This window comes from Pseudocolwellia sp. G5-9 (genome assembly GCF_055808995.1).
Window position 1 is genome coordinate 2,998,917 of the sequence record NZ_CM147893.1, and the last position, 115,343, is coordinate 3,114,259.

A 115,343-nucleotide genomic window follows, 5' to 3' on the forward strand; every position below is an offset into this window, starting at 1 on the left:
CTGGAGAATACTATTCAAACAATATTCACTTAAATTTATCTTATCGGATGAGTAAGTAAGACAATAATTCGATAGATAAAATATGTAAGTGAATACTATTTGAATAGATTAAAAAACATGGCTAGCGATCAAAAGCACACAGGTGGTTCATTATTATTTGCCGTTTTACAAGAACACGGTGTAAAACACGTATTTGGCTACCCTGGTGGTGCCATCATGCCTATTTATGATGCTTTGTATGATAGCGAAGTTGAACATTATTTATGTAGACATGAACAAGGTGCGGCATTTGCTGCGGTAGGTTATGCTCGTGCATCAGACAAAGTGGGGGTTTGTATGGCAACCTCAGGTCCTGGTGCTACTAACCTAATTACAGGTCTTGCTGATGCCTTAGCAGATTCAATTCCAATTGTAGCAATTACAGGCCAAGTACCTACCTCAGCAATGGGCTCAGATGCATTCCAAGAGATTGATGTATTTGGTTTATCGCTTGCGTGTACGAAACACTCTTTCCAAGTTACTGATATTAATGATTTAGCTTCTGTACTTCACCAAGCATTTGCTATCGCACTTGAAGGCCGTCAAGGTCCAGTTTTAGTTGATATCCCTAAGGATATTCAATTAGCTGAAATCAATTGTAGCCTAAATGATATATCGCAATTGCCAAATAAAGTAAAACTTCCTCCAGTAGATGTTACGAACGCAATCAGTTTATTAAGTAAAGCTAAAAAGCCTATTTTATACGTAGGTGGCGGTGTTGGTATGGCAAATGCCATTGATGAATTAAGAGAGTTTTGTAACAAAACAGGTATGCCATGTGTTTCAACCCTCAAAGGTTTAGGCGCGATTGATCCTGAAAACGATAATTACTTAGGCATGCTAGGTATGCATGGTACTAAGGCTTCTAACCTTGCTGTACAAGAGTCAGATTTATTGGTTGTTGTAGGAGCTCGTTTTGATGACCGTGTAACAGGTAAACTTGATGAGTTTGCACCTAATGCTAAAGTTATTCATTTTGATATTGATACCGCAGAAATCAACAAACGTCGTAAAGCTGATTCAGCGATATTAGGTGATTTAAAAATTAACCTACCCGCGTTAGCTATACCATTATCGATTACAAACTGGCAGAAACAATGTCAACAAAGTAAAGCTGATAATGGTTGGAGATACGATCACCCTGGCGAAAACATATACGCGCCAGCAGTATTAAAAGAAATTAGCGACACTATGCCTAAAAATACTTGTGTAACTACGGATGTTGGCCAGCACCAAATGTGGGCTGCACAACACATGTTATTTAACGACCCAAGCGACTTTTTAACCAGTGGTGGTATGGGCACAATGGGTTTTGGCTTACCTGCTGCTATTGGTGCACAAGTTAGTCGACCTACAGATTGTGTTATTGCTGTTTCGGGTGACGGTTCATTTATGATGAACGTACAAGAATTAGCAACCATTAAACGCTTCCAGTTACCCGTAAAAATATTACTCATCGATAACGCTAAGTTAGGTATGGTAAGACAATGGCAAGACTTGTTCTTTAACGGCCGTTTAAGTGAAACTGACTTATCAGATAACCCTGATTTTATTATGCTAGCTAATGCTTTTGATATTAAAGCAAAAGAAATTACTAAGAAAAGTGAAGTAAGTGCGGCAGTCGCTGAAATGTTAGATCACGATGGCGCTTACTTATTAAAAATTAAAATTGATGCAGAAGATAATGTTTGGCCACTAGTACCACCCAATACAGCCAACGACAAAATGATGGAGAGTATATAAGTGAATAATTACCAATTAACCATCACCGTTGATGACAAACAAGTGGTATTAGAGCGCATTTTACAAGTAACTCGCTACCGTGGATTTTTAATTGATGGTATTAGTGCAGATGTAAATACAGGCACCAATATAGGTACAATTCACTTAATGGTAAAAAGTGAACGACCTATTGAGTTATTAGTTGATCAAATTAATAAATTAATCGATATAAAAAGCGTCAGTGTTGACAATAATACGTAATAAATACTGAACGTTAATATTAACTCACTGCATAAGCATTACATCATTTAACAAGCTTATAAGAATAAATATAAACTTTAAAAATACTTTACGATAGATACAATTGGATACAAAACTATGCCTAAATTAAGATCTGCAACTTCGACTCAAGGCCGCAATATGGCTGGCGCTCGTGCGCTTTGGCGTGCAACTGGAATGACTGACGGTGATTTCGGAAAACCAATTATTGCTGTTGTTAACTCATTTACACAATTTGTACCGGGCCATGTACATTTAAAAGACATGGGACAACTCGTTGCTGGCGCTATTGAAGAAGCCGGTGGTGTTGCCAAAGAATTTAATACTATTGCCGTTGATGACGGTATTGCCATGGGTCACAGTGGCATGCTTTACAGCTTACCATCACGTGACTTAATTGCTGATTCAGTTGAATACATGGTTAATGCCCATTGTGCTGATGCTATGGTGTGTATTTCAAACTGCGACAAAATTACTCCGGGCATGTTAATGGCAGCAATGCGTTTAAACATCCCAGTAATTTTTGTTTCTGGTGGCCCAATGGAAGCAGGTAAAACTAAGCTTTCAGATCAAATCATCAAACTTGATTTAGTTGATGCCATGATCCAAGGTGCTGATCCAAAAGTATCTAACGAGCAATCTGATCAAGTAGAACGCTCAGCTTGTCCAACGTGTGGTTCTTGTTCAGGTATGTTCACAGCAAACTCAATGAACTGTTTAGCTGAAGCATTAGGTTTAGCTTTACCGGGTAACGGTTCAATGTTGGCAACCCATGCTGACCGTGAACAGTTATTCTTAAAAGCAGGTAAACAAATTGTTGAACTAACAAAACGTTATTACCAAGATAACGACGAATCTGCATTACCACGTAATATCGCTAACAAAGATTCGTTCTCAAACGCTATGTGTTTAGATATTGCTATGGGTGGATCAACCAATACTATCTTGCATTTATTGGCAACAGCACAAGAAGCTGAAATAGATTACACCATGGAAGACATGGATAAACTATCACGTGTGGTTCCACAGTTATGTAAAGTTGCACCGTCAACCCCTGAATATCATATGGAAGATGTGCATCGCGCTGGTGGTGTAATCGCAATTTTAGGTGAATTATCACGCGCTGGCTTACTTAAAACTGATGTACCAAATATTTTAGGTACTTCACTTGCTGATGTTATCGCTAAATACGATATTAAAATCACTGACGATGAAGACGTTAAAAAATTCTACCGCGCAGGCCCTGCAGGTATTCGCACCACTAAAGCCTTTAGCCAAGATTGTCGTTGGGATACGTTAGACGACGACAGAGCTAATGGTTGTATTCGCAGCATCGATCATGCCTTTTCAACAGAAGGTGGCTTAGCCGTACTTTCAGGCAATATTGCAGTAGATGGTTGTGTAGTTAAAACTGCAGGTGTTTCAGATGAAAACCTTATATTTACTGGCCCTGCACATATTTTTGAAAGCCAAGATGCTGCAGTAGCAGGTATTTTAGACGGCAAAGTGGTTGCAGGCGAAGTGGTTGTTATTCGTTACGAAGGCCCTAAAGGTGGTCCAGGTATGCAAGAAATGTTGTACCCAACCACTTACTTAAAATCTATGGGCTTAGGTAAAGCTTGTGCCTTATTAACTGATGGCCGTTTTTCTGGCGGTACTTCCGGTTTATCTATTGGTCACGTATCTCCAGAAGCTGCCAACGGCGGCACAATCGCATTAGTTGAGCAGGGTGATATCATTCATATCGATATCCCAACTCGTGAAATTACCTTACAAGTATCTGAAGAAGTACTTACTGCTCGTCGTGCTGCGATGGAAGCAAAGGGTAAAGGCGCTTGGAAACCAGAAAATCGTGTTCGTCCAATCAGCTACGCATTGAAAAACTACGCCATGTTAGCAACAAGTGCCGACAAAGGTGCAGTACGTAACAGAGCATTACTTGACGGAGAAGACTAATGACACAGGCATTTGCTAATAAAACCCAAAGTGAAATTGGCTTAGAATACCTACGCCGAATTTTATTAGCGCCTGTGTATGATATTGCTGTTGAAACTGATTTAACACCATTAACCAAGTTGTCGACTCGTTTAAATAACACTATTTATTTAAAACGCGAAGATCAGCAACCTGTTCATTCTTTTAAGTTGAGAGGCGCTTATAACAAGCTCTCTCATTTATCAGAAGAACAAAGTATTCATGGTGTTATTGCCGCTTCTGCAGGTAATCATGCTCAAGGCTTAGCACTTGCTGCGCATAAGCTAGGCATTAAAGCGACCATTGTCATGCCTATTACTACACCTGACATTAAAGTCGATAATGTTCGTCGTTTTGGTGCTGAAGTACGCTTGATCGGCAAAAGCTTTAACGAAGCTCAGCTAGCTTCACAACAATTTGCTATTGACGAGAAAAAAACAGTTATTCATCCTTTTGATGATCCTGACGTTATTGCAGGTCAAGGAACGGTTGCAAAAGAATTGTTACAACAACTGGCTAAAATAGATGTTGTTTTTATACCTGTTGGCGGCGGTGGCCTACTTGCAGGCATGGCGGTTTACTTAAAACAGTTAAAACCCAGTATCAAAGTCATTGCTGTTGAAGCAGAAGATTCAGCCTGTTTAAAAGTAGCAATGGAAGCAGGTGAACCGACTGACCTAGAACAAGTAGGATTATTTGCTGATGGTGTTGCTGTAAAACGTATTGGTGAGCATACTTTTAAGCTTATTCAGCAATATTGTGACGATGTTATTACGGTAACAACCGACGAAATATGCGCCTCAATAAAAGACATTTTTGAACAAACACGTGTAATCGCTGAACCCGCAGGGGCTTTATCGTTGGCCGGTATTACTAAATATTGTAAAACAAGCCAAGGAAACGAAAACTTAGTGGCCATTTTATCGGGCGCTAACATGAACTTTCATAGTTTACGTTATGTCTCTGAACGTTGTGAATTGGGTGAGCAAAAAGAGGCGGTTTTTGCTGTTGCAATCCCTGAAGAAAAAGGCAGTTTTAAAAACTTTTGCCAAGCGATTGGCGGTAAAGTAATTACCGAATTTAACTATCGTTATGTAGAGTCAGCACAAAGTAATACTCAAGCAAATGTATTTGTAGGTATTCGTTTAGGTGGAGAACCCGATGAACGCCAACAACTATCCACTGATTTAACCCAAAAAGGTTATAACGTTACTGATTTAACGGAAAACGAACTGGCTAAACTACACGTTCGATACATGATAGGGGGATTATCAACCCCCCCATTAGAAGAACGTATATTTAGGTTTGAATTTCCAGAATACCCAGGAGCACTTGAGAAATTTTTAGAAACCCTTGGTGAATTGTGGAATATCACCTTATTCCATTATCGTAATCATGGTGCAGCCTTTGGGCAAGTGCTTGCTGGCTTCTCAGTAACTAACGATAGCCAAGATGCTTTTTTTCAACATATAGAAGCTCTAGGTTATGAATGCCAAGAAGAAACTAACAACGAAGCGTATAAAGTTTTTTTAAGCTAAACGTCTATATCTATCAATTATTCAAGCCACTTTTAAGTGGCTTTTTTTTATTTAGGCTTTTGATTTATAGAAAGATTAGTTTATTGTATAGGGAAAAGAATAAGGACATTTCAAAATGCACGCAAACTCGGATAATAATCAAACCTCACCTCAAGAACAGCTCCCTCTACAGCCATTAGAAAAAAACAAACGTATTGATGCATTAGATATCCTTCGTGGCCTGTGTTTAATTGGTATTTTACTGATGAATATTGAATGGTTTAACCGTGCAATGATTTCATTAGGTGGCCAAGATACAACACTCACAGGCATAGATCACGCTGCTGGTTGGTTAGTTCGTTGTTTTGTTGAAGGTAAGTTTTATAAGTTATTTGCGCTTATTTTTGGCATGGGTTTCGCTGTTATGCTACTGCGTGCTAAAGAAATGGGTCGTCCATTTGGTGCATGGTTCTCTCGTCGTATGTTTGTACTTTTGCTCATAGGTATCGCCCACATGATATTTATATGGGGTGGCGATATTTTACATGACTATGCTTTCGCGGGCTTTATTCTATTGCTTTTAGTACGAAAGAAAAAATCACAAGAGCCAAAGTCTTATCTTAAATTAGCATTAACTTGGTTAATAGTGCCAATTTTTTTGACCAGTTTAGGAGGCATTATATTTGGTACTGTATTCAACGATGCAAAGTATCAAGAAATGTGGAAAAGTGAACTTGATATTTATACGCTTGTTGAGCAAAAATTTTCTAGTAAAAGTGAAATGGATAGTACTACATCAACAGAAATAGCTGATAAAGCAACTATTGAACTTTCCGAAAAAACTGAACATGTAGAACTGACAGATGAAGAAATAAAAGCAGAAACAATTGCTGATGCCTTGCAAGAGCGCAAAGATGCGCAAGCAGATATTGATAAAGAAAACAGAGCATTTACACAGGGCAGCTATTGGGAAGCAACTCAATATAGAATAAGTTTTTCTGGCGTTATGCTCATGTTTTCACCACTTATCACCTTAGCGGTACTGCTCCCAATATTCATTTTAGGTTTTTGGTTAGTTATTTCCAAAACAATCACTCAACACCAGCAACATCAAACTTTTTTCAAAACGTTAGCGCAAGTGGGTCTACTTGCAGGTATTCCGTTAAATGTTGCTAGCCTTTTAATTATTCAGCATCCTGCTACAAGCATCTCTTTTGTATTGCTAGGTGCAGGAGAAATACTCTTTTATATTGCGCAACTAACTCTGGCCGCAGGATATTTAGGGTTGGTAGTTTGTGCGTTGAATAAACAAAAATGGCAACGTATATTATCGGTATTTGCACCTATGGGACAAATGGCGTTAACTAACTACCTTATGCATTCAGTTATCTTAACCAGTGTTTTTTATGGCTATGCGGGTGGGCAATATGGTGAAATTTCACGTGCGCCACAAATGCTGCTTGTTTTTGGAATTATTACAGGCCAACTCGTTTTTTCAAAATGGTGGTTGAACCACTACCGCTTTGGCCCAATGGAATGGTTATGGCGCAGTTTAACCTATAAAAAAATACAACCGATGAAAGTATAAAAATTCAAGTTTAATTGCCAACATTTCATATCGTATATCTTGTGCAAAAAACACTTAAAAAATACTTAAAAAATACTTAAAGATGATATTATTACCTTAATTTTCAATATAAATATTATGCCAAAACAAGTGGAAAATTTTATTTAACCTGAACTTTGGTTAACGGGTTTTATAATGTTTTGATTTATAATAAATATTTATAAAAAGCACTTAGTATACCTTGAGTTTTTATAAGACAATTAAGCTCAGTGATGAAACTTAAGAGTATATCAAAGCATTTTTGCGTACCAATAACGGGTTATTGGAAGTAAAAAAAACGCAGATAGGCGCTTAAATAGCGTTACTGAGTAAAATAGCTTAACCAGAGTTCAGGTTATTTATTTACGTAAAAACATAGGATTATTGTGTCTCCCAAATTACTCGTTATTGAAGACAGTTCATCTATAGCCAAAGTTATTGAACGTATAGGGCTTTCGTTAGGCTACCAAGTTACTATTGCTAAATCGTTCGCACAAGTTAAAAGTATTCTTGCAACTAACCCCAAGTTTTTTGCTGCAACCGTGGATGTATCTTTACCTGATGCCCCTAATGGTGAAGCTATCCCTTATGTTTTACAACATAAAATACCGAGTATCGTGATGACAGGTAGAATGGATGATGCAACACGTAAAAAAATTCTTAACTTACCTGTTATTGACTACATAACTAAAGAAAATGCACAGGCTTATCATTACCTATTACGTGTTTTACACAATCAACTCACCAACAAAAACATTAGCGTTTTAGTCGTCGACGATTCCTTAACATCAAGAAATCATACCGCGCAACTATTAAAGCGTCGAAACTTTACTGTTCATATAGCCGTTGACGGTGCCAACGCCTTAAAAATATTACACAGCAACCCAGAAATTAAAATTGTTGTTACCGATCATGAAATGCCAGGCATGAGTGGTATTGAGCTTCTACAAAAAATAAGAAGGCAGTATTCAAATAATGAGCTTATTGTTATTGGTATTTCAGGTACCAGAAAAGATATTAATTCAGCCCGATTTATTAAAAATGGCGCAGACGACTTTTTACAAAAACCTTTATGTCCTGAAGAGTTTTATTGTCGCATTATGCAGCATATTGAAAAATTTCAATATTTAGAAAAGATTAAACTCGCTGCAAATCAAGACTACTTAACCGAGTTATTAAACCATAGACATTTTATGAGTACAGTAGGCGAAGCACTAGAATTTTCTTTAGATGATTTAAGTACAAATATTTTGGCTGTGATCGACATCGATAACTTTAAAAGCATTAACGAAAAACATGGTAGCGCCATGGGAGATAAAATATTAATTGAGTTATCTAAATTACTTAAACAACACTTTAAAGGTCAAGTTATCGCTCGATTAGGTGGTGATGAATTTGCGGTATTCATTTCAGCTGAAAGTGTCGAAAATGGCAAAGATCAATTACTTAATTTACAACAAGCCGTTAGCCAATTTAATGTGCAATTACAAGATGAACAAACACGTTTTAGCATTAGTATTGGAACAACAACGATGAACACAGAAAACTCACTTGAATCCCTCATTAAAATAGCGAACAACGCCTTAAAACAAGCGAAAAAAAAGGTCGTAACACGCTTATTTTAGAACAATAATTCACTAACGACTCAGTATTAATATAAAACTTCCATATAATGGATAGGACATCAGAAGCCATGAAACTATTGTTAATCGTTTATACCTTACTACTCACTTTTTCGGTTCATGCAGAAGAGGCACTACCTGAATTAAAAATCAATAAAATAGCTCCTAACACCTATCTATATAAATCTTTTCAAAACGTAGAAGGTTTTGGGTTAATGAGTTCAAATGGACTGGTTGTATTCCATGAGAAAAAAGCCTTTATTATTGATACGCCATGGTCTGAACAAGATACAAAAACATTAGTGCGTTGGATAGAAAAACAAGATTATAAACCTGCGGCGAGTATATCAACCCACTCGCATGAAGATCGCACAGCAGGTATTAAATGGCTTAATGAACAAAACATTCCAACCTATGCGTCTACATTAACTAACAAATTATTAGCCAAAAAAGAACAAACACCAGCAAGTCATTCATTTACAGGTCCTAATTTTCAGTTAGGAGATGGATTAATTGAAATATTTTATCCAGGCGGCGGCCATACAATAGATAACCTAGTCGTCTGGCTACCTAAATCTAAACTACTATTTGGTGGTTGCTTTGTTCGTAGTTTACAAACTCAGGGATTAGGCTATACAGGTGACGCCTCGATAGAACAATGGCCTTCTTCAGTCGATAAAGTACTATTAAAATATCCCCAAACTGAAATTGTTGTTCCTGGGCATGGTAAACTAGGCGATATAAACTTATTAACCCACACTAAACAATTAGCAGCAGCTAAAAACTAAGGAAAAAAAATGCGTATTTTTACATTAATAATCGGATTATTATTTACCCTGCCAAGCCTAGCAAATTGGCAATTAGTGAATGATAAGTCTCAATTTAATTTCGTAACAACCAAGAAAAACAGTGCCACAGAAGTTCATCAGTTTACTCAACTAAAAGGCGCTATATCACCTAAAGGTAAAGTTAATTTAACCATTGATTTAAGCAGCGTTGAAACCAACATCCCAATTCGAAATGAAAGAATGCAAAAATTTCTTTTTGAAACAAATTTGTTCCCTAAGGCAAGTTTTACCACGAGTATTGAAAACCAAACAATTGAACAACTAAGTGTTGGCGAAGTAGCACGTATCGAAGTAGCGGGTGAAATTGCATTGCATGGAGCAAAGCAAATGGTTAAAACCCAAGTACAAGTTATAAAATTAAGTAACAACAAGATACTCGTTAACAGTTTAAAACCGATTATTATTCAAGCAAACGATTTTAATTTAGTTGCAGGTGTAGAAAAACTAAAAGACTTAGCGGTATTACCTAGCATTAGCAACGCAGTACCGGTTACCTTTTCTCTGTATTTTACTCAATAGAAAAAATACTTTAATTATAAAGCCATAGCTTGCTAAGTAAGCTATGGTTATTCAACTAACACCAACCAAATTACTCAGCGAGTTTAGCTTCAATTTCAGTAAGCTTAGCTTCTAACTCAGTAAGTTTTGCTCTAGTTTTAATTAACACCTGTGTTTGCACATCAAACTCTTCACGCGTTACTACATCAAGCTCAGCTAATTTACGTTGTAAAACCGTTTTAGTTTTCTCTTCAAAATCGCTCGCTGCATTTTTTAATCCTGCTGGAATAGCATTTGATACTTGCTGAGCAATTTCTTCAATTTTTTTAGCATTAATCATTTTAAACTCTTAGCCTTATTTAACTTTAACTTAAGTTGCTTATTTTACTATTGTAAACATTTTTAACGATTGAGACTAAAAATATTCGGCTTATTTAAAAAATTTGTTATAAAATCGTCGCCTCTTTTGAATAGCCCCAGAAACCGTTAAAGATAATGAAACTAAACCCCGGACAAAATGAAGCTGTAAAATACGTAAGTGGACCTTGCTTAGTATTAGCAGGTGCTGGTAGTGGAAAAACAGGGGTTATCTGTAAAAAAATCGCCTACCTTATTGAAAAGTGTGGCTATAAAGCACGTAACATTGCCGCTGTTACCTTTACCAACAAAGCCGCCAAAGAGATGAAAGAGCGTGTCGGCAAATTGCTAGGTAAAGATTTAATCCGTGGTCTTACGGTTTCAACCTTTCATTCCCTCGGTTTAGATATTGTTAGAAAAGAAATAAAAACATTAGGCTACAAACCCGGTTTTACCTTATTTGACGATCAAGACACCTTAGCGCTATTAAAAGAACTAACACAAGATGAGTTTGGGGGCGATAAAGACTTACTCAGTAAATTACAGTCAATGATCTCAAATTGGAAAAACGAGCTACAACTGGCTGACGCAGCAATTAAAAGCGCAAGTGATGCCGACACCACCATGTATGCTGAATTCTATGCTGAATATCAAAAACATATGAAAGCCTATAACGCGTTAGACTTTGATGATCTGATTTTAATCCCTACGCTCTTATTAAGAAATTACCCTGAAGTACGTGAGCGCTGGCGTAAAAAAATTCAGTACATGTTGGTAGATGAATACCAAGACACCAACGCCAGCCAATACGAATTAGTTAAATTAATTGCTGGTGAAAAAGGCTTATTAACCGTAGTTGGCGACGACGACCAATCAATATACTCGTGGCGTGGCGCTAAACCACAAAATTTAGTGTTATTAGGGGAAGACTTCCCTGAGCTTAAGTTGATCAAATTAGAGCAAAATTATCGCTCTAGTGGCCGTATTCTTAAGTGTGCAAACATACTGATTGCGAATAATCCTCATGTATACGACAAAGCACTATTTAGTGAGCTTAATTACGGCGTTGAATTACGGGTTGTGCAAACCAAAAACGAAGAACACGAAGTTGAGCGTATTGTCGGTGAGCTGATCGGTCATCGTTTTTTAAATAAATCTAAATTTAAACATTACGCCATTTTATATCGCGGTAATCATCAATCTCGCTTACTTGAAAAAGCATTAATGACTAACCGTATTCCATACAAAATAAGTGGTGGAACATCATTCTTCTCAAGATCTGAAATTAAAGATATGATGGCGTACTTGCGTGTTTTAGTGAATCCTGACGACGACAACGCTTTTTTACGTATTGTAAACGTACCTCGACGCGAAATAGGACCAACAACCTTAGAAAAACTAGGTAGTTACGCCAACATGCGCCAAATTAGTATGTTTGCAGCTAGCTTCGAGCTTGGGCTAGAACAAACACTCACTGGCCGTGGTTTAGCGAGTGTACAACGCTTTACTCGTTGGATTGTTGAAACAGCCGATCATGCTGAACGAGGAGATACCGCAGCGGTTTTAAGATCTGCTGTACGAGAAATTAATTACGAAGATTGGTTATACGATTCTTCGCCAAGCGCTAAAGCAGCTGAAATGCGTATGAAAAACGTAACTCAACTCTTCAGCTGGGTTACACAAATGTTAGAAGGCGACGAAAACGAAGACCCTATGACATTACCGCAAGTAGTCACGCGTTTAACCTTGCGCGATATGATGGAACGCAGCGAAGACGAAGACGACTCAGACCAAGTGCAATTAATGACATTGCATGCATCAAAAGGACTAGAGTTTCCTTACGTATTTTTAATTGGTATGGAAGAAGGCTTACTACCTCACCAAACCAGTATGGATGAAGGTAATGTAGAAGAAGAACGAAGATTAGCTTACGTAGGTATTACTCGCGCGCAAAAAGAACTTATTTTTACTTACGCACGTGAACGTAGACAATTTGGTGAAGTCTCAAGAACAGAAGCGAGTCGCTTTTTACATGAATTACCGCAAGACGATTTAAGCTGGGAATTAACCCAAGCCAAAAAAAGTAACGAACAAAAACAGGCTACAGCCAAAATGGGTGTCGCTAACTTACGAGAAATGCTTAATAAGAATAAATAATATGAAAAAATACATACTCACTTTATTAACAACAGTTACCTTTTATAGTTTATCTATTACAGCTATGGCTGACAGTTCAGTGTGGAAAGTGTCGAAAGACAACGACCACGTATTTATTGGTGGTACTATTCATGTGTTACCTGAATCAGAATTTCCACTGCCTAAAGAATTTCTTGAAGCTTATAAAAATACCGACCTCATTGTATTAGAAGCCCAATTACCTGATCCTACAGATGCGGCAGCGCAACAAGCGATGCTCGCTCAAATGAGCTACAACGACGGCCAAACATTACAAAGCATATTAAAGCCTAATACCTTCAAATTATTAACCAATTACTTCGACAGCATTGGCAGTAATGTACATCAATTTACCAGTTTTAAACCTGGTTTTGTTATTTCAATAATGGCATTAATTGAATTACAAAAGGCTGATATCTCCGGCGAAGGTGTTGATGCTTATTTTGAAGAACTCGCCATAACAGATAAAAAAAGCATTCATTATTTAGAAACCGCTGAAATGCAATTTACCATGCTAAGCAATTTAGGTAAGGGATACGAAGACGACTTTATTAAAGCCAATTTAGAATTGAATTCTAGCTTTACTGATTTTTTCCAAGAAACCTTAGACGCATGGAGAGTGGGAGACGCCGTTAAGTTAGAAAATTTAATCAATATTGCCGCCATCGAATCAGATGCAAAATCTTACGACGCGCTATTTACTAGCCGAAATAAAAACTGGGTACCTAAAATAGAAGACTTATTTAAAAATAAAAACAAAGAGTTTATTCTAGTGGGTGCTGGTCATTTATTTGGTCAAGACGGCTTAATCGCACTATTAAAAAGTAAAGGCTATACCGTAGAACAAAAATCATCTTAACCACTGAAATAATAAATAAGCCTATAAAACACACTAGATCATAAGTTTTGGACAATAAGGTTAATAATAACAATAAAGTGTGACTGTTTTACGAAATATCACCCTGAATTGAATAAAACTTTTAACCAAGCTTCAAATTTCTTTACTTTTTCCCATTGAAAATTTTTGGGAGGAGCAACCAAAAATAATGAAATAGGGCTATTGGCTGAAAATTCAAATAAGTTAATCAGAGTACCTTCTTTAATACGCTCGAAAACTAAAGATTTACTTACAAAACACATACCTTGGCCTGCAATTGTTTTTTCAATTACAGGCACTGAATCTGTTGTTTGTAGGCTAATTTTAAAATCATCTACCGTGACTTTATACTGATTACAAAATAGTTCAAATGCGGGCTTTAAGTCGCTAGATATATCTAAAAGCATGGGTGTTTTTAATAGTATATCCATTGATGGAAAGGCATCTTCAAATAACAAGCTACTTGCCACAAGTAAAACTTCATCTTTTATAAGCTCTCTACTTTCCAAACCCTGATAAATACCTTTTCCTCTTCTGATTGCGATATCTACATTATTATCTTTAAAATCAACCAATTGATTACTTGGTGAAAACTGCAACATCATCTCAGGATACATTAATTGAAATTCATTGATTTTAGGAATGAGTATCAAAGACGTAAAAGAGTGCAAAGACGTTATTTTAAGGGTGTTTGGATCAGGCTCTGCAGACAGCAAGCTGATCCCTTGCGATATTTCACTAAAAGCTTTTTCAATAAACGGGAATAAACGTTTCCCTTCAGTACTTAACAAAGTTTGTTTACTGTCTCTAATAAATAACTGACATTTTAAATTTTCTTCCAGTAATCGAATTTGTTGGCTTACGGCCGCTTGAGTTACAAACAACTCTTGTGCTGCACCCTTAAAACTTTTATTACGCGCAGCTGCAAGAAAAAATGACAATGACTTGAGTGGAGGTAGCTTCATATTACTTTAGAAAAACTTAAGTGATGTTAAATTTATATCGTTTGTTTAACTCGAGTGCAAGGTTTAATTTACAAATGAAACTTACAACAAACACCGAGGTTATTATGTTAAAAAAAACTGTATTGATATTAAGTGTTTTAAGCACATCACTCGTTATAGGCATTCAGGCAAACGACGAAATACAATTGTATTCTGAAGCAGGTTATCCTTACAAAAATTTGATCAATAAGGCTAAAGCAGTAAAGATTTTATTTACTGAACAAGAAAATAGCATTGTTTGTCGAGTAGAAGTATCAGGAGACTCAAAAAATAAAACCACCGAGAAAGTGGTGGTTTCAAAAAAACAATTTGATCAAGCCCCGCTTGTGAGTTGTTTACCACGAACAGAGGCTAAAAAATTATTAACATTCGATTATCTTTAAAGGCTCAAGCTAATAGATGTATTCCATATACTGTTTTGGTAATGCATCTAAAGCTTTAATTTTAACATCTCGGTAGAACAACTCAGCACCTTCCGATTGTAATTGTAACTGCCCAGAATTTAATACTTCACCCATGGGATCTTTTGAATCTTGAATCGCCATAACCACTTCGCCATTAACGACAAATACAGCGTAATCATTTACCGCAAACAATTCTAATGTATTCCATTCGCCGTGAGCTTTATCAACTTCAGGAAAAGCACTCGCATAGCCCACACTCCCTAATTTACCTTTCACATCGTAAATTGGTCTCTTACCTACTGCTGGTTTACGAGAGCGAATTTTACCTTTTACAGAGCCTTGAGGATTACCTAACGGAATGTAATCGCCTAAGTCACTTTCTTGTACTTGAAATTCTTGACATAACTTCCATGTTTTCCAAAAAGCGCCATGTTCACCTTTACAATGAAATAACAAACCGCTATCGCGAATGGCTTTTTGTCGTGGCGCCCATTTTTTATCACCCCACTTCATTTGAAAGCTTAAATGGTAATTTTTATATTCAGCTTTAGTATTAATACCACCATAAATTTCACCACTAATATGCAAGACAGGCTGACCGTCTTGTTCAATCATGGTAAACACGCCTTTAACATCGTTATTTAAACCTAAAGCGAGGCTAGGATCGCCATGACTTACTTTATCCTCGGTGAATGTACCTTCAGGTAATCCTTTTACAGAAGTATGAGGTACACCAATCCAAACATCCCATTGCGACAGGTTACTATCTAGCAAAGGCTTCCATGTTTGCGTTAACTTTTTTGATTCATTATTTGATTGTTTTTCACTAGTAGATAAAAGACTACAGGCTGATAACAAGGTTACGAGAGTACCAAGAATGACTATTAAACTATTTTTATTTTTCATGGAGTTCATATATAAAATCGTATTTTCATCCTATTCTGCCTTTGATTACGCTAAAAAACAAGTAAGAAAAAGAAAACTCATATAATAAATAAATTATAAAAATCACTTATTATAAAATCATTAAAAAATACGTTAACGCTAACAAATAACAACATAAATAACTCACCTACTGGATTTGTTTTTCATATTTAAATAGTGTAATTTATAAACAGAATTTGAGATGTGATATTTTTTAGCCTTTAAAATAATATTTCTAAAATTATTTTTGTGACTCTACATTGAAAATCATACAACAAATAAAATTCATTAAAAATTTATTCTTTATAAACAAATCCCCCTATTTTTGAGGTTATTATGTATCAATATTTATGTAAAAAGAGGAATATTACAACATCCCTTATTTTATCGACTCTACTCTTTCCATGTTCAATCTATGCTAAAAATATCTATGTTGCTATTGATGGAAACGACAATAATGACGGTTCAATAAACTCGCCTTATTCTACTTTTGAACAAGCGAATGATGTACTTGAAGCCGGTGATAATTTAATTATTAAAGCGGGAACTTACCGTCAAACGTTACGTATAAATAAAAATGGTACTGAACAAAATAGAATAACAGTTAAAGCAGAAGAGGGATCAACAGTTGTAATTAGCGGTACTGAACCTGTTACTGGCTGGTCACAATTTCAAGACGATATATACCAAGCCAATATTACCATGAGTATTGACGAAGAATATCGCCAGCTTTATCACAACAGCAAATTAGTTGATATTGCTCGCTGGCCAAATAATACCGATGGTGATGTATTTACAATTGATGCTGCAGATGTATCAGCTAAAGGTACTGTATCGAGTGTATCTGCGCAAAATATACCTGATACCGACTTAAGTAATGGCTATATTTGGTATCTAGGTGCTCATTCAGGTACAAGTTGGACGAGAAAAATCACGAGTTCTACTGATAATTCTGTTTCTTTTACCGCTATAAATGATGCTGTATGGCCTTTTAACCCTCATGCACCGACCATTCTTCGCCATAATAATTATGGCCGATTCTTTGTTTTTGGAAAGTTAGCGCTATTAGACCACGCTAATGAATGGTTTTATGATCCTGCTCAAACAATGCTTTATTTACAAGCTTCAGATGGTTTAGAGCCCGTAGATAACACCGTAGAAATTTCAGCTCGTGAAAATACTATTATTTTAGATGGTGGATATATTACCGTGGAAGGCATAGAGGCTTTTGGCGGAAATGTTGTTATAAATGGTGCTAATAATACGATTAGGGAAAGTAAAATAACCTATGGATTACAACGTTTAGATGAATTGGATAATACAGACGCCCAAGTAGGTTCTGGCTCTATAACCGTTTATGGTCAGCATACTCGCATTGAAAACAATACGATCGAGCATGGTTCTTTAAATGGTATTTTTGTAGCTGGTTGGGGAGAAAATGGTAAATTCGTTCATATTGAAGGTAATATTATTCGTTATTTTGATACCTTAGGTATTCATGCTAGCCCAATCAGAGTAACAGCTTCAAACGCTACTATTATACGTAATACGTTATCAGATACTGGACGAGATGGCGTATTTTTACCTAGTCAAAATAGTGAGTTTGCCTATAACGATGTTTCCAAAGTAGGGTTAATTAATAATGACGGTGGTGTTTTTTACACCGTGGGAAATAATGATGATAAAAACACACGACTTCATCATAACTGGCTTCATGACTCGGCTGGCCCAGCCTATGCAGACGGACGTACCGCTGGTATTTACTTAGACAACAACAGCAAGGGCTATCAAGTAGATCATAATGTTGTATGGAATGTTACTTGGTCTGGTGTGCAGCTGAATTGGGAAAATAACAATAATAATATTTATCACAATACTTTTATTAATGTTGGTCAAGCTATGGGTGAATGGATAAACGGCCATACAAGAGAAAACAATCGCGTATGGAATAATTATGCTGACATTGGTGAATGGTTAATGGGTAATGCTTATGACTTAGATAGTAACGAAATAACAAGTGATGCGCAGTTAATAGCCCCTGAAAATTCAAACTTTATGCTATTAGACTCATCTATATTAATCGATAAAGCTCGTATTATTGATGGTTTTGATAAAGCTTATGCTGGCCCAAGTCCAGATATTGGAGCATACGAACTAGGTGGTATTAAATGGACTGCCGGTATCAATGCTATATTTGACGATTGTACTGAGTGTTCAAGTAATCCTAACAGCGAACCCGTTATTCAGCCACCAGTGGTAGAACCACCTGTAGTTGAACCTCCAGTCGTCGAACCTCCTGAAGAGCCCGTTGTAGTAGAACCACCAGTAACTCAGCCGATAGAGCAAAGCTCAGATGGTTCATCAGGTGGAAGTTTAGGCCTCTTTAGCTTATTAAGCTTATTCGGTTTATTATTGAGCCGTAGAAGAACAACAATATAACGCTATACAATTAGTATTAATCCCTATAATAGCTATTATAGGGATTTTTATGTCTACATAACCTAACTTTATTAAAAGACAGAACTACAAACTAAAAAAAATAGAAGCACTAATTAATATAGCGCTTAATCCAATAACAATCATAAGCCCTTTATGTTGGCGAGACTGTTGTTCTTTCAATAGTTCTATTAATTGTAAATGCTTATTATGGCTATCTTTTCCTGCGCGTAAATAGTCGTAAACTAAATCAGGAATTTCAGGAAGCTTTTCATTCCAAAAAGGAATGTTTTCTTTAATTTTTGCAAAAACAGCTTTTATGCCCATTTGCTCTTTTACCCAATTTTCTAAAAAGGGTTTTGCGGTTTGCCATAAGTCTAATTGCGGATATAACTGACGGCCTAAACCTTCAATGTACAGTAAGGTTTTTTGTAATAAAACGAGCTGCGGCTGTACTTCCATATTGAATCTACGTGCCGTACTAAATAAGTTTACTAGCACTTGCCCAAACGATATTTCAGCCAAAGGTTTATTAAAAATAGGCTCGCATACCGCTCTAATAGCAAACTCAAATTCATCAACACTGGTATTGCTAGGAACCCAGCCTGAATCTACGTGCAATTGTGCTACTTTTCGGTAATCGCGATTAAAAAAGGCAACAAAGTTTTCAGCTAAATAACGTTTATCTTCTTGGTTCAGTGTACCTACAATCCCGCAATCTATGGCAATCCATGTTGGATCTGCGGGGCTAGTTGCATCAACAAATACATTACCTGGGTGCATATCAGCATGAAAAAAACTGTCGCGAAATACTTGCGTGAAAAACACTTCAACACCGCGCTCAGCCAATAACTTCATATCTACGCCTAATGCGTGTAGCGTTTCAATTTCACCTACACCAATACCGTAAATACGCTCCATAACGAGTACATTTTTACTGCTGTATTCGCTATGAATTTCAGGTACATATAAAACATGGTCTTGTTCACGACCTTGTGAAAAATTATGTTTCAGCTGAATAGCGTTAGCCGCTTCACGATTTAAATCTAATTCATCTAAAATTGTTTTTTTGTATTCTTGTACTACTTCTTTAGGTCGTAGCCTTTTTCCGTCAGACAACCAGCGAGCAACAATACCCGCAAAAAGCGACATGACTTCTATATCAGCAATAATCACTTTTTCAATATCAGGGCGTAATACCTTAATAACGATATTCGTCTTGCCATGCTTTTCAGTATGTAACTTAGCTGTATGCACTTGCGCGATAGAAGCCGAAGCTAGTGGTTCGATATTAAATTCGCTGAAATGTTCGTTAAAAACATCTTCACCCATGGCATCAATTATTAGCTGTTTAGCTTTTTCACCATCAAACGGCACAACTTGATCTTGAAGAAGTGCTAATTCATCAGCAAAGTCGGGCGGAAGTAGATCGCGCCTCGTTGAAAGCATTTGTCCAAATTTAATAAAAACAGGACCTAGCGATTCAATAGCTAATCGAAACCTTAAGGCAACAGGCTTATCTTTATGTTTATTACCTAACCAAAATAAACTCACGCGGGCTAACTTTGCATACCAAGGCAGAGACTTTTTAGGTACGAGCTCGTCTAATCCATATTGCAGAAAAGTTTGAACAATTTTATAAAGGCGTAAGCTACTCACAAGAATCCTTGTTGCTGTTTACTGCAGGTTGTTTGCTGGGGCGATTTAATAGCGCTTTTTCAATGGCTAAAAACCTGTCGTTTACTGTTTCAGTGTGTATTTCTAATTCACTTACTTGTAAATTAAATGCCGCTATTTGGCTACTTGTAACCACTAAACGCTTTTCGTGTACTAACCACTCAGTTGAATCCGCTTGAATTTGCTTAACGGCAAAGCCCAGTTTATCGGCGAGTTTTTTACTTAACTGGGTTAATTTATAGGTTGGTATATCGCCAATGTGTTTGGCTAATTCGCTTTGCCAATCAATGTCTAATGTTTCAGCCATGTTGGCATATTGTTGGGCAATTTTAATGTCGCCAACAATATCTAGCTTGTCTTGTTTTATTAGCTCGGTTAACGATTGCTCGTTTTTTAAAGCCACTAAGGTTTTAACACTGGTATGAATGGCGCAATCAGGGTTTTCTCTTAACGAAGTTACCAATACCTTGCTGTTATTCACAATAAAACTTAACGGGAAGCCCAGCTCAGCCAAATGTACTACTAAGTTTTTTTGCTCTAGCGGATAAAGACTTTGCGTACCATTTAAGCTTAATACTAAAGCCTTATTAATAATAGCTTCAAGCGCTGAGCATAAAAGTTGCTGATGCAAGGTGGTATTGTTTGCCACTAAAACTTATAACCTTTATGCAGAGCTACAACGCCGCCAGTTAAGTTTTTATAAGTAGTTTGTTCAAAGCCCGCGTTATCCATCATTTCTTTTAATGTATCTTGGTCAGGATGCATACGAATAGACTCAGCTAAATACTGATAGCTATCACCGTCTTTAGCCACTAGCTCGCCCATTTTAGGTAAAATGTTAAACGAGTAAAAATCGTAGGCTTTACTAACAAGCTCTTGCTCTGGTTTTGAAAACTCTAATACCAATAAACGACCACCGGGTTTAAGTACGCGATACATAGAGCGTAATGCTTCGTCTTTATCAGTTACGTTACGTAAACCAAATGCAATAGTAATAATATCGAAGGTGTTGTCTTCAAAAGGTAGGTGTTGCGCGTTAGCTTGTACGTATTCAATGTTTTGTACTAAACCACGGTCACGTAATTTATCACGACCTACATTCAGCATTGAACTGTTGATATCAGCTAAAATAACTTGCCCATCTTTACCTACAAGTTGAGAGAATTTCGCTGTTAAGTCACCCGTACCACCAGCTAAATCAAGCACCTTGTTACCGGGGCGTACACCGCTGGCATCAATAGTAAATCGTTTCCATAATCGATGAATACCAAACGACATTAAATCGTTCATTACATCGTATTGTGCCGCCACAGAATGAAATACTCCGGCAACTTTAGATTCTTTCTCGCTTTTATCTACCGTTTGGTAACCAAAGTGAGTGCTGTTTTCTTGATTGTCTTGATCTTGAGGTGACATCTTAAATTCGCTTGTAGCAATAATTAGCCTTAGTTTAACTCACTTTGACTGAATTATTAATAGTAAGTTAACTACTTATTAAACCGAACTCAGGTTAGTTAAGTCATACCAAACACAATAGAATAAGTTTATCTATCTATTGAACCTTCATGATTTTCAGTAATCGTATTAATCATGGCTTGGTTTACGATTTGTTTACAACAACTATTTAATACAAGGACTACAAATGATACAAAAAATACTATGGATAAGCTTACCAATAGTGTTATCCGCTTGTTCTTCTCAACAACTTTACCAACATACACAAAAACAAGTAGAAATTAATTGTAATCACAAAGTAGGTGTTGAAAGAGAACAGTGTCTAGAAACAATCAACACAAAATCATACAAAGAATACGAAGCTGAGCGACAAGAGATAATTAACGGAAAGTAAATGAGTTACTTAACACTCACTTTCCCACCAATAATCTTAAAAGCGGGAACACCACGAATCAGTGTTTCTCGAGCAAAGGTGCTATCACATGAAGGGCAAATACAGCTTTCGTTGGTAAAATCTTGAGTAATACGTTCTTTAAAACATTTGAGCAAAGTACCTGTACCACCTTTACGATATTTATAAAGCTGACTACGGCACTTTGCACAATAAACATTAACAGTTTTTGTGGGGCCTTTTTTATTCGGCTTGGCCACTTTTCTCTACATTCAATTCTGCTAATGTTGCAGCCATATCTTCTGCTGCTGTGGCTGGTTTTATATCTTCGTCTATTTTTAAAATAGTGCCGTCTTTTCCAATATAAAAAGTAATGCGTTTTGCAAAACCTAGCATGTGTAACACATCGTAAGCTTCTGCAACCTCTTTAGTAGGATCACTTAGCATAGGAAAGTCGGCATTGGTTTTTTTAGCGAAGTCTCGGTTTGCATCTAATTCGTCAACACTTGCCATAAAGTATTCAGCGTTAAATGCTCTAACTAAATGCCCTTTTTCTACTAACGATTTACATTCAATAGTACAGCCGTGTGTATTTGCTCTTGGATACCAAGCTAATACTACATTGGTTTTACCCAAAAAATCTTTTAGATTATAAAAGTCGCCCGTTGTGGCTTGTAGGTTAAAGTTAGGTGCTTTATCACCCACTTTTAAGCTAGTTGCAGAGGCATTAAAAGTCATTGCACTAACAATAATGCCACTGAGTAGCGCTACTGTTTTGATTATATTTTTAAGCATTTGAGTATTTTTCCTTGTTAGCTAACCATCGGTTGATAAGTAAGACCGCTTGTTGCGGATATTTGTTCCATAATAAATACGCCTGTTGCTGAACGGTAGGAATAAGATGAGCATCCCTCACTAAATCCGCTATTTTTAATTCAGCTAAGCCTGTTTGTCGTGTTCCTAATAATTCACCTGGGCCACGTATTTGTAAATCTTTTTCGGCAATAACAAAACCATCGTTACTTTCTCGTAATACGGCTAAACGTTTTGTTGCGGTTTTAGACAAGGGAGTTTTGTACATTAACACACAATGTGAAGCTACAGCACCACGACCCACTCGGCCCCGTAGTTGATGTAGTTGAGCCAAACCTAAACGTTCAGGGTTTTCGATCACCATTAAACTTGAATTTGGTACATCTACACCCACCTCGATTACAGTGGTTGCCACTAACAAATGAAGTTCGCCCTGTTTAAACTGGTCCATTATTTCTTGCTTTTCAGCGGCTTTCATTCGCCCATGTACTAAGCCTATTTTTAATTCTGGTAGTTGTTCTTGTAAATACACAGCGGTGTCTTCAGCCGCTTGGCATTGCAGTACTTCAGATTCTTCAATAAGTGTACATACCCAATAAGCTTGACGGTTATCTTGAGTACAACCTTCTCGAATACGATCTATCACGGCATCTCGTCGGGAATCAGGTAAGGCAATGGTTGTAATAGGTGTTCTACCCGGTGGTAACTCGTCAATAACAGAAGTATCGAGATCAGCGTAAGCAGTCATCGCTAAGGTTCTAGGAATAGGGGTTGCCGTCATAATAAGCTGGTGCGGATATTTGTTATCAAACGCGCCTTTTTCTCGTAATGTTAAACGCTGATGAACACCAAATTTATGTTGTTCATCAATGATAATTAACACGAGATTTTTAAAAACAACGTCTTCTTGAAATAATGCATGGGTACCAATAACCAGCTGCATATTACCATTGGCCATGTTTTCTAATGCCAATCTACGGGCTTTTGCCTTGGTTTTACCCGCTAACCAACCGACTGAAATATTAAGTGGCGTAAACCATTTTTCGAAGTTAATGGCGTGTTGCTCTGCTAGTATTTCGGTAGGCGCCATTAAGGCAACCTGAAAGCCTTCACCTAGCGCGGTAAGTGCTGCTAAAGCGGCAACTAAGGTTTTACCTGATCCAACATCACCCTGTACTAAACGCATCATAGGCGTGCTATTGGCTAAGTCTGTACGTATTTCGTTTGCCACACGTGTTTGTGCATTTGTGGGTTCGAACGGTAAGCTCGCGAGAAATTGTTGATTTAGGCTTTCGTTTACGGTTAAAGGAAAAGCATTTTCTTTATCTACCGACTGCCTTAATTTAAGCATACTTAAATTATGGGCGATAAGTTCTTCTTTAATTAAGCGTATTTGTGCCGGATGTTTGCCTTCTTCAATTTGTGAAATAGACGTATCTGGTGGTGGTCGATGTAGTGTTTTTAACGCTTCAGTTAAGGTGTATGACGAATCAATAAATTCTGCTGGTAACAGTTCTTCCACTTGGCCGCGTTCTAATCGTATTAACGCTTGTTCGGTTAAATTACGCAACGATATTTGCCTTAAACCATCAGTAGTTGAATAAACCGGCGTTAGTGTTTCTTCAACGGGGGTAAGTTCTACATCGTTATCAAGTGGTTTATATTCAGGGTGAACTATTTCAAAACTGCGCGCGCCTCGACTAATTTCACCATAGCAACGAATGCTTGTACCAATGGCTAAACTGTTTTTTTGATTCGCTGTGAAATGGAAAAAGCGTAAGTTAATAACGCCTGTACCATCGCTCAACGTAACCATGAGCATACGGCGTTTGCCTTGAACGATTTGATTATCGGTTATTTCACCAATGATGTTGGTATGTGTACCCACCATAAGATCACGTATTGTAGTGATACGTGTCCGGTCTTCATAACGAAGAGGTAAATGAAATAATAAATCTTGAAGTGATTCGAGACCAAGCTTTTCTAGTTTAGACGCTAAACCTGGCCCCACACCTTTTAATACAGTGATAGGCGTTTGCGCTAAATTACTAATACCCAGCCGAGCTTGAGTCATAAACTAGCGTCCTGATGCAGGTGTATCCATGTTAATCGTCGATGTTTTGCCATGCGTCTTTTGTCATTTGCATTTTTTGCCACCAATCTTCAGAAGCGACTATTTGCCCTTCTTCGTCTATTTGTGGATAAGGTAAACCTTTACGTTTACAGGCTTCAGCAAAAATAGGATGTCCGCCTTCAAATAAAACACGTTGACGGCGCTCTTCAGATAATCGAGGCTTATCGTAAAGGCCTGCTAACTGGCGTTGACGTTGAGCTTCATACAAAACAACCGCATTGGCTACTGAAACGTTAAGCGATTGCACCATGCCTACCATAGGAATAACAATATCTTGGTCAGCGAGTTCTAACGCTTCTGGTGAAGCACCGAACTTCTCTTGACCTAAAATAATAGCCGTTGGCTTAGTATAATCAACGTCGCGGTAGTCTACCGCCGTGTCTGATAAGTTAGTAACTAACACTTGCATGTTTTGTCGTTTTAGCTCAGCAATCGCATCTTTGGTGTTTTTATGTCCGTGAACATCAACCCAGTTTTGACTACCTACAGCACTACCACCTGAAACACGCATTTTATCGCTTTTCCAAACAGCGTGAACATCGCTTATCCCAATAGCATCAGCGGTTCTTACCACTGCAGCTAAGTTATGGGTTTTATGTACGCCTTCCATACATACTGTTAGGTCGGGCTGCCTTTTATCTAACAAGGCTAAAATGCGTTGGTGTCTTTCTGGTGTCATGCTAATACTGGCTCAAAAGGTAAATTTAAGGTTCACTACGTTTGCTTATCGAGTGCTTGGTAATTCCATAATACCATCTATTTCTATTTCTACGTCTTTAGGTAACCTTGCTACCTGTACAGCTGCGCGTGCGGGATATGGGGCGTCGAAATATTCGCTCATTACTTCATTTACTACAGCAAAGTTTTCTAAATCTTGTAAGAAGATATTTACTTTAACCATGTCGTTTAAGTCGCCACCTGCTGCTTCACATACGCTTACTAGGTTTTTAAATACTTGATGTGCTTGCTCTGCAAAGCCGCCTTCAACTACGGTCATCGTTGCAGGTACTAGAGGAATTTGACCTGAAAGATATACGGTATTGTTTACTTTTACAGCTTGGCTGTATGTACCGATAGCACTTGGTGCTGCGTCTGTAGCGATAATTGTTTTCATAAGTTAATACTCTGTTTATTTCTTTGTTTAATATGTAATGAATGGGATATTTATTTGTTACGGATAACGCGTTGTACATCAACCATAACTTTTATTTTACGGATAATATCTGCGAGGTGTATTCGATCTCGACAGGTTATTTCCATGTCGATAGCATAAACGCCAGGTTCTTTTTCACCTGAGTTTAATGAATGTACATTTGAACCACGGCGCGCAATAACATTAGTTAATGCGGCTAGGGCGCCTTGATGATTGATAATTTCGATACGTAGTTTAGCAATAAAATCACGGTCTATTTCTGTATCCCATCTTACGGGGAATAAGCTTTTTTGCCCATGACCTTTAATATTACGGCATCCTTGTTGATGAATAATCAATCCTTTACCTGGACTTAAATACGCTAAAATACCATCGCCAGGAATAGGGCGACAACACTTACCGTAAGTAACTACCATGCCTTCTGTACCTTTTATCGGCATTTTAGTTTTTGTGGGCGCATTATTAGCACCATTTAATTCGTTTTCTTCTGTGAATTCATCGGTTAAGCGGCGGGCAATCACAATACTTAGCGAGTTACCTAAACCTATACTAACAAGTAATTCTTTAAAGGTTTCATAGCCACTTTCTTTAATAACTTGCTGAACTTTTTCTTCGGCAATATCTAATAACTTGGTTTTTCCTAAAGCATGGCTAAGTAATCTCAGGCCTAGCGTTTCTGAATCGCTTTGTTCTCTTGAGCGTAAATAAGCTCTAATTTGTAAACGTGCTTTAGAGGTAACAACAAAATTTAACCAAGTGGCATTTGGTCTGGCGGCTTGCGAGGTGATAACTTCAATGGTTTGGCCTGAATCAATAGGCTGACTTAATGGGTGAGGTTTACGGTCAACTTTTACACCTACACATGAATTACCCACATCGGTATGAACCGCATACGCAAAATCGACAGGGGTTGCTCCCATGGGGAGCTCGATAATACGCCCATCAGGAGTAAAAACATAAATTTCTTCAGGAAATAAATCTGATTTTACGTTTTCGATAAACTCAAATGAAGTACCTGCACTTTGCTGCAATTCAATTAAGCTTTGCATCCAACGTCGCGCTTTCATTTGCGCTGTAGTGCCCGTATCGTCGCCCGCTTGTTTGTATAACCAATGTGCTGCCACGCCTTTATCCGCCATTTGGTCCATGTCGCGGGTACGTATTTGAATTTCAACAGGAATACCATGAGGACCAATTAATGCGGTATGTAACGACTGATAACCGTTAGTTTTAGGAATAGCAATATAGTCTTTGAAGCGAGATTCTACCGGCTTAAATAAGTTATGTACTGCGCCTAATGCGCGATAACAATCATCTATTTTATCTTCAACGATAATTCGAAATGCGTAAACATCCATCACTTCGTTAAAAGATAACTCTTTGTTTAACATTTTTTGATAAATAGAATATAAGTGCTTTTCACGACCTTGCACTTCGGCTTTAATACCACTTTCTTCAAGTCTTGAAGCTATTTCTTTGAGAATATTATTGATAATTTCTTTACGATTACCACGTGCTTGCTTAACTGCTGATTTAAGCGCTCTTGAACGCATAGGGTATAAAGCTTCAAACCCTAAAGTTTCTAATTCGTTCTTAATGTCGTGAATACCCAAGCGGTTCGCTATTGGGGCGTATATTTCCAATGTTTCACGGGCGATGCGTCGACGTTTATCAGGTCTAAGTGACTCTAAAGTACGCATATTGTGAGTACGATCGGCTAATTTAATGAGAATTACGCGAATATCTTGCACCATAGCAAGGATCATTTTACGGAAGTTTTCCGCTTGCATTTGTTCTTTATTATCAAATTTTAGCTTATCTAATTTACTCACACCTTCAACTAACTCGGCAACCGTGTCGCCAAATAAATCAGCAAGTTCTTTTTTAGTGGTGCTGGTGTCTTCAATAACATCGTGCAATAACGCAGCCATGAGGGTTTCATGGTCTAAATTCATTTTAGCTAAATTAATCGCTACGGCGACAGGATGTGTAATGTAAGGTTCGCCACTTGAACGCATTTGTCCTTCATGTGCTTCTCGAGCAACAATATAAGCTTGTTTAAGCAAGTCTATTTGTACTTTCGACAAATAACTTGAGACAAGATCTTTTAATGGTTCAAAAAGATACACTCACAACACCTTAAAAAATAATACCAACCAAACTAAGTTGTTTGATAGAAATAATCTGAATAACAATACAAGTAAAACAAAGAACAACACATTTGAATATATAAAATAAGTTAAATTAACTTAAGAAGTGATGATACATTTTGCTTTACAGCTAATAAAATAAGAATACGTTGAATTACTAACAATGCCAACGTTTTACTTGATGAATGCTAAAAATTAAGCATTAAAAAACGCGTAATCATTGCAAACAATTTATTACGCGTTTTTGGGTGGCTTACCTTCACTATGTGAAAGCTACTGGTTATGACCACCTACAATTGCAGCTACTGCCGCTAGTTCAGCAGATTCTTGTTGTATTTGCTCGTGGTGATCTGAATGGTCCATTACTTCAGTAGTAATTAAACCCGCTTCAATTTCACGTAAAGCTAATACTGTTGGTTTATCATTTTCTCTATCAACCAAAGGTTCTTTACCGCCAGTTGCAATTTGACGAGCACGACGAGATGCAATAAGCACCAAGTCAAAACGATTACCGACTTTATCTACGGCATCTTCAACAGTTACGCGAGCCATTTGGTCACTCCAGCATTTAAAATTTCAAAAAATAGTCGGGTAGTTTACTCGATCATACGCCCACTACGCAAGCAACTTGGCGTGATTTAATCATTAAAAATAAATTAATTAATCTGATAGTAAATCATCAAAAAGCGTTTGATGAGTGATCACTTGTTGGCTACGTTTTAAGCGTTGGTTATTTACAATCGTTGTTAAGTCAACTACCGCCTGATCAAAATCATCGTTAACAATGATGTAATCAAACTCTTGATAATGTGAACATTCAGATTGCGCTTGTGCCATACGCTCGTTAATAACCTCTTGGCTATCTTGACCTCGACCTTGTAAACGCTTTTCTAATTCGCTTTTAGAAGGAGGACAAATAAAAATAGTGGTAACACTCGGCTTTTTCATTCGAACTTGTTGCGCGCCTTGCCAGTCGATATCGAGTAAAACATCAATACCTTTTGCCAGTTGTTCATCAATAGCTGCTTCGGACGTACCATAGTAATTACCAAAGACTTCAGCATGTTCATAAAATGCTTTTTTCTCAATTAACTTTTCAAACTCGACTTTAGAAACAAAATGATAATGCTGACCGTTCTCTTCACCAGGGCGAGCATTACGCGTAGTGTGCGATACAGAAACTTGCATTTCTCTTGTTGAATCTTGTTTAAGTAGTGCTTTGATTAAGCTTGATTTTCCTGCCCCACTTGGCGCAGATAGAATGAATAAATTACCCGGAGTAGTCACATGACACCTTACTAATATGAGTGATAGCACCTGAAAACGACACTATTTTTATGGCGTGATTATAGCGAGGAATTGTCTATTTTCCCATACGAATTACGAGTAACCTTCAATTTTATTGAGGATAAAAAAGAGTAAACAGCCTGTTTATAAAAATGTTAGGAAATCCTGTTATCTAGCTAACGCGACCTTAAATCCTTGTTGATTATGGTATAGCTCTTCTTTAAATACTTCCCAATCTAGAGGTTTAGATAATAAGTAACCTTGGTACTGAGAACAATTAAGTTTTTTAAGGTACTCAAGCTGATAAGGCTCTTCTACACCTTCAGCAATAACATTCAACTTATACAATTTAGCGAGCGATAAAATAACATCTATCATTAACCCTTCATTGTTATAGTTTGGATCAATTGCCCAAATAAAGCTTCTATCTATTTTAAGGGTATCTACTGGGAAATGCTGTAGCTGATTAAATGCGGTATAACCTGTACCAAAGTCATCTAAAGACAATTTGTAGCCCATTTTTTTAATACGTTGTAATAGCTTAATACTTTTATAACCGTGATCAACCAAACTTGTTTCTGTAATCTCAAATTCAATCATTGCTGGTGGAATATCATATTGCTTTGCTAGCGCTTCTATTTTATTTGGCAGCTCTTCATTTTTAAGCTCTAAAGATGAGATGTTAATCGCTAACAAAAATGGTCTAAGAGTAAGTTCCGGAATTAGTTTTTCCATGTACTGAAAACATGATTCGATTACAAACAGGTCAACTTCCGCCACTAAACCATATTCTTCCGCTATTCTTATGTATGCTTCAGGTCCAATGCTAGAAAGTAAAGGATGATGACTTCTAATAAGAGCTTCTGCACCTACAATTTGTGTAGCTGTTGAATCATAAATAGGCATGAAATTTAGATAAAACAACTTTTGAGCTAATGATTCTTTAATCGCTAGAGACACATCATTTTTATGACTAACTTTATCGGCTATAAATTGATTAAAATAACCGACTCTATTTTTCCCTTGTTTTTTCGCTTCAAACATTGCGATATCAGCATAGTTTAATAATGTATCAGGTGTCATCAGATAATCTTGCGTTGAAGCAACGCCTATACTTACTTGAGTATCTACTTTAACGTCATCAATAACAATCGGGGCTTTAAATTCATTTAGCAGCTTATCAGCAAATAATCGTACTTCAGATTCTAGTGCTATTCCTGAAATAATAACGACAAATTCATCTCCAGCTAGTCGCCCCACTTTTCCTTGCAAAATAAAAAAATCATCGGTAATAGCATGAGTAACAGATAAAAGTTTTTTACTGATAGAGATTAATAATTTATCTCCTATACCATGCCCATAATTGTCATTAACACGTTTAAAATCATCTATATCAATAAAATACAGAGCTAATAAAGCATGTTCATCAACATTTTTTAATTGCTGCTGTAACCATGAATTTATATTACGTCGATTATATATCCCCGTAAGATAATCAACATTAGCTTCTAGCGTGAGTGCTTGTCTATGACGTGTAATTGTATTCGCATATAGATAAGACATGATGATAGTCATGATCAACGGAAACGCTACCCGCGCAACAACATCGACCTCCATGGAATGCGAAGAGGCAAGTATGACTAAAACGGCAAGAATTGAGCTAGTTATTAGAGCAAATTTTACCGAGTAATTAAAAAATATTCCTATAATGAAAGGGAAAGCAAAGAAAAGACCTTTAATCCCCAAAAAGTAACAAGCATAAACAATAAAGAAAGAAATACTGAGAACCAAAGCATCAAGCTGCCAAGTTATTTTTCTTCTCAAGTGATTTTGAAATAAAAGAAACGCCGTTAAAATCACATTTACAAGAGAAATAAGGCCGATATCAAACATGCCATAACGTAAATGGTACACAGCATAAAAAGTGAAAGGACATAGGCCAAGCAATAAAAAGACAGATAAAAGTCTTGGTTTAATATAATGACCTGTATTTTTCTCTATCATATCTCGCTACTTCAATTTCCCGAGTTTATACGTATAGCTGATGTCCTTTACTTTAAGAATGGTATCCTTTAAACAATGTAAGTTGTTTGAAATTAAGCAATCTTTAAATAATTTTTAATAATATCAGCACCATTACTTGCCTGAATAGGTTTAAAAATAAAGCCTGATATTCCATAGCCTGCACATTCATCAATGAGTGTTTTATCAGTAACTGAAGATAACATCACAATAGGTACATCAAATCCGGCACTACGAATGTTTTGTAAAGCTTGATTACCATTTACTTCATTCATAACGACATCCATAAACATAAAATCAGGATTCTGCTCTTTAACCATAGTTAAGGCTGTTGAACCGTCATCAGCTTCAATCACATTATTATAGCCTAGCTTACCTAATATATTTTTCAAGGCTTTACGGATCATTGAACTATCATCAACCAGTAATATTTTTGCATCAGTAGGTAAATCTTTAGTATGCGGGTTAGCTACACCTGTGCTTTCTTCACGTTTAACACCTGCCGATTGATAAGTAACACTACGAACAAGTAAATTAAAATAATAACGACCAACACCTTCAACCGTAATAGGCACAGTAACCACTTCTTTAACACCTTCTAAATACTTAGACATATCATTAACATCGTTAACAAAATAAGGGCTAGAAAAGTTATATTCTAAGTTATAGCGGCTATGTAAATCTGTGGCACGGCCTACAATGGTATTTCCCCACTCGGCAAGTGCGTTACTTAACTCTTCGTTAATTTCTGTAAACTCATATTTTTCATTCAACATGTGTTCACAAACTGAATTACCAATAGCGACTGCCGTTTCTGGATAATGGTGCATCATAATAACGCCATCAAGATTGCCAGTTACATTTGAACAAACCGCGTAACCTTTAAAGCGAAAGTCATCAACATTGTCCATAAAGGTATCACCAGAAGAACCAGCTAAATTAGTCATAGCTTTTAAGCTAGCAATAGATTCTGTAATAAATGGGTATAAAATGACTTTATAAATTGTATCAACTGACGACATCTAATATTCTCTCTTTTGTTATTATTCATAGTTAGAATATTACAAATTACTAGAGGAATTAATCGTTTGCAAGACAATAATTTTGAGTTATTTTTGTAATAGGCTTTCACTAATTTCATAAAAAGAGGTTGCTGCATTAATTAGCGAATTTGCTGTCAAAGTAGGCACACCATAAACTTGAGTTTCTACCTGATACGTTTTGGCGACTTCATTTAACAACATATCAAAGTCTCCATCCCCAGAAAGTAAAACAACAGTATCCACTTCTGCTGCTATTTTCATTACATCTATTGTAATACCAACATCCCAATCACCTTTAGCAGAGCCGTCACTGCGTTGAATATAGGGTTTAAGCTTTACATTAAAGCCAATATGTTTAAGTGCCTTTTGAAATTTATGTTGCTGATCGTCACTGCGTTGAATGGCATAAGCATTGGCAACGACAATATCCCCCTGATAACTTAATTGTTCCCAAAACTTTCTATAATTAAACTGACGCTGGTAAGCATCTCTCGTGGTGTAATAAATATTTTGCACATCTACAAAAACTGCAATTTTTTTCATGTAGGATCCATTTAATGAAAATAAAATGATTAATACCAAGCGGTTTAATAAATTTACCTGATTGATATTATGTATAAGCAACAGCTCATCATACGACTTTTTAAGGACAAAAAAACAAGATGATGATAATATTACCGCACTAAATTATTGAGTACACCAGATGTCAGCACTACGTTCGTTATATCATTACTTATTAAAATTTCCCGTTAAACTATTCGTAAAATGTAAAGTTATCCCTGACAATTTAGCGGATCAAAAACAGATAGATCCAGAACAACCCATTTTTTATGTGGTTAGGTATCAGTCAACCAGCGATGTTTTAGCATTACAAAGCGCCTGTAAGAAACTCGATTTACCTAATCCATTAAAAAAAGTCACCATTAATGGCAAAAGCTTCCCTCGTGTGTTCTTTTTAGAAAAAACAAAATCGGTTCTCCCTTGGAAAGCTAAAGCAAAAACTAATGCCATTGAACAAGGCTTTAATATATTAACTGAGCATGAATTAGACGCTGAACTAAACGCTCAAATGATCCCCGTTAATATCACCTGGGGAAGAACGCCAACCAAAGAAAAAAATACAGCCAATGTCGGCACTGTTATTGCTGACGAAGAGTCACCAACTTGGTTACGTAAAATATTTATTGTTTTATTTACCGGTAGAGACACGCTAGCAAGATTCAGCGATCCATTACATTTTAGAGACGTTAAAGAAAAGCATGGCGATAACGAAGCAACAGCTCATAAATTAATACGTATTGCACGCTTTCATTTTTATCGTCAAACCATTTCAGTCACCGGCCCACGGTTAATGCACCGCCAGCAAATGTTTACGGCAATGTTTGCTAACCCTGCTATTAAAAAAATTATTGCTGACGAAGTTAAAAGTAAAAATATTTCTCAAGCTAAAGTTAAAAAACAAGCGTTAGAAATAATGGACGAGATCGCTGGCGACTATCGTGAATCGATGATCAGTGTAGGCACCCGCGTACTAACTTGGCTATGGAAACGCCTATACAAAAAAATTGAAGTTAGTAATGCCAACACCGTAAGAAATTTAGCACAAGAAGGGCATGAAATTATTTATGTGCCTTGTCATCGCAGCCATATGGATTACTTACTCCTTACCTACATTATTGCGCAAGAAGGCTTAGTAACTCCGCGTATTGCAGCAGGTATAAATCTTAACTTTTGGCCCGCAGGACCTATTTTTAGAAAAGCGGGAGCGTTTTTCATTCGCCGAAGTTTCAACGGTAATCGATTATATTCCACCATATTCAGAGAGTACTTAGGTTTACTTTTTGAACGGGGCTATTCAGTAAAATATTACTCGGAAGGTGGCCGAAGCCGCACAGGGCGATTACTACCAGCAAAAACCGGCATGCTAGCCATGACCATACAAAGCTTATTACGCGGTATAGATCGCCCATTAACTTTAGTACCTGTGTATATTGGCTACGAACATGTAATGGAAGTAGGTACATACCATAAAGAATTAAGTGGTAGCGAAAAGAAAAAAGAATCTTTTTTAGGTGTTTTTAAAGCCATAAAAAGCTTACGTAACTATGGTAAAGGTTATATTAATTTTGGCGAACCTATTAATATTAATAAATTTTTAACAGACGAAGTACCGGATTGGAAAAGTGCAATTAACCCACTAGATCCACAAAAACCTAAATGGTTAACACCCACAGTCAACCTATTAGCCGATAAAGTAATGACTAACATTAACCAATGTGCCGCATTAAATGGCGTTTCGTTAGTGGCCCTTATATTACATGCAACAGACAACAAAGCACTGTCAAAATCAGAATTAGAATCCCAATTAGATTTCTTTTTAATGCTACAGCGTTCAGCCCCTTACAGCACCGAATTAACGGTTCCGCCAGAGTCAGGTGCCGAATTATTAGCAGAAGTTATTGCTTTAAATAAAGTGACCGTAAATGAAGACAGCTTTGGTGAAATTATATCTTTAGACGAATCAGCAACGCTTGAAATGCGTTATTACCGTAATAATATTTTACACACTTACGTATTACATGCGTTTGTTTGTAGAGTATTAGAATGTAATGCGAAAGTCTCAACATCAACCATAGTGAAACAAGTTCAAATACTTCTGCAATTAATTAAGTCTGAGCTGTTTTTATGGGGTTCTGATGATGAAATGCGTACGAATATAGAAACCACGTTAAGCGTACTTTCTGAACTTAATATCGCACAGCAAAACGATAACGGTAATTGGTCGTTAATAGAAGATAATAACCTGCGCTCTAAAGCAAGAATATTAGCAGAATGTATTGATGAAACCATACAACGCCTTGCCATTATATGTTCACTGATTTACCGATTATCACCTATCGACAAAGCAAGCTTTGAAGAAAAAGTTGTTTCTATTGCTAAACGTTTATGTGTTTTAAACAATATTAGTGCGCCAGAGTTTATCGATAAAAAAGCTCAATCTATGCTGATCAGTTCAATGCAAAAACTTAAATACATTGATAGAAATGAAGACGGTCAACTCGTACCCACTGAATCGTTGAAACCTTTAAAAGATGTGATTATTAATTTAACTGATATTGAAGTACTGCAGAGTATTGCTAGATAACGGGTATATTTATAGGTGTTCTATAAAAATACCAATAAATACAACTAAGCCAACAAAATGATTATGTAAAAAAGCTTGAAAACACTTATCTCTTTCACGGTTTACAATCAAAAATTGTTGATATGTGAACAAGCCCGCACTAATCACTAAACATAATTGATACGGCCAACCAAAGGCCAGCATATCGCCTACCGTAAATAACAAAGCGAGCGTAATAAGCTGTAAAAGCAGAACGATGCGTTTGTCGAAAGATCCAAATATAATTGCGGTCGATTTCACACCAATTTTAAGATCATCGTCACGATCAACCATGGCATACATAGTATCGTAAGCAATCGTCCAACATAAATTAGCTGCAAACAATAACCAAGCAACTAAGGGGACTTCACCCGTTGAATCAGCAAATGCCATGATCATTCCCCAACTAAACGCGGCCCCTAAAAAGACTTGTGGAAAATGGGTAAAGCGTTTCATAAAAGGGTAAATAACAGCAAGAAACACTGCCACAAACGACAACATAATCGTATACGGCTGTAAGGTTAAAACTAAAATCAAGGCATTTAAAATCAAGAAGAAAAACAGAGTCAGTGCTTCAGTTGTTGTTATAGCGCCTGAAACTAACGGTCTATTTTCAGTACGTTTTACCTGACCATCAACTTTTCTATCGGCAAAGTCGTTTATCACGCAACCGGCACTACGCATAATAAAAACACCTAAAGTAAATACAACTAATAAGTGGTAACTAGGCATACCTTCTTGAGCAATCCACAGCGCCCAATAGGTTGGCCATAATAATAAATACGTCCCGATAGGTTTATCCATTCGAGTAATTAATTTAATGGCCTGCCACTTAGCTATAAATGCGTTCATATAATATCGGAATACTTTAATTATTGATTAAATGTTTTGGTAATGGTGCTGAAGCTAGCTCAATATCATAAGCGACAGATTCAGGTAAAAAAACCTCCGCCACCATAATAGGTTTGTTTTTTAAAACAAATACTGAACGTCGTCCCCACAAGGAACTCGTTTGAGATAAATTTAACGCATTTATTAATGGCGATAATGAACTAGACGCATTAAATGGGGCAACTTCAATGCACTTTCTGATCAAGTTAGGATGATTAAAAAGTACTTGCCCTAAAGATTGTTCACCTAATTCTGCTAATTTTTGTTCTTCGCCCGTTAAACTTTTTAATGGTAATAAACTGCGCGCAAAGACTTGTGGTTTGTCATCACAAAACAAAAGCACTTCACGTACTAGCACTTCTTCACCAGCAGCTATATCTTGATTAGCCTCAAGCTCACTACACGGTATAATTTGTTGGCCGAGTACTTCAACCCTAAAATGCTCACAATGGGTTTTTAAACGTGCCGTTAAAGAACTAGGATCAAGCAACCAATCTAATAATCCTTCATGTAAAGTATCATCAGAAGAATAGCTAGATGCAATGTTCCACTGTGTTTGAAGTGTTACTGGGAATAAATGTGAATGAAGGCTCATAGCAAAAAATATTGAATTAAAAAACGCTTTATCATATCAGGATTTACCACTTCATACCTAGTAGCTCAGTATTTAATTAAAACAGAATGAACAACTTAAACGCGCTAAATTGAATTATTTATTTAAAAAACATAGTAAAGCAGGTTAATCTATACTGTAATTAACCCTATTTGTATAAAGAGAGCCTTTCTGTAATGAAAAAGCTAATTTTAGCCCTTTGCTGCTTACTACCCTTTTCTCCGATTAAAGCGGCTGATTATGCATATTATGGCTTTGAGCCTTCTATTATCACCAATTACATCGCTGTAAAAAAGAAAATGGGCTACGTAAGAATTAGCGTTGAATTGATGATTGAGAACTCTTCAAACTTTGAAATAGTTGAACATCATGCGCCATTACTCCGCGACGCTATTATTACCATTATTGGTCAGCAGCCTGAATCTAAAATAAAGTCGATTAACGGCCGACATGAAATACAGCGATTATGCGAAGATAAAGTAAAAGAATTACTAAAAAAAGAAACCGGCGGAACGTTAATTAAAAAACTATTGTTTACCCAATGGTTAAGTGAATAAGTTTTTATTTGCATGATGCTAAAAAGAAAGGGTGATATTTACAAAAATATCACCCTTTTTATTAACCTTAGACTAAATTGATTGATTAACTTTTAGCGTATTTAATTTTAATCCAAGCTAAACCACAACCTGAAAGCAAGCCCAATAAATGTGCGGTATTTGCCATATTAACGGGTAGCACGTTGGCAAAACCTAACAACATAAAAAACAGTAAAAAGCCCACTATAGGTTTTGAAATAGTTAAGCCTTTCTCCGGCGCTAGCCAGTCATACCACCATACATAACCAAATAGTGCATACACCACGCCAGACAAACCACCAAAGCTGGGGCCTGACACAATAAACTGACCAACATTTGAAACTATAGCCGATACAAGAAATAGGTTAATTAACGCTCCTTTACCTAGCGTTCGTTCAATAGAGCCACCAATTTGCCACCACCACATCGTATTAAAAATAATATGAAGCCAAGTGAAGTGGAAAAAAGCAGGGCCAATAAGTCGGTAGGGTTGCTCTAATAAATTAGCCATATTTAAATGATTAAAAAAGCCGATTTTATTAAAAACGTCTCGCTGCCAACCGAGTTCACCTAAGATAAAAGTGAACCAACAAATAGCAAAAACAACTAAAGTAACAATACCTGCATGGCGAAAAAATTGCTCTTTAAATTGAGAAACTACAGAAGGCTCATTACTTTTAAGTTGAGACACTTCGGCATTATCCCAAGCAGCCTGTTGGTATTTAGGGTGATGCGGTTGCTTTATAAAGTCTTCAAAAATATCTTTGGCCTGATCTTGTTGATGAATATCACAATAAATAACAAAAGCATTATCTTCAGATTCAACTTGAGCTGATATGTTTTGACTTAATAAATAATTACAAAACAATAAAGCAATATTGTGATGATCTATTTTTACAAAAGCGCCTAATTCTATGGTCGCATCGGGGTTACTCATGAAGTGCTAACGTCGCTCGGATGCTCTAATTGCCATTGTGTAAAACCGCCGTCTAACGAATATACGTCTGTAAAATCTTGGCTTATTAAATATTGGGCTGCTTGTTGGCTAGAGTGACCGTGGTAACAACAAACAACAACAGGTGCGTCAAGATCCGCTTCGCGCATGAAATCAGCAAGGGTTTCGTTGGTTAACTCTATTGCGCCAGGAATATGCCCGTTTTTAAATGAATTAGGATCTCGAATATCAACAACAACGTAAGTTTTTTCGGCTAACGCTTGGTGTAGTTCACTTATCTGCATGTGCTTAAAATTCGTTGTACTGTCTGACACGTATATCACCTTCTCGTAAATAATTTAAATAATTATATGTGTTAACTCATTTGTTGATAAGAATAATATCATTGTTTAAAGGATTATTTAGAGAATTGTTCAAAAGGTATGAAGCCCAAAATTTTTACTTTGGGCTTTTTTAAAGGGATTAATTCCAATCTAAAATCACTTTGCCTGATAATCCCGATCTCATCACATCAAAACCTTGTTGAAATTCATCAATAGAATAGTGATGAGTAATAATTGGAGTAAGATCTAAACCTGACTGAATTAAACTGGCCATTTTGTACCACGTTTCAAACATTTCGCGACCATAAATACCCTTAATGGTAAGCCCTTTAAAAATAACTTTACTCCAATCAATCGCCATATCAGTACCTGGAATACCTAACATGGCAATTTTCCCACCGTTGTTCATGTTATTCAGCATATCGGTAAAGGCCATAGGCACGCCTGACATTTCCATGCCTACATCAAAGCCTTCGCTCATTCCTAATTCAGACATAACATCTGTTAACTTAGTTTTACTTACATCAACGGCTCTTGTTGCGCCCATTTTTAACGCTAAGTCTAATCGGTAAGGGTTTACGTCAGTAACAACGACATGCCTTGCTCCTACGTGTTTAGCTACAGCTGCAGCCATAATTCCGATAGGTCCAGCACCTGTAATAAGTACATCTTCACCCACTAAATCAAACGATAATGCAGTATGAACAGCGTTACCAAAGGGGTCAAAAATAGCAGCTAAATCATCTGTAATTTCATCAGGTAATTTAAACGCGTTGTAAGCGGGTATCACTAGGTATTCAGCAAACGAGCCCGGTCTATTTACACCTACGCCAACAGTATTTCTACATAAATGTGTGCGCCCACCTCGGCAATTCCGACAATGACCACAAGTAATGTGCCCTTCGCCTGACACTCGGTCACCAATAGTAAAACCTTTAACTTCTTGCCCTATATCAACCACTTCACCAGCATATTCATGGCCCACTACCATAGGAACAGGTATGGTTTTTTGCGACCATTCGTCCCAGTTATAAATATGAATATCTGTGCCACAAATAGCTGTTTTATTAATTTTAATTAATAAATCGTTGTGTCCCATTTCAGGCTTAGGGCTGTCACCCATCCAAATACCGGGTTCTGCTTTTAATTTAATTAATGATTTCATGTTAACTCAACCTTTAACTAATAATATTCATTGATTGACCAATACGAATAAACGCGCCAATAGCATGATCTAATTGCTCTTTAGTGTGTGCTGCCGAAATTTGCGTTCGAATACGTGCTTGGCCTTCAGGCACAACAGGGAATGAAAAACCGATCACATAAATGCCTTCTTCTAACAGCTTATTAGCCATTTGTGTTGCTACAGCTGCATCACCTAACATTACAGGAATAATTGCGTGATCTGCACCACCACAAGTAAATCCTGCGGCTTCCATTTGTGTTCTAAAGTATTGAGAATTTTCGATAAGCTGCTTACGTAAAGCATCGCCACCTTTTAATAACTCAATCACTTTGATTGACGCATTCACAATAGCGGGCGCTAGCGAATTAGAAAACAAATAAGGACGTGAACGTTGGCGTAACCAGTCAATCACTTCTTTTTTACCTGATGTATAACCGCCTGAAGCTCCGCCCATGGCTTTACCCAAAGTACCGGTAATAATATCTACACGCCCCATTACATCACAAAACTCGTGGCTGCCTCGCCCTTGCTCGCCAACAAAACCTACTGCGTGAGAGTCATCAACCATCACTAAAGCATTATATTTATCAGCTAAATCACACACGGCTTTTAAATTAGCGATAACACCGTCCATTGAAAATACACCATCGGTGGCTATTAATTTAAATCTTGCGCCTGCGGCATCAGCATCTTTCAAGCATTGTTCTAATTCTTCAGCGTTATTATTGGCGTATCTAAAGCGTTTGGCTTTACATAAACGTACACCATCAATAATTGACGCATGGTTTAGCGCATCACTAATAATCGCATCTTCTGGGCCAAGTAACGTTTCAAATAAACCTGCATTTGCATCAAAACATGACGAATACAAAATAGTATCTTCCATGCCTAAAAATTCACTTAATTTTTGCTCAAGGGTTTTATGAATATCTTGCGTGCCGCAAATAAAGCGTACCGACGCCATACCAAAACCATGCTCGTCTAACCCTTCTTTTGCTGCTGCAATTAAGTCAGGGTGATTAGCCAAACCTAAGTAGTTGTTTGCACAAAAGTTAATCACCTTATCACCATTAGCTACGGCAATTGATGGTTGTTGAGCGGTAGTAATAACTCGTTCGGCTTTATATAAACCGTCAGTTTTTACTTGATCGATTTGGCTCGTAATATGTGAATAAAAAGGAGATGTACGCATGTGTTTAAACGCTCCGCTTGTTGTAAAAGTAATAGTTGTTATATTTTTATCGCTTATCTATTAATTGAATGTAGCGACTTTATTGGCCTTTTTGATTAAAAATACAGCCTCTTAATTTTCATTGTACGTTTTAACGCACAAAAAGAAAATAGCTAACGTTAGAAATAAAAATTTCACTGTAAACTTTTAAGACCATCCCCATATTTATACCCGTTACCAATCAAGAGACGATTTCAGAGTGCTTGAAGATAACGGGTATATATTCAAAAATACTAAACGCTATCATTGTAAAAGTGTTATTAGGTATACTTAGCGCACTGCTAGCAACGAGAATGTTTGTGAAATACTTTTTATCTTTACTCTTTTATCGCGTTTTATTCTTCTTATTACTGCCTGTATTGTTGCTAATATTAGTGGTTAGATCTAAAAATCACCCAGAATATCGCCAGCGATTATTTGAGCGCCTCGGATTTATTGATACAAAATTAAGCAAACATGGCATTGTTATTCATGCAGCAAGTGTCGGTGAAGTTATTGCCTTAAAAGCCTTTATCGAAAAATTACTCGCTAGCCAACCTAATACACCTGTAACTATTACCACCTTTACACCAACCGGCTCAGCACAAGTTAAAAAACTGTTTTCTGATCGAGTTCAGCATTGTTATTTACCCATAGATTCTTTTATTTGTACTTGGCTATTTTTATCACGCTTACAGCCCAAAGCTATGGTTTTTATGGAAACCGAGTTATGGCCAAATTTAATCAGCCAATGTAAAAACCGACAAACTAAATTGTTATTGGTAAACGGCCGTTTATCAACTAAATCAATGAAAAGTTATAAAAAATTAACGTGGTTAATATCACCTTGTTTACAAGCTTTTGATCAAATACTCACCCAAAGCCAAATCAATCAAAACAACTTTATGGCATTAGGCAGTAAGACATTAAACTGCGAGCTTTCGGGTAACTTAAAGTTTGATATATCAATTACACCAAGCATTACCAGCAAACAAGCCGAGTTAGCTGCGTTTATTGAAGGTAGACGTAAATTATGGGTTGTTGCCAGTACACACCCAGGTGATGAAGAAATTATTTTAAAAGCCTTTCAACCTCTGCATCAACAGTATCCAGAATTATTACTTGTGATTGTGCCTAGACACCCAGAACGTTTTGCTGACGTGGCACAATTAGCGATAAACAGCGGCTTTACTACATGTAAACGCAGTAAGAACACGCAAGTTAATGCAACAACTCATGTTTGGATATTAGATACCTTAGGTGAGCTAATGCCAATGTGCGCATTAGCGTCGATTGTTACTATGGGCGGAAGCTTTAGCACTATTGGCGGACATAATCCTTTAGAACCCGCCTTATTTAAAAAACCCGTGATAGTCGGCGCTAATATGAGCAATTTTACCGAAGTGATGCAGCAACTAATCGACGCCAAAGGCATAGTGCAACTTAACGGTATTAATAACGAAAAAGAGCTAGTTCATGCAATAACTGAGCTATTAAACGATAGCGATAAACAGCTAACTCTTGGTGACAATGCGTATAACGTTGTGCTACAAAACCAAGGAGCAAGTGACCGGTCACTTGCTCACTTGAATAGATTATTGGGTGGATAAGTTATTTAGGATTGGTTGATTAAACTTGTTACTTTATCGTCACCTCAGGCCGTGTGTTAGTGCGCTAGTCTGCTAACGCACAAGAGAAGTTAACCAACACACTGTAATCACCTATTATATCCTTGCTAGTAGCCAAAGGTATAATAGACGCCTTAGTACCAAATTTAACTTTAGCTGTAAGCAGTTGAGAGTTATAGCCATCCATTTCAAGCAGAGATGTGTACTGAGAAATAGCAGATTTACATCCACATTCCGACGTAGGTTTTAGTTGTTTATACGATAGACCTAACATCGGGATACCATCCCTATATATGACTTCTGAACGATCTATCGTAATACAATTTGATAGCTGGTTGTTTATTGATACTTTTGTATTTGAAGTCGCTTGCGAGCAAGCTGAAATTAAAAAAAGTAGTAATAAGCTATATTTTAGTCCCGCCATTTTTAGATACTCCTTTGATATAATTAACCTTTATGTTCAAGTGTTATTTTTTAGCTTCATCAGAGGTCAATGAAAACTGACTGGGACAAATATGTTTTGAGAAATAACAAATTAAATGAAATCTAATTTTGTTAATCAAACAATGAAAACCTTAAACACTAGCTTTCAACTCAGGATAAAAGTCTTCAACCACGAGGTTAATTTTAGCTTTAACCTCTTCAATCGTTAGTCTTTCCATTAAATCACTGCCTTTCGCTCTAACGCCCCAAGGTAGTTGTGTGTAAGGTTTACCTTTTTGCTCTTCAATCACTTGGTCGTAACAACTAACCACGTATTTTGGATATAAATACGGTCCTGTTCTGCGCGGGTTACTATGAGCATATAAGCCAACAACAGGCGTACCAACCGTTACCGACATATGCGCAGGGCCTGTATCTGGTGCTATGGTAATGTGTGCTAATTTTAAAACAGCGAGTAGTTGTTTAAGTGAGGTTTTACCAACTAAGTTGGTAAAAGAGGCGTTACTTTGTTTGCAAATATCTTCAGCGAGTTGTTTTTCCATCGCCGTTGGGCCACCGCATATAACAACACGAAAACCCACTTGTTGTAGATATTCAGCCGTTTGTGCATAGCCTGTTACATGCCAGTTTCGTTCTGCTTTACTGGCTGCAGGGCTAATAACAGCAACGGGTTTGTTATTTTCTTCAAATAACGTGTTGTGCGCCCACTGTTCGTCTTCTTCAGGTAATGGCATATTCCATACTGGCTCGCTTACCGTTAAACCTAATACTTGGGTAAATCCCATAAAACCATCGAGCACGTGTGGCTCGTTTTGCGGTGCAATTTTATAGTTGGTGAATATCCATTGACCCTCTTTTGCGCGTTTACTATCAAAGCCTATTTTTGTTTTGGCTGGAATACAGTAACTCGCTAAGCTGGCTCTTAGGGCAACTTGCATATGCAATAAAATATCAAAGTGCTGGCCTTTCATGTGATCGCGTAAATCAGAATAGCCTTTCAAACCAGCAGACTTGTCAAAAACAATAATTTCTACTTTCTCTAACCCTTTAAGTAAATTAGCTTCTACTTTACCGCACACCCAAGTGATTTGAGTATGTGGCCATTGTTTTTGAATATTTTGCACCGCTGCAACGGCATGACAAACATCACCGATGGCAGATAAACGTAAAACACATAAATTTTTTGGTGCAGCTAATTGACCCAGCATAAAGGATTCACCACAATAGACAGATTAAAGTAATATAATTGGTCTATTATCTTGAACCCTTCAACATTTGTAAAACCCTGTAGCAAAAAAGTTTGCGAAAACAACAATATATTTTGTGTTTATGATGAAAATGAAGTGGAAAACTTTTCTGAAGCCTTTCTTGATAGCAGCTACTGGCAAAAAAACAATCATATTGTAGGCACAGCTCAAGGCCGAGGAACTACTTGGTTTATTGAAGTTAATAATAAAAACTGGGTATTAAAACATTACTATCGTGGCGGCTTGATTGGTAAATTTAATAAAGATTCTTATTTATTTTCTACAAATGCTAACACCCGAGCGGCTAAAGAGTTTGAGTTATTAAATCAACTTTGCGACTTAAACTTACCGGCACCAAAACCCATTGCTTATCGTATTATCAATACCGGCTTGTTTTATAAAGCGGATATTTTGACTGAACGTGTGTGTAATGCTCAAGACTTAATATCGTTACTTATGAAACAATCGGTTAGTTCTAGTCTTTGGCAGCGTATTGGCAAAACCATCAAAAGCTTTCATGATCATAATGTTTATCATCACGATTTAAATATTCACAATATTTTAATTGATGACCAAGAAAAAGTATGGATTATCGACTTTGACCAAGGTGAAATTCGCTCTAGCTCTGGTAACTGGAAACAAGAGAATATGATCCGATTATTACGATCATTTAATAAAGAAAAAACAAAAGACGTTACGTTAAATTGGCAAGAAAGTGAGTGGAAATTGTTACTAGCAGGATATGAAAGCGAATAATTATGAAAAATCATTCGCTATATTTGGCATATTAAACCGCAGATAAACTTGCTTCTAAGCGCTTACGGTACATAGTACGAGCAGCTAAAAACTCTTCTTTAGCTGAATCGCTAATGTATGGATGAATAATGACTAAGATTTTCAACACGCCCTGATAAAAAACAGAGTCGTTAATTTCTTCTTCATTGTTTTGTGTTTGATAAAAGCTTAACCAAAACGTATTAACTAAACGTAGAATACTTACAATTTCAGGTAAGTCTTCATCGTCAAATTCCATCATGTCAGCTTGTTTTAACGAAAGTAGTAATTGGCTTACTCTGTCTGCAATAAAGCTTTGCACTTCAACATATTTGTCGTGCAACAAGGGATTTTTAGCCAATAAAACAGGAAGATTACTGTAGAAAAAACGAAATTTCATCATGGCCTGAAAAACCATATCCATGTAAAGAATAATAGCATCAAGTGGTTTTACGTCTGGGGATACTTCGGGCATACTTTCTAATAAAAGTGTGCGGGCATATTCTTCATAAATAGACAAAATAATGTCTTCTTTATTACGGAAGTGATAGTAGAGATTACCTGGACTTATACCGAGATCTGCCGCAATATGATTCGTTGTAACATTCCTTTCGCCGTTTTCATTAAATAGAGCGATGCTAGCCTGAATTATTTTATCACGAGTTTTCATTGATCCCACTTCTTTGTGTTTTTTTTGCTTACTGCCGATCAACCTATATTACTATCAAATTCAATAAGACTGAAAGGTTTTTCGAGTAAATACTTTAAGTTTTCTCTTTTTAAAATGCAATATCTTTAATAATGTCTTTTGAATTTAAAACGGTAGGCCATTACAATAGCTTTCACTACTTTTAATGAAGATTATTTTATGCCTATAAAAGCGATATATCCGGGAACATTTGATCCAGTAACGAATGGTCATACTGACTTAATTACACGTGCAAGTAATTTGTTTTCTGAAGTGGTAATTGCGGTGGCATCTAACCCAAGTAAAAAGCCTTGTTTTGATTTAGCTAAGCGCGTTGAAATGATACAACAAGTTACACAGCACTTACCTAATGTAACGGTGGTAGGCTTTACAGGACTATTGGTTGATTTTGCTAAACAACAAAATGCTTCTGTTTTAGTGAGAGGTTTACGTGCTGTTTCTGATTTTGAATATGAGTTTCAGCTTGCGAACATGAATAGACGTTTATCGCCTGATTTAGAGTCTGTATTTTTAACGCCTTCTGAAGAGAATAGCTTTATTTCGTCAACAATAGTGAAAGAGGTGGCTTTACATAATGGTGATGTGAGTAGTTTTGTACATCCGATAGTAAAAACGGCTTTAGATGAAGTACTAAAGCCTTAAACTAAACTGCCCAGCTTATTTTTTCTGGCAAGTAGGACAAAAAACTGAGCTTCGGTTGGACTGCCTTACTTCTTCTAATATGGTTTCACACACCATGCATTTTTTCCCTGCTCGGCCATACACTAAAAGTTGCTGAGCAAAATACCCAGGGCGCCCATCAGCTTGAGTAAAATCTTTTAAGGTTGTGCCGCCTTGTGCGATAGCTGCAGCAAGTACTTCTTTAATAATATCGGTTAGGGCGTTAAAACGTTTTTTCGATATACTTCCTGCAAGTGCTGTAGGTAATATCCCCGCTTTAAATAACGATTCGTTGGCATAAATATTACCTACGCCCACAACAATATGGCTATTCATTAGAAAGGTTTTGATGGGAACTTTACGGTTTCTCGACTTTTCAAACAGATAATCTGGGGTCAAATCATCACTTAATGGTTCAGGCCCCAATTTAGCCAGTAAACCTTGTTCATCAATATGTTGCTCAAACCATAATACCGCACCAAAACGTCTTGGATCGTTCAATCTTAATGCTTTGTTGTTACTTAACACTAAATCAAAATGATCGTGTTTAGCCACTTCGGTATTAGCATCAATAACACGGATCGTACCCGACATCCCTAAATGTAAAACTAGTGTGCCGTGCGAAAACTTAATTAATAAGTATTTAGAGCGACGCTCTACTGATTCAACTTTGCTGTTAACCATACTATGAACGCTATCAGGAATAGGCCAACGTAATTTAGCATTACGCACAATAACCTTGGTAACGGTTTGATCAAGTATATGAGGTGTAATGCCTTGTCGGCATACTTCTACTTCGGGTAATTCAGGCATAATTTAGAACCAAGTTAAGGAGATTAAGATGCATTGTGAGTATTCATTTTATCAACAAATGCTTGGGCAAAGCGCGTGGGTGATTCAGGATCCATATTAAAATACAGCGAAGGCTCTATCAGTTCGGCTTCCATTAAAGCGAAAGATGTTTGATCGCGTACGTAATCAAGCCGTGCATACAAAGGCATATTATGAATTTTAGCTATGGCCGCTAATGTGTTTTCAGCTTGGGTTAATAGCTCGGCTTCAGGTTCAACGGTAGTTAATCTGCCGCCATGCTCTTCTTGTACTCTAAAATCGTTGTTTTTTGGCGTTTTAAGGATTGTGTGACTCAACGTACCATTAAAATAAAACAACGAGAATTCGCCTTCCTTTATTACGCTTTCCATGAAGGGTTGAACCATAAATGATTCATTTTTAAATATGGCTGTTAATTCAGCTAAGTGGTTTTCAATATTGTTTTTAGTTAGCCAAAACGTATTATCGGCATTGGCAGAAATACGAGGTTTGATCACTAACTGATCAGTATTGAAATAATTAAAAAAACGGTTAACTGACGCAACAGAAATTTCGTTTTCCCACAGCGTAGGTACTATATTGATACGTATTTCTTCTAGGGCTTTTAAGTAAATTTTATCAATATTCCACTCAATAATTGATAAGCTATTTTCAAGGTGTGCCGATGAAGCTTCGATATTTGAGAGTACTTTTAAAAAAGCATCCGCATGATCTTGATAATCCCATGGCGAACGAATCACAACCGCATCGTATTTGTTCCAATCCACATTTTCTGCTTTCCATGAAATGGTATGAGTTTGCCAACCTAATTTTTGTAGCGGTTCGTCAATTAAGTGGTCGTAAACTTCAAAGTCATCTAAGCAGTCCATGGTTAAAATAACACAGTGCTGTTGAGGTGAACTCATGTTAATCCTCCCATTAATAGTTAAAGCTAGCATTATCGTTATACTGACAAAATTTCATTCGGTACAAGCTGAGAGAAAATAGCGAGAGGGAAAGATTTCCATACCTGTGTGGTGCGATTAAATATAAGGAGCTCTGTATCAGTGGCATATAGGTTTAACGTATAAGGTTCATCTTGCCCAGCAAGTTCTACTTTAACCACTAAAGCCATTTTTTCGTCGAGTAATGGAGGATGCTTAACGGTATCGCCTTCGCTATGTTTCCATGACCGCATCATTTGCTCTAGCCCTTGTTCATTTAGCGTAGCAGGGGTAGAACGCCATGTTTTTCCTATACGTTCAATCGTTACATTGGGATAAAAGGTTAACGTGAGAATAGTGGCATGTGCGCCAAATAACGTTGCTTGTTCCGTATTTGAGGTGCTTTCATCTTCAGAAAATATTTTATTGTTGGTGACATTAATTAATAAAATAAACGCCATTACTGCGAAGATAATAACGTTGTTCCAACCTGTACGAGATAATTTCATAGACTCTGATCAGTTAAATTGAAGAACAACAATAATACCGTAATTTAGGCAATAAAAAACCCAGCAAAAGCTGGGTTTTTAAATAAGCAGTTATCAATTACTTGATTTTTGCTTCTTTGTACATAACGTGCTGACGAATACGAGGATCAAACTTTTTGATCTCCATTTTCTCAGGCATAGTCTTTTTATTTTTATCTGTAGTATAAAAATGACCAGTACCAGCACTAGAAACTAAACGAATTTTATCACGCATGATGATTCCTTAAACTTTTTCGCCATTGGCACGAATATCAGTTAAAACTGCATCAATACCTTTTTTATCGATAATACGCATTCCTTTCGGAGTTAAACGTAATTTAACGAAACAATTTTCGCTTTCAACCCAAAAACGGTGAGTTTGAAGGTTAGGTAAAAAACGACGACGAGTCGCGTTTCTTGCGTGCGAACGGTTGTTTCCAACCATTGGCTTTTTGCCTGTTACTTGGCAAACTTTAGACATAATGAGTACTCCAATATTAATTTCAGCTCGAGCTATATTTCCCCAAGACCGTCGCCTCGGGATCCTGAAAAAGGTGGCATATTATAGAGAAACTGAAAAGTTATTGCTAGCTTTTCTAAAGATCCTATTGAAAAACTATTGAATATTCCTATTTTTCAATAAGTTAAAGGCTAAATTAAGAGGTAACAAACAGTACTACAATGTACTTTATGGTTTATTTACCATCGAATAGTATAAAAAACAGACTGACTCAGTCTATTTTAGATCCTAACAATTTGTGTATTTTTTCTTGTTGCGCTTTATTACACAATTCATCAATTAAAATGCGCAAAATATGAGATTTGGCTAACTTAGTCTCAATAGCTAATTCTGACAGTTGTGTAATAGCTTCTTCACTCAAGGTAAACGTTGCATGTCTAAAAGGCTTTTTGGTTTGGTTGGCTGCTGCTTGTTCTTGTTGGGCTTTTTTATCAGCTACATATTGCTGTGCAGCGAGAACTGCCTGAGTTAAATTTAATTGGTTGTTAATATCGCTACTAACAATTTCAGGTGCACCCTTTGCGTAATTTTCTGCGTCAGAAATAAATTCGTCTACAGTGAATTGTCTTTTTTTTGTATTACCGTCCTTGGACTTTTTAAGATCACTTAAACTCATGGGAGTTGTCCGGTTTCATTGCCATTAACTCTTCTGCAATTGAAATCATTTCTGCGGCGGCTTTGCCATCCGGATCAATTTCTAACACAGAAGACCCTTTTTCTTCACTATCGTCGTATACATTTCGGCTAAACGTAACAGCATTTAAAACATTTATACCGTACGAGCTACACACATCTTTAGCTTCTAATATACGCCCTGCTTGATTGGGTAACGAAGGACATTGGGTAATAACAAACGAAGCTAGCATTTTAGGATTAACCATTTTACATGTACTGAGCATATCTTCCATGTGCGGAACAGTTTTTAAATCGCGACGTTTTGGTCTTAACGGAATAATAACATGATCAGCTACCGACATTGCAGCACGTAAGGCGAGGTTGTCTTGACCACCACAGTCAACAATCACGTAATCGTAATGTTGATTCAGGCTTAATAAGTCGTTACGAATTTTTCCATAAAGTTGAATACAGTTAATGGCGGGTAAACTAGGATCAGTATTTCGGGCTTGTATCCAGTCAGACGTTGTTCGTTGCGGATCACAATCAACCATTAATACAATGGCTTCTTTATCTCTGGCAAAATAAACCGCCAAGTTTTGTGCAAGGCAACTTTTACCACTACCACCTTTTTCACCGCCTACTAATATCATCATTACCTGTTTCTCCTGCTATCACTTAATTAGTGATATGCACCAATTATAGTTCAAATTTTAACAAACATTGTTAACGTATTACTGCGCATTTTCGTCAAGGCGTAAAGCGATTTCAAACCAACCATTATCTTGTTTAATACAACGTATAACACGACCGTGCAGTTTTTGGCTATTAGGATTAGCCGCTTTAAAAATAACAACAGCTTGCGATTGTGGTTCAATGGCTTGATCGCAATCGATTTTTAAACCTCCTCGAGAAAAATCAAGACAAGCTATTTTCTTTTGTCGTTCTACACCAGCACTATCAGTCCAAACAATATCAACTAATTCTTTTTCCATATCTAACCGGAATGACTGTCGACGCTCTTCCTCGTTATTTGTAATATCAGACATATAGATTCCTTAATCCTATCTTTGATAATGTAAAACTAACTGTCATTAACCATAGTTGCAACTATTTTAACGGCTCAACTCGCCTTGTTCAGCAAAAGAGTAGCATTGATGACCGGCTATAATGATATGATCTAAAACCCTCACATCAATTAAATCTAATGCTTTTTCAAGACGACTCGTTATCTGTTTATCTGCGGTACTTGACTCTGCAATTCCAGAAGGATGATTATGGCTTAATATAACGGCTGCAGCCTGATTCTTTAAAGCATGTTCAACCACTATACGAGGATAAACGGCTGCCGCATCGATGGTGCCATAAAACAGTCTTTCAAATTTAATTACCTGGTGTTGATTATTTAAAAACAACACAGCAAACACTTCTCTGGTTTCGTTACGCAATTCGCTAATAAGGTAATTTTTAGTGGCTTGTGAAGAAGTTAATGCATAACCCTGTTGAAGCTGCTCAGCTAAGTGCCTTTTCGACATTTCTAAACAAGCTTGCAACTGTACGTATTTAGCCGTACCTAAACCTTTTCGGGTACAAAACTCTTCTTCAGACGCTTTGTATATGGCAGAAATGCTGCCGAAGCTCACTAATAACTGGCGAGCTAAATCAACCACATTACAGCCTTGTACTCCTGTTCTTAAAAATATTGCCAATAATTCAGCATCACTTAAACTTGCAGCGCCTTGATTTAATAATTTTTCTCTAGGTCTTTCTACACTTGGCCAATCCTTTAACATAATGACATCCTTGTATTGCGTATCGTAAATTCAATATTTATTTGTACAAAATTCATACATAAGTAGTTATACCAGTATTCCACTCAAAATTTCAATATGTTAGCAATTAGTGGTATCTTTAGCGTTATTGAATTTATATACGTGTAGTTAGAAAATGCTGAAAGGTAAAAATATTGTACTTGGCATAAGCGGTGGTATTGCAGCTTATAAAACCCCTGAATTAGTTCGTCGCTTAAAAGAGCAAGGTGCTAATATTAGAGTAGTAATGACCAACGGTGCTAAAGCCTTTATTACCCCATTAAGCCTACAAGCCGTTTCTGGCAATGCGGTTTCAGACAGTTTATTAGATACCCAAGCTGAACTTGCTATGGGACATATTGAATTAGCTAAATGGGCTGATTTAATTCTTATTGCACCAGCAACAGCCGACGTTATTGCACGTATTAGTCATGGCATGGCGAATGATTTACTTACTACTATCTGTTTAGCGAGCGACGCTCCTTTGGTTGTTGCGCCAGCGATGAATCAGCAAATGTGGCACGCACAAGCTACTCAAAACAACATAAGTATTTTAAAAGCTCGTAACGTAACACTTTGGGGACCAGGTGCAGGCGAACAAGCCTGTGGCGATATAGGTTTGGGCAGAATGCTTGATGTACCTGATTTAGTCAGCCTTGCTTGCGATTTTTATCAAAAGAATAAAACAAGTAATCTATTAGCGAATCAACATTGGGTGATCACTGCTGGCCCTACGCGTGAAGCAATTGATCCTGTTAGATATATTTCTAATCATAGCTCAGGAAAAATGGGCTATGCAATTGCTGACGCAGCACAAAAAGCAGGCGCTAAAGTCACGATTATTTCTGGCCCTGTAACCATTACTGCACCACAAGACTGCGAGGTAATAAAAGTTGAGAGCGCTAGAGATATGCATAAACACGCACTCGTATTAGCAGAAAAAGCCGATGTATTTATCGCATGTGCTGCCGTTGCCGATTACCGCGTTACTGAAGTTGCTAATCATAAAATTAAGAAAACCGCAGATAACGACAACCTAACTATTGAATTAGTGAAAAATCCAGACATTGTGGCTGACGTTGCAGCATTAGCTAATAAGCCTTATACCGTAGGTTTTGCTGCTGAAACACAAGACGTAGAGCAATACGCTAAAGCTAAACTAGCCCGAAAAAAATTAGATTTAATTTGTGCAAACAATGTGTCTTTACAAGGGCAAGGTTTTAATAGTGATGATAATTCGTTAACCTTATTTACGGCGAATAATGAAATACACTTACCACTTACCAGCAAAGCAAAACTAGCACAAACCTTAGTCGCTGAAATAGCTAAAAAGTACGTTAAATAACGTGCTTTATTTTTTAAAATAGTAAGTAACCACATACCCTACATTTATTAATTTAGATATGCTTACTGATTAATATGCCATTTTCAGGATAATAAATAACTTCCATATTAAAGTAGTTGAAAGCACCAACATAAAACCGTTAGAATTCACTTATTAATAATTAAAATAAATGAGAATTCTAGTGGCTGTAAATCCAAAAACCAATCGTAAACAGCAAATTTTAGAATGTTTAGCTAGTATGCTTGAAACTAGCCCAGGACAACGCATTACTACCGCTAAATTAGCCGCTGATGTAGGTGTTTCTGAAGCTGCTTTGTATCGTCACTTCCCATCAAAAGCGAGAATGTTTGAAGGGTTAATTGATTTTATAGAAGAGTCTATTTTCTCAAGAATAAATCTTATTTTAACGGATCATAAAGAGGCTTTAGTACGCTGCCATCATATTTTACATGTGCTGCTAGTCTTTGCTGAACGCAATCCGGGTATGTGCCGCATTTTAAGTGGCGATGCTTTAATGGGTGAGAACGAACGTTTACGCGCGCGTGTAAATCAGTTTTTTGAAAAACTAGAATCTCAATTCAAACAAGTATTAAGAGAACGTAAATTAAGAGAAGGTAAAGGTTTTACCATTAACGAACTTGCCTTAGCTAATATTATTGTTTCTTTTGCTGAAGGTAAAATCAGCCAATATGTAAGATCGAGCTTTGCTAAAAAACCAAGTGATGATTTTAACGAACAGTGGCAATTTTTAATGGCGAGCAAGTAAGCTAAGTTCAGGTTAAGTAAATAATTTTATCCAATCATAAGTATGATTGGATAAAATTATTTTACGATCTATTTATAGCTTTTTAACATGAGTGTTATTGTTAAAATTTATGCTGAAACCGTAGCTTGAATGGTCGCAGGGCTAGCAATAAATAATTCGAAAGGTAATGGCTCAGCTAATAAGCTTTCGTCTATTTCTACCTGCATAAAACCACTTGCTGTAAAAAATGCTTTTAGCTCTTCGTTTGCTATAGCTTCATTTTCAAGTGCTAGTTTTGTGTAATATTGCGTGTTTTCTTCACCATTACAAAACTCTAAATCAACAAATAAGTTCATCGCCATACTCATAACATTTAACGATTGAACTTTAGGGTAATGTAGAGCAATTTCATTCAATAAATACTTTGCTACACCTTGTTTTCTATAAGCCGGCTGTACACTTATTGCTTCAATCATAATATGTGTTTTTGCGTTAGTATCTGGCTTAACTAAAAGTTTTTCGCAATATTCTGCTATTAAATTTTGTTTTTTAAAATAAACACCTAATGGTAATTCCCAATCAGTAGCTTCTTGCTCATCAAGCATTGCAAAGCTTTTATCAGCATCGCGATGCTTATTAAGGGTTATAAGCTCTATTTCCGCTTTTGCGATCACATCGCCAGCGTCATTACTTACATTAATTTCTTGCGACAACTGCCAATCGTACGCGCCTTTTACCGTTGGTTTTTTAAAGGTTATTGATAAATTCATATGTGTTTAGCTAACATAAACGTTTTACGAAATGCTCGCTACCTTGATGGTCAAATGACGATTTTTAATAAGATGGTGCGTATTTTATGGGGTTTTCATTAGAATTCATACTGAATTAACGTAAAATGAAATTGAACAATTTATAAAAGGATTAATAATAGTAGATAAAGCCCCTCCAGCGTATTCATTTTTAAATCCACACTCATAAACAAATACGTTAACACCTATTTAGTCATTACATCCAAGATCTTCGACTTTCTTCTACTTGATATAAAAGCTCGTTGGTCATGTTATAACCTTGTTGTTCATTGATATACGGAATATTTACCGCACCTGATGCTAATACGATAGATAACGAACAAAGTTGGTGGCGTTTCATAAACACACTTTGAATAAATTTAGTCTGTTGTACTTTGTAGATAGGAAAGCAACAATAGTCGACGCCTAAAACTCCTTTACGCACATATAGAAAATATTTGTCTTGTGCATAACCCCAACGATACCAACGACAAAAGACTAATCCGCTCAATATTAAGTACGCTGGCACCAAATAATTTAGCAATGTGAACTTCCCTGTAGTAGCGGCGAAAAACGATAGCACTATAAACAATGGCGTTAAAATATAGCCGATATTGCGTAACAAAAATCGCTTACTAATACGCGTATAACTTAATGTTTCCATGGTATTATCAGGAAACACATCATTGATCAGCGTTTGGCATTCATCCGCAGTAATCGACGGCACCATAATTTTATTATTTAAGCCCCCAGGTTGAAAGTTTTGCCCGATCACATTGTTTTGTTCAAAGGTTAGATTAATACGATTAAGCAGTATGTCTAACCAATCTTGTTGCCTATACACCATTTGCAAGCGGGGTAATTTCATTGTTACTTCGTGCTTAGTTAATAACCCACTACGTCGAATATATCTGTCGCCTACTTTGCTCAAGGTGTAATTATAAAAAGTAATGATGGAACCCATGATTGAAAGCAGTACAATCGGTAATAAAATTAAAAAGGAAAGTGTTAGCGCCCATAAACTAATTTGCCACCAAGACTTATCTGCAAAAGTTAGCAGCTGCTCTATATCAATCCCTAAATTCTGAAAAAAGTTATCAACATAACGCCCTATATCATCTAAAAAAGGTGCTAAGCCCCCTAAAAATATCCATACTCTATTATTGGTTATTCCATGAATAATAAGGTCTTTGAGGGAACGCGTGTTTAATATGGTTTCATCTTGAGTGTCGTTTTCAACTATTTGTTCATTACTTTGCTCTACGTTTATTTCTGTAGGTTGAATATCATTTTGATCATGTGTGGTTAAAATTTCTTTTTTTAAAGCTTCGGCAAACGAGAGTTTTAATGCAACAATTTTAGCTTCCTGCTGGGCAGAGCCTGCGGTATCAAGTTCCAAGCAAGTGTAACCAAAAGGGCGGTAATAAATGGGTTGAACAAGTTTTACGTTTTGAATACGAGTAAAAGGTAAGTTGATATGCTTTTTAGAAAAAACACCTGATCGAATTTCAATATGTTCGTTAGCTAAACGGTATTGAAAAAAGTAAAAATTTAAAAATACAATCAAGCCAATAAAAATAACCACACCCAATAATGCAGGTAACCATATCCAAGGGGTATTAATAATATGCTTATAGCCAAAAATAACGGCTGGAATTAAAAAGAATAAATTACTGAAAAAGACATAAAGCAATTTTACGAAAAAATAACACATGGCAATAGGAGCAAGCCTTTGCCACGTTTGGGTTAAATTGTCATTAACGATATTATCTTTACCTTGTGATAACTCTGTATCTTTTTGCTTGTCTTGTTCAGGCGAACTTTCAATATTATCCATGATGAACAACATCTTTATGATCAAGTATAAATTGTCTAATAGACTCTGCAGTATCGACTTCTAATCCCGGAATTTCAAAAGTATGTGTCGCACCGCCAGCGCTAAATACCTGTATTTTAACCAATCCAAGTTTACGGTCTATAGGCCCACGCTTTAGCTCAACATGTTGAATACGTAATATAGGTTGGGTAACTGCTTTTTTAAATATAAGGCCTGATATGTAACTTAAATCTTGGTTTCTTAATGCGTAAAATTTTCGTTTATCAGCAAAAAAACCAAAGATAGTTTTACCTAAAAATATGAGTGCTAATATCACGCAAATAATTGGGACCGTTTTTACGGCGTTAGGAGATATAGGCATAAAACTTTGAACATGAACAAACAAGGCAATAATAAGCGCGAGTAGGATTAAAAGTATATTAATACCTAAATTAGCCATACGGTGCTTACTGGATATAGCAACAAGCTTAAGTTGTTCAATTTGAGGTAAAGATTGAACATTCACTTCATTGTTTTCAAAAGATATTTCATCTTCCACTCTACTTTCCTTAATGTTGCTTTAGGTTCAATTATTATATTTTTATCATACTACGATGACTATTAATAAGGGAATATGCACACCAGTAAATCAGATACAAAAAAGGCCAGTAATATACTGACCTTTCAATAACATCTGTAAGCGTTGATTAATGCAACCTAGCGTAAACCTGTGCTGCTTTTTCAAACTGCTCACGTTGTTGTAATATTTTAGCAAAAGCAATCAAGTCGACTTTGTCGTATTGAATCTCACCCAAGTTAACTAAGCTATTAAACGCTTTTTCGGCCATATCCCATTGTTTACTTGAAACGGCTAAATGAGCTAAACAACTTAACCATAAGCCATTTTGTGGATCTTTGTGTAAATGCTTTTGCACTACAGCAATAAGTTCATCCGCTGCTCTTAACGGTAAGCTGCGCATTTGTTGTAAAAAGGTTTTATCTGTTCCTTTTTTAACAACAGGCAGTAATATTTTATTTAATGGTTGTATTATATTTTGCTCTGCAAGTACTTTACAATAAGCCATAACAACAACTTCACGCTGTTTGACTTTACTTGGTAAGTTGTTCCAGTAACGAGAAAGTTCTTCCGCATTTTTTTCAAGAACTAGCTGGTTAAACGCCCCGTAAAAAGCTGTTTCTTCCCATTGTGTAATGGTTTGTTCTGTTATTGTTTTTTGCTTACGAGCCAGCACTAAAGATTCAACAGCAGCAATAAAACGTTTTTCAATTAACATTAAGTTGATGTCTAATGAGAGCAAACGAGCGTCGTGACCAATAAATTTATGATGTTCATCAATTAAAGCACGTGCTTTTTCAAAATCATTTTGTTCAATGTGCAATTTTATAGTCACAAGTACTGACTCTAAATTACCATTTTTGACATTGTTACCAATACTGTCTAATAACCCCAAATAGTGTTGCGTATTCGAACGTAATGCTTGTTTAGATGCAGCAGATGAGGCAAGTAAATATCCAACACGTTGTTGTTGAGCGGGTTCTGCACTTTTAGCAAATAAATGCTCAGCTTGTACGTAATCTTCTAAAATGTAGGCCGCTACTGCTTTTTCAAAATCTTTAACTCCACGACGTTTACTCGCAAAGGCCAATTTATTCCATGTACCTAAGCTGAACCTAAAACCCCCTCGTAAAAGAATAAAGAGTAAGATAAGAATAAGAAAAACAAATAAGATCCAAAACATTGCCGTGTACATAGTAAGTTCGTAAATCATGCCACCCATAGCAATAGAGATGTAGCCAGGATCGTCAATTAACATTGGCGCAAACGCGATAAAGGTAAAAAATATTAATAACAGAACACCGAGTTTTTTCATTACGCTGCCTCGCTTACTTTAGCTGCTTGTTCAGCGCTTTTTTCTATAACTTCGTCTTGTATATTTTTAGGTGAGTTATCGATAGTTTTAGGACTTTCTACGTTATTAGATTTAACTTCAGGTTGAATGTTTTTTTCTACATCTTTAATTTTTTCATTTACGTTTTCTTTTGTTTCATCAATCGTTTCTATCACTTCTTTTTTTAGTGACTTAACAGGCGGTTTAACCGACTGTTGATCCGCCAATACTTGTCTAATGGCTTTTAAAGAAACAAATTTATGATTTGTATTTACGGAAATTATTTTCCCTTTTAAGCTTTCGATTGACTCGATAAAGGCTTTGTTTTTTACATCATTTAAATCAAAGTATTGCGTTAACCACGCTTGCGCATCGTTTAACGATTTAATAAATATGTCATGCTTACCTTTACTTACGGCCCACTGTGCTACTTGTAGTTTAAGGTTTAAATTTTCTTTTAAATGCTGACGTTGCTCTGCAGGTAAAATAGGCTCTAATTCACCCACCTTGCTGTGTACTACAACAAACGTCTGCATGAATCTATCCCACGTTTTCGCCATATTTTCGCGCCAGTCAGATACATTTTCTGATAATGTAAAGCGGTCTGTATTTTCAGCTTCTCGAGCAACAGTCAAGGTAATTAAAGGTAACGACTGTACCTGTTCGCCTAACGCCATTAACGACAAAATGGTTTGTTCTGTTTCAAGCTTAGGTATTAATTTTAATGCTTCAATATCTTGATAAATAAGCTGACGAATAGGTAATATTTGAGGATCATTTAATTCAGTAATACGTGCATCAGCATCTTGTAATAAACCAATTGCTGCGGTTGTGTCTTTTTCTAACCATAAGGTACGGGCAGCAATTCGCACTAAGTATTCAGCTTCATGTACTAACCAATCGGTTGGTTGATTTTCACTAAACTTTTCAACCATTTGATTAAGCTTTTCAATATTTTCTTGTGTTTCTTGTTTCATGTTATTAGCTGAATCAGTAAATTGCATCGCAAGATTTTTTTCTTGAGCTTGCAAGGTTTTCATTATTTTTTCTTGCGCTAATAGATTGCTTTTCGCTGTATCACTTTTAACTTGTTGTAACTGAGAAATAATTTCTGTTTGCTGTTGAACATGCCAAAAATAAAGTAACACAACACCCACTACGGCAATTAAACCAATAAGAAAAGATAAAATAGCCAGTTTAGATATTTTTGATGGCGCTTCTGAGCGAGATTCTGGTTTCATAGTTTGTTTTGCTTGTTCTGAGGAAGATTTAGGTGATGGTGTTTTTGTTACTGTCTTTTTATCACTTACTGGCGGTTCAATCGCTTTGTCTGCTGAACCTTTGCTATCAGCTTTATCAATTTTGGTTTCTGATTCACTGCTTTTGATAGCGTCGGTGCTATTAGACATATTAACCGATACTTTAGTTTGAGGTACATTTGAAGATGAACTGTCAGCAGACTTTTGAGCAGATTTAGTAATAGTATTCGCCTTGCTGGCAGATTCTTTTGCATTATCACTATTTTTAGACGTTGGCTTATCGGTCATCATCTTATTCCATGTTATTTGTTACATCAGATGTTATTACTTTAGAAATAGCATTATCGTTAGCGCCGTTAGCATTAATTACATGCCGAAAACCTAAGGCCTTTGCATTTTGTGCAATACGCTCACTTGCTACCACCCAATAACAAGCGGTTTGCCAATATCCATCTGATCGATTAATTAATTGTACTATGTTTTGTAATATAGCGTCACTAGTTATCACCATACAATTAATATGGTGATTTCGCCAATGTTGTTCGATATTGCTGGGTAATTGTCGCCAAATGCGTTGATACGCTTCAAAATAGGTTACATTCGCGTTTCTAGCTTTAAGAGAGTCAGCCAAATGTTCACGTCCGCCATCTCCTCGTACAATAATGATGTCTTGGCCGGTAATATTTTGTAGTTCAGCGAAAGCCAGTAAACCTTCGCTAGTTTGAATTGTAGGAGATTTTGCTTCTACATTAATTGCTTTTAATGCTTGTGCGGTTGCAGTACCTACGGCAAAAAATTGTCGAGCAGGCCAAGATGACAGGGTATAAAGTTTATTTGCATAAGTAACGGCTGAAACACTAATAAAAATAACAATGGGCTGTTGAACTTGCCTTAATAGTTTGTGTAGTGTTTCTTGATTATCGTTACCTTGGTAATCAAACATAGGCTGACAAAGTGAATTGACACCAAGTTTGTCTAGCTTGTTAGCTAACACTCGCCCTTCATTTTCAGGACGAGTGATCAGTACATTAACGTTATTGATCGGCATATACCTGTTGTAATATTTTATCAGCACCTTGCGCTAATAATTTTTGCGCTAATGTATTACCTAACGTTTCAGCTTGTTCAATAGGACCGCGGATCTCGCTATGTAATATTGTGCTGCCATCAACAGCCCCAACTAAACCACGTAAATAAAGCACGGGTTCAGATGAGTTTTGCTCTAAAACAGCATAGCTCCCAATAGGTACTTGGCAACCACCTTCTAACGCTCTATTCATTGATCTTTCAGCGAGTACTCGAATACGCGTTTCTTTACATTCAAGTGGAGCAAGTAGCGCTTTAATCTTTTCGTCATCAGTTCTACATTCAATACCTACAGCACCTTGGCCATTAGCAGGTAGCATAAGTTCTGGCGCTATATATTCTTTTATGCGCTCTGGCATTTCTAATCTGATCAAGCCAGCTGCGGCAAGTATTATTGCGTCGTACTCACCATCATCTAATTTTTTCAAACGTGTATTCACGTTACCGCGTAAGTCTCTGATCACTAAATCAGGACGCATTGCTTTAATTTGACACTGTCGACGTAAACTTGAAGTACCGACAATAGCGCCAGCAGGTAACGATTCGAAATTGGTGATAGTATTTGAAACAAAAGCATCACGTGGATCTTCTCGTGGGCAAATAACTTCTAAACCAAGTCCTTCAGGAAATTCTACCGGAACATCTTTCATTGAGTGAACAGCAATATCAGCACGATCTTCTAACATAGCCACTTCAAGTTCTTTTACAAACAAGCCCTTACCACCGACTTTAGCTAAAGGTGTATCTAAAATAATGTCACCTTTGGTGGTCATAGGCACAAGTTCAACGGTAATATTTTCATGAAACTTTTCAAGTTGTGCTTTTACATACTCTGCTTGCCATAAAGCTAAGGCACTTTTGCGAGTTGCGATGCGTACAATATTATTGTTCATAGTTTGTTGCCTGATTTTTATATTTTGATGATCGTACTTATTTAATGTATATCTCCGTTACCAATCAAGGTGCATATTTCAGAGCATCTTGAATGGTTACGGATATGGATACCCCGAATTGAGGTTAATTAGCTTGTAATGAAATTTTAGCTTCAGCTTGCACGCTAACGGCTTCTGAAATAAATTGCCAAAATTCATCTCCACCGCGTTTATCTATCCATTGATCGTTTTCAAAATGAAAGTGATGACCATTAAATTTAGTGGCAACCCAAATTTCATGTAAAGGAGCTTGCTTATTAATGATAATTTTAGTGGTATTTTTAAATGTTAACGTGAGTAAACCACCAAAACCTTCATAATCAATATCGTGACCGCAATCTTCAATAGACTCTTCTACAGCCAGTAATAAATCTTCTGCTGCAATATTATATTCACTATCGTTCATTTATTGTCCTTTATACCTAATTTGGTAAATTATTTAAGATCGCTGTTATACCAATCTGATTATAAAACGTCTATCATGGGAAAAAAATCGAATTAATCAAATATGTGTAAACAAATTTCAATTATTTTGGTCTGTATTATCTCTTTGGTGGCAATTACGGGGTGCGGTATAAAAGGCCCTTTGTATCAAACACCATTAGAAAAGGTTGATCCTAATCCTCCTGAAAAGACCGAAATGAGTCAACAATAAAACAAATTTAAATATTAGCACTAGTAGAAGGTAGGAAACACCGGTGGACTTTTTTAATCGTAAAAATACATCTTTATATGCTGAAGACAGCAAAGTAACTGACATTGCAAATGCACATGGCACACCTTTATATATATATTCAAGAGCCACCATTGAAAGACATTGGAAAGCATTTGATAACGCCGCTGGTAGTCGTCCACACATTGTATGCTATGCCGTAAAAGCAAACAGTAACCTTGCCGTATTAAATGTAATGGCTCGATTAGGTTCAGGTTTTGATATTGTATCAAAAGGTGAATTAGCACGTGTTTTAGAAGCGGGCGGGGATCCTAAAAAAGTGGTATTTTCTGGTGTTGGTAAAACCTCTGATGAAATAGCGTACGCACTTGATAAAGGTATTTACTGTTTTAACGTTGAATCAGGCGCTGAGCTTGATCGCATTCAAAACGTAGCAAAATCACTCAATGTTGTTGCCCCAATTTCTTTACGTGTAAATCCAGACGTAGATGCCGGTACTCACCCTTATATTTCTACCGGATTAAAAGACAATAAGTTTGGTATTAATATTGATGATGCTGAAGCGTTTTACGTTTATGCGTCTAAGTTATCAAACATTGCAGTAAAAGGCGTTGATTGTCATATTGGTTCTCAAATCACAGAAGTTGCACCTTTTCTCGATGCATTAGATCGTGTATTAGCGCTAGTAGATAAATTAGCGGCGAAAGACATCAACTTATCGCATATTGATGTAGGTGGTGGATTAGGTGTTTGTTACGACGACGAAAAACCACCACATCCAGAACAATACGCAAAAGCCATTGCCGATAAATTAGAAGGTCGTGAAATAACGCTAATATTTGAACCGGGTCGCGCTATTATGGCGAATGCCGGCATATTAGTTACTGAAGTTGAGTTTTTAAAATCAAACGAAGAGTTAAATTTCGCTATTGTCGATGCAGCAATGAATGACTTAATCAGACCGTCATTATACTCAGCATGGCAAGCGATTATTCCTGTTGAACAAAGAGATACACCAACGAAAACTTATGACATAGTGGGTCCTATTTGTGAAACAGGTGATTTCTTAGGTAAAAAACGTGAGCTAGCGATTGAAGCAGGCGATTTACTCGCTATACGTTCATCAGGTGCTTATGGTTTTACCATGAGCTCTAACTACAACAGTCGACCTCGTGTGGCTGAAATTATGGTAGACGGTGAAGACGTTCATGTGGTCCGTAAACGCGAAACAATAGAACAACTTTGGCAAGGCGAATCATTGCTTCCTTAAGCATAAACAGTTCATTGAAAAAACAGAATTAGTAATGAGAATAATAAGTAAATGCTTGTAAATTTTTCAAAAATGCATGGTTTAGGTAACGATTTTTTAGTACTAGACAACGTTACCCAAAATGTTTATTTGTCGAACGAACAAATAAAACAACTTGCCGATCGTAACTTTGGTGTAGGCTTCGACCAACTTTTGGTTGTAGAGCCTCCTTACGACCCCGATTTAGACTTTCACTACCGTATATACAATGCAGATGGTAGTGAAGTAGGTCAATGTGGGAATGGCGCACGTTGTTTTGCTCGGTTTGTTAGATTAAAAAACTTAACCAATAAAAACAAAATTAAGGTTTCAACTCAATCAGGCAAAATGACCCTGTTTGTTGAACGCGACGGAAACGTTACGGTAAGCATGCCAGTACCACAATTTGAGCCAAACAAAATACCTTTTACGGCTCAAAAAGCTGAAGGCACTTATATTTTACGCTGCGACGACGAAACTGTTTTATGTGGTGCTGTTTCTATGGGTAACCCTCATTGTGTGATCACAGTTGATTCAGTTAAAGATGCTCCACTTGAAACATTAGGTAAAGCCCTTTCAGTTCATGAACGTTTTCCTGAAGACGTTAATGTAGGTTTTATGGAAGTGGTTTCACCTGAGTTTATAAAACTACGCGTTTATGAACGTGGTGCCGCAGAAACATTAGCCTGTGGCAGCGGCGCATGTGCAGCCGTAGTGATTGGACAAACACAAAAAAAATTAGCAAAAGAAGTTACTGTAGAATTACCCGGAGGCCAATTAAAAATATTTTGGAAAGGCCCGGGTAACCCTGTAAAAATGACAGGTCCTGCGGTTCATGTTTTTGATGGACAATTACATTTATGAGTTCAGATAAGAGTTCAAGCACTAATAATAAAATAACTAAGGCTAATTTAATGCAATCTGCAGAACTAATACTTTCAGATGATATTGTGGTGAGTTATTTACAAGACAATCCTGAAATTTTCGCACGACATCCTGAGTTATTAACCAGCATACGCCTTGCTGATCATCAACGAGGAACCGTTTCTTTAGTTGAGCGCCAGCAACAACAACTGAGATTAAAAATTCATTCGTTAGAAGATGAAATTACACAATTAATGTCTATTGCGAATAACAACGAGCAGCTGTTTTCATTGTATAGCGACTTATACCTTCGCTTACTTGATTGCACCTCGGCGAATGAATTACTGGATTGTTTATTTCAAGCAACGACAGAACTCTTATCGTTATCAAATTTAAAATTATGGTTAGCAAAACCAATAGCAGTTGAGCACCACAGCTTAATTAAAAATGACTGTGGCGGTATTATTCAAAATAGGCTAGGTAAAGACGACTACTATTTTGGACGCTTGCAGCAAAGCGAACAAGAACTCGTGTTTTCACAAGCAACTGAAGGTTCTGTAGTACTTGTGAAGTTAGAACACCAGAATGAAGTGTTAGGATTTTTAGCTATTAGCAGTGCTGATGCTGAACATTTTGATCCTAGAATGGACACATTGTTACTAAGCCAATTTAAAAAGCTAGTAGCCAAACTACTTAAGCAACATTTAACCTTTAAAGAAGTTTAATGAAATTTTATCGTCGACTAGCCCCTTTTAAAGCCATAAGTTTTGATTTAGACGATACGCTATATAGCAATCATCCCATCATGCAGGTAACAGGTAGTGCTATGGTTGCTTATTTTCAAAAAGAGTTACCTAAATTACTTGAAAATACTACCGATATACAAGCTGAGTACGACATCAATTTTTGGTCGCCATACAAAAATAAAGCCATCGCTTTTAACGCAGAGCTAACACACGATGTTTCAGCCTTAAGAATTGAAAGCTACTATTTGGGGTTGATTGATTTAGGTATAGCGAAAAAACAAGCTCGTCAAGCAGCAGAAAAAGCGTTAGCACATTTTGATTTTCACCGAAGCAACTTTAGCGTACCTAACAACATACATAACTTATTATCTGCACTTACTAAAAAATGGCCCTTAATTGCCATCAGTAATGGTAATGTAAACACCCATACTATTGAACTTAATCAATATTTTAGTGCGGTATATCATGCAGGTGGGCAAAGTTCAGGTAAGCAAAATAGACAAAAGCCGTGTTCAGATATGTTTGATAATGCTTGTAATCATTTAAACATACATCCTTCTGAGCTTTTGCATATAGGTGATTGTGGAAAGGCTGATATTTTAGGCGGTATATTAGCTGGCTGCCAAACCGCTTGGGTATCTAGTTTTAATGTAGGTAAACCTTTATCTATTTTGCCTCATCTTGAATTATCTGATGTAGAAGAACTACATCAATTTTTATTATAAAAAGCCTTACGCTTTTTTAACTTTATCAATAATTTGGTTTATCTATGGATGTTTCTCAATTACTCGACTCGTTAAACGAAAAACAGCGTGACGTTGTCGCTGCTCCGCTACAAAATATGCTGGTACTCGCGGGAGCTGGTAGTGGAAAAACGCGTGTACTCGTACAACGTATTGCTTGGCTTATGCAAGTTGAAAACGCATCGTCTCATAGTATTTTAGCGGTAACCTTTACCAATAAAGCCGCAGCCGAAATGCGCGCTAGAGTAGAACAAACGGTTGGTGGTAATACCCATGGTATGTGGATAGGTACTTTCCATGGTTTAGCTCACCGCTTATTGCGCATGCATTTTCAAGAAGCAAATTTACCGCAAACTTTTCAAGTGTTAGATTCTGACGATCAATTAAGATTAGTTAAACGTATTGTTCGTTCACTCAATATTGATGAAAAAAGATACCCACCTAAACAATTACAATGGTATATCAACGGCAAGAAAGATGAAGGTATTCGTCCCCAACACATTGAAGTGTACGACGATCCTACAGAGCAAACCTTTGTAAAAGTATACAAAGGCTATCAAGATGCTTGTAACTTATCAGGTTTAGTTGATTTTGCTGAATTATTACTAAGAGCTCACGAGCTTTGGCTTAACAACCCTGTATTATTAGAACATTACCAACAACGTTTTAAACACATTTTGGTAGACGAATTTCAAGATACTAACAGTATTCAATATGCTTGGTTAAATATTTTAGGTAAAACATCAAGTAAAGTGATGATAGTCGGTGATGATGATCAATCTATTTATGGCTGGCGTGGTGCAAAAATTGAAAACATTGAACGTTTTTTAAAAGACTTTGATAACGCTCAAACCATCAAACTTGAACAAAACTACCGCTCGACCGCTAATATACTAAATGCAGCCAACCAACTCATTTCAAATAACAACAATCGCTTAGGTAAAGACCTGTGGACTGAAGACGAGTCAGGCGAAAAAATATCTATTTATACTGCCTTTAACGAAATAGATGAAGCTCGCTTTATTGCAGGCAGAATTAAAGATTGGCAAAAAGAAAATGGGTCATTAAGCGATGTAGCCATTTTATATCGAAGTAACGCACAATCGCGTTTACTCGAGGAAGCCTTACTGCAAGGTGGTTTACCATACAGAATTTATGGTGGCCAACGTTTCTTCGAACGACAAGAAATTAAAGACGCACTTGCCTATATGCGGTTAATTAATAATAGAGACGATGATGCTGCTTTTGAGCGTATTATTAATACACCTACGCGAGGTATTGGTAATCAAAGTATTTCACTAATACGAGATGCCGCTAGAAGCCTGAATGTTACCTTATGGCAAGCTTGCCAACATATGATCAACAATCAAGATCTCAAAGGTAGAAGTGCAAAAGTTATTACTCACTTTGTTGAGCTTATTAATCAACTTGAAGATGACTCATGTAATTTAAATTTAGACCAACAAGCTAATTTTGTTATAAAAAATAGTGGTCTAAAAGCTATGTATCAAGCCGAAAAAGGCGAACGAGCAGAAGCACGAATTGAAAACTTAAATGAGCTAGTCACCGCTTGCCAAACCTTTGAAGTTGATCCTGAATTAGAAGAAGAGCAAACAAAACTGACTTCTTTTTTAACTCACGCAGCACTTGAATCAGGCGAATCTCAAGCTGATGAATATGAGTCAGCAGTGCAATTAATGACTATGCATTCAGCTAAAGGATTAGAATTTCCATTAGTGTTTATTGCCGGCTTAGAAGAAGGCATGTTTCCTTCTCAACAATCGGTTGAAGAAATAGGGCGCTTAGAAGAAGAAAGACGCTTATGTTACGTCGGTATGACTCGCGCTATGCAGAAGTTATACTTATGTCATGCAGAAAGCCGACGTTTATATGGTCAAGAAAAGTATCACAAACCGAGCCGATTCTTAAGAGAATTACCTAACGAATGTACAGAAGAAATACGCTTGCAAAATCAAGTATCTCGACCAGCAAGTACAGGTAAATTTTCAAACACCTTTACCACTGAAACCTTCGACAACACAGGATTTTCATTAGGCCAGTCTGTTATGCACGCAAAATTTGGTGAAGGTGTTGTACTTAACTATGAAGGTTCAGGTGCGCAAAGCCGTATACAAGTTAACTTTGCTGATGTAGGTAGTAAATGGTTAGTTGTCGCTTACGCAAATTTACAAGCGCTTTAAGTGAATATCAGCTTCGTATTAAGTTTATCTCTATTTATACCCGAAGCTGATATAGCTCAACCCACCATGTAAGTTCCGGTGCCAAACGCTATATGTTCACCTTTTTCATTATGCATTTCCATTCTAGCTACCGCGACTTTTGTACCACCTCTAATAATACGAGCAGTCACAATAAATTCTTTTCCTCTACCCGGTATCAAGTAGTCAGTTCTTAAATCAATAGTACCCAATTTACTTAAGCTGTCATGTACCATTTCAGGAGAGGTTAATTCTAACCCATCAAGAATATTAGCTGCAGCTACAACGCCTCCAGCTAAATCTAAAGCTGCCGCAGTAACGCCGCCATGCAAGATTTTTTGAATAGGATTACCAATGAGTTTATCTTGCCATAAAAATCTTACTTCCGATTGCTTACTATCAAACTGAGTAATATTAAGACCCAATAATTGATTAAAAGGCATTTTTTCATTCCAAAACTCTATTACTTGTAAAGCTATTGTTTTATTAACCATAAACTCATCTGACCTCTTGGTTTGTTATTTAGATTAGCAAATAAATCATGACGGAACAAAATAATTCTCTACCATTGGCTCCAGCTGCGTTAAAATACAATTCTTATCATTACACTGAAGAATAATGTTATCAACAACGCTGAACCGAGCATATCAACCTCTGTACTACTCGATACGTTAAAACATAATTTTGGTTATCAATCTTTTCGTCAAGGACAGGAAGATATTATCCAACAACTGTTTATGGGTAGAGATAGCCTTGTTTTAATGCCAACAGGTGGCGGAAAATCCATGTGCTACCAGTTACCAGCAATTTTATTACCCGGTGTAACTATTGTCATATCGCCTTTAATCGCCTTAATGAAAGATCAAGTTGATAGCTTAACGCTACAAGGAATTTCAGCCGCTTATATTAATTCAAGCTTAGATCAAACAACAATAACCCAAACAATGCAGGCTTTATATCAAGGAAAAATAAAACTCTTATACATAGCTCCTGAACGGTTAAATAGTTACTATTTTAGACAAGAGTTAATGCAACTTAACATTAGTTTATTTGCCATTGATGAAGCCCACTGTATTTCACAATGGGGACACGATTTTCGACCTGCCTACACAAAATTAAATACCATTAAACAAAGCTTCCCTTATGTGCCGGTTATGGCACTTACTGCAACAGCAGATGTAACTACACGAAAAGATATATTGGCTCAATTAGATTTAGTTAACCCTTATATTCATCTTGATAGTTTTGATCGTCCTAACATTCGCTTAACCATGGCCGAAAAGTATAACGGCGAACAACAGTTACTGGGCTATATCAAAAAACGACGTGATGAATGTGGCATTATTTATTGTAATAGCCGTTGGCAAGTTGAAAAAATTTCAAAGTATTTAGGTAATTCAGGTATTAATTGTGCGGCTTACCATGCAGGCATGGAAGTTGAAATAAGAAATACCGTCCAAGACTCTTTCGCTAAAGATAATATTCAAGTCGTTGTTGCCACCATAGCTTTTGGTTTAGGGATTAACAAATCAAACATCCGTTATGTTATTCATTTTGAACCACCTAAAACGCTAGAATCTTATTATCAAGAAATAGGTCGAGCTGGACGAGATGGGTTAGAAGCAGAAGCCTTGTTTTTGTATGACGCTAAAGACGTAGAACGCATCAAAAAGCGCATTAGTGAAGGCGAAAACGAACAAAGAGTCAATGTAGAGCTACAACGCTTTCAAGCCATGATTGGCTTCTTTGATGCTCAAACCTGCAGAAGACAAGTCGTTTTGAACTACTTTGCTGAATATACACAAAAACGCTGTGGAAACTGTGATATTTGTTTAGATCCTCCCAGTTTATTTGACGCTTCTATAGAGGCTCAAAAAGTACTTTCATGTGTTTATCGTATTCAACAGCAGGGCGATATAGAACATGTAATTGATGTATTAAGAGGTGAACACACGCTAGCCATTAAACAAAAACAACATGATCAAGTTTCCACCTTTGGTATAGGACAAGAAAAAGCACCTGGTTATTGGTTTTCAATTGTTAGGCAACTTATTCATTTAGGTTTTTTACAACAAGATATATCTCAACAATCAGCCCTTTGTTTAACTGAAGCATCAAGATCCGTATTAAAAGCTGAAGAACCACTTATGCTCGCTTCGCCAAGACTACAAAAAGCAAGTTATTGGAAAAGAGATAAACCTAATCAAACATACGACAGAGTATTGTTTGCTAAATTACGTTCACTGAGAAAAGAGATTGCCGACGCTGAAGATATTGCTCCTTTCATTGTATTTAGTGATGCTACACTCTCAGAATTAGCCAAAGCTAAACCTCTTAATTCTAGAGATATGCTAGCAATAAGTGGTATTGGTGATACTAAATTAGCAAGGTATGGCCAGCCATTTTTAGAACTGATCCAACAGCACAATAATTAGGATATAAAAAAAGCGCCAGAAGGCGCTTTTCATATTAATTGGTACACAAAGCTTATTTTAAACTTGCGTAGTATGCTGCAACGTTTTCAATATCAGCATCAGATAAACCCATAGCCATCGGAGCCATAACAGGATCTTTACGGTTGCCCGATTTAAAATCTTTTAATTGCTTAGCGATATAGGCTTCTTTTTGCCCAGCTAGGTTAGGGTACATAGGAACAGCAGAAACCCCCATAGCTCCGTGACAAGCTGCACACATAGCAGTTTTCGATTTACCAGCAGCAATATCACCCGCAAAGACAGGAGATGCCATTAGTGCTGTTAATGCAACAGCTATAGTCAATTTTTTCATATATTTATCTCTCTAAACTTAAGTATGTTGATATTATTACTTAGACTACATTGATTATAGAAAAAAATATATCGATTATCTTAAGTTTTTTAGAGTAAGATCTTTGTCAATATTGAATTTATCTATTTTAACCCTACAAAAATGAGGGATTTAATCAATGACTATTGCTCAAACTCTTAAAATATCGTCTGTTGAATTGGTTAATCAAGCCAGTTTGCAAATTACTTTTGTTGAGAGTTGGTATCAAGAAGATATCCCTCTATTAACCTCTTTAGTATTAAACTTTCTAAAAGATCATTATCTTATTGAAACAACACAAGGAGCTGATCGAGAATACACACGTTTTAAATGGCAAAATGATTATTTTTTGCTAAATTTTGAATGTTATAGTGAGTCATGCTGGATTGAAAACGAAACGACACCTAATATCCCATTATTAAACTTAATAAAAGAAAATATAGAAGCACGTTAACGATGGAAAAAATATTTATTAGTGCCTGTTTTATGGGCGAAAATGTTAGGTACGATGGAGGCCATCAAAGTTTAACTCATCAATCTATTGAAAAATGGAAAAAAGAAAATAGATTAATCAGTGGTTGCCCCGAATGTTTAGGAGGACTTCCTGTACCAAGAGAGCCTGCAGAAATTCAGCAAAAAGACCAAAAAATCATTACTATTCAAGGTGTAGATGTAACCGATAATTTTCATGATGGCGCATTAAAAACGCTATCTGTATGTCTGAAAAATAATATCAAATTCGCTTTATTAAAAGAATCTAGTCCTTCTTGCGGTAGCAATACTATTTATAATGGGGAGTTTTCTAATACCAAAATTATGGGGCAAGGGGTTACCACTCAACTTTTAACAAAACACAATATTACCGTATTTTCAGAAAAAACACTCGATGCATTAATAGATGCAATCAATGATAGCGAAACCTACTTTTAATAGCTGAATTAAGTACTAATGGAATTTCGAGTTTTATCGATAACAGCATTAACATTTTGAGAAACATTAAATTTATTAACACCTACTGAAATAGTCATTTGCGGTAAACGAACACCTGACTTACTGCTAATAAAGCGTAATTTACCAACACCTTCCCTGATTTTTTCACCAATTTCGTAGGCTATTTGGCTATCAACTTCGGGAAGTAAAACTAAAAACTCATCTCCACCGGTTCTAACAGGTAAACCGCTACCATCAACATAGCTTTCAATTTTATTGGCTATTTTTGAAAGTAAAACATCACCTATAAGTGTGCCAAAGCGTTGTGTTATTAGGCTATATTGGTCAACATTAATAACAATTGCAGCAACACTTTTATTCGGATCTTCTTTATACCAAGCTTCAATATGTTTCGACATGGCTTTACGATTATGTAAACCGGTAAGTGGATCTAAATATATCTCTTTTCTAACGTCCTCAAGCTCTGCTTGTAACTGATTACTATGTTGCTGTACTTTTTGTAATCGCTCTATTAAGCGCTGTTGTTGTGTTTTAAATTTGATAGTTGCTTTAGTTAAGTTGCTACAGGCGTGGGTTACCTTTTCCTTATTTCCTGATTTCAAATCATTTAAATTAGTATCTAATTCAGAAATAAAGCTATCTACAGAAGTTGCTGAGTCGTTTGCATTAGTCTGCACTAAGTCTATCAAACTGCCAAATTCAGCAAGCATGTCATCTCTAAATTTACTCTGCCCCAAAATAAATTGTTGATACACAGCTTCCATGTAAAAATTATCTAATTTTTTTCCTGTAGAGAGCTGATATTTGATGGCAGCAGAAAGAGCTTTATTCGTTTGCGCAACAAATTCATAACTAACAGCATAGTTTATAGGTGTAGCCGCTAAGTACCAAAGTTGTAACTGCTTTATTGCTTGCGACAATATGATATCTGCTTGTTTAATGGAATCCTGGTATTTCATTTCAGACCTTTTTATTATTCCAATGTTTGTACTCTTATTTTATAAATAGGAGTGCAAACATATTCTTGAGCATAAACAGAAAAAGTACCACTATTAATTCAATATATTTATAAAAATCCTTAAAAACGATAGAAAGATCGCGAAACTTATCGATAAAGACAATAGCTTAAACAAGTCATATTGCGTATTTAAATTTGCTGGAAATAGAATAAGCCTTTAAAAATTTAAGAGCCTTCCTTCAACCAATAAGCAACTTTTTTAGCAAAATAGGTCAAAATCCCATCGGCTCCAGCCCGCTTAAAGGCAAGAAGCCCTTCCATAACACAAGGCTTTTCAGCTAACCAACCGTTTTGAATAGCTGCTACATGCATAGCGTATTCACCACTCACTTGATATGCGTAGGTAGGCACTTGAAAATTATCTTTAACTCTACGAACAATATCTAAATAGGGCATTCCTGGTTTCACCATAACCATATCAGCACCTTCATGAATATCTTGTGCAACTTCATGTAGAGCTTCATCGCTATTGGCAGGGTCCATTTGATATGAATATTTATTGCCCCCTTTAATATTTCCCGCAGAACCGACAGCATCTCTAAACGGCCCATAGTAATTAGACGCATATTTAGCAGAATAAGCTAAAATTTTAGTATTCACAAAACCATTTTCTTCTAGCGCTTGGCGAATAGCGCCAACCCGACCGTCCATCATATCTGACGGAGCAACAATATCAGCACCAGCTTGGGCGTGTGATACCGCTTGTTTAACTAAAATGTCTTTGGTTATTTCATTCAGCACATAGCCATTGTCGTCAATAATTCCGTCTTGGCCATGTGTTGTAAATGGATCTAAGGCAACATCAGTGATAACACCTAAGCTTGGAAATTTTGCTTTTAAAGCTTTTACTGTTCTTTGTGCTAAACCGTCAGGATTATAAGCTTCTTCAGCCATTAGTGATTTAGCATTACTCGGTGTAACAGGAAATATTGCTATAGCAGGAATACCTAGATCAACAAGCTCTTGAGCTTCTTCAAGTAATAAATCAATACTCTTTCTTTCTACACCAGGCATTGAGCTAATAGCTTCTCTTTGGTTTTCGCCTTCTAAAACAAAAACAGGGTAAATTAAATCATTAACTGTTAATTGGTTTTCAGACATTAAACGTCGAGAAAAATCATCTGCTCGCATTCTACGTAAACGACGAGCAGGGTATTGACCAAATGTGTTATTCATTTTTTTAACCTTAATTAAGACTCTGTAGTACCAGTAAGTATTTTTTTCTGTACCTGATTACGGCCATTTTTCTTAGCACTGTATAATGCTTCATCTGCTGCAGCGAAAATATTTTCAGGGGTTATATCAGGCTGCTGCCAATAAGTACTAACGCCACAACTTATAGTCATAGGTATTTCTACTCGATCAAAAACGAAAATCTCTGATTCTATAGAATCTCGTAATGTCTCAGCTAACGACATTGCACCTTTAGTATCCGTTTCAGGTAATATTAAACAAAACTCTTCCCCCCCATAACGACACCCTAAATCAGTCACACGTCCCAAAGAAGCCTTGATTTTACCTGCAACCCATATTAAACATTGATCTCCAGCAATATGGCCATGATTATCATTTACCTTTTTAAAGTGATCAATATCAATAACCACTAGACTTAAAGGGGTTAAATTACGACGGCTACGACGATATTCAGCTAATACTTTTTGGTCGTAGTAACGACGATTATATAATCCCGTCAGTTCATCGAGTGTGTTCTTTTCAGCTAATTCTTTATTCGCACTCTCAAGCTCTTGTAGAGCTATATTTAACTCTAATGTGCGCTCTTGTACTCGACTCTCTAATTTTTCTTGGCTCTCTTCTTGTAGTGTTAATAACTCAGCTTGAGCTTTTTTAGACTTGTCTAAACTTGCCAGAGCCTTTTGTTCTGCTATTTGTTTATCTTGAATTTGATAATAATATCCTCGACTCAACATAAACACAGTAATACTGCCACTTAACCAAAATGAAATTGTATACAGGTAAGGGTATTGATGATAAATATCAATACTAAAACCAAAGAGAGCAACAACATTAAGTAATGCGAAAATAAATTGAATAAAAACAAAAAGGGTAAATAAAGTCGATAAACGCTGAGATTTTTGAATTAAATAAACACCAAATATAACTAATAAGGCACTAATAGATAATTCAATATATACACTAAGGTAAATGCTAATTTTTATTGGCAACATGAAGCAGACTGGTAGGTAAAACAATAATATCCAGCACGATGATTTAATTATCCAATAAGCTTTTGTGGCGTTTACCTTAGCTTTAAAAATAAGTACCGAAAACCACATAAGTATAAGTTTAGACACTATGACTAATATAGGTACATCAATGCCGTATAGCTGATAAAAATGAGTAGAAAAAACAGTAAGAGGAAATTCTAATAGAACAGAAAGTAACATTGCACTTGATAAGAAGTACCCTGACAACAAAAGAACAGTAACCTTACCATTAGCTAAATAGATAAATAGCATAGAAAAAGCTAACGCAAAAGCCGAGCCGATAGCTAAACCATCGGTAAAACAACGGCCTTCATGTGATAAATGAGTGTTTTCTACGTTATTTAGTAGATACGAATAAGCATTTAAATGTTCTTTAACATCAGCATAATGAAATCCAATAACACCCTCAGCCATATAAATAAAGAACACGGCAAGAATAAAGGCACAAAATAGGGCTGAAGTAAGTGCTAACTTTTGAATCATTAACTATTCCCTAACCCAAAGACGCGTTGTGCGTTTTTACTCGTATATTGAATAATATCTTGTTCGGAATAATCGGTTAATCTAGCTATTTCTTCTACAACATAGCGTAAATATTTTGGTTCATTCCTACTGCTTTTGGGTTTAGGTCGTATGGTTCGAGGCGTTAAATAAGGTGCATCCGTTTCTATCATTAATCTATTTAAAGGTATTTTATTAACAATATCTCGAAGACCTTGACCTCGTCGTTCGTCACATATCCAGCCAGTTATACCAATATACATATTCGCTTCTAAACATAAATTTAATTCTTCAGCTGTACCTGTAAAGCAATGAGAAACCATGTGAGGAACGTTGGAAAAATAAGGTGTAAGAATATCAAACCATTCTTTAAATGCATCTCTTTGATGCAGAAATAAAGGAAGCTGCAATTGTTGAGCTAATTTGACTTGTTCGTGAAACACTTTTTTTTGATTAGTTGGCGTTGAAAAATTACGATTGAAATCTAAGCCACATTCACCAATGGCTTTAACATTCGACTGACTAGCTAACGATTGTAATTGTTCTAAATAATCATGAGATACATTATCTGCGTCGTGCGGGTGTACGCCAGCAGTACAAGATAAATATAGGGGGTACTTTAAACAAAGCGCTAAAGCTTTTTGGCTTTCGAACACATTTGTACCTGTTACCAACAAATGCCTCACGCCACTTTCATTAGCTTGAGATATAACCTCATCTACGTCTTTATCAAAACGATTGTTGGTTAAATTCACACCTATATCAATCAAAAAAAATACCTGCTAGCAAACAAATGAAATTTCAATTTTATGCTCTGCTTTTTTATAGTAATCAATATCTCACTTCCTTGTAAGTACAATGATAATTATATTCATGTATATTATAGTTCAGTGTAAATAACACTATTTAATTATCGATTAAACTATTCTATTTGATCCACATCTTCTTCATCTTTATTTTCTTGATAATAAAAAGAGGCAATAAATACACCAAGCTCAAATAGTATCAGCATAGGTATAGCAAGCATCGTTTGAGAAATAATGTCAGGTGGAGTTAATAACATACCCACAATAAATGAACCAACAACAATATAAGGTCGTTTAGCCCTTAAACTATCAGGGGATGTAAAATTAGTCCAACACATTAAAATAATTGCTACAGGAATTTCAAAAGCCGCGCCGAAGGCAAAAAAGAGTTTAAGCACAAAATCTAAGTAACTACTTATATCAGTGGCTATGGTAACCCCTTCAGGTGCAACAGAACTAAAAAAAGCAAATACAACAGGAAACACAACAAAATAAGCAAAGGCAATACCACTATAAAATAATAAGGTACTTCCTAACATCAGAGGAGCAATTAATCTTTTTTCGTTTCGGTATAACCCTGGTGCAACAAAAGACCATATTTGAAATAAAATATAGGGCATTGCAATAAAAACAGACAAAACGATGACCAGTTTAAAAGGTGCAAATAAAGGTGATGCCACATCCGTTGCTATCATTTGAGTACCTATAGGCATAGTCGCTAATAAAGGCTCAGCAACATAATGATAAATATCTTGTGCAAAATAAATTAAACAACACAATATAACTAAAACCCCAATAAAAGATTTTAATAATCGTGAACGTAACTCTAAAAGATGGTCAAACAATGTGTAGTTATTAGGCGTATCACTCATTAGTTGTTCTTTTCGCTATGGATTCTGTAGGCTGATCAGCCTCTTCTGTTTTCACTTGATAAGGCTTATTAACCATATCTGCTGCATCTCGCAAGGTTTTTAATGATTCAGCTATTTCTGGCGATAAATTCTCCATGTTAGCTTCTTCGGCTTTTTTCAAGTTACTATGCAATTCATGAATGCGTAATTCCTCTGTCAGCTCGCTTTTTACATTCTCACTAATTCTACGCGCATTAGCGATCCAATTTCTAACGGTTCTAATCGCAACAGGTAACCGTTCAGGTCCTAAAACAATTAAAGCCAGTAATCCTATAAGTAAAAGCTCCCAGAATCCTATATCAAACATAATTAAGCTTGATCTTTTTCTTTTTGTGCTACGGTACTTTCAACAGTTGATTTATCTACAATTGAATCGGTATTCTCTGACTCAACAGTTTTTGCTGTATCATCGTCAGTCACTGCTTTTTTAAAACCTTTAACGGCAGAACCTAAATCGCCACCCAAATTACGTAACTTTTTTGTTCCGAATAACAATACAACAATTACAACAATAATTAATAATTGCCAAATACCTATATTACTCATGAAAAATCTCCTATTATTTAATTATAGTTATTATAAAGTTTTAGTTGTAAAAAGCACCTTTTCTCACACTAATTTTATGAGGTACAACAAGGTTTGTTTAAAAATTTATGTAAGCTTGTGTTTATAATTTTTAATTTAATGCCTTTTTACTGTTTTGGTGAAGAGGATAAAAAACAATACCCTACAGAAAACACTGAAAATACTCCTTGGATAAATGCATTTCATGACACAATTTCTGATTCAGTCTATCAATCGGCAGCATGGTTTGATGAATTTTTTACCGAAGAAGGAAACACTAAGCGGAATCCCAAAGTTAATGCAAAAATAAGACTCGAATGGCGCCCACGAAGTAGTGATTGGGCAGAAATAAAAGCTCGCTTTAGAATTAAAATGACACTGCCTCACTTTAAAGAAAAAGTAGATCTTATTTTATCTGATGACGATGAATCTGAACAAAACCAGTTACCATTAGAAACCACTCATATTCAACCCGAAGAAGAAAAGTTCTCAGCCGCACTTAGATATATGCACAAAAACGAAAAAAATAAATTTACAGATACAAGAATAGGTATTTCAGGTGGTGATATTTTTATTCGCAGTCGGCATAAACGCTTTATAAATTGGAGCGAACATAGCGCTTTTAAAATTGAGCCTTCAATATTTTATTTTTTAGATGAAGGCTTAGGTAGTCGACTCCTCCTAGAGTATAACTTTCAACAAAACCCTGAAACTCAGTACAGAATAAATTACAGCATAAAAGGCTCAGAATCTTTTAGTGGTATTCGTTGGAAGCATGGTCTTTATCAACTAAAACATTTAAACGAAAAAACAGCTTCCGTTACCTCATTGCAAGTAGAGGGAGAACGCAATGGCACTCGAGGATTTGTTGTTGATAATTATACGCTAAGCTACCGTTATCGATTTAATGCATATAAAAAATGGCTTTTCTTTGAAATTGAACCATTTTTAGAATGGCCTGAAATTAGGAACTACGATACAACACCTGGTATAGCGTTTAGAGTGGAGGGATATTTTTATAAAGGATAGTTAGTTACTTAACTAACCATTTATTACATTAACAATACTACTTTCTTCATTATCAATTCGGCAAGGACGATTAATATGATACCCCTGCCCAAACTCACAGCCTACATTTTTCAATTTTTCTAGCATCTCGGCACTTTCAATACCTTCGGCAACCAATCTGTAACCAAAATTACCGCCTAATTCGTGCAATGCTTTTACTAACGACAAGTTTTTGTTATCTAAATTTAATGTTTTAATAAAGCTTCTATCAAGTTTAATAAATTCAAATGGGTAACCATGTAAAAAATTAAGTGATGACAAACCAGCACCATAGTCATCCAGCGCTAACTTAACACCAAATTCTTTAAGTTTTCTTAACCCTTTTAGGGCCAACTCTGTATGCTGTGAAAAAGCAGACTCTGTAAACTCTAAGATCAAACGTTGTGGCTCAACTGTATTTGCTTCGATCAAACTAATAAGTTTTGATAATTGATTTACTTGGGTTAAATGGCGTCCTGATAAGTTAACGCCAATAAAAATATTTTTATATTCAGACGATGCTTGCCAATGTTTAAGCTGAACACATACATCTTCTATTACCCACGCTTCTATGTCTAAAATCATCCCCGTTTCTTCAGCCATGAAAAGAAACTCACTAGGTGTCAATAACCCTTTCTCTGGGTGATTCCATCTAAGTAGCGCTTCAAAACCAATAGTTTTAGTATTTTCAAGATCTGAAATCTTTTGATAATGTAGTTCAAACTGACACTCTTTTATCGCAACTCTCAATTCTTGCTCTAATGTCATGCTCGCAATAAGTTGCTCTCGCATACTTTCATCAAAAAACACATAACGACCACAACCCAAACTTTTGGCTTGATACATTGCAGCATCTGCATCTCTCAAGATTTCATTCGAATCGTTATAATGATTTCCACACATGGCAATACCGATACTCGCATTAGAATGTACCGTGTGCCCTTCTAATTCAAAACCAGCAGATATTTTATTAATGATCCGCCCAGCAACTTCTTCTACGTCATCTTCAGATTGTAGTGAATCGAGTAAAATTACAAATTCATCACCACCTAATCGAGCCAAAATATCATTATCTCGCACACAATCTTGTAATCTAGCGGCAATCTCTACTAAAAATAAGTCACCTGCATGATGCCCAAGCGTATCGTTAATAATTTTAAAGCGATCTAAATCAATAAAAAGTACGGCAAACTGATGCGATGAGTGACGTTTTAAATGACGTAATGAATAACTTAATCGATCAGTTAACATAGCTCTATTGGGTAACTTAGTTAATGCATCATGATGAGCTTCATAATACAATTGAGCTTCAGCTTTTCTTCTTTCTTCAATTTGCATTCGTAAATTCAAATTTGTACTTTGTAATTCTTTTGTTCTTTCATTTATTGCTTGCTCTAGAGCTTCATTACTTTTTTGTATTTCGGCCTGAGATCTAATTCTAAGTATAGCAGTGGCAATATGTTGACTAACAAATTCAACCAGATCTAAATCACTTAATTGATAAGCGTTAACATCTTGATAGTGATGAACAGCAAAAACGCCAAAGGCGACGCCTTGATCAATTAACGGAGCCCCTAACCACGCTTTAGGTGTTTTATTTTTTAGCGAATTAATAGCATGAATATGATATTTCGCATTCCCATCCTCATCCAGTGTAATAATTTCAGAGCCTTTAACCAGTAACGGTTCTCCTATTTTAATCGCTAATTCAGTAAGACCATTCGAAAATTTTCTAGATTCAGCTACATATAAATATTCATCTTTGTAATAGGGAAAATCTATCCACTGATTATTTTGAGAAGTTAATGCGATATAAAAATTATTAGAGGGGATTAGAGCGGTTATTTCTTTATGTAATACTTGATAAAAGGAAGCTAGATCAGTTGTGGTTGCTGTGATCTCAGAAATAGCTAACAACGCTTTATGTATTTTTACTGCCTTTTGACGCTCAGCTATTTCTTTCTGTAATTTTTCATTGGTTTCGGTAAGTTTTTGGGTACGTTCAATAATGTTTTTTTCTAGCAGCTCACGACTTCTTACTCTATCGATTGCCGTCACTAAATGCTCAGCAATAAACTCAAGAAGTTGAGAGTCTCGGTCACCAAAAACAGTCTCATTATCGTAGCTTTGCAATGCAATAACACCAATAACCTGGTTACTCCGTTTTAAAGGAACACCTAGCCAACTCGTACAAATAGAATTATATAAAGATAAATTATATTCTTTACTTAACTCCTCTCTTTCTTGTGCATTACAACAGATAGATTTCGCTTGAGAAAACACTACACCGGTTAAACTATTTTTCCATTTATCCTTATCATGCCGAGTAAGAATACTTTTTTCACTTGGATTATGAGAATAGGCTAAAGATAAATTTTTGTGATGATTTAGTAGGGTAATATGAAAGCTATCGGTGATCAGGATCGTTTTGATAATAGCTTCTAGAGCAGAATAAAAAGAATTCATATCGGTAACAGAACTTGCTAACTCAGAAAGCTGTAAAAGTCCTGATTGTATAGTTCTAGCTTGACGATACTTTTTAAGTAAAGACTTTAACTTTGGTATCTGACGAGCCGCTAATACGTTTTCGTTTACACCCACTTGCATCAAAAATTACCTATGCTTATTAGTATTATAGTTAGGTTTAAATTTTTAAATATAAGGTAATTAAAATATTATAACGACCTTATTATCAATCTTTTTATAAACAAGAAAACCGACTACTGTCGGTTTTCTACTCACATCAGTGCTGACTAGGCAGCCATAGACGCTTTTAATTTATTTAATGCATTTTTTTCTAACTGACGAACACGTTCAGCTGATATTTGGTATTTATCTGCCAAATCTTGAAGTGTTGTTTTATCTTCAGTTAACCAACGTGTACGAATAATATGCTGGCTTCTATCGTCTAAACATACTAATGCATTACTAAGACGTTGATTGGCTTGATCACTCCAATCACTTGCTTCTACAGAGTCAGCTAAGTCAGACGATTTATCTTCTAAGTACTGCGCAGGAGAAAAACTCGCCGCACTAGCATTGTCATCATCATCTGTAGAAAGTTCAAATGCTTGATCTTGGTTGCTCATTCGAGATTCCATTTCAAGTACATCTTTTTTTGTAACGCCTAATGTTTCAGCTACATTTGAAACTTCTTCATTGCTGAACCAACCTAAACGCTTTTTATTTTTTCTTAAATTAAAAAACAATTTACGTTGAGCTTTCGTTGTAGCAACCTTAACAATTCTCCAGTTACGTAATACAAATTCATGTATTTCCGCTTTAATCCAATGAACAGCAAAAGACACGAGTCGTACGCCAACTTCAGGATTAAAACGTTTTACGGCTTTCATTAAGCCAACGTTACCTTCTTGAACAAGATCTGCTTGTGCTAAGCCATAACCAGCATAGCCTTTAGCAATATGTATAACAAAACGTAAGTGCGACATAATCAGTTCTTGAGCCGCTTGTAGGTCGTTTTCTGTATATAAACGAGTAGCTAATTCTTTCTCACGCTCAGCCGTTAACATAGGAATGCTATACGCAGATTGCATATAGGCTTCAATACTGCCACTTTGTGGGACAGTCAATGCTGTAGTTTGTATCGAATTACTCATTTACTTTCTCCGTATTACCTTACTTTCCTCGCGATTATAACATTCCTTTATTTATATCGCGACCATTTATAAATAACACATTAACTTAACTGGGATAGCGATACAACAGGCTATTACAATTTTTAAAAGCTAAAATGTATGAAATTGTTACTTTTTACAAAACTAACAATAATATGGCTGTTTTCGCCATACCTATAGTAAAGACCTAGAATAACAAGATAAAGTTACAGAGTAATTTCAAAAAAATAATATCGGTAATATTAATCAGCAGTGGGTTCTATTGTTTTAATATGTTTACGAACAGAAATATAGCTGCCTGAATAGCCCAGAATTATAGCGGATAATATTAATAATAGAATTTCAGAAGAGGTTAAACCTTCAAGTTTAAAGTTGCTGTGGTATAGGTGTGTTAGATTTTCTAGTGCATAAGATAAATACGTACCTAATACATACACACATAAACAAGCGACTAAACCACCTAATATACCGTACCAAATACCCGCGTATAAAAATGGGCGTTGAATAAAAGCGTCTGTAGCTCCTACAAGCTTCATAATAGCAATAGCGTCTTTCTGGTTTAAAATAGCTAAACGTATAGTGTTACCGATAATTAACACTACGGATAAACATAATAATAATGCTAAGCCTATTACGATATCTTCAATCAATTCAGCCATAGCTTGTAATCGAGTTAACCATTCTAAATCAAGTTTACCTTGTTCTACTTCTCTTTCTTGCTCTAATTTAAGCAGTAAGTCTCCGGCCGCTTCGGCCTGACTAGCACGTAGTGTAGGAGTAACTAAAACAGTAGCCGGTAGCGGGTTATCGTCTAAATATTCTAGCGCATCACCAAACCCTGAAAGCACTTTAAACTCAGCTAATGCCTGATCTGCTGAGACATATTTTACACTGGCAATATCAGGGTATAATGAAAGTCGTTGAACGAGTTGCTGAGCTGATTTTTCAGAAACTGAAAGCTTCAAAAATAAAGTAATTTCAGAAGCCGAATTCCACTGTTCTGTAACGGTTTTCGCATTTTTAACAAAAAGATGAAGTGTCGCAGGTAAAGTTAAGCTAATACCTAAAACTAAAATAGTCATTACTGAAGTAAAGGGCGTACGCCATAAATCACCTAAGCTTCCTATACCTTGTTGAACATGGCGGATAACCCAGCCAGCAAAACGTGCGGAAAAGCCTAATTTATTCGAAGGACGAGCAAAATGTTCGCTATCTTGCATCTTGGCTCCCTTTTGAATGTAAGCCTTCAATCAATCCGTCTGTGATCATTTTCCCTTGCTTCAAGGTTAAGGTTCTATATTTCATACGAGCGATTAAGCCTAAGTCATGAGTCGCAATAAGAACAGTTACACCTAAGTCATTAAACTCTTCAAAAAGCTTAATAATATCTAATGATAATTTAGGATCTAAGTTTCCTGTTGGCTCATCCGCCAGCAATATAGGAGGCTTATTAACAAGAGCTCTTGCTATACCAACTCGTTGCTGTTCTCCACCAGAAAGCATATTAGGGTAATATTTGAGTTTATTTTGTAGGTGTACTTTTTCTAAAGCCGCTTCAACTCGTTTACGCGTTTCTTTTAAACTACAACCTTCAATAATGAGAGGCAGTGCAACATTATCAAAAACAGTACGATCCATTAGCAGGTTATGATTTTGAAAAATCATACCGATATTACGACGAGCGTAAGGAATGTTGTTATACTTAATTTTTGAGAGATCTGTGTTATTAAGTTCAACAGTACCACTTGTGGCTTTTTCCATTAAACACATAAGTTTTAACAACGTACTTTTACCTGCGCCAGAGTGGCCCGTTAAAAAAGCCATCTCCCCTGATTCCACTTGAAAACTGACATCTTTAAGTGCAACAAATCCACCAGGGTAAACTTTACTTACATTATCAAAACGGATCATAAATTAGCAGTGTTAGCTCTGTTCGTTATCATGAGAAAATAAAGCATCAATAAAATCATCACCTTTAAAAGGTCTTAAGTCATCAATACCTTCTCCAACTCCTAAATAACGAATTGGAATATTATGTTTGTCTGCAATAGCGAATACCACACCACCTTTTGCAGTACCATCTAACTTAGTGAGTGTTAGCCCAGTTAATCCTACCGCTTTATCAAATAAGTTAGTTTGGCTTAATGCATTTTGTCCAGTGCCCGCATCCAGAGTTAGCATGACTTCATGAGGTGCATTTTCATCAAGTTTTTTCATCACACGAACAACTTTTTTCAGCTCTTCCATTAGGTGATCTTTATTTTGTAATCGACCTGCAGTATCAGCAATAAGTACATCAATACCTTTTGTTTTTGCTGAACTAATTGCATCAAATATTACAGACGCACTATCTGCGCCGGTATGTTGAGCAACAACAGGAATATCATTTCGCTCGCCCCATACTTGCAACTGTTCTACTGCGGCAGCCCTAAAAGTATCGCCAGCGGCTAACATAACCGATTTGCCTTCAGCTTGAAATTGTTTAGCAAGTTTACCAATTGTTGTTGTTTTACCTACCCCATTTACACCTACCATTAAGATAACGTAGGGGCCTTTACCTTCAGGAATAATAAGAGGTTGGTTTACAGGTTCAATAATTTTTTTAAGCTCAACTTTCAATAAGTCGTACAAAGCTTCTGCATCTTTTAATTGATTGCGAGATGCTGAAGCCGTTAAAGAATCTATAATTTTAGTGGTGGTGTCAACACCAACATCAGCAAGTAGTAAATGAGTTTCTAACTCTTCAAATAACTCGTCATCAATTTTTTTACCGCGGAATAAACTAAATATTCCACCACCTAAGTTTTGGCTGGTTTTTTTCAAACCTTGCTTTAAACGAGCAAAAAATCCGCGCTCTGGCTCTGGCTCTGGCTCTGGCTCTGGCTCTGGCTCTGGCTCTGGCTCTGGCTCTGGCTCTGGCTCTGGCTCTGGCTCTGGCTCTGGCTCTGGCTCTGGCTCTGGCTCTGGCTCTGGCTCTGGCTCTGGCTCTGGCTCTGGCAGGATAGTTTCGTTTTCTAGTGTAGTATTTACAATACTATTTTCATTATCTTCAAGTAATTTTTCATCTACTGGCGCTACGGGTTCAATTTCAGCAGACACTTCTTCTACTTGAGGCTTTTCTTCAATAGGTGTTTCTTGTTTTTCTTTATCTTGGCTACCAAAACCTAACCAAGAAAACATACCTTTCTTTTTTGACATAAAACTATTTCTTCTATGTGCCACACATATTGATGGCATTAATGCAATAAACAGGGATAATATTACCCACATAGTATCATTTAATATCACTGACATTAAAGATTGTTTCGGGTATTCCTTGATAAAACTAAGGTTTTATAAGTGTATACCTTATAAACAGTCATAATCAGCGACAACATCTTTCATGAATAAGCAAAAAATATCAAAAAGCTCATCTAAAGGAAGCATTAGAATTATCTCAGGTAAACATCGAGGTAGAAAACTCCCTGTATTAATGGCTGAAGGGCTAAGACCAACAACAGACAGAGTAAAAGAAACTGTTTTTAATTGGTTAATGCCTTATATGCATGAAAGTATATGTTTGGACTGTTTTGCGGGCTCTGGCGGTTTAGGTTTTGAAGCGCAGTCAAGGGGAGCTAAGGGTGTTACTCTTATTGAACTCAACAAAGCAGCAGCACAGCAATTAGAACAAAATAAAGCCTTATTGAAAGCCAACAATATAACCATTGAAAATACCAACACGTTAACTTTTTTAGAAAAGTGTTCAAAAAAGTTTTCAATTGTTTTTATTGACCCGCCTTTTCGTAAAGGGTTAATTGAGCAAACTATCGATTTGTTAAATAATAATCTACTTGAAACAAATGCCTTGATCTATATTGAAATGGAAAGTGAAGAAGAAATTCAATCGATACCCGGTAACTGGCAATTATTAAAAGAGAAAAAAGCAGGACAAGTCGCTTATCGTTTATATCAAACAATCTAGCTACTGCCCACTTAATTAATGAAACATTTATAACCTACTAAATTTATTGAGCGTTAGATGGGCGAAAATCATCCATTCTTTTCATAGCTGCGCCTTCATACTTACGAAGTAATTGCCACTTAGGGCGCTCTAAAGTTAATTCCCAAGAAAATAGTTTTTTGTACATTTCACGCACTCTATCAGGGTAGATTGACGCGAAGTCTTTCAATTCTGATGGATCATTTTCAATATTATAAAGTTCTGCTGGACGGTCAGGAAATCGAATTAATTTCCAATCACCGTCACGTATGGCACCACGATTTTCTTTTTTCCAATATAAGGTTTGATGCGGACGATCTTTAATTTGTTCATTGATATATGGCATTAAGTTTTCACCATCAATATTTTTTAAGTCTCCCTTATCGCCTTTAGCTACACTATAAAAAGTTGGTAATAAATCAAGCGTACTAACAGGGTAATTATAACTAGTTGCAGCTTTGATATGATGTGGCCATCGCATTATCATAGGTACTCGTATACCACCTTCAAGATGATTAGCTTTTGTACCACTTAGTGGTAAATTTACTGATGCATTTGTGTCTGAAGGACCACCATTATCGTTTGTATAAACCACTAAAGTATTATCTGCAATGCCTAAATCATCTAACTTTTTCAATACTCGACCAATTGCACGATCCATTGAAACTGTTAACGCTGCCGCAACTTTACGCTTACCCGATAGCTCGGGAAACAATTCCAAATCTTCAGGTTGCGCTTCTAATGGAGTATGTACAGCATTAAATGACAAAAATATAAAGAATGGTGAATCTTGGGTATTTTCAATTATTGATATAGCCTCATTGGCAAGAGCATCTGTTAAATACAGAGTTGATTCTTCAAATTGCTTAAAGTCACGCTCTAACTTATTCTCTAAACGGTCGAGAGGGTGTTTTTCGTTATATTCAAAATAACTTCTTGAGCCACCTCGAAAACCATAAAAAGAGTCAAAACCTCGTTTCAATGGATGAAATTTATCTGCGTTACCTTGATGCCATTTACCGATTATTGAGGTTTGATAATTTTGCTTTTTTAAATAATCAGCCACAGTCACCTCATTAACGTCAAGTCCCATTTCATCACCAGTCGTACCATTTTTACTCATATAACCTGGAACATTATTCTCTTCAAAACCAAATCGTTGTTGATACCGCCCTGTTAATAAGCCTGCACGTGATGGACCACACACAGCAGCCGACACATAGGCTTGTTTAAATAACATACCTTGTTTAGCTAATTTATCTAAATGAGGAGTTTTAAAGGTTTTACTGCCATGAAAACCAAAATCTGCATAGCCTGCATCGTCAGATAAAATAAACAAAATATTGGGTTTTTCTATTATTTTACTTTCAACCGCGCTTACGCTTGAAACATAACTAAAACAGTAAAATACAAAAAACAATGCGCTTAAGATAGGTTTACAAAAAAATGGTTTTTGCTGCGATAACATCATGAAGAACAGTAACTGTATAATTAATTGTTAACAGTATACTAATGTAAAAAATGCAATAACAAAAGATTAATAAAATATCCCGTTACCAATCAAGGTGCGTATTTCAGAGCGCTTGAGCGTTATTAACTTTAGTCAGGTTTCTACATGGGTGTAGGCACTAGGGCAACGTAGGAATCGTACCGATAATCACCATGACGTAAACTTAATGCCTTGCAAACAGACTGCTGCAAAAACATACCTGAAAGGTCAATAGACCCTAATTAGGTACCAATTTAAGATCGTGAAAATCGTAACTAAAATCGGTTAAATTCGATACGGCTTCCATAGTGGCATAACTAATGATCCCTTCAGGGGTTACTAAAAATCTTACAAAAGCATCTGCCTCTAACTTTCTATCATGCCAACGTGCAATAAAAGTATTATCTTTATAATGAATAAGCTCGCCTTTTAAAGCAGGTGTATTGCTAAACTGCATCAATAATTTATTATTGTTTAACGTGATTTTAATTTCGCCATACCATTTATCAAAATAGGTTCGGGCGTATTTTTTTAAAGAAAGTGGTGGATTAGAATGTTTCGCTAAATGCTCTTCAATTTTACTTAAACGTTTTTTATCTCGCTTTAACGCTCTGTTTTCTTGTTGATGGTAGTAATCGATCCAATCTTTTTCAGGTAGCTCTAAATAAGTTTCAAAAACCTCTCGATAAATAGCATTTAACGCAGCGCTCGATTGCTGGTTTGATAAAATAACAACACCTACGTTTTTTTCTGGTATTAAAGCGACTTTAGACATCATCCCCCGCATACTACCACTATGATGAACGAGTTTTACGCCCTGAAAGTCATTTAAAAACCAGCCTAAGCCATAAGCTGAAAAGTGTGTTTTGTCATGTTCAGTTGCTGCTTCAGAAACTGTACGTAATGTGTGTGGTTGCCACATTTTTTTGGCTTGATTTGATGTATATAGCAACTTAAAACGTGTTGTTTTTTGTGAATTTATCTTTCCTAAATTTAATAATGTTTTTAGCCAGAGCGACATATCATTCACTGTAGAGATAACAGAACCAGCGGATGAAAAACCTTCTAAATAATGACTTTTAGCCGCTATTAATTCTTTTTCTATAAATACATGAGGTGTAGCGATATCTTTTTGTTTATCGCCTAATTGTGAAAAACTAGCGAAAGAATTATACATACCTAATCCGCTGAACAAATTAGATTGAATAACATTGCTCCATGGTTTTCCTGTGATTTTTTCCACAACCTTACCTGCAACAATGTACATTAAGTTGTTATAGGAAAATTCTGTTCGGAAACTAGCAGCTTGAGGCAGGTATTTTAATTTATCCAAAACCTCTTTATTTGTGTATGTCGTCTTTGGCCATATTAATAAATCGCCAGCTCCCATACCTAATCCACTACGATGAGACAACAAATCAATTAAGGTAAAATCTTGAGTTACTGCATCGTTATACAATTGAAATTCAGGCAGAATATCTACGATTTTGGTTTGCCAAGAAACTTTATATTGATCAACCAACTGCGCTAATAGTGCAACCGTCATAGCTTTAGTGTTTGAAGCAATACCAAACAAGGTATCAGGCGTGACTTGATCTGATTTACCGTACTCTTTAACACCAAATCCTTGGCTGAATACTATTTGATTATTTTGCACAATAGCAACAGCAACACCAGGAACGTTAAATACATTCATGGCGTTAACAATAGCTTGTTCTACTTTCAGGTTTTTATTTGATAAAGCCGCCGCACAACCACAACAGCTATATAAGGATATGAGTAAGCAACTGAATAATGATAATAGTCTCATTTAGTCACCCTACACATTAAATGTTCCTAACCTAGGTTTTGATGATTAAATTTCTATGCCTAAATTAGATAAACCTTCTTCAAGAACGAGTGCTTTAGCATGTATACACGATTTTTTATTTTCTTGTGCAATGCTAATATAATTAAAAAGTTCTTGCTGGGTTGCAAGTTCCCACTCCATTAAAGGGTGCGAGTCAATATGCTCATCAGAAATAGCGTCTTCTTCCATCTCTTGGCTCAGTATTAACTCTACGTATTTTACTACGCTATTTTCAGACAGCTTACTAACATTCATACATCCATCAGAGTCTTTATCTTGCATTATTTGAAATAACGACACCATGGCCATACAAGCATCTAAAGCAGGATAAACACCAAAAAAGTCAAACGATTCCGGTTCAGGTATTTGCGGTTCTAACTTGGTTAGCTGTGCTTCATAGTTAATTTTACAGCGATTATTTTTATCTAACCACTGCCAAACAGTGTCAAGTTGATTACGTAGTACAGAATACTCACCAAACTCGGTAGCTTCTGAGAAAAGCTTATAATTAGGCAGCATACGTTCTAATAAGGCCGCACTAAATGCAATTTGTTGCCATTGGCTTAATGCATTAAAAGAAAGAGGTTTAGACAAAAGATTTTTCCATTACAGCATAATGAATAAGCATTAAAACTTATTCATTATTAGATTATTGTTGATTCAACTGCTTTTGAGCATATTCAAAGCGTAAACGGTACTCGCGTAACTTATCTTCTAACTCGCTGACTTGTTGATCTAACTTAGTATGTAGCTCTAAGTTCTCATCACGCAGATATTTAATGGTATCACGCGCTTTATTATACTCATTTTCTTGTTTTTCTTTATTTGCTTCAACCCGTTTTTGAATTTCTTGAGCATTGTTGTGTGTGCTTTCATATTTTTCTTTTAAGATTTTTATTTCTTGTTGATAACCTTCAATCGCTTTATCTGCTTTTTCATTGTTAACTAATAAGTCTTTATTTTTATCCGTTAACTCTGTTACATTTTTCTCTAACAAGTCGAGTTTATTACCTAATTCAGCTATTTGTTTTAACGATTCACTATCAGACTTAGCTGATTTTTCTGTTAACGTTTTATGAGCTTTAATTTGTTCTTCTAACGCTACTTTTTGAGTATTCAGTTGCTCTTCAAATGACTTAACCGCTTTTTGTTCTTGAGAAAGCGTTTTATTTAATTCAGCTAATACCAATTGATGAGATTTTTCTTTTTCTGCTACGGTTTGTTGTTGTTGAGATTTTTCTTTTTCTAAATCAGTAATAGTCTGAGTTAATTTATTAACGTCAGCTTTATTTTTTTCATTAGTAGAAGTTAGTGTTTCTAATTCGACTCTATGCTTATCAATGCTTTTCTTCAATGAGTCTATTTCTAATAAGTGTTTACTCTTTTGTTGGCCTTGTAATTGTCGTTCAACATTAAGTAAGTGTTCTGCCTCTTTTTTAGCATTCTCACTCATTGTGAGTTGCTTATGTAATTCTTCAAGTTTTTTCTGAAGTGATTCTGAATCTGCTTGAGTTTGTTGGGCTTTATTTTTTTCTGTTGATATTGAATTATTTAAGCTATCAATGGTTTGCGTTAATTCGGTTACTTTAGTCTGTAATACTTTACTTGAATCTTTCTCTGTAGCGATTAACTTTTCTAACTCGTTAATTTTATTAGTAAACCCTGAAATTTCTTTTTTATAACCCTCTATACTCTTTTGTTCTTGCGATAGTTTTTTCTCTACCGTTGAGCTTTCTTTAGATAATTGAGTAATATTTTCTTGTAGTAGTTTAGCGGCTTGTTTTTCACTTTGTAACGACGTTTCTATTTCTGTGTTTTTTTGCGTTAATATGTCGATTTCTTTATTAAGCTTGTCTATTACGTTTTTCTCATTACCTAAAGTTTTATCAATATCTGCAATAGATTGATTTAATGTTTTAACTTGAGTTTCTAATGTTTGTTTCTCTGACGTTTCTGCAGATAAGGATTTTTCTATCTTGGTAATTTTTTGTTTTAAATCGCTTATTTCTTTTTGGTATTGCTTAACTGTACGTTGTTCTTCAGATAATTGTTTATTTGAAGAGGCAGCCTGCTGACTATGTTCAGCTTTCAGATAATCTAGTTCACTGGTTATATTATTAAGTTGTAATGTGAGATCTGATATTTGATGATTCTGAACTTCTAATGTGGCAGCTTTAGCTTTGTCATTTTTAACTAATGAACTTTCGGCTGCTTCAAGCGTTTTAATTTTATTTAGTGATTCATCTAGCTGTTTTGTAGCATTAATTAAAGATTTTGATTTTTCTTCGTTTTCTGCGGTTAACTGTTTAAAAGCCTCAGTAAGCATAGACAACTCGGCAAGCTTCTCTTTTAATACTTGCTCTGTATCAGTGAGTTTTGCGGTGTTTAACTGATCACTATTCTTAATAGCTTCGTCGCGGCTAGCAACTTGCGTATTTAGCTCTGAAATAGTTTTTTTATATTCTTCAATTTCAGTCGTATTAGCTGAATTAACTTTTTTTAAGTCTGCTTCTAACTTTGTAAAGTCAGCTTTTAACGACTGATAAATCACATGGTTTTCTATTATTTCATTCGTAATTTCTGCAGGTTTAGCATACGTAGAAACAAATGCTGATACCTTATCTTCAATTTGAACGTAAATATCACCAGCAAGACTTTGAATTTGCTCCTCAATATCCAAAGGTGCTTTTGATTGCTGTGTCATATATCCCTCAATAGTTTATCCAAAACATTTACTTAAACTAACACAGGTCAATCAATGTGTTAATGAATAATTTTCAGAACTAATTGAGTTTAAATACCACGTTTAAAAATTTATTAAAAACATCACTTAATTTACCTTTATAAAAAAGTAGAGTTTTTTTATTTCAGGCAATAAAAAAGAGGCCTAAGCCCCTTTAAATATAACTATCTGTATTTTTTATTTTTTTTCTTCAGCAACAACCGGTGTAAATTTAATACCAGCAATTTTTTGTTCTGAACTACTTAAATTACGTAGTTGCGCTAAACGATTAACTTGAGCAATTGAACCTAACATTGCATGAATAGGGATAAATAAGCCACGTTTGTGGAAATCGACAACCTTTTCATCAGATAAATCTTGAAGTTTTGCTTCATTAATACCAAACAAACCTACTAATTTTTTAGTTTGATTGTTGCTAAAAGTAATATTAAGTTCTAACTCCATTAATAAGTTATTTTCTTCTAATTCTTTTATAAACTTATCTGTCATTATTTCACTTTCATATAAGCGACCTAATGAATCTTGTACATTTTTATAAAAATCAGTATCTTTACCGTCTGCATCAAAAAGAGCGTTTTCTTTATCTTCACCAACAAACGAGCTGTCTAAATCAATACAGGTAGTTAATGTTTTTTCTTTTTCTGGATCTAAACCTAAACCAAATGGCACCATAGAGATACCTTGTGGAACATAAATAGCGTCCCATTTATCTTCACTGTAATATAAATTTTCGCCAGCCTCTAAACCTAACATAACAACACTACGATAACGTGATGATTCAGGATCTTTTACCAAGATAACAGGGTAGCTAGTTGCTGCTTGTGCAAACTCTAACGCGTTAATAGGTGCAATGTGTTGATCTGCTACATGTGCTAAGTTACGCTGTGATGCTACTTTTAAATTTTTATGCTGATCGCTTCTTACTGGAACATTATTAGCCATTTTTATTTTCTCTTTTATTATCGCTACTGGTTATTTTATTCAAAGATAGCAGCATATATGAATTTCTTATAAGGTTATGGTGACAGCTATTCAAGCTTTCAATAGTAAATATTAAATAATCGCATTTTTTTTATCAATACTTAACTTTTGGTTATAGTTTATTAACTCATTTTAAATTAAGCGCTTGAAAATATGGATAAATATTTAATTACAATATATTGCTTTTATTTAGCTTTTTTAGGAGCTGTTTCTTTTTCGGTACAAGCTTTACCAAAAGTAAATATAGAACATAGCACTAATGCTCAAGGGGTACCAAGAATAAAGGTAACCAATGAAACTACAATAACCTTAGCTTGTTACATCGCTATTGATGGCCATAAAAAGAAGTTTATATTAGAGCCTTTTAAAGCATCAAAATGGTATTCAGCAGCAAGTAATTTATATAATCAAACAAACTTTAGTACTTGGTGTGACGCTCTAGAGTTTCATCCCGATTATAAAAAATATCGTGAATGATCCTCAAACAAAAAATTTTTAACTTATACATTTCAAATGAATGATTAATTGTATAAATATTTACGAATTTATATATGATAATGCCATTAAAAAACATTTCGATAACAAGGACTCGAATGAACTTTATATCTAAAAAAATAATACAATCAGCACTTGTCAGCTCTCTTATAATGCTAACAAGTTGTAAAACAACAGAAAATAACGCATCACCAATGGTAGAGACCAAAGAGCATTTTTTAATTGGTACTTACACTAAAGAGTCGAGTAAAGGTGTATATAAGGTAACATTAGACCCAACAACACAATCATTTACTAATGAAGGTGTAATTGCGACCGCTGAAAATCCTTCTTATTTAGCTCTATCAAAAAATCAATCAACATTGTTTGCAGCAACAGGAAGTACATCAGGCAGTGTAGATCGCCTTACTTGGAACAATGAGTTAGGACAATATAATTTAGCACAACAAATGAAAGATTTAGGCCAAGGTACTTGCCATATTTCATTAAACCCACAAGAAACTCAAATAGCTATAGCTAACTACGGCTCTGGTGACGTACATTTATTTAATGTTGATACACAAACACAAGAATTATCAAAAGCAGGTTACTTTAAAAATTCAGGTAAAGGACCAAGCTTGCGACAAGAAAAGCCACATATGCATTTTGTAACTTGGGATATTGCAGGTAAATTTTTATATTCAGTCGACTTAGGAACTGATGAAATAAAAGTTTTTAACTCAAATGATAAAACCTTCACTCCTTCTGTAGCTGCCAAGTTACCTGCTGGTGACGGCCCTCGACATATGATTTTTCATCCTACAAAACCTTGGGTATATGCGGTTAACGAGTTAACAAATACTATTGCTGTATTTACTCAAAATGAAGTAACAGGCAAGTTAACTCAAACTCAACACGTAGAAATTGCAGAAGGAAGAGGGGATAAAAACATTTCATCTGCGATAAAAATATCTAACGATGGCCAATACCTTTATGCTGCCGTGAGAGGTATTAATGAAATAGCTGTGTTAAAAATCAATGATGATGGAAAAGTTAAGTTTATTCAATCTCATACTACATTAGGTAACTGGCCAAGAGATATCACATTGTCGGCTAACCAAGATCACTTATTAATTGCTAATCAAAATTCTAATACCGTAACGGTTCTAAAGCGTGATGTGAAAACAGGCTTATTAACAAGTACTGATATGAAGTTAGATATTTCTATCCCTTCATATATAGGTGTATTTAAATAAGTTATCAAAAATCATTTAGTTACGATATAATTTACATTCGTGTATTTAAAATACAGTTATAACGGTTTCATTATAAAATTAGTCTATTTTAAGCAGTAGGGATGATCGATTTATAGTGATATCAGTTCATTTAAGGGATAAAAATGCAAAGTTTAAAAGTTATATTTTTTGCTTGTTTAATAGTAATAGTTTCAGGATGTAAAACTACAATTCCTATGCCAAGCTATTTAAATCAGCCTATTACTAACTATGGTAATAATGAAATAACTCAGCAACAAGTAGAGAAGTCAATTATACAAGCGGCAATTTTAAAAGGATGGAAACCAGTAAAAGTAGAAGAAGGAAAAATAAGAGCAACCTTGAATATTCGCAAACATCGCCTAGACATATTAATTACTTATGATAGCAAACTCGTATCAATTGAATATATTGACTCAGCCAATTTGAAATACAATGGTAAAGAAATTCATCGCCAGTATGCTAATTGGGTCAACAGTTTATTAAATACTATCAATTCTTTAGTTGTGGTTAATAACGACTAGCCTAATATTAGACAAAGATTTTAAGCTTATTTATAATGTTTAAATATCAAAAAAAAGCGACTATTCTTTATGAATATGTCGCTTTTTTTATCAAAATTTACAATAAATATTATAAAACATTCACGCTACTGTGCGCCAAGCTACCTAATAATGTTAACGCAAAATCACCATAGGTAAGTTTGTATTTTCCATCATTTTTAACGTATTACTACCTAAAAATACCTGAGCGATTTTAGAATGGGAGAATGCGCCCATCACCAACATTTCTATTTTATTTTCAGCTTTATAATTCATTAAAGCATCATAAATATTACCTTCTAAAAAGCTGGCTGTAACATTAAACCCACTTTCTATTAGTAAGTTTTTAGTTTGCTCAAATTTCTCAGCTAAAGTACTTTGCTTATTTTTTACTGTCACTAAATGACAAGTTAGGTTATGAAGTAATCCACCATCTATAATGCGCTTAACAGCTTTGTCAGCAGTTTCTCGTCCATCGTAAGCCAACATAAAGTTGCTAGGCTCTTTGAAGCCTTTATTAGCAATAAGTAAAGGCGTGTTAACCTGACGGATTATTTGTTCAATGTGCGAACCTAAAGCTTTAAAGTTTTTGCCGTGGTTTTCACCTGAACGACCAATAACAATAAAACGGGCATCAGCTTCAAGATCACAAATAGCTTCAGTGATATCACTATGGCGCTGAGTTTTATCAACTGAGCTACAGCCATTTTTAGTTGCTATTTCACAAGCCTGATCTAGCATTTCTTTACCTACCGTTAATGCTAGTTTGCTGCGCTGTTCATCTAATAAAGACATCTCTTCAAGTAAAGAGGAATGAGCACCTAAACCAATACTACCACTTAAGTTTTCTACTACAGATGTATTCACCTTTTCAATAGCATGTAAAAATAAGAGCGTTTTATTCAGTTTTTTGGCTGCCCAAATACCTGCGTTACATACATCATCCGCATAAGCCGAACTATCTACACATGTAATAATATTTTTCATGATTGTCTCCTAGTGTCCGGCCATTAATTTTTCAACTTCTTTCGGATCGTTATGTACACCAAACTTATCAACAATTGTTTCTGTTGCTTCACTCATACCAATAATTTCGACTTCTGCACCTTCACGCCTAAACTTAATAACAACTTTATCAAGTGTTGATACTGATGTTATATCCCAAAAATGTGCATTAGTTAAATCAATAACAACTTTAGTTACTGCTTCTTTAAAGTCAAACGACTCAACAAATTGCTCAGAGGAAGCAAAAAAGACTTGCCCAATAACTTGATAAGTACGAACGTCTTCACCGGTTTTTTCAGCTTTTACTACCATGAAACGCCCAATTTTATTGGCAAAGAATAAGGTTGCTAATAACACACCGACTAATACACCCATAGCTAAGTTATGCGTAGCAACTACCACTACAACGGTTGAGAGCATAACAATGCTGCTTGAAAGCGGGTTTTTCTTTAAATTAATAACTGATGTCCAAGAGAAAGTACCAATAGAAACCATGATCATTACGGCAACAAGTGCAGCCATAGGAATTTGCTTGATCCATTCATCCATAAACACCACCATGATGATCAAAAATAAACCAGCAACAAAAGTAGATAATCGGCCTCTACCACCTGATTTTACATTGATAATAGATTGACCAATCATGGCACAACCTGCCATACCGCCCATTAAGCCAGCACCAATGTTTGCAATACCTTGGCCTTTACACTCACGGTTTTTATCACTTTTTGTATCGGTTAAGTCATCAACAATCGTTGCTGTCATCATAGATTCAAGTAAACCAACTACAGCAAGCCCCACTGAATAAGGTAAAATAATCATTAATGTATTTAAGTTTAATGGTACGTCTGGCCATAAAAAGATAGGTAAAGTATCAGGTAATTCGCCCATATCACCAACAGTACGAATATCTAGCCCTACGGTCATAGCAACACCAGTTAATACAACAATACATACCAATGGAGATGGGATAGTTTTTCCAATAACAGGTAAGTACGGGAATAAATAAATAATACCAAGTCCTGCTGCTGTCATAGCATATACATGCCAAGTAACGTTTGTAAGCTCTGGTAATTGCGCCATAAAGATAAGAATAGCCAGTGCGTTTACAAAGCCAGTGACTACTGAGCTAGAAACAAACCGCATTAAACTACCCAGCTTTAAATAACCAGCAAATATTTGAAAAACACCTGTTAGCAAGGTTGCAGCAAGAAGATATTCAAGCCCATGCTCTTTCACCAAGGTTACCATTAACAATGCCATAGCACCTGTGGCCGCAGAGATCATTCCTGGGCGTCCACCAACAACAGCAATAATAACAGCGATACAGAATGATGCGTATAAACCTACTTTAGGGTCAACACCTGCAATAATAGAAAAAGCGATAGCTTCAGGGATCAAAGCCAACGCTACAACAATACCTGCGAGTAGATCGCCTCGAACATTAGAGAGCCAATCTAGTTTCATTTTTTCTAACATAAATAACCTTGTAATAAGTTTAACAAAACGCCTATGCGATATTTAGCCCAATATTATTAAGCTAAAATTTATTTAATGCTTTAACGCTTTTTAATTGTTTATTAATAATTCTGGCACTGACGCGCCCACCGAAAAACGGTATGAGGGTGCCACACTTAATTGAATGGCTTTGTATTAGGAATATTAGGGCGGCGTAACACGCAAAGCGATTTACCTTATATCAATGGAGAGTTATATAAGTATGCAACTAGCCCTATTTACGACTTAAATGGTTGTATTACTCACGCCAGAGATCAGATAATAAGTTAACCTAATCAGCCGATAATTATATCACATAATTTTTTTTAATTAATACCAAATATTACGAATAAAATGATATAACTTACTCAAAATATAGTGCCATAGATGTTCAGTTTAATTTATATGAAAACTCTATTAATATGTACGATTTTAATAACGCTTAATAACAAAAAACGATACGTTTAACGGTATCGTTTTTTAAATAATATGTATACAACATCAGGCTGAGTTATTGATTTAAATAAGTAATCCTCATTAACATTCAAGATGCGTATTCAAAGTGCATCTTGATGTAATAGACCTAATAGTAGATATAAAGACTTATTCAACAGTAACAGACTTTGCCAAGTTACGTGGCTGATCCACATCCGTACCTTTGATGATAGCTACATAGTAAGAAAGTAACTGTAATGGTAAGGTGTAAACGATTGGCGCAATAATATCGTCGCAATGAGGTACGTTAATTACTTTCATTGTTTCATCACTTTCAAACTTAGCATCTACGTCAGCAAACACATACATTAAGCCGCCACGCGCTCTGACTTCTTCTACGTTTGATTTTAATTTTTCAATTAAGTCATTTTTAGGCGCGACAACAATAACGGGCATTTCAGCATCTATTAACGCTAATGGACCATGTTTTAACTCACCCGCTGCATATGCTTCAGCATGAATATAAGAAATCTCTTTAAGCTTAAGAGCACCTTCCATTGCGATAGGGTATTGATCACCTCTACCTAAAAATAATGAATGATGTTTATCAGCAAAGTCTTCCGCTAAATCTTCAATAGAACTTGCTAGCGCAAGGACTTCTTCTAATTTGTTCGGTAATTTTTGCAATGAGCCTGTGATTTCAGCTTGAGTTTCTATACTCATACCATGATGTGAACCAATCGCTATAGTCATCATCAATAAACCCACTAACTGAGTTGTGAAAGCTTTCGTTGATGCTACGCCAATTTCGACGCCAGCTTTAGTCATAAAAGCTAAGTCTGATTCGCGTACTAATGACGAACCTGGTACGTTACAAATACTTAAACTTGATTGATAACCAATCTCTTTAGCTAAACGTAACGCTGCTAGTGTATCGGCAGTTTCACCAGATTGTGAGATAGTAACTAGTAATGCATTTTTTGGTACATGAGATTTACGGTATCTAAATTCACTCGCTATTTCGATATTACAAGAAACACCCGCTAATGACTCTAACCAGTAACGTGCCACCATACCTGAGTGATAACTGGTACCACAGGCGATGATTTGAACGTGTTCTATATTTTTAAATATTTCGTCTGCATTTTTGCCAAAAGCGTCTGTTTGAATAGTGTTTTCTGTAAAACGCCCCTCAAGGGTATTTCTTATTGCTGTTGGTTGTTCGTAAGTTTCTTTTAGCATGTAGTGACGATATTCACCTTTATCGCCAGCGTCGTGACATACTTCAGACTCTTTTGCTTCGCGTATAACTGGTTTTCCATCAACATCAAATACATTAACTTCAAAGCGTGTTATTTCAGCAACGTCACCTTCTTCTAAGAAAGCAAATCTACGAGTAACAGGTAATAATGCCATCATGTCTGATGCGATAAAGTTTTCACCCACACCGTAGCCTATTACTAAGGGGCTACCAGAACGAGCAACAACAACACGATCTTTATCATTAGTGTCTAATACAACTGTGCCATAAGCACCTTCAAGTTGCTTAACTGTTTTTTGAACAGCTTGAGTAAGGTTTTGTGATGTTTTAAGTTCATGATGTACTAAGTGGGCAATAACTTCAGTGTCTGTTTCAGAGACAAATACATAACCTAAACCCGACAATTGCGTTCTAAGTTCATCATGATTTTCTATGATTCCATTATGAACAACAGCAATGTTTTCGCTAGAAACGTGTGGATGTGCATTGATCTCGCTTGGAGCACCATGAGTAGCCCAGCGCGTATGAGCAATACCTGTACCACCCGTAAGAGGGTTAAGTTTAACCGCATCAGCTAACTCTTGTACTTTACCTAATCGACGAACGCGATTAATCTTGTTATCGCTAACAATTGCAACACCAGCAGAATCATAGCCTCGGTATTCTAAGCGTCGTAAACCTTCTACTAAAATATCTACTACATCACGCTGTGCAACTGCACCAACTATTCCACACATAACTCTTCCTTTACTTTAATTTCTCTATTCTTTAATTAACTATAATCAAGTTTAAGCCTTGATCTATAAGCTGTTTACGCTTTTCAAGCGATAAATCATCATCAGTTATTACTGTATGTATTTGATTTATTGGTATTTCTACATTGGGTATTTTTCTATTAAATTTATCTGATTCAACTAAAACAAAAACTTCTCTCGACACTTCTGCCATTACACGTGATAAGCCAATTAACTCGTTAAAGGTTGTTGTACCGCGATCTAAATCTATACCATCAGCACCGATGAATAGCTGATCAAAATCATAAGATCTTAAAGAGTTTTCAGCTACTTGACCTTGAAATGATTCAGAATGAGTATCCCAAGTTCCACCGGTCATCAATAATGTAGGTTCATTTTCTAATGTTTGTAGTTTATTCGCTATAGCTAAAGAGTTAGTCATAACCACTAACCCTTTCTTGTTATTTAATTCAGACACTAATGCTGACGTTGTGTGACCGCTATCAATAATAATTCGATTGTGATCTTTGATCATCATTGCAGCCTTTTGGGCAATCATTATCTTTCGCTGCGAAAGGTTCTCATCTTTATTGTCTGTTATCTCTTTCGGTAATGGTACTGCACCGCCATATCGACGAAGTAATAATCCGCTATTTTCTAATATAGCAAGATCTTTTCTAATCGTTACTTCTGATGTATCAAACCGTTTTGCTAATTCATCAACACCTACTTCTCCCTGTGAGTTAAGTAGAGTAATGATTGTATGTCGTCTTTGTTGGGTATTACGTTTTGACAAAAAGCATCTCCTAAGTTTCGATTCGAAAGGAATTATACCTTAAAGCGAAACAATATCAATAAAGCAAAAAAAAGAGCAACCGTATAGTTGCTCTTTTTTTATATAAAGGAAACTCTTTTTTAATGTATAGGTAAGTATTTATCTAAAAATTTGTCTAACTTTTTAAAAGTTTCTAGCCTATCTTCGTTGTTACTTAAATAATGATCTGCCCCTTCCACTTCAAGATAATCAACTATTTTATCTTCATCTATAAGTTCATCGTACATATATTCTGAATGTTTATAATCTACAACTCTGTCTTTAGATCCATGAATTAACAGTACTGGCGATTTGATTTTTTTTGCATGTTTTAAAGGTGAAGCATCCCATAATTTGTCATAATCGCTACCAATTTGTTTTTTTACAATATCATAATTCGTATACTTTCTATGTGACTTAACTAACTTTTCAATATCTGTAACGCCAGCAAAGCTTACGATACACTTGTATAATTCAGGAGTTTTAATTCCTCCCATTAAGGCCGCGTAACCACCATAACTAGCACCAACAATACAAACTTTATTTTTATCTGCAATGCCTTCGTGTATAAGCCAACGAGTTCCATCTTCCACATCATCTTGCATAGCTTGTCCCCATGAAGCAATACCTTGTTTCATAAAGTCATGCCCATAGCCTGATGACCCTCTAAAATTCATTTGAAAAACAGCATAGCCTTTATTAGCAAAAAATTGTGTCCAATAATCAAACCCGCCGCTGTCGTAACTTATTGGGCCACCATGAGGGAAAATAATAGTAGGTAGATTTTTTTCTTGTTTAATTTTTGGTAACGTTAAATATCCTTCTATAGTTAATCCATCTCGAGCTTGGTATTTTACTCTTTTCTTAGTTGCTAATAGCTCTGTTTCTAATTTAGGATATTTATAAGCAAGTACTTTAAGTGTTTTAGCTTTTTTGTCACCAATAAGGTATATACCAGGTTGATTATCGCTAGTTGCTAATAATATATACTTATTTCCGTCTGCACTTTTATCCAGTAATAAGTTATCCGTATCAGGTAACGCTTCATCAATCATTTTTACTAATTTTTTATACTCTTCATCCCAATACCTGTAACTAACACCAACTATTTCATTTGTTTCTTTAGATTTTCGTAAACGCCCATCAATATCGTAATTTTCATCATAAAAAACTAACTCTTTTTTTAATGTTTCATCATTTAAATTTACTTTGTAAATAGCATATTTGTCTTTATAAAGCGCTCTAATAAATAAAATATTATTATCTGCTCCAAATGCTAAGGGCCATACTTGGTTACTTGAAAATGCCTCAAACACCCAAAGATCTTTAAACTTACCTGTTGGCAGTTTTTCTTTTATTGTATATGTTGTTTCATCTCTATGTATTGCAATGCGTACCTTATGATTAGCATCTGTGATCCAATCAGTTACATTACCTTTTACATTTTGAATTTTTTTCCGTTTACCCTTATCTGAAATAGGTAAACGATAAACAGCTTCTCCTATACCATTTATAAAACCACCTAAAGACATGAGAATATGGTCTTTATCATTAGGTAATAAATCAATAACAGATGTTTGAACGTTTGGAATAAACTTCATTTTTTGATAGACAGATTTTGGAATTACTGGTGAAATTTTACCAGTATGAATATTTACTTTTAATAATCTAGTTTCAGTTGTAGGTGTTCTATATCTCTTGGCTGGAAACTTAGCTGTAACAAAAAGTGTCTCATTATTTGCCCAATAACTATTAGTTATAATGTACTTTTCGTTAGCGGAATAGACGAGTTGTTTATCTTCTTCCGTTTCGGTGTTGTACATCTTAATGAGTACGCCTTTATGTTTTTTCGTATTTACACGTAATGAATAAGCAATGTATTTTCCATTGGGTGCTAATCGAACATCACTAATATCAGGAATACTAACAATATCTTCAAGTGTTAACGCTTCTTGAGCTAATGACGCGCTACCTATAAATAATAGTAATGCTGTTATTAATTTTTTCATTCTACATCCTTGTACTTTATTATAATTATTTTTTAGTGGGACGCTGCCAACCATCTATATTACGTTGTTTACCACGAGCAACGGCTAGTTCATCATCCTTCACATCTTTTACTATAGTTGAACCAGCTGCCGTTGTTGCCATATTACCAATATTCACAGGCGCTACGATTGATGCATTTGAACCAATAAAAGCATTGTCACCGATAATGGTTTTAAATTTATTAACACCATCATAATTACAGGTAATTGTGCCTGCACCTATATTAGAGTTTTTACCTATTTCAGTATCACCTAAGTAAGATAAATGACCTGCTTTAGAGCCTTCACCTAATACAGTTTTTTTCATTTCAACAAAATTACCAATATGGGCATTTTGCTTTAATTCAGAACCTGGACGAATACGAGCAAAAGGACCAGCAGAAGCATTTTCGCCTATAATTGCGCCTTCAATAACTGAATTAGGTTTAATTTCTGCATTTTCACCAATAGTACTATCAATAATAATACAGTTTGCACCTATTCTTGCACCATCAGCTATTGTAACTTTACCTTCAAAAATACAATTCACATCTATTGTAATTTCTTGACCTACGGTTACTTCACCACGAATATCGATACGATTTGGGTCAAGTATACTTGCACCTGCAATCATCAATTCTTCTGCTTGACGATATTGAAAAGCTCTTTCAAGTGATGCTAATTGAACTCTGTTATTTGCACCTTCTACTTCTATTTCGCTATCAGGATGCGCTGTAGCTATTTTTTTACCTTCTTGATGAGCAGCAGCAATAATATCAGTAAGGTAATATTCGCCTTGAGCATTATCGTTTGATAAGTTTGCAAGCCATCTTTTTAAATCACCACCATTCGCTAGTAGAATTCCAGTGTTACACTCATTAATTAATAATTGCTCAGCGTTAGCATCTTTTTGTTCAACAATACCAACAACGGTGTTGTTATTACGCATTATACGACCGTAACCATTAGGATTACCTAAATGAACCGTTAACAATGACATACCGTTTTCAGGTTTAGCATCAATCAATCTATTTAAGGTAGAAACCTTTGTAAGTGGTACATCACCGTATAGTACTAATACATCTTCATCATTTTTTAAAAATGGTGATGCCATATCAACTGCATGTCCAGTACCTAATTGCTCTTTTTGTTCTACGAAAGTTAAGTCATCACCTTGTACTTTAGCTTTAAGTACATCGCCGCCAAACCCATAGACTACGTAGGTATTTTCAGCATTAACCTGCCTAGCAGCATCGATGACATGATTTACCATAGGTTTATTCGCTATAGGGTGTAACACTTTAGGTAAAGAAGATCGCATGCGAGTACCTTTACCTGCGGCTAAGATTACGACTGAAAGAGACATTTTTTTATTCCATTATCAGATTAAAGATGTATTGCTTGTCTATTGTAACTATTTTCCCATAAAAAAAGCGACCACTTACTTAACGTAAAGGTCGCCTTTTTGTATCACTAAAACTAAGTGTTAAAGTTTAAACTATTTTTTACTTGAAGCTTGGATAACACGTAATTGTGCTACTGCACGAGCTAATTCAGATGCAGCTTCTGCATAATCGACGTCTCCGCCATGATCATTTAAGTGCTTTTCTGCTCTTTCTTTAGCTTGTAATGCAGCTTCTTCGTCCAAATCATCACCACGTATAGCTACATCTGCTAATACAGTAACATTGTTTGGTTGAACCTCAAGCATACCGCCAGAAAGGTAAATAACTTCTTCGTCACCACCTTTCTTAACGATTCTTGCCATACCAGGTTTTAGTGAGGTCAGCAAAGGTGCGTGACCAGGCATAATACCTAATTCACCTTCGCTACCTGCTATCTGTAATGATTCTATGCTACCAGAGAATATGCTCTCTTCAGCACTTACTACATTAAGATTTACAGAAAGTATTGCCATGTTGACCTCCAAATGGGCGACTAAATAGACTTAGTAGTTTACTTAAGCAGTTAGTCGCCAGCCTTCATTACATGTTTTTAGCTTTTTCAGTTGCTTCTTCAATAGAACCAACCATGTAGAAAGCTTGCTCAGGTAAATCATCAAATTCACCAGCAAGTAATCCTTTAAAGCCACTGATAGTGTCTTTAAGTGATACGTACTTACCAGGAGAACCTGTGAATACTTCAGCAACGAAGAACGGTTGTGATAAGAAACGTTGAATCTTACGAGCACGGTTTACCGCAAGCTTGTCTTCTTCTGATAACTCATCCATACCTAAGATAGCAATGATATCTTTAAGTTCTTTATAACGTTGTAATGTAGATTGAACGCCACGAGCTGTTTCATAATGCTCAGCACCTACTACTAACGGATCTAATTGACGCGAAGTAGAATCTAGTGGATCGATTGCAGGGTAGATACCTTGCGAAGCGATGTCACGAGAAAGTACAACTGTTGCATCTAAGTGAGCAAAGGTTGTAGCTGGTGATGGATCGGTTAAATCATCTGCAGGTACGTATACCGCTTGGATTGAAGTGATTGAACCTTTCTTCGTAGACGTAATACGTTCTTGAAGAACACCCATTTCTTCAGCAAGTGTTGGTTGGTAACCAACGGCTGATGGCATACGACCTAACAATGCAGATACTTCTGTACCAGCAAGTGTATAACGGTAGATGTTATCTACGAAAAATAATACGTCACGACCTTCGTCACGGAATTTTTCAGCCATTGTTAAACCAGTAAACGCTACACGTAAACGGTTTCCTGGAGGCTCGTTCATTTGGCCGTAAACTAACGATACTTTATCAAGTACGTTAGAATCGTTCATTTCATGGTAGAAATCGTTACCTTCACGAGTACGCTCACCTACACCAGCAAATACTGAGTAGCCGCTATGCTCAATCGCGATGTTACGAATAAGTTCCATCATGTTAACGGTTTTACCAACACCAGCACCACCGAATAAACCAACTTTACCACCCTTAGCGAATGGACATACTAAATCGATTACTTTGATACCAGTTTCTAATAGTTCATTAGACATCGCTTGGTCAGCATAAGCTGGAGCCGCACGGTGAATTGACCATTTTTCTTCTTCGCCGATTGGGCCAGCTTCATCAATAGGCTCACCCAAAACGTTCATGATACGACCCAAAGTTGCAGTACCAACTGGAACTTGAATGTTATCACCTGTGTTTACTACGTTCAGACCACGACGCAAACCATCTGAAGAACCCATAGCGATAGTACGAACTACGCCACCACCAAGTTGCTGTTGTACTTCTAGTACTAAGCCACTAAGGTCACCTTCGGTTATATTTAATGCGTCATATACCTGAGGTACAGCATCTTGTGGGAATTCTACATCCACAACTGCGCCAATGATTTGGACGACTTTACCTGTACTCATGTTTAATCCTCTAATCTTGTGCTCTTATTTACTAATAAAATAAACAAAGAACCTTTGCTTATACCGCTGCCGCGCCAGCACAAATTTCACCCAATTCTTGAGTAATACTTGCTTGACGAGCTTTGTTATATACCAATTGTAAATCATCAATTAAGTCACCCGCATTATCTGTTGCAGCTTTCATTGCAATCATACGAGCGGCTTGTTCACATGCGAGGTTTTCAACCACACCTTGATATACTTGAGACTCTGTATAACGAACAAGTAGTTGTTCAAGCAAAGCTTGAGCATCTGGTTCGTATATATAATCCCAGCGATGCTTAATTGCGTCATCATCTGACTTAGGCAAAGGTAAAAGTTGATCGATTGTCGGTTTTTGCGTCATTGTATTAACAAACTTGTTATACACAACAAACAACTTATCTATATCACCATTATCATAGGCATTTAACATCACTTTCACACTACCAATTAAATCAGTAAGTGAAGGTTCGTCACCTAAACCTGAAATTTGTGAAGTGATTTTAGCACCCATATTGTTGAAAAATGCAGTAGCTTTAGAGCCAACAACTGCAAATTCAACTTCGGCGCCAGCTGCTTGCTGTTTACCAGCATCAGCAAGTACTTGTTTAAATAAATTAATATTTAAACCACCACACAAACCACGGTCTGTTGATACAACGATATAACCTACGCGCTTAACTTCGCGTTCAACCATATAAGGATGATTGAACTCTAAATTACCAAGCGCGATGTGACCGATCACATTTCGCATATTTTCAGCGTATGGACGAGATGCAGCCATGCTATCTTGCGCTCTGCGCATTTTACTAGCTGCAACCATTTCCATTGCGCTGGTGATCTTCTGTGTGTTTTTTACACTTCCGATCTTTGATTTAATCTCTTTACCACCAGCCATGACTAATTCTCCGCGAAAAGGTTAACTAAATTACCAAGTTTGAGTAGCTTTAAAAGCTTCAATTGCTTTAGCTAAACCAGCTTCGATATCTTTGTTATAGTCACCTTTTTCGTTGATAGTAGCCATAAGCTCAGCGTGATCACTGTTCACGTATGAACGAAGTGCATCTTCAAAATCAACTACTTTTTCAATAGCAACATCATTTAAATAGCCTTTTTCTGCGGCAAACAATGATACGGCTGTTTCAGCGATTGATAATGGGCTGTATTGCTTTTGCTTCATCAACTCAGTAACACGTTGTCCATGCTCTAATTGAGCACGAGTCGCGTCATCTAAATCAGATGCAAATTGAGCAAATGCGGCTAACTCAGCATATTGTGCTAATGCTAAACGGATACCACCACCAAGTTTCTTGATGATTTTCGTTTGAGCAGCACCACCAACACGTGATACAGAGATACCGGCGTTAACAGCAGGACGAATACCTGAGTTAAATAGGTTAGATTCTAAGAAGATCTGACCATCGGTAATTGAAATAACGTTTGTTGGTACGAATGCTGATACATCACCCGCTTGAGTTTCAATAATTGGTAATGCTGTTAAAGAACCTGTTTTGCCTTTAACTTCACCATTAGTGAATTTCTCAACGTAAGCTTCGTTTACACGAGCAGCACGTTCTAATAAGCGAGAGTGAAGATAGAAAACGTCACCTGGGTATGCTTCACGACCTGGCGGACGACGTAATAATAATGAAATTTGACGGTAAGCAACTGCTTGCTTTGACAAATCATCATATACGATTAACGCATCTTCACCGCGGTCACGGAAGTATTCACCCATAGTACAACCAGAGTAAGCTGATAAGTATTGTAATGCAGCAGCCTCAGAAGCACCGGCAACAACAACGATAGTATTATCTAACGCGCCGTGCTCTTCTAAAGAACGAACTAAGTTCGCAACAGTAGAGGCTTTTTGACCAATAGCTACATAAACACACTTAATGCCTGTGTTTTTCTGGTTGATGATTGCATCTAGTGCAATCGCTGATTTACCGATCTGGCGGTCACCAATGATAAGTTCACGTTGACCACGACCGATAGGAATCATTGCATCAATTGATTTAATACCTGTTTGTACAGGTTCATCAACAGATTTACGTTCGATAACACCTGGTGCCATTACTTCAACAGGAGAGAAACCATCGTTTTCGATAGGTCCTTTTCCGTCAATAGGTTCACCTAATGTGTTTACTACGCGGCCTAATAAGCCACGTCCTACTGGTACTTCCAAAATACGGCCAGTACTTTTAACTTTTACGCCTTCAGCTAGGTCCGCATATGGGCCCATAACTACCGCACCTACCGAATCTCGGTCTAGGTTTAACGCTATTGCGAAGCGGCTGCCAGGAAGTTCGATCATCTCACCTTGCATTACATCTGCAAGGCCATGGATGCGAATGATACCGTCAGTTACAGAAACGATAGTACCTTCGTTACGAGCTTCACTAACTACGTCAAACTTTTCAATACGATTTTTGATCAGTTCGGCGATTTCAGTGGAATTCAGTTGCATGCTCTGTCCCCGTTATGATTGCATTGTTGTTGCTAAGCGGCTCAATTTACCTCGTATTGAACCATCTATTACCATGTCACCAGCTTTAATTATTAAGCCAGAAACCACGTTCGCGTCTACAATACAATTGAGCTTTACTTTTCGAGCCAAACGCTTTTCAAGCGCGGCACTTAATGTAGTTACTTGATCCGCTACTAATTCAACAGCAGATGTTACATCCACAGTAACTTCTTTTTCATATTCAGCTTTTAAAATACTAAATTGAATAAGAACTTGTGGTAGTACCAACAAACGTTCATTTTCTGCCATTACTTTTATAAAGTTTTGGCCATTGCTATCGAGTTGATCTTCACAAACTTTTAAAAATAAGTCTGCAGCTTGATCAGAAGACACACCACCACTAAGGTAGTTTGTCATTGTTTCATTTTCAGAAACTTCTGCAGCAAATACTAACATAGATAACCAGTTATCAATGGTATTTGCTTCAACAGCAAAATCGAACGCTGCTTTAGCGTAGGGACGAGCAACGGTTGTCAATTCAGACATAAGCTCTATCCCTCTTAAAGTTCAGCTACAAGTTTATCTAAAATGTCGCTATGTGCAGCGGCATCGATTGAACGTTCAAGAATTTTCTCTGCGCCAGCTACAGCTAAAGCTGCAACTTGTTGACGAAGTTCTTCTTTTGCTTGATTACGTTCTGTTTCTATTTCTGCATGGCCTGACGCTAAGATTTTTTCTTTCTCAGCTTGGGCTTTAACTGCAGCTTCTTCTACCAATTGAGTTTCACGCTTCTTAGCTGCTTCAATAATGTCAGCAGCTTGAGCTTTCGCCTCTCTTAGTTGTGCTGTTGCTTTCTCTTGAGCAAGCTCAAGTTCTTTAGCAGCACGATCTGAAGCAGCAAGTCCGTCAGCGATAGTCGCTTGACGCGCTTCTATAGCACCAATAATTGGTGGCCATACAAACTTCATACAAAAAATTACGAATACGATAAATGCGATTAATTCACCAACTAAGGTCATATTAAGATTCATTTATGTATCTCCTATTCTAATTCGCGTAAATAACAACTTAAAAAAAATTAAGCACCAACTGCGAATAATAGGTATAAGCCGATAGCAACACCGATCATTGCGATAGCATCAATAAGACCTGCTACGATGAACATTTTTACTTGAAGTTGAGGTGCTAATTCAGGTTGACGTGCAGCAGACTCTAAGAATTTGCCACCTAGTAAACCAAAACCGATAGCGGTACCTAAAGCACCTAAACCGATTAGTAAAGCAACAGCGATATATAACATATTTATCTCCGATTATTTAAGTTAAAGTTTAAAGTTAAAAATTTGTTTTTACGGGCTTCCTGCCCTAAACCCTTCGGCCCGACTAGTGTCGTTCTAACTCAGTCCCGAAGAGTTAGTGATCTTCATGCGCAAGACTCAAATAAAGAATCGTTAGCATCATAAAAATAAACGCTTGTAATGGGATAACCAACAAGTGGAACGCTGCCCATAAAAAGTGTACTGGCAATTGGAATAAACCAATTGTCGCAATCAGTAAAAATATCAACTCACCTGCATATAAGTTACCAAATAAACGTAACGCTAATGATAATGGACGAGCTAATAAGGTAACCATTTCAAGAATAAAGTTCACTGGATATAAAGACCAATGTCCAAAAGGTTGAGTTGTTAATTCTTTAATGAATCCACCGACACCTTTTACTTTAATTGAATAGTAAATAATAAGAACAAACACACCTAATGCTAATGCAAAAGTCATATTTGGATCAGTTGTTGGTACAGCTTTCATATAATGAACACCAAACAACTCAAAAATACGTGGAATAAGGTCAACGGGTACCCAATCCATTGCGTTCATTAGTAATACCCAAACAAAAATAGTTAATGCTAAAGGCGCAATAACTGGATTTTTACCATGAAACGTACTTTTTACACTGTCGTCTACAAATTCTACTACCATTTCTACTGCACATTGCAGTTTTCCTGGTACGCCCGAGTTTGCTTTTTTAGCAACTGAACGGAAAATGTAAAGAAAAACTAAGCCTAAAAATATTGACCATCCTAGCGTATCTATGTGAACAGCCCAAAAGCCTTCGCCCACAGTAAGATTTTGCAAATGATGTTTAATATATTCTTGGCTGGTTATTTCAGCACCTGAAGCCATATTAAATTACCCTAATGATTAAAGTTTAAAAAAACTATGCCAATTATTGTTTATTAATAATTGGTTGTAGTAACGGCATAACCATTACTAAACAAAACATGCCAAATAAAGGAAGCGGCTCTATCACTAAAAACTTAAAGGCTAGTGAAAATAAAATTGCCGTTAATACCATCTTTATTTTTACACCGCTAAAAAAGGATTCAACCACTTTTTTAGCTGATCTTGCACCCGCATATCTAAATGCTTTAAGTGCAAATATTATGTTAGGTATAATTCCAATCAAACCACCAATTAACGCTGATTTGGCAGAATCTTGGTCCCAAATAATATAAATACTGACTGTAATACTTATTACAACAATAAAGGTAATTAGTATTTGTTTAAACGCTAATTTCAACCCAGGTTTAGCTAACTCGCTTTCTACAAAGAGATTCACTAAAAGCTCCGTACGAAAATATTCGTAAAACATATAGATGTTTAAAGTAAATACTTTAAACATTAAAAGTCTGCGCAAGTATACTTAATTGCGTTTTTAATGCAACAAAATAGGGCTACGTAAGCCCTATTATTGTGCGAATTATTTTATCTTTACTATCATTAATAGTTATATACTCATTTAAAGTCTTTATTGAGTATTAAATCGTGCCACTATTCCATCAAGTTCATCTAAATTAGTATAAGAAATTACAAGCTTACCTTTACCTTTTTTATTATGAGAAATTGAAACTTGTGAACCTATTTTTTCTGATAAGCTTTGTTCTAACGATTGTGTATCGGGATCTATTTCTTTAGCTTTAATTTCTTTTACAGGTTCTTGTAATTTTTTTATTAGTGCTTCAGTTTCTCTAACGGTTAATTCTTTAGCGACCACAATTCTCGCTGTGTTCGTTTGTTCATCATCAGAAAGACCAAGTAATGCTCGCGCATGACCCATTTCAAGATCACCATGTTCTAAAAATGTTTTAACTTCACTATTTAAGTTATTTAAACGTAATAAATTACTAACTGTTGTTCTTGATTTTCCAACAACATCTGCCACTTCTTGATGAGTTAATTCAAACTCAATTAAAAGTCTTTCTAACGCTATAGCTTCTTCCATAGCATTAAGATCTTCACGTTGAATATTTTCAATTAACGCCATAGCAACAGCAGATTCATCAGGGACATCTTTTACTAAACAAGGCACTAATTCTAAACCAGCAAGTTGTGCTGCTCTCCAACGTCTTTCACCCGCAATAATTTCATATTCTTCATGATCTGTTTGTCGAACCACAATAGGTTGAATAATTCCTTGCGATTTAATTGAATTTGATAATTCAATTAATGCTTCATCAGACATATCTTTACGCGGCTGATATTTACCGGTATGAAGTAATTCAATAGGAAGGTTTTGAAGTTCACTTGTTTGAGGATCTGATGATGAATTAGCAGATGAGTCCTTAGGTACCGATGTTAATAGGGCATCTAGACCACGGCCTAATCCTCTGCGTTTAGTTGGACTCATAGTTTTCCTTGAATGTTAACTTGTTACGGTTTCTTTGTTAGCTTTCTTTTCATTTTTACGTAATATTTCGCCGGCTAATGCTAAATAGGCTTTAGCGCCTGTAGACGATTTATCGTAATACATTGCTGGTGAACCAAAGCTTGGTGCTTCAGCTAAACGAACATTTCTTGGGATAACTGTTCTATACACTTTATCACCAAAATGTCGCTTAAGTTGTTCAGATACATCATTAGCTAATCTATTTCTTGGATCATACATGGTACGTAAAATACCTTCTATATGTAGATTTCCATTAACAACAGAAGTTAATTGAGAAATAGTATCCATTAATGCCGTTAAACCTTCTAATGCGTAGTATTCACATTGCATGGGTACTAAAACAGAATCTGCGGCAGTCATAGCATTTACAGTAAGCATATTTAATGATGGAGGGCAGTCTATTATAATAAACTCATAGTCATTTTTTACTTTAGCTAATGCTCTTTTTAATCGTTGTTCTCTTGAATAGACTTCCATTAATTTAATTTCTACTGCTGTTACGTCAGCATTTGCAGCAATTAAATGATAAAGACCTGTTGTTTCTGTAATAACAACTTCTTCAAAAGGTTTTTCATCTACAAGTAATTCGTAACATGTGGCAGGAGCATCATATTTATCGACACCACTTGCCATTGATGCATTACCTTGAGGATCAAGATCTATAAGTAATACTTTTCTTTTTGTAGCAGCCAAAGATGCAGCTAAATTTACTGAGGTTGTTGTTTTACCAACGCCTCCTTTTTGATTAGCTACTGCAATTATTTTTCCCACAAATCCCTCGAATTTCTCGGTTACAATATTTTATTGTATTTTAACTAATTCAATTAAGTGTCTTTCAGCATTTAACTGAGGAACAATTATAGTATGACTTTTTATCATTTTTACGTTAGTAGGTAAATTTTCAATTTCATCTGTTGGAAATTGTCCTTTTAAGGCTAGAAATTTTCCATGATCTTTCGATACTAAATGATCACACCAGGTAACCATATCATTAAGTGAAGAAAATGCTCTACTTAAAACACCATCAAATGGTTTTTCAGGTTGATATTTTTCTACTCTTGATTGAATTGGTGTAACATTTTTAAGGGATAGTTGATAAGTAACCTGTTTTAAAAAGGTAATACGCTTACCTAAACTATCTAATAAAACAAATTCTTTATCTGGATAAGCTATAGCTAATGGAATTCCTGGTAAACCGGGGCCTGTTCCTACATCTATAAAATATTGGCCCTCTAGTAAAGGGCCTATCATTAAACTGTCCATAATATGTTTAATAATCATATCTTGTGGATCACGAATGGAGGTTAGATTATAAGTTTTATTCCATTTATTTAATAATTCAACGTAATCAATAAGTAATTTAACTTGCTGATCAGTGAGCTGTAATTGTGTTTCTTTTAACAGTGTTTTTAATTTATCGGTTAACATTATTTAAATTACTAGCTCATATGGTTAAAGGTTAAGCTGATTTACGTAATAAACCATGCTTTTTTAGATAAACTAATAATAACGAAATTGCAGCGGGAGTAATACCTGAAATTCGCGAAGCTTTACCGATAGTTTCTGGTCGTGTATCTGTTAATTTTGCAATAACTTCATTTGATAGCCCAGAAATTTGTGAAAAATTAAAATCATTTGGTATTAATGTAAGTTCATGTTTTTTCTTTTTCGCTATATCTTCAAGTTGACGTTCAATATATCCAGCATATTTTATTTGAATTTCTACTTGTTCAGAAGCTTGAATATCTTCTAATTTAGGTCC

At 36.1% G+C, this 115,343-nt stretch carries 115 protein-coding genes (1 of these 115 only partly in view); 34 read left to right on the plus strand and 81 right to left on the minus strand.

The window, feature by feature from the left end; genetic code table 11:
- The first annotated feature begins 117 nt into the window (after positions 1 to 117).
- The 8 genes from ilvG to AC0L5Q_RS12965 all read left to right on the plus strand — a co-directional run bounded on the left by ilvG (position 118) and on the right by AC0L5Q_RS12965 (position 10,126).
- Positions 118 to 1,782: an acetolactate synthase 2 catalytic subunit gene (gene ilvG, locus AC0L5Q_RS12930; protein ID WP_473609115.1), complete on the plus strand. Its 1,665-nt coding sequence runs from the start codon at positions 118 to 120 to the stop codon at positions 1,780 to 1,782.
- Positions 1,783 to 2,022 carry an acetolactate synthase 2 small subunit gene (gene ilvM, locus AC0L5Q_RS12935; RefSeq protein WP_077339880.1) on the plus strand — a complete coding sequence of 80 codons (240 nt, stop codon included), beginning with the start codon at positions 1,783 to 1,785 and terminating at the stop codon, positions 2,020 to 2,022.
- A gap of 117 nt (positions 2,023 to 2,139) precedes the next feature.
- The gene (gene ilvD / locus AC0L5Q_RS12940; protein ID WP_473609119.1) at positions 2,140 to 3,996 is read left to right on the plus strand and encodes a dihydroxy-acid dehydratase; all 1,857 of its coding nucleotides are present in this window, start codon (positions 2,140 to 2,142) and stop codon (positions 3,994 to 3,996) included.
- The gene (ilvA, locus tag AC0L5Q_RS12945; protein WP_473609123.1) at positions 3,996 to 5,552 is read left to right on the plus strand and encodes a threonine ammonia-lyase, biosynthetic; all 1,557 of its coding nucleotides are present in this window, start codon (positions 3,996 to 3,998) and stop codon (positions 5,550 to 5,552) included. Before ilvD ends, ilvA begins: the two co-directional genes overlap by 1 nt.
- A 115-nt stretch (positions 5,553 to 5,667) precedes the next feature.
- Positions 5,668 to 7,119, plus strand: a complete 1,452-nt coding sequence (locus tag AC0L5Q_RS12950) for a DUF418 domain-containing protein (RefSeq protein ID WP_473609126.1) — start codon at positions 5,668 to 5,670, stop codon at positions 7,117 to 7,119.
- 404 nt (positions 7,120 to 7,523) lie between these two features.
- Entirely contained in the window at positions 7,524 to 8,762 is a 1,239-nt protein-coding gene (locus AC0L5Q_RS12955; RefSeq protein WP_473609130.1) for a GGDEF domain-containing response regulator, read from the plus strand.
- Positions 8,763 to 8,830: 68 nt separating this feature from the next.
- A complete protein-coding gene (gene blaDIM / locus AC0L5Q_RS12960; RefSeq protein WP_473609134.1) occupies positions 8,831 to 9,547 on the plus strand; it encodes a DIM/SIM/IMP family subclass B1 metallo-beta-lactamase in 717 nt (238 codons plus the stop codon).
- Positions 9,548 to 9,556: 9 nt separating this feature from the next.
- Entirely contained in the window at positions 9,557 to 10,126 is a 570-nt protein-coding gene (locus AC0L5Q_RS12965) for a YceI family protein (protein WP_473609138.1), read from the plus strand.
- A 70-nt stretch (positions 10,127 to 10,196) separates the two neighbouring features.
- On the opposite strand, the gene ubiK is transcribed toward AC0L5Q_RS12965, so the two are convergent.
- Positions 10,197 to 10,445: a ubiquinone biosynthesis accessory factor UbiK gene (gene ubiK, locus AC0L5Q_RS12970; RefSeq protein WP_473609142.1), complete on the minus strand. Its 249-nt coding sequence runs from the start codon at positions 10,443 to 10,445 to the stop codon at positions 10,197 to 10,199.
- Between the two features lie 155 nt (positions 10,446 to 10,600).
- Here ubiK and rep point away from each other — a divergent pair, with 155 nt between their 5' ends.
- Both rep and AC0L5Q_RS12980 read left to right on the plus strand, forming a co-directional pair.
- Complete coding sequence (gene rep / locus AC0L5Q_RS12975) at positions 10,601 to 12,619, plus strand: DNA helicase Rep (RefSeq protein ID WP_473609146.1); 2,019 nt, start codon at positions 10,601 to 10,603, stop codon at positions 12,617 to 12,619.
- Position 12,620: 1 nt separating this feature from the next.
- A complete protein-coding gene (locus AC0L5Q_RS12980) occupies positions 12,621 to 13,496 on the plus strand; it encodes a TraB/GumN family protein (protein WP_473609149.1) in 876 nt (291 codons plus the stop codon).
- Between the two features lie 98 nt (positions 13,497 to 13,594).
- On the opposite strand, the gene AC0L5Q_RS12985 is transcribed toward AC0L5Q_RS12980, so the two are convergent.
- The gene (locus tag AC0L5Q_RS12985) at positions 13,595 to 14,479 is read right to left on the minus strand and encodes a LysR substrate-binding domain-containing protein (RefSeq protein WP_473609152.1); all 885 of its coding nucleotides are present in this window, start codon (positions 14,477 to 14,479) and stop codon (positions 13,595 to 13,597) included.
- Between the two features lie 74 nt (positions 14,480 to 14,553).
- On the opposite strand from AC0L5Q_RS12985, the gene AC0L5Q_RS12990 reads away from it, so the two are divergent.
- Positions 14,554 to 14,901, plus strand: a complete 348-nt coding sequence (locus AC0L5Q_RS12990) for a hypothetical protein (RefSeq protein WP_473609156.1) — start codon at positions 14,554 to 14,556, stop codon at positions 14,899 to 14,901.
- A gap of 9 nt (positions 14,902 to 14,910) precedes the next feature.
- Here the strand turns inward: AC0L5Q_RS12990 and AC0L5Q_RS12995 are convergent, their stop codons facing one another.
- Complete coding sequence (locus AC0L5Q_RS12995) at positions 14,911 to 15,828, minus strand: 3-keto-disaccharide hydrolase (RefSeq protein WP_473609160.1); 918 nt, start codon at positions 15,826 to 15,828, stop codon at positions 14,911 to 14,913.
- Positions 15,829 to 16,182: 354 nt separating this feature from the next.
- Between AC0L5Q_RS12995 and AC0L5Q_RS13000 the strand changes: the two genes are divergently transcribed.
- Positions 16,183 to 18,285, plus strand: coding sequence for a right-handed parallel beta-helix repeat-containing protein (locus tag AC0L5Q_RS13000; RefSeq protein WP_473609162.1), 2,103 nt, complete (start codon positions 16,183 to 16,185; stop codon positions 18,283 to 18,285).
- Positions 18,286 to 18,369: 84 nt separating this feature from the next.
- Here AC0L5Q_RS13000 and ubiB read toward each other — a convergent pair whose 3' ends face one another.
- The 3 genes from ubiB to ubiE are packed head-to-tail and all read right to left on the minus strand — an operon-like array spanning position 18,370 to position 21,375.
- Entirely contained in the window at positions 18,370 to 19,941 is a 1,572-nt protein-coding gene (gene ubiB, locus AC0L5Q_RS13005) for a ubiquinone biosynthesis regulatory protein kinase UbiB (RefSeq protein ID WP_473609166.1), read from the minus strand.
- Positions 19,934 to 20,608: a ubiquinone biosynthesis accessory factor UbiJ gene (locus AC0L5Q_RS13010; protein WP_473609170.1), complete on the minus strand. Its 675-nt coding sequence runs from the start codon at positions 20,606 to 20,608 to the stop codon at positions 19,934 to 19,936. The genes ubiB and AC0L5Q_RS13010 overlap by 8 nt, the downstream gene beginning before the upstream one ends.
- Positions 20,608 to 21,375, minus strand: a complete 768-nt coding sequence (ubiE, locus tag AC0L5Q_RS13015) for a bifunctional demethylmenaquinone methyltransferase/2-methoxy-6-polyprenyl-1,4-benzoquinol methylase UbiE (RefSeq protein WP_473609174.1) — start codon at positions 21,373 to 21,375, stop codon at positions 20,608 to 20,610. The genes AC0L5Q_RS13010 and ubiE overlap by 1 nt, the downstream gene beginning before the upstream one ends.
- Positions 21,376 to 21,601: 226 nt before the next feature.
- On the opposite strand from ubiE, the gene AC0L5Q_RS13020 reads away from it, so the two are divergent.
- On the plus strand, positions 21,602 to 21,808 hold the full coding sequence (locus AC0L5Q_RS13020) for a hypothetical protein (protein ID WP_473609178.1): 207 nt from the start codon (positions 21,602 to 21,604) through the stop codon (positions 21,806 to 21,808).
- Positions 21,809 to 21,813: 5 nt separating this feature from the next.
- Here AC0L5Q_RS13020 and AC0L5Q_RS13025 read toward each other — a convergent pair whose 3' ends face one another.
- The 11 genes from AC0L5Q_RS13025 to AC0L5Q_RS13075 all read right to left on the minus strand — a co-directional run bounded on the left by AC0L5Q_RS13025 (position 21,814) and on the right by AC0L5Q_RS13075 (position 32,950).
- Positions 21,814 to 22,065 carry a hypothetical protein gene (locus AC0L5Q_RS13025; RefSeq protein WP_473609181.1) on the minus strand — a complete coding sequence of 84 codons (252 nt, stop codon included), beginning with the start codon at positions 22,063 to 22,065 and terminating at the stop codon, positions 21,814 to 21,816.
- Positions 22,049 to 22,543: a peroxiredoxin gene (locus AC0L5Q_RS13030; RefSeq protein ID WP_473618303.1), complete on the minus strand. Its 495-nt coding sequence runs from the start codon at positions 22,541 to 22,543 to the stop codon at positions 22,049 to 22,051. The genes AC0L5Q_RS13025 and AC0L5Q_RS13030 overlap by 17 nt, the downstream gene beginning before the upstream one ends.
- 49 nt (positions 22,544 to 22,592) lie before the next feature.
- Complete coding sequence (gene recG, locus AC0L5Q_RS13035) at positions 22,593 to 24,671, minus strand: ATP-dependent DNA helicase RecG (RefSeq protein WP_473618304.1); 2,079 nt, start codon at positions 24,669 to 24,671, stop codon at positions 22,593 to 22,595.
- A gap of 52 nt (positions 24,672 to 24,723) precedes the next feature.
- Entirely contained in the window at positions 24,724 to 25,431 is a 708-nt protein-coding gene (gene trmH, locus AC0L5Q_RS13040) for a tRNA (guanosine(18)-2'-O)-methyltransferase TrmH (protein ID WP_473609184.1), read from the minus strand.
- A 45-nt stretch (positions 25,432 to 25,476) separates the two neighbouring features.
- The gene (locus tag AC0L5Q_RS13045; RefSeq protein WP_076417484.1) at positions 25,477 to 25,866 is read right to left on the minus strand and encodes a RidA family protein; all 390 of its coding nucleotides are present in this window, start codon (positions 25,864 to 25,866) and stop codon (positions 25,477 to 25,479) included.
- Between the two features lie 50 nt (positions 25,867 to 25,916).
- A complete protein-coding gene (gene spoT, locus AC0L5Q_RS13050; RefSeq protein WP_473609189.1) occupies positions 25,917 to 28,034 on the minus strand; it encodes a bifunctional GTP diphosphokinase/guanosine-3',5'-bis pyrophosphate 3'-pyrophosphohydrolase in 2,118 nt (705 codons plus the stop codon).
- 294 nt (positions 28,035 to 28,328) lie between these two features.
- A complete protein-coding gene (gene rpoZ, locus AC0L5Q_RS13055) occupies positions 28,329 to 28,607 on the minus strand; it encodes a DNA-directed RNA polymerase subunit omega (protein ID WP_077339847.1) in 279 nt (92 codons plus the stop codon).
- A gap of 108 nt (positions 28,608 to 28,715) precedes the next feature.
- Positions 28,716 to 29,342 (minus strand): guanylate kinase, encoded by a 627-nt coding sequence (gene gmk / locus AC0L5Q_RS13060; RefSeq protein ID WP_473609196.1) that lies wholly within the window; start codon positions 29,340 to 29,342, stop codon positions 28,716 to 28,718.
- Positions 29,343 to 29,510: 168 nt separating this feature from the next.
- Positions 29,511 to 31,346, minus strand: a complete 1,836-nt coding sequence (locus AC0L5Q_RS13065; protein ID WP_473609199.1) for a putative bifunctional diguanylate cyclase/phosphodiesterase — start codon at positions 31,344 to 31,346, stop codon at positions 29,511 to 29,513.
- A 92-nt stretch (positions 31,347 to 31,438) separates the two neighbouring features.
- Positions 31,439 to 32,386 (minus strand): response regulator, encoded by a 948-nt coding sequence (locus tag AC0L5Q_RS13070; protein ID WP_473609203.1) that lies wholly within the window; start codon positions 32,384 to 32,386, stop codon positions 31,439 to 31,441.
- A gap of 87 nt (positions 32,387 to 32,473) precedes the next feature.
- The gene (locus tag AC0L5Q_RS13075) at positions 32,474 to 32,950 is read right to left on the minus strand and encodes a LabA-like NYN domain-containing protein (RefSeq protein WP_473609207.1); all 477 of its coding nucleotides are present in this window, start codon (positions 32,948 to 32,950) and stop codon (positions 32,474 to 32,476) included.
- A gap of 160 nt (positions 32,951 to 33,110) precedes the next feature.
- Here AC0L5Q_RS13075 and plsB point away from each other — a divergent pair, with 160 nt between their 5' ends.
- Positions 33,111 to 35,552: a glycerol-3-phosphate 1-O-acyltransferase PlsB gene (gene plsB, locus AC0L5Q_RS13080; protein ID WP_473609211.1), complete on the plus strand. Its 2,442-nt coding sequence runs from the start codon at positions 33,111 to 33,113 to the stop codon at positions 35,550 to 35,552.
- Positions 35,553 to 35,561: 9 nt separating this feature from the next.
- On the opposite strand, the gene ubiA is transcribed toward plsB, so the two are convergent.
- Both ubiA and AC0L5Q_RS13090 read right to left on the minus strand, forming a co-directional pair.
- Positions 35,562 to 36,422: a 4-hydroxybenzoate octaprenyltransferase gene (ubiA, locus tag AC0L5Q_RS13085; protein WP_473609215.1), complete on the minus strand. Its 861-nt coding sequence runs from the start codon at positions 36,420 to 36,422 to the stop codon at positions 35,562 to 35,564.
- Positions 36,423 to 36,438: 16 nt separating this feature from the next.
- Positions 36,439 to 37,056: a chorismate--pyruvate lyase family protein gene (locus AC0L5Q_RS13090; RefSeq protein ID WP_473609219.1), complete on the minus strand. Its 618-nt coding sequence runs from the start codon at positions 37,054 to 37,056 to the stop codon at positions 36,439 to 36,441.
- 194 nt (positions 37,057 to 37,250) lie between these two features.
- On the opposite strand from AC0L5Q_RS13090, the gene AC0L5Q_RS13095 reads away from it, so the two are divergent.
- Positions 37,251 to 37,631 carry a flagellar basal body-associated protein FliL gene (locus AC0L5Q_RS13095; RefSeq protein ID WP_089024863.1) on the plus strand — a complete coding sequence of 127 codons (381 nt, stop codon included), beginning with the start codon at positions 37,251 to 37,253 and terminating at the stop codon, positions 37,629 to 37,631.
- 85 nt (positions 37,632 to 37,716) lie between these two features.
- On the opposite strand, the gene glpG is transcribed toward AC0L5Q_RS13095, so the two are convergent.
- The 4 genes from glpG to AC0L5Q_RS13115 all read right to left on the minus strand — a co-directional run bounded on the left by glpG (position 37,717) and on the right by AC0L5Q_RS13115 (position 41,305).
- Positions 37,717 to 38,586, minus strand: a complete 870-nt coding sequence (gene glpG, locus AC0L5Q_RS13100; RefSeq protein ID WP_473609224.1) for a rhomboid family intramembrane serine protease GlpG — start codon at positions 38,584 to 38,586, stop codon at positions 37,717 to 37,719.
- Positions 38,583 to 38,918, minus strand: a complete 336-nt coding sequence (gene glpE, locus AC0L5Q_RS13105; RefSeq protein WP_473609228.1) for a thiosulfate sulfurtransferase GlpE — start codon at positions 38,916 to 38,918, stop codon at positions 38,583 to 38,585. Before glpE ends, glpG begins: the two co-directional genes overlap by 4 nt.
- Positions 38,919 to 39,066: 148 nt before the next feature.
- Positions 39,067 to 40,092, minus strand: a complete 1,026-nt coding sequence (gene tdh / locus AC0L5Q_RS13110) for an L-threonine 3-dehydrogenase (RefSeq protein WP_473609231.1) — start codon at positions 40,090 to 40,092, stop codon at positions 39,067 to 39,069.
- Between the two features lie 13 nt (positions 40,093 to 40,105).
- Entirely contained in the window at positions 40,106 to 41,305 is a 1,200-nt protein-coding gene (locus tag AC0L5Q_RS13115; RefSeq protein WP_473609235.1) for a glycine C-acetyltransferase, read from the minus strand.
- 338 nt (positions 41,306 to 41,643) lie between these two features.
- Between AC0L5Q_RS13115 and waaA the strand changes: the two genes are divergently transcribed.
- A complete protein-coding gene (gene waaA, locus AC0L5Q_RS13120; RefSeq protein WP_473609239.1) occupies positions 41,644 to 42,933 on the plus strand; it encodes a lipid IV(A) 3-deoxy-D-manno-octulosonic acid transferase in 1,290 nt (429 codons plus the stop codon).
- 64 nt (positions 42,934 to 42,997) lie between these two features.
- Here waaA and AC0L5Q_RS13125 read toward each other — a convergent pair whose 3' ends face one another.
- Together AC0L5Q_RS13125 and AC0L5Q_RS13130 are read right to left on the minus strand one after the other, a co-directional pair.
- Positions 42,998 to 43,375, minus strand: a complete 378-nt coding sequence (locus tag AC0L5Q_RS13125) for a DUF2195 family protein (RefSeq protein WP_473609243.1) — start codon at positions 43,373 to 43,375, stop codon at positions 42,998 to 43,000.
- A 151-nt stretch (positions 43,376 to 43,526) separates the two neighbouring features.
- Positions 43,527 to 44,603 (minus strand): glycosyltransferase family 9 protein, encoded by a 1,077-nt coding sequence (locus AC0L5Q_RS13130; RefSeq protein WP_473609247.1) that lies wholly within the window; start codon positions 44,601 to 44,603, stop codon positions 43,527 to 43,529.
- 51 nt (positions 44,604 to 44,654) lie between these two features.
- Between AC0L5Q_RS13130 and AC0L5Q_RS13135 the strand changes: the two genes are divergently transcribed.
- Positions 44,655 to 45,398 (plus strand): 3-deoxy-D-manno-octulosonic acid kinase, encoded by a 744-nt coding sequence (locus AC0L5Q_RS13135; protein ID WP_473609250.1) that lies wholly within the window; start codon positions 44,655 to 44,657, stop codon positions 45,396 to 45,398.
- A 31-nt stretch (positions 45,399 to 45,429) separates the two neighbouring features.
- On the opposite strand, the gene AC0L5Q_RS13140 is transcribed toward AC0L5Q_RS13135, so the two are convergent.
- Positions 45,430 to 46,086, minus strand: coding sequence for a TetR/AcrR family transcriptional regulator (locus tag AC0L5Q_RS13140; protein WP_077340133.1), 657 nt, complete (start codon positions 46,084 to 46,086; stop codon positions 45,430 to 45,432).
- A gap of 198 nt (positions 46,087 to 46,284) precedes the next feature.
- Between AC0L5Q_RS13140 and coaD the strand changes: the two genes are divergently transcribed.
- Positions 46,285 to 46,767 (plus strand): pantetheine-phosphate adenylyltransferase, encoded by a 483-nt coding sequence (coaD, locus tag AC0L5Q_RS13145; protein ID WP_473609255.1) that lies wholly within the window; start codon positions 46,285 to 46,287, stop codon positions 46,765 to 46,767.
- Between the two features lie 15 nt (positions 46,768 to 46,782).
- Here the strand turns inward: coaD and mutM are convergent, their stop codons facing one another.
- The 9 genes from mutM to radC all read right to left on the minus strand — a co-directional run bounded on the left by mutM (position 46,783) and on the right by radC (position 51,997).
- Entirely contained in the window at positions 46,783 to 47,598 is an 816-nt protein-coding gene (gene mutM, locus AC0L5Q_RS13150) for a bifunctional DNA-formamidopyrimidine glycosylase/DNA-(apurinic or apyrimidinic site) lyase (RefSeq protein WP_473609259.1), read from the minus strand.
- A 23-nt stretch (positions 47,599 to 47,621) separates the two neighbouring features.
- Positions 47,622 to 48,521, minus strand: a complete 900-nt coding sequence (locus AC0L5Q_RS13155) for an ATP-grasp domain-containing protein (protein ID WP_473609261.1) — start codon at positions 48,519 to 48,521, stop codon at positions 47,622 to 47,624.
- A 38-nt stretch (positions 48,522 to 48,559) separates the two neighbouring features.
- Positions 48,560 to 49,048: a hypothetical protein gene (locus AC0L5Q_RS13160; RefSeq protein WP_473609265.1), complete on the minus strand. Its 489-nt coding sequence runs from the start codon at positions 49,046 to 49,048 to the stop codon at positions 48,560 to 48,562.
- 97 nt (positions 49,049 to 49,145) lie between these two features.
- Complete coding sequence (gene rpmG / locus AC0L5Q_RS13165; protein WP_070375415.1) at positions 49,146 to 49,301, minus strand: 50S ribosomal protein L33; 156 nt, start codon at positions 49,299 to 49,301, stop codon at positions 49,146 to 49,148.
- Between the two features lie 9 nt (positions 49,302 to 49,310).
- A complete protein-coding gene (gene rpmB, locus AC0L5Q_RS13170) occupies positions 49,311 to 49,547 on the minus strand; it encodes a 50S ribosomal protein L28 (protein ID WP_076417462.1) in 237 nt (78 codons plus the stop codon).
- Between the two features lie 250 nt (positions 49,548 to 49,797).
- Complete coding sequence (locus tag AC0L5Q_RS13175) at positions 49,798 to 50,202, minus strand: hypothetical protein (RefSeq protein ID WP_473609274.1); 405 nt, start codon at positions 50,200 to 50,202, stop codon at positions 49,798 to 49,800.
- On the minus strand, positions 50,189 to 50,857 hold the full coding sequence (locus AC0L5Q_RS13180) for an AAA family ATPase (RefSeq protein ID WP_077339807.1): 669 nt from the start codon (positions 50,855 to 50,857) through the stop codon (positions 50,189 to 50,191). Before AC0L5Q_RS13180 ends, AC0L5Q_RS13175 begins: the two co-directional genes overlap by 14 nt.
- A 78-nt stretch (positions 50,858 to 50,935) precedes the next feature.
- Complete coding sequence (locus AC0L5Q_RS13185) at positions 50,936 to 51,250, minus strand: PilZ domain-containing protein (RefSeq protein ID WP_473609281.1); 315 nt, start codon at positions 51,248 to 51,250, stop codon at positions 50,936 to 50,938.
- Positions 51,251 to 51,316: 66 nt separating this feature from the next.
- Positions 51,317 to 51,997 carry a RadC family protein gene (gene radC / locus AC0L5Q_RS13190; RefSeq protein ID WP_473618305.1) on the minus strand — a complete coding sequence of 227 codons (681 nt, stop codon included), beginning with the start codon at positions 51,995 to 51,997 and terminating at the stop codon, positions 51,317 to 51,319.
- Between the two features lie 151 nt (positions 51,998 to 52,148).
- Between radC and coaBC the strand changes: the two genes are divergently transcribed.
- A complete protein-coding gene (gene coaBC, locus AC0L5Q_RS13195; RefSeq protein WP_473609285.1) occupies positions 52,149 to 53,357 on the plus strand; it encodes a bifunctional phosphopantothenoylcysteine decarboxylase/phosphopantothenate--cysteine ligase CoaBC in 1,209 nt (402 codons plus the stop codon).
- Positions 53,358 to 53,538: 181 nt separating this feature from the next.
- Positions 53,539 to 54,123: a nucleoid occlusion factor SlmA gene (gene slmA / locus AC0L5Q_RS13200; protein ID WP_077339799.1), complete on the plus strand. Its 585-nt coding sequence runs from the start codon at positions 53,539 to 53,541 to the stop codon at positions 54,121 to 54,123.
- 107 nt (positions 54,124 to 54,230) lie between these two features.
- Here slmA and AC0L5Q_RS13205 read toward each other — a convergent pair whose 3' ends face one another.
- The 8 genes from AC0L5Q_RS13205 to cyaY all read right to left on the minus strand — a co-directional run bounded on the left by AC0L5Q_RS13205 (position 54,231) and on the right by cyaY (position 62,299).
- A complete protein-coding gene (locus AC0L5Q_RS13205; protein ID WP_473609291.1) occupies positions 54,231 to 54,872 on the minus strand; it encodes a GNAT family N-acetyltransferase in 642 nt (213 codons plus the stop codon).
- A 235-nt stretch (positions 54,873 to 55,107) separates the two neighbouring features.
- Positions 55,108 to 56,727 carry a PH domain-containing protein gene (locus AC0L5Q_RS13210; protein ID WP_473609294.1) on the minus strand — a complete coding sequence of 540 codons (1,620 nt, stop codon included), beginning with the start codon at positions 56,725 to 56,727 and terminating at the stop codon, positions 55,108 to 55,110.
- Positions 56,720 to 57,265 (minus strand): PH domain-containing protein, encoded by a 546-nt coding sequence (locus AC0L5Q_RS13215; RefSeq protein WP_473609299.1) that lies wholly within the window; start codon positions 57,263 to 57,265, stop codon positions 56,720 to 56,722. Before AC0L5Q_RS13215 ends, AC0L5Q_RS13210 begins: the two co-directional genes overlap by 8 nt.
- Positions 57,266 to 57,413: 148 nt before the next feature.
- Positions 57,414 to 58,598, minus strand: coding sequence for a heme biosynthesis HemY N-terminal domain-containing protein (locus AC0L5Q_RS13220; protein WP_473609302.1), 1,185 nt, complete (start codon positions 58,596 to 58,598; stop codon positions 57,414 to 57,416).
- Entirely contained in the window at positions 58,598 to 60,166 is a 1,569-nt protein-coding gene (locus AC0L5Q_RS13225) for a uroporphyrinogen-III C-methyltransferase (protein ID WP_473609307.1), read from the minus strand. Before AC0L5Q_RS13225 ends, AC0L5Q_RS13220 begins: the two co-directional genes overlap by 1 nt.
- Position 60,167: 1 nt before the next feature.
- A complete protein-coding gene (locus AC0L5Q_RS13230; RefSeq protein ID WP_473609311.1) occupies positions 60,168 to 60,923 on the minus strand; it encodes a uroporphyrinogen-III synthase in 756 nt (251 codons plus the stop codon).
- Positions 60,910 to 61,854 (minus strand): hydroxymethylbilane synthase, encoded by a 945-nt coding sequence (gene hemC / locus AC0L5Q_RS13235; RefSeq protein ID WP_473609315.1) that lies wholly within the window; start codon positions 61,852 to 61,854, stop codon positions 60,910 to 60,912. Before hemC ends, AC0L5Q_RS13230 begins: the two co-directional genes overlap by 14 nt.
- A 124-nt stretch (positions 61,855 to 61,978) precedes the next feature.
- The gene (gene cyaY, locus AC0L5Q_RS13240; RefSeq protein WP_473609318.1) at positions 61,979 to 62,299 is read right to left on the minus strand and encodes an iron donor protein CyaY; all 321 of its coding nucleotides are present in this window, start codon (positions 62,297 to 62,299) and stop codon (positions 61,979 to 61,981) included.
- A 102-nt stretch (positions 62,300 to 62,401) separates the two neighbouring features.
- Here cyaY and lptM point away from each other — a divergent pair, with 102 nt between their 5' ends.
- From lptM to uvrD, 6 genes are read left to right on the plus strand one after another with little or no spacing between them, the layout of a single operon-like run.
- On the plus strand, positions 62,402 to 62,548 hold the full coding sequence (gene lptM / locus AC0L5Q_RS13245; RefSeq protein ID WP_473609322.1) for an LPS translocon maturation chaperone LptM: 147 nt from the start codon (positions 62,402 to 62,404) through the stop codon (positions 62,546 to 62,548).
- 43 nt (positions 62,549 to 62,591) lie between these two features.
- Entirely contained in the window at positions 62,592 to 63,836 is a 1,245-nt protein-coding gene (lysA, locus tag AC0L5Q_RS13250; RefSeq protein WP_473609326.1) for a diaminopimelate decarboxylase, read from the plus strand.
- A gap of 51 nt (positions 63,837 to 63,887) precedes the next feature.
- Positions 63,888 to 64,718 carry a diaminopimelate epimerase gene (gene dapF, locus AC0L5Q_RS13255; RefSeq protein ID WP_473609330.1) on the plus strand — a complete coding sequence of 277 codons (831 nt, stop codon included), beginning with the start codon at positions 63,888 to 63,890 and terminating at the stop codon, positions 64,716 to 64,718.
- Positions 64,715 to 65,443 carry a DUF484 family protein gene (locus tag AC0L5Q_RS13260; RefSeq protein ID WP_473609333.1) on the plus strand — a complete coding sequence of 243 codons (729 nt, stop codon included), beginning with the start codon at positions 64,715 to 64,717 and terminating at the stop codon, positions 65,441 to 65,443. Before dapF ends, AC0L5Q_RS13260 begins: the two co-directional genes overlap by 4 nt.
- Positions 65,443 to 66,189, plus strand: a complete 747-nt coding sequence (locus AC0L5Q_RS13265; RefSeq protein WP_473609336.1) for an HAD-IA family hydrolase — start codon at positions 65,443 to 65,445, stop codon at positions 66,187 to 66,189. The genes AC0L5Q_RS13260 and AC0L5Q_RS13265 overlap by 1 nt, the downstream gene beginning before the upstream one ends.
- Before the next feature lie 44 nt (positions 66,190 to 66,233).
- Positions 66,234 to 68,408 (plus strand): DNA helicase II, encoded by a 2,175-nt coding sequence (gene uvrD / locus AC0L5Q_RS13270; RefSeq protein WP_473609339.1) that lies wholly within the window; start codon positions 66,234 to 66,236, stop codon positions 68,406 to 68,408.
- 56 nt (positions 68,409 to 68,464) lie between these two features.
- Here uvrD and AC0L5Q_RS13275 read toward each other — a convergent pair whose 3' ends face one another.
- On the minus strand, positions 68,465 to 68,920 hold the full coding sequence (locus AC0L5Q_RS13275; RefSeq protein WP_473609343.1) for a thioesterase family protein: 456 nt from the start codon (positions 68,918 to 68,920) through the stop codon (positions 68,465 to 68,467).
- A gap of 129 nt (positions 68,921 to 69,049) precedes the next feature.
- Here AC0L5Q_RS13275 and recQ point away from each other — a divergent pair, with 129 nt between their 5' ends.
- Positions 69,050 to 70,861: a DNA helicase RecQ gene (gene recQ, locus AC0L5Q_RS13280; RefSeq protein WP_473618306.1), complete on the plus strand. Its 1,812-nt coding sequence runs from the start codon at positions 69,050 to 69,052 to the stop codon at positions 70,859 to 70,861.
- A gap of 52 nt (positions 70,862 to 70,913) precedes the next feature.
- Here the strand turns inward: recQ and AC0L5Q_RS13285 are convergent, their stop codons facing one another.
- Entirely contained in the window at positions 70,914 to 71,213 is a 300-nt protein-coding gene (locus tag AC0L5Q_RS13285; protein WP_473609346.1) for a c-type cytochrome, read from the minus strand.
- Positions 71,214 to 71,370: 157 nt separating this feature from the next.
- On the opposite strand from AC0L5Q_RS13285, the gene AC0L5Q_RS13290 reads away from it, so the two are divergent.
- Complete coding sequence (locus AC0L5Q_RS13290) at positions 71,371 to 71,685, plus strand: DUF3630 family protein (RefSeq protein WP_473609350.1); 315 nt, start codon at positions 71,371 to 71,373, stop codon at positions 71,683 to 71,685.
- Positions 71,686 to 71,687: 2 nt separating this feature from the next.
- On the plus strand, positions 71,688 to 72,161 hold the full coding sequence (locus AC0L5Q_RS13295) for a 2-thiouracil desulfurase family protein (RefSeq protein WP_473609354.1): 474 nt from the start codon (positions 71,688 to 71,690) through the stop codon (positions 72,159 to 72,161).
- A gap of 8 nt (positions 72,162 to 72,169) precedes the next feature.
- Here the strand turns inward: AC0L5Q_RS13295 and AC0L5Q_RS13300 are convergent, their stop codons facing one another.
- The 7 genes from AC0L5Q_RS13300 to tatA all read right to left on the minus strand — a co-directional run bounded on the left by AC0L5Q_RS13300 (position 72,170) and on the right by tatA (position 78,189).
- Positions 72,170 to 73,141: a GGDEF domain-containing protein gene (locus AC0L5Q_RS13300; protein WP_473609358.1), complete on the minus strand. Its 972-nt coding sequence runs from the start codon at positions 73,139 to 73,141 to the stop codon at positions 72,170 to 72,172.
- Positions 73,142 to 73,365: 224 nt separating this feature from the next.
- Positions 73,366 to 74,376, minus strand: coding sequence for a porphobilinogen synthase (hemB, locus tag AC0L5Q_RS13305; RefSeq protein WP_473609361.1), 1,011 nt, complete (start codon positions 74,374 to 74,376; stop codon positions 73,366 to 73,368).
- A gap of 14 nt (positions 74,377 to 74,390) precedes the next feature.
- On the minus strand, positions 74,391 to 75,908 hold the full coding sequence (locus AC0L5Q_RS13310; RefSeq protein ID WP_473609365.1) for a sensor domain-containing diguanylate cyclase: 1,518 nt from the start codon (positions 75,906 to 75,908) through the stop codon (positions 74,391 to 74,393).
- The gene (locus AC0L5Q_RS13315; protein WP_473609369.1) at positions 75,908 to 76,696 is read right to left on the minus strand and encodes a TatD family hydrolase; all 789 of its coding nucleotides are present in this window, start codon (positions 76,694 to 76,696) and stop codon (positions 75,908 to 75,910) included. The genes AC0L5Q_RS13310 and AC0L5Q_RS13315 overlap by 1 nt, the downstream gene beginning before the upstream one ends.
- 152 nt (positions 76,697 to 76,848) lie before the next feature.
- On the minus strand, positions 76,849 to 77,604 hold the full coding sequence (tatC, locus tag AC0L5Q_RS13320) for a twin-arginine translocase subunit TatC (RefSeq protein WP_473609373.1): 756 nt from the start codon (positions 77,602 to 77,604) through the stop codon (positions 76,849 to 76,851).
- Positions 77,597 to 77,950, minus strand: coding sequence for a Sec-independent protein translocase protein TatB (tatB, locus tag AC0L5Q_RS13325; RefSeq protein WP_473609376.1), 354 nt, complete (start codon positions 77,948 to 77,950; stop codon positions 77,597 to 77,599). The genes tatC and tatB overlap by 8 nt, the downstream gene beginning before the upstream one ends.
- Before the next feature lie 2 nt (positions 77,951 to 77,952).
- Positions 77,953 to 78,189, minus strand: a complete 237-nt coding sequence (gene tatA / locus AC0L5Q_RS13330; RefSeq protein WP_473609380.1) for a twin-arginine translocase TatA/TatE family subunit — start codon at positions 78,187 to 78,189, stop codon at positions 77,953 to 77,955.
- A 117-nt stretch (positions 78,190 to 78,306) separates the two neighbouring features.
- On the opposite strand from tatA, the gene AC0L5Q_RS13335 reads away from it, so the two are divergent.
- The gene (locus AC0L5Q_RS13335) at positions 78,307 to 79,236 is read left to right on the plus strand and encodes a hypothetical protein (protein WP_473609383.1); all 930 of its coding nucleotides are present in this window, start codon (positions 78,307 to 78,309) and stop codon (positions 79,234 to 79,236) included.
- Between the two features lie 12 nt (positions 79,237 to 79,248).
- Here AC0L5Q_RS13335 and AC0L5Q_RS13340 read toward each other — a convergent pair whose 3' ends face one another.
- The 5 genes from AC0L5Q_RS13340 to ftsY form a co-directional block, all read right to left on the minus strand.
- Positions 79,249 to 81,861 (minus strand): sensor domain-containing phosphodiesterase, encoded by a 2,613-nt coding sequence (locus tag AC0L5Q_RS13340; RefSeq protein WP_473609387.1) that lies wholly within the window; start codon positions 81,859 to 81,861, stop codon positions 79,249 to 79,251.
- Between the two features lie 146 nt (positions 81,862 to 82,007).
- On the minus strand, positions 82,008 to 82,871 hold the full coding sequence (gene rpoH, locus AC0L5Q_RS13345) for an RNA polymerase sigma factor RpoH (protein WP_473609391.1): 864 nt from the start codon (positions 82,869 to 82,871) through the stop codon (positions 82,008 to 82,010).
- A 260-nt stretch (positions 82,872 to 83,131) separates the two neighbouring features.
- On the minus strand, positions 83,132 to 84,109 hold the full coding sequence (gene ftsX, locus AC0L5Q_RS13350) for a permease-like cell division protein FtsX (protein WP_473609395.1): 978 nt from the start codon (positions 84,107 to 84,109) through the stop codon (positions 83,132 to 83,134).
- Complete coding sequence (gene ftsE / locus AC0L5Q_RS13355) at positions 84,099 to 84,800, minus strand: cell division ATP-binding protein FtsE (protein WP_473609399.1); 702 nt, start codon at positions 84,798 to 84,800, stop codon at positions 84,099 to 84,101. Before ftsE ends, ftsX begins: the two co-directional genes overlap by 11 nt.
- A gap of 12 nt (positions 84,801 to 84,812) precedes the next feature.
- Positions 84,813 to 86,087, minus strand: a complete 1,275-nt coding sequence (gene ftsY, locus AC0L5Q_RS13360) for a signal recognition particle-docking protein FtsY (RefSeq protein ID WP_473609403.1) — start codon at positions 86,085 to 86,087, stop codon at positions 84,813 to 84,815.
- 184 nt (positions 86,088 to 86,271) lie between these two features.
- Between ftsY and rsmD the strand changes: the two genes are divergently transcribed.
- The gene (gene rsmD / locus AC0L5Q_RS13365) at positions 86,272 to 86,850 is read left to right on the plus strand and encodes a 16S rRNA (guanine(966)-N(2))-methyltransferase RsmD (protein WP_473609407.1); all 579 of its coding nucleotides are present in this window, start codon (positions 86,272 to 86,274) and stop codon (positions 86,848 to 86,850) included.
- A 43-nt stretch (positions 86,851 to 86,893) separates the two neighbouring features.
- Here rsmD and AC0L5Q_RS13370 read toward each other — a convergent pair whose 3' ends face one another.
- The 5 genes from AC0L5Q_RS13370 to AC0L5Q_RS13390 all read right to left on the minus strand — a co-directional run bounded on the left by AC0L5Q_RS13370 (position 86,894) and on the right by AC0L5Q_RS13390 (position 93,891).
- Entirely contained in the window at positions 86,894 to 88,339 is a 1,446-nt protein-coding gene (locus tag AC0L5Q_RS13370; protein ID WP_473609410.1) for a sulfatase, read from the minus strand.
- A 256-nt stretch (positions 88,340 to 88,595) separates the two neighbouring features.
- Positions 88,596 to 90,167 carry a serine hydrolase gene (locus AC0L5Q_RS13375; RefSeq protein ID WP_473609413.1) on the minus strand — a complete coding sequence of 524 codons (1,572 nt, stop codon included), beginning with the start codon at positions 90,165 to 90,167 and terminating at the stop codon, positions 88,596 to 88,598.
- Between the two features lie 45 nt (positions 90,168 to 90,212).
- Complete coding sequence (locus AC0L5Q_RS13380) at positions 90,213 to 90,800, minus strand: YjaG family protein (RefSeq protein WP_473609417.1); 588 nt, start codon at positions 90,798 to 90,800, stop codon at positions 90,213 to 90,215.
- Positions 90,801 to 90,855: 55 nt separating this feature from the next.
- Positions 90,856 to 92,910 (minus strand): hypothetical protein, encoded by a 2,055-nt coding sequence (locus tag AC0L5Q_RS13385; protein ID WP_473609421.1) that lies wholly within the window; start codon positions 92,908 to 92,910, stop codon positions 90,856 to 90,858.
- A 216-nt stretch (positions 92,911 to 93,126) separates the two neighbouring features.
- Positions 93,127 to 93,891, minus strand: a complete 765-nt coding sequence (locus tag AC0L5Q_RS13390; RefSeq protein ID WP_473609424.1) for a SapC family protein — start codon at positions 93,889 to 93,891, stop codon at positions 93,127 to 93,129.
- 192 nt (positions 93,892 to 94,083) lie between these two features.
- Here AC0L5Q_RS13390 and AC0L5Q_RS13395 point away from each other — a divergent pair, with 192 nt between their 5' ends.
- The 3 genes from AC0L5Q_RS13395 (at position 94,084) to AC0L5Q_RS13405 (ending at position 96,202) form a co-directional block, all read left to right on the plus strand.
- Complete coding sequence (locus tag AC0L5Q_RS13395; RefSeq protein WP_473609428.1) at positions 94,084 to 94,407, plus strand: hypothetical protein; 324 nt, start codon at positions 94,084 to 94,086, stop codon at positions 94,405 to 94,407.
- Positions 94,408 to 94,523: 116 nt separating this feature from the next.
- Positions 94,524 to 95,660: a lactonase family protein gene (locus tag AC0L5Q_RS13400; RefSeq protein WP_473609431.1), complete on the plus strand. Its 1,137-nt coding sequence runs from the start codon at positions 94,524 to 94,526 to the stop codon at positions 95,658 to 95,660.
- 143 nt (positions 95,661 to 95,803) lie between these two features.
- A complete protein-coding gene (locus tag AC0L5Q_RS13405) occupies positions 95,804 to 96,202 on the plus strand; it encodes a hypothetical protein (RefSeq protein ID WP_473609434.1) in 399 nt (132 codons plus the stop codon).
- Positions 96,203 to 96,355: 153 nt separating this feature from the next.
- Here the strand turns inward: AC0L5Q_RS13405 and AC0L5Q_RS13410 are convergent, their stop codons facing one another.
- The 19 genes from AC0L5Q_RS13410 to mnmG form a co-directional block, all read right to left on the minus strand.
- Entirely contained in the window at positions 96,356 to 97,207 is an 852-nt protein-coding gene (locus AC0L5Q_RS13410; protein WP_473609438.1) for a universal stress protein, read from the minus strand.
- A gap of 9 nt (positions 97,208 to 97,216) precedes the next feature.
- The gene (locus AC0L5Q_RS13415) at positions 97,217 to 98,704 is read right to left on the minus strand and encodes a SulP family inorganic anion transporter (RefSeq protein WP_473609441.1); all 1,488 of its coding nucleotides are present in this window, start codon (positions 98,702 to 98,704) and stop codon (positions 97,217 to 97,219) included.
- A gap of 621 nt (positions 98,705 to 99,325) precedes the next feature.
- A complete protein-coding gene (glmS, locus tag AC0L5Q_RS13420) occupies positions 99,326 to 101,155 on the minus strand; it encodes a glutamine--fructose-6-phosphate transaminase (isomerizing) (protein ID WP_473609446.1) in 1,830 nt (609 codons plus the stop codon).
- Positions 101,156 to 101,186: 31 nt separating this feature from the next.
- Entirely contained in the window at positions 101,187 to 101,948 is a 762-nt protein-coding gene (locus tag AC0L5Q_RS13425) for a DeoR/GlpR family DNA-binding transcription regulator (RefSeq protein ID WP_473609449.1), read from the minus strand.
- Positions 101,949 to 102,067: 119 nt separating this feature from the next.
- Complete coding sequence (locus AC0L5Q_RS13430) at positions 102,068 to 103,975, minus strand: alpha/beta hydrolase family protein (protein ID WP_473609453.1); 1,908 nt, start codon at positions 103,973 to 103,975, stop codon at positions 102,068 to 102,070.
- A gap of 25 nt (positions 103,976 to 104,000) precedes the next feature.
- A complete protein-coding gene (gene glmU / locus AC0L5Q_RS13435; RefSeq protein WP_473609456.1) occupies positions 104,001 to 105,359 on the minus strand; it encodes a bifunctional UDP-N-acetylglucosamine diphosphorylase/glucosamine-1-phosphate N-acetyltransferase GlmU in 1,359 nt (452 codons plus the stop codon).
- Positions 105,360 to 105,491: 132 nt separating this feature from the next.
- A complete protein-coding gene (locus AC0L5Q_RS13440; protein WP_077339686.1) occupies positions 105,492 to 105,911 on the minus strand; it encodes a F0F1 ATP synthase subunit epsilon in 420 nt (139 codons plus the stop codon).
- A gap of 67 nt (positions 105,912 to 105,978) precedes the next feature.
- The gene (atpD, locus tag AC0L5Q_RS13445; RefSeq protein WP_077339684.1) at positions 105,979 to 107,364 is read right to left on the minus strand and encodes a F0F1 ATP synthase subunit beta; all 1,386 of its coding nucleotides are present in this window, start codon (positions 107,362 to 107,364) and stop codon (positions 105,979 to 105,981) included.
- A gap of 58 nt (positions 107,365 to 107,422) precedes the next feature.
- Positions 107,423 to 108,283 (minus strand): F0F1 ATP synthase subunit gamma, encoded by an 861-nt coding sequence (gene atpG, locus AC0L5Q_RS13450; RefSeq protein ID WP_077339682.1) that lies wholly within the window; start codon positions 108,281 to 108,283, stop codon positions 107,423 to 107,425.
- Between the two features lie 30 nt (positions 108,284 to 108,313).
- Complete coding sequence (gene atpA / locus AC0L5Q_RS13455) at positions 108,314 to 109,855, minus strand: F0F1 ATP synthase subunit alpha (protein ID WP_473609467.1); 1,542 nt, start codon at positions 109,853 to 109,855, stop codon at positions 108,314 to 108,316.
- 12 nt (positions 109,856 to 109,867) lie between these two features.
- Positions 109,868 to 110,401 carry a F0F1 ATP synthase subunit delta gene (gene atpH / locus AC0L5Q_RS13460; protein WP_473609471.1) on the minus strand — a complete coding sequence of 178 codons (534 nt, stop codon included), beginning with the start codon at positions 110,399 to 110,401 and terminating at the stop codon, positions 109,868 to 109,870.
- 14 nt (positions 110,402 to 110,415) lie between these two features.
- Complete coding sequence (gene atpF / locus AC0L5Q_RS13465) at positions 110,416 to 110,886, minus strand: F0F1 ATP synthase subunit B (RefSeq protein ID WP_473609475.1); 471 nt, start codon at positions 110,884 to 110,886, stop codon at positions 110,416 to 110,418.
- 47 nt (positions 110,887 to 110,933) lie between these two features.
- Positions 110,934 to 111,155, minus strand: a complete 222-nt coding sequence (atpE, locus tag AC0L5Q_RS13470; RefSeq protein ID WP_076417406.1) for a F0F1 ATP synthase subunit C — start codon at positions 111,153 to 111,155, stop codon at positions 110,934 to 110,936.
- 112 nt (positions 111,156 to 111,267) lie between these two features.
- Positions 111,268 to 112,038, minus strand: coding sequence for a F0F1 ATP synthase subunit A (gene atpB / locus AC0L5Q_RS13475; RefSeq protein WP_077339676.1), 771 nt, complete (start codon positions 112,036 to 112,038; stop codon positions 111,268 to 111,270).
- A 43-nt stretch (positions 112,039 to 112,081) separates the two neighbouring features.
- Positions 112,082 to 112,474 carry an ATP synthase subunit I gene (locus AC0L5Q_RS13480; protein WP_473609484.1) on the minus strand — a complete coding sequence of 131 codons (393 nt, stop codon included), beginning with the start codon at positions 112,472 to 112,474 and terminating at the stop codon, positions 112,082 to 112,084.
- Between the two features lie 189 nt (positions 112,475 to 112,663).
- Positions 112,664 to 113,542, minus strand: coding sequence for a ParB/RepB/Spo0J family partition protein (locus AC0L5Q_RS13485; RefSeq protein ID WP_473609488.1), 879 nt, complete (start codon positions 113,540 to 113,542; stop codon positions 112,664 to 112,666).
- Between the two features lie 15 nt (positions 113,543 to 113,557).
- Complete coding sequence (locus AC0L5Q_RS13490; protein WP_473609492.1) at positions 113,558 to 114,352, minus strand: ParA family protein; 795 nt, start codon at positions 114,350 to 114,352, stop codon at positions 113,558 to 113,560.
- Positions 114,353 to 114,382: 30 nt separating this feature from the next.
- Positions 114,383 to 115,009, minus strand: a complete 627-nt coding sequence (gene rsmG / locus AC0L5Q_RS13495; protein WP_473609496.1) for a 16S rRNA (guanine(527)-N(7))-methyltransferase RsmG — start codon at positions 115,007 to 115,009, stop codon at positions 114,383 to 114,385.
- A gap of 31 nt (positions 115,010 to 115,040) precedes the next feature.
- Positions 115,041 to 115,343, minus strand: partial view of a tRNA uridine-5-carboxymethylaminomethyl(34) synthesis enzyme MnmG gene (mnmG, locus tag AC0L5Q_RS13500; protein WP_473609499.1) — the 3' end only. 1,587 nt of this gene lie beyond the right edge of the window; 303 of the gene's 1,890 nt are visible here — the last part of the coding sequence; the start codon falls outside the window, past its right edge; its stop codon occupies positions 115,041 to 115,043.

Coding starts and splice junctions, on each gene's coding strand:
- AC0L5Q_RS13045 (WP_076417484.1), bottom strand. CDS start 25,866: ATGAAAACAATTATCGCTACAGACGCAGCACCAAGTGCTATCGGTACA.
- AC0L5Q_RS13415 (WP_473609441.1), bottom strand. CDS start 98,704: ATGTTAGAAAAAATGAAACTAGATTGGCTCTCTAATGTTCGAGGCGAT.
- hemC (WP_473609315.1), bottom strand. CDS start 61,854: ATGAACAATAATATTGTACGCATCGCAACTCGCAAAAGTGCCTTAGCT.
- AC0L5Q_RS13385 (WP_473609421.1), bottom strand. CDS start 92,910: ATGACACAGCAATCAAAAGCACCTTTGGATATTGAGGAGCAAATTCAA.
- ilvD (WP_473609119.1), top strand. CDS start 2,140: ATGCCTAAATTAAGATCTGCAACTTCGACTCAAGGCCGCAATATGGCT.
- AC0L5Q_RS12990 (WP_473609156.1), top strand. CDS start 14,554: ATGAAACTTACAACAAACACCGAGGTTATTATGTTAAAAAAAACTGTA.
- glmS (WP_473609446.1), bottom strand. CDS start 101,155: ATGTGTGGAATAGTTGGTGCAGTTGCACAGCGTGATGTAGTAGATATT.
- AC0L5Q_RS13220 (WP_473609302.1), bottom strand. CDS start 58,598: ATGAAAAAACTCGGTGTTCTGTTATTAATATTTTTTACCTTTATCGCG.
- ubiA (WP_473609215.1), bottom strand. CDS start 36,422: ATGAACGCATTTATAGCTAAGTGGCAGGCCATTAAATTAATTACTCGA.
- AC0L5Q_RS13290 (WP_473609350.1), top strand. CDS start 71,371: ATGACTATTGCTCAAACTCTTAAAATATCGTCTGTTGAATTGGTTAAT.
- AC0L5Q_RS13300 (WP_473609358.1), bottom strand. CDS start 73,141: ATGAAATACCAGGATTCCATTAAACAAGCAGATATCATATTGTCGCAA.
- cyaY (WP_473609318.1), bottom strand. CDS start 62,299: ATGAACGATAGTGAATATAATATTGCAGCAGAAGATTTATTACTGGCT.
- AC0L5Q_RS13065 (WP_473609199.1), bottom strand. CDS start 31,346: ATGATAGAGAAAAATACAGGTCATTATATTAAACCAAGACTTTTATCT.
- tatB (WP_473609376.1), bottom strand. CDS start 77,950: ATGTTTGATATAGGATTCTGGGAGCTTTTACTTATAGGATTACTGGCT.
- AC0L5Q_RS13095 (WP_089024863.1), top strand. CDS start 37,251: ATGAAAAAGCTAATTTTAGCCCTTTGCTGCTTACTACCCTTTTCTCCG.
- atpF (WP_473609475.1), bottom strand. CDS start 110,886: ATGAATCTTAATATGACCTTAGTTGGTGAATTAATCGCATTTATCGTA.
- AC0L5Q_RS13030 (WP_473618303.1), bottom strand. CDS start 22,543: ATGACTTTTAATGCCTCTGCAACTAGCTTAAAAGTGGGTGATAAAGCA.
- rsmG (WP_473609496.1), bottom strand. CDS start 115,009: ATGTTAACCGATAAATTAAAAACACTGTTAAAAGAAACACAATTACAG.
- coaD (WP_473609255.1), top strand. CDS start 46,285: ATGCCTATAAAAGCGATATATCCGGGAACATTTGATCCAGTAACGAAT.
- atpG (WP_077339682.1), bottom strand. CDS start 108,283: ATGGCTGGTGGTAAAGAGATTAAATCAAAGATCGGAAGTGTAAAAAAC.
- AC0L5Q_RS13260 (WP_473609333.1), top strand. CDS start 64,715: ATGAGTTCAGATAAGAGTTCAAGCACTAATAATAAAATAACTAAGGCT.
- ilvG (WP_473609115.1), top strand. CDS start 118: ATGGCTAGCGATCAAAAGCACACAGGTGGTTCATTATTATTTGCCGTT.
- plsB (WP_473609211.1), top strand. CDS start 33,111: ATGTCAGCACTACGTTCGTTATATCATTACTTATTAAAATTTCCCGTT.
- AC0L5Q_RS13485 (WP_473609488.1), bottom strand. CDS start 113,542: ATGAGTCCAACTAAACGCAGAGGATTAGGCCGTGGTCTAGATGCCCTA.
- rpmB (WP_076417462.1), bottom strand. CDS start 49,547: ATGTCTAAAGTTTGCCAAGTAACAGGCAAAAAGCCAATGGTTGGAAAC.
- mutM (WP_473609259.1), bottom strand. CDS start 47,598: ATGCCTGAATTACCCGAAGTAGAAGTATGCCGACAAGGCATTACACCT.
- AC0L5Q_RS13020 (WP_473609178.1), top strand. CDS start 21,602: ATGATACAAAAAATACTATGGATAAGCTTACCAATAGTGTTATCCGCT.
- AC0L5Q_RS12965 (WP_473609138.1), top strand. CDS start 9,557: ATGCGTATTTTTACATTAATAATCGGATTATTATTTACCCTGCCAAGC.
- AC0L5Q_RS13310 (WP_473609365.1), bottom strand. CDS start 75,908: ATGATTCAAAAGTTAGCACTTACTTCAGCCCTATTTTGTGCCTTTATT.
- AC0L5Q_RS13275 (WP_473609343.1), bottom strand. CDS start 68,920: ATGGTTAATAAAACAATAGCTTTACAAGTAATAGAGTTTTGGAATGAA.
- atpE (WP_076417406.1), bottom strand. CDS start 111,155: ATGTTATATATCGCTGTTGCTTTACTAATCGGTTTAGGTGCTTTAGGT.
- AC0L5Q_RS13090 (WP_473609219.1), bottom strand. CDS start 37,056: ATGAGCCTTCATTCACATTTATTCCCAGTAACACTTCAAACACAGTGG.
- AC0L5Q_RS13155 (WP_473609261.1), bottom strand. CDS start 48,521: ATGAGTTCACCTCAACAGCACTGTGTTATTTTAACCATGGACTGCTTA.
- AC0L5Q_RS12980 (WP_473609149.1), top strand. CDS start 12,621: ATGAAAAAATACATACTCACTTTATTAACAACAGTTACCTTTTATAGT.
- AC0L5Q_RS13175 (WP_473609274.1), bottom strand. CDS start 50,202: ATGAGTTTAAGTGATCTTAAAAAGTCCAAGGACGGTAATACAAAAAAA.
- AC0L5Q_RS13295 (WP_473609354.1), top strand. CDS start 71,688: ATGGAAAAAATATTTATTAGTGCCTGTTTTATGGGCGAAAATGTTAGG.
- trmH (WP_473609184.1), bottom strand. CDS start 25,431: ATGACACCAGAAAGACACCAACGCATTTTAGCCTTGTTAGATAAAAGG.
- AC0L5Q_RS13205 (WP_473609291.1), bottom strand. CDS start 54,872: ATGAATTTATCAATAACCTTTAAAAAACCAACGGTAAAAGGCGCGTAC.
- atpA (WP_473609467.1), bottom strand. CDS start 109,855: ATGCAACTGAATTCCACTGAAATCGCCGAACTGATCAAAAATCGTATT.
- tatC (WP_473609373.1), bottom strand. CDS start 77,604: ATGAGTGATACGCCTAATAACTACACATTGTTTGACCATCTTTTAGAG.
- AC0L5Q_RS13440 (WP_077339686.1), bottom strand. CDS start 105,911: ATGGCAATACTTTCTGTAAATCTTAATGTAGTAAGTGCTGAAGAGAGC.
- ftsY (WP_473609403.1), bottom strand. CDS start 86,087: ATGTCAAAAAAGAAAGGTATGTTTTCTTGGTTAGGTTTTGGTAGCCAA.
- rpoH (WP_473609391.1), bottom strand. CDS start 82,871: ATGAGTAATTCGATACAAACTACAGCATTGACTGTCCCACAAAGTGGC.
- atpB (WP_077339676.1), bottom strand. CDS start 112,038: ATGGCTTCAGGTGCTGAAATAACCAGCCAAGAATATATTAAACATCAT.
- rep (WP_473609146.1), top strand. CDS start 10,601: ATGAAACTAAACCCCGGACAAAATGAAGCTGTAAAATACGTAAGTGGA.
- AC0L5Q_RS13160 (WP_473609265.1), bottom strand. CDS start 49,048: ATGAAATTATCTCGTACAGGTTGGAACAACGTTATTATCTTCGCAGTA.
- blaDIM (WP_473609134.1), top strand. CDS start 8,831: ATGAAACTATTGTTAATCGTTTATACCTTACTACTCACTTTTTCGGTT.
- AC0L5Q_RS13130 (WP_473609247.1), bottom strand. CDS start 44,603: ATGCTGGGTCAATTAGCTGCACCAAAAAATTTATGTGTTTTACGTTTA.
- tdh (WP_473609231.1), bottom strand. CDS start 40,092: ATGAAATCATTAATTAAATTAAAAGCAGAACCCGGTATTTGGATGGGT.
- atpD (WP_077339684.1), bottom strand. CDS start 107,364: ATGAGTACAGGTAAAGTCGTCCAAATCATTGGCGCAGTTGTGGATGTA.
- AC0L5Q_RS13185 (WP_473609281.1), bottom strand. CDS start 51,250: ATGTCTGATATTACAAATAACGAGGAAGAGCGTCGACAGTCATTCCGG.
- AC0L5Q_RS13070 (WP_473609203.1), bottom strand. CDS start 32,386: ATGTCGTCAGTTGATACAATTTATAAAGTCATTTTATACCCATTTATT.
- coaBC (WP_473609285.1), top strand. CDS start 52,149: ATGCTGAAAGGTAAAAATATTGTACTTGGCATAAGCGGTGGTATTGCA.
- glmU (WP_473609456.1), bottom strand. CDS start 105,359: ATGTCTCTTTCAGTCGTAATCTTAGCCGCAGGTAAAGGTACTCGCATG.
- AC0L5Q_RS12995 (WP_473609160.1), bottom strand. CDS start 15,828: ATGAAAAATAAAAATAGTTTAATAGTCATTCTTGGTACTCTCGTAACC.
- AC0L5Q_RS13430 (WP_473609453.1), bottom strand. CDS start 103,975: ATGAAAAAATTAATAACAGCATTACTATTATTTATAGGTAGCGCGTCA.
- uvrD (WP_473609339.1), top strand. CDS start 66,234: ATGGATGTTTCTCAATTACTCGACTCGTTAAACGAAAAACAGCGTGAC.
- AC0L5Q_RS13180 (WP_077339807.1), bottom strand. CDS start 50,857: ATGATGATATTAGTAGGCGGTGAAAAAGGTGGTAGTGGTAAAAGTTGC.
- AC0L5Q_RS13210 (WP_473609294.1), bottom strand. CDS start 56,727: ATGGATAATATTGAAAGTTCGCCTGAACAAGACAAGCAAAAAGATACA.
- AC0L5Q_RS13405 (WP_473609434.1), top strand. CDS start 95,804: ATGCAAAGTTTAAAAGTTATATTTTTTGCTTGTTTAATAGTAATAGTT.
- rpoZ (WP_077339847.1), bottom strand. CDS start 28,607: ATGGCTCGCGTAACTGTTGAAGATGCCGTAGATAAAGTCGGTAATCGT.
- AC0L5Q_RS13340 (WP_473609387.1), bottom strand. CDS start 81,861: ATGCAAGTGGGTGTAAACGAAAACGTATTAGCGGCTCGTCAGATACCA.
- AC0L5Q_RS13000 (WP_473609162.1), top strand. CDS start 16,183: ATGTATCAATATTTATGTAAAAAGAGGAATATTACAACATCCCTTATT.
- ftsE (WP_473609399.1), bottom strand. CDS start 84,800: ATGATCCGTTTTGATAATGTAAGTAAAGTTTACCCTGGTGGATTTGTT.
- AC0L5Q_RS13410 (WP_473609438.1), bottom strand. CDS start 97,207: ATGAAAAATATTATTACATGTGTAGATAGTTCGGCTTATGCGGATGAT.
- hemB (WP_473609361.1), bottom strand. CDS start 74,376: ATGAATAACACATTTGGTCAATACCCTGCTCGTCGTTTACGTAGAATG.
- AC0L5Q_RS13390 (WP_473609424.1), bottom strand. CDS start 93,891: ATGGCTAATAATGTTCCAGTAAGAAGCGATCAGCATAAAAATTTAAAA.
- dapF (WP_473609330.1), top strand. CDS start 63,888: ATGCTTGTAAATTTTTCAAAAATGCATGGTTTAGGTAACGATTTTTTA.
- glpG (WP_473609224.1), bottom strand. CDS start 38,586: ATGAGTAACCCCGATGCGACCATAGAATTAGGCGCTTTTGTAAAAATA.
- AC0L5Q_RS13265 (WP_473609336.1), top strand. CDS start 65,443: ATGAAATTTTATCGTCGACTAGCCCCTTTTAAAGCCATAAGTTTTGAT.
- rsmD (WP_473609407.1), top strand. CDS start 86,272: ATGAATAAGCAAAAAATATCAAAAAGCTCATCTAAAGGAAGCATTAGA.
- ilvA (WP_473609123.1), top strand. CDS start 3,996: ATGACACAGGCATTTGCTAATAAAACCCAAAGTGAAATTGGCTTAGAA.
- AC0L5Q_RS13395 (WP_473609428.1), top strand. CDS start 94,084: ATGGATAAATATTTAATTACAATATATTGCTTTTATTTAGCTTTTTTA.
- rpmG (WP_070375415.1), bottom strand. CDS start 49,301: ATGCGTGATAAAATTCGTTTAGTTTCTAGTGCTGGTACTGGTCATTTT.
- AC0L5Q_RS13370 (WP_473609410.1), bottom strand. CDS start 88,339: ATGATGTTATCGCAGCAAAAACCATTTTTTTGTAAACCTATCTTAAGC.
- AC0L5Q_RS13140 (WP_077340133.1), bottom strand. CDS start 46,086: ATGAAAACTCGTGATAAAATAATTCAGGCTAGCATCGCTCTATTTAAT.
- ftsX (WP_473609395.1), bottom strand. CDS start 84,109: ATGCAAGATAGCGAACATTTTGCTCGTCCTTCGAATAAATTAGGCTTT.
- AC0L5Q_RS12985 (WP_473609152.1), bottom strand. CDS start 14,479: ATGAAGCTACCTCCACTCAAGTCATTGTCATTTTTTCTTGCAGCTGCG.
- ubiE (WP_473609174.1), bottom strand. CDS start 21,375: ATGTCACCTCAAGATCAAGACAATCAAGAAAACAGCACTCACTTTGGT.
- AC0L5Q_RS13225 (WP_473609307.1), bottom strand. CDS start 60,166: ATGATGACCGATAAGCCAACGTCTAAAAATAGTGATAATGCAAAAGAA.
- atpH (WP_473609471.1), bottom strand. CDS start 110,401: ATGTCTGAATTGACAACCGTTGCTCGTCCCTACGCTAAAGCAGCGTTC.
- tatA (WP_473609380.1), bottom strand. CDS start 78,189: ATGAGTAATATAGGTATTTGGCAATTATTAATTATTGTTGTAATTGTT.
- AC0L5Q_RS13230 (WP_473609311.1), bottom strand. CDS start 60,923: ATGCCGATCAATAACGTTAATGTACTGATCACTCGTCCTGAAAATGAA.
- lptM (WP_473609322.1), top strand. CDS start 62,402: ATGTGTAAACAAATTTCAATTATTTTGGTCTGTATTATCTCTTTGGTG.
- AC0L5Q_RS13125 (WP_473609243.1), bottom strand. CDS start 43,375: ATGGCGGGACTAAAATATAGCTTATTACTACTTTTTTTAATTTCAGCT.
- AC0L5Q_RS12950 (WP_473609126.1), top strand. CDS start 5,668: ATGCACGCAAACTCGGATAATAATCAAACCTCACCTCAAGAACAGCTC.
- AC0L5Q_RS13115 (WP_473609235.1), bottom strand. CDS start 41,305: ATGCGTACATCTCCTTTTTATTCACATATTACGAGCCAAATCGATCAA.
- AC0L5Q_RS13075 (WP_473609207.1), bottom strand. CDS start 32,950: ATGAAAAAAATTGCAGTTTTTGTAGATGTGCAAAATATTTATTACACC.
- ubiK (WP_473609142.1), bottom strand. CDS start 10,445: ATGATTAATGCTAAAAAAATTGAAGAAATTGCTCAGCAAGTATCAAAT.
- AC0L5Q_RS13400 (WP_473609431.1), top strand. CDS start 94,524: ATGAACTTTATATCTAAAAAAATAATACAATCAGCACTTGTCAGCTCT.
- AC0L5Q_RS13285 (WP_473609346.1), bottom strand. CDS start 71,213: ATGAAAAAATTGACTATAGCTGTTGCATTAACAGCACTAATGGCATCT.
- AC0L5Q_RS13375 (WP_473609413.1), bottom strand. CDS start 90,167: ATGAGACTATTATCATTATTCAGTTGCTTACTCATATCCTTATATAGC.